120 protein-coding genes, 3 pseudogenes, 1 riboswitch and 1 other annotated feature (2 of these 125 running past the window's edge) are annotated in these 115,343 nt (G+C 46.5%); of the genes and pseudogenes, 109 read left to right on the forward strand and 14 right to left on the reverse strand.

Features of this window, described 5'->3' with window-relative positions; translation table 11 throughout:
- The 19 genes from BN1546_RS22245 to ytfJ form a co-directional block, all read left to right on the forward strand.
- A protein-coding gene (locus tag BN1546_RS22245; protein ID WP_013371735.1) for a D-alanyl-D-alanine carboxypeptidase family protein crosses the window boundary here: on the forward strand, nt 1-922 show its 3' portion. 272 nt of this gene lie to the left of the window's left edge; the window shows 922 of its 1,194 coding nt (coding positions 273-1,194); its start codon lies off the left edge, out of view; its stop codon occupies nt 920-922.
- A 96-nt stretch (nt 923-1,018) separates the two neighbouring features.
- Complete coding sequence (spoIIAA, locus tag BN1546_RS22250; RefSeq protein ID WP_013310782.1) at nt 1,019-1,372, forward strand: anti-sigma F factor antagonist; 354 nt, start codon at nt 1,019-1,021, stop codon at nt 1,370-1,372.
- The gene (spoIIAB, locus tag BN1546_RS22255; RefSeq protein WP_013310781.1) at nt 1,369-1,824 is read left to right on the forward strand and encodes an anti-sigma F factor; all 456 of its coding nucleotides are present in this window, start codon (nt 1,369-1,371) and stop codon (nt 1,822-1,824) included. The genes spoIIAA and spoIIAB overlap by 4 nt, the downstream gene beginning before the upstream one ends.
- A gap of 11 nt (nt 1,825-1,835) precedes the next feature.
- Nucleotides 1,836-2,591 (forward strand): RNA polymerase sporulation sigma factor SigF, encoded by a 756-nt coding sequence (sigF, locus tag BN1546_RS22260; protein ID WP_013371734.1) that lies wholly within the window; start codon nt 1,836-1,838, stop codon nt 2,589-2,591.
- A gap of 174 nt (nt 2,592-2,765) precedes the next feature.
- A complete protein-coding gene (locus BN1546_RS22265) occupies nt 2,766-3,407 on the forward strand; it encodes a stage V sporulation protein AA (RefSeq protein ID WP_025675632.1) in 642 nt (213 codons plus the stop codon).
- Nucleotides 3,404-3,826, forward strand: a complete 423-nt coding sequence (locus tag BN1546_RS22270; protein ID WP_090738848.1) for a stage V sporulation protein AB — start codon at nt 3,404-3,406, stop codon at nt 3,824-3,826. Before BN1546_RS22265 ends, BN1546_RS22270 begins: the two co-directional genes overlap by 4 nt.
- Nucleotides 3,827-3,852: 26 nt before the next feature.
- Nucleotides 3,853-5,547, forward strand: coding sequence for a spore germination protein (locus BN1546_RS22275; RefSeq protein WP_090738849.1), 1,695 nt, complete (start codon nt 3,853-3,855; stop codon nt 5,545-5,547).
- A gap of 110 nt (nt 5,548-5,657) precedes the next feature.
- Nucleotides 5,658-7,025, forward strand: coding sequence for a diaminopimelate decarboxylase (lysA, locus tag BN1546_RS22280; RefSeq protein WP_013371730.1), 1,368 nt, complete (start codon nt 5,658-5,660; stop codon nt 7,023-7,025).
- 163 nt (nt 7,026-7,188) lie between these two features.
- A complete protein-coding gene (locus tag BN1546_RS22285; protein ID WP_013310775.1) occupies nt 7,189-7,623 on the forward strand; it encodes a peptidylprolyl isomerase in 435 nt (144 codons plus the stop codon).
- Nucleotides 7,624-7,878: 255 nt separating this feature from the next.
- Nucleotides 7,879-8,892: a 2-oxoacid:acceptor oxidoreductase family protein gene (locus BN1546_RS22290; protein ID WP_013371729.1), complete on the forward strand. Its 1,014-nt coding sequence runs from the start codon at nt 7,879-7,881 to the stop codon at nt 8,890-8,892.
- Nucleotides 8,892-11,180: a thiamine pyrophosphate-dependent enzyme gene (locus tag BN1546_RS22295; RefSeq protein WP_090738850.1), complete on the forward strand. Its 2,289-nt coding sequence runs from the start codon at nt 8,892-8,894 to the stop codon at nt 11,178-11,180. The genes BN1546_RS22290 and BN1546_RS22295 overlap by 1 nt, the downstream gene beginning before the upstream one ends.
- Before the next feature lie 220 nt (nt 11,181-11,400).
- Complete coding sequence (locus BN1546_RS22300) at nt 11,401-11,868, forward strand: IDEAL domain-containing protein (protein WP_058829742.1); 468 nt, start codon at nt 11,401-11,403, stop codon at nt 11,866-11,868.
- A 68-nt stretch (nt 11,869-11,936) separates the two neighbouring features.
- A riboswitch (FMN riboswitch) is annotated at nt 11,937-12,109 on the forward strand.
- A 329-nt stretch (nt 12,110-12,438) separates the two neighbouring features.
- A complete protein-coding gene (gene ribE, locus BN1546_RS22305) occupies nt 12,439-13,104 on the forward strand; it encodes a riboflavin synthase (protein WP_013371726.1) in 666 nt (221 codons plus the stop codon).
- A gap of 74 nt (nt 13,105-13,178) precedes the next feature.
- Nucleotides 13,179-13,862: a 3,4-dihydroxy-2-butanone-4-phosphate synthase gene (gene ribB, locus BN1546_RS22310; protein ID WP_176702350.1), complete on the forward strand. Its 684-nt coding sequence runs from the start codon at nt 13,179-13,181 to the stop codon at nt 13,860-13,862.
- A 30-nt stretch (nt 13,863-13,892) separates the two neighbouring features.
- On the forward strand, nt 13,893-14,357 hold the full coding sequence (gene ribE / locus BN1546_RS22315) for a 6,7-dimethyl-8-ribityllumazine synthase (RefSeq protein WP_058711110.1): 465 nt from the start codon (nt 13,893-13,895) through the stop codon (nt 14,355-14,357).
- 173 nt (nt 14,358-14,530) lie between these two features.
- Nucleotides 14,531-15,325 carry a segregation and condensation protein A gene (locus BN1546_RS22320; RefSeq protein ID WP_040103467.1) on the forward strand — a complete coding sequence of 265 codons (795 nt, stop codon included), beginning with the start codon at nt 14,531-14,533 and terminating at the stop codon, nt 15,323-15,325.
- The gene (gene scpB / locus BN1546_RS22325; RefSeq protein WP_013371722.1) at nt 15,294-15,902 is read left to right on the forward strand and encodes an SMC-Scp complex subunit ScpB; all 609 of its coding nucleotides are present in this window, start codon (nt 15,294-15,296) and stop codon (nt 15,900-15,902) included. Before BN1546_RS22320 ends, scpB begins: the two co-directional genes overlap by 32 nt.
- A 142-nt stretch (nt 15,903-16,044) precedes the next feature.
- A complete protein-coding gene (locus BN1546_RS22330; protein WP_025675638.1) occupies nt 16,045-16,758 on the forward strand; it encodes a DUF2953 domain-containing protein in 714 nt (237 codons plus the stop codon).
- Nucleotides 16,759-16,857: 99 nt separating this feature from the next.
- On the forward strand, nt 16,858-17,349 hold the full coding sequence (ytfJ, locus tag BN1546_RS22335) for a GerW family sporulation protein (protein WP_013371720.1): 492 nt from the start codon (nt 16,858-16,860) through the stop codon (nt 17,347-17,349).
- Nucleotides 17,350-17,440: 91 nt separating this feature from the next.
- Here the strand turns inward: ytfJ and BN1546_RS22340 are convergent, their stop codons facing one another.
- Nucleotides 17,441-18,163, reverse strand: a complete 723-nt coding sequence (locus BN1546_RS22340; protein WP_040103469.1) for a hypothetical protein — start codon at nt 18,161-18,163, stop codon at nt 17,441-17,443.
- 210 nt (nt 18,164-18,373) lie between these two features.
- On the opposite strand from BN1546_RS22340, the gene BN1546_RS22345 reads away from it, so the two are divergent.
- The 6 genes from BN1546_RS22345 to BN1546_RS22370 all read left to right on the forward strand — a co-directional run bounded on the left by BN1546_RS22345 (nt 18,374) and on the right by BN1546_RS22370 (nt 24,100).
- On the forward strand, nt 18,374-19,636 hold the full coding sequence (locus tag BN1546_RS22345; protein WP_090738851.1) for a D-alanyl-D-alanine carboxypeptidase family protein: 1,263 nt from the start codon (nt 18,374-18,376) through the stop codon (nt 19,634-19,636).
- Between the two features lie 63 nt (nt 19,637-19,699).
- Nucleotides 19,700-20,443, forward strand: a complete 744-nt coding sequence (locus tag BN1546_RS22350) for a nucleoside recognition domain-containing protein (RefSeq protein WP_013371716.1) — start codon at nt 19,700-19,702, stop codon at nt 20,441-20,443.
- A 7-nt stretch (nt 20,444-20,450) separates the two neighbouring features.
- Nucleotides 20,451-20,981: a spore maturation protein gene (locus BN1546_RS22355; RefSeq protein ID WP_014599983.1), complete on the forward strand. Its 531-nt coding sequence runs from the start codon at nt 20,451-20,453 to the stop codon at nt 20,979-20,981.
- Nucleotides 20,982-21,059: 78 nt separating this feature from the next.
- Entirely contained in the window at nt 21,060-21,818 is a 759-nt protein-coding gene (locus BN1546_RS22360; RefSeq protein ID WP_013371714.1) for a pseudouridine synthase, read from the forward strand.
- A gap of 109 nt (nt 21,819-21,927) precedes the next feature.
- Nucleotides 21,928-22,644, forward strand: a complete 717-nt coding sequence (locus BN1546_RS22365) for a response regulator transcription factor (protein ID WP_013371713.1) — start codon at nt 21,928-21,930, stop codon at nt 22,642-22,644.
- Between the two features lies 1 nt (nt 22,645).
- On the forward strand, nt 22,646-24,100 hold the full coding sequence (locus BN1546_RS22370; protein WP_090738852.1) for a sensor histidine kinase: 1,455 nt from the start codon (nt 22,646-22,648) through the stop codon (nt 24,098-24,100).
- Between the two features lie 204 nt (nt 24,101-24,304).
- On the opposite strand, the gene serA is transcribed toward BN1546_RS22370, so the two are convergent.
- Nucleotides 24,305-25,897, reverse strand: coding sequence for a phosphoglycerate dehydrogenase (serA, locus tag BN1546_RS22375; RefSeq protein WP_090738853.1), 1,593 nt, complete (start codon nt 25,895-25,897; stop codon nt 24,305-24,307).
- Nucleotides 25,898-26,158: 261 nt separating this feature from the next.
- Nucleotides 26,159-26,409: a binding site (T-box leader), on the reverse strand.
- A gap of 186 nt (nt 26,410-26,595) precedes the next feature.
- On the opposite strand from serA, the gene BN1546_RS22380 reads away from it, so the two are divergent.
- On the forward strand, nt 26,596-27,183 hold the full coding sequence (locus BN1546_RS22380; RefSeq protein ID WP_058711105.1) for a CPBP family intramembrane glutamic endopeptidase: 588 nt from the start codon (nt 26,596-26,598) through the stop codon (nt 27,181-27,183).
- Nucleotides 27,180-27,521 carry a hypothetical protein gene (locus BN1546_RS22385; protein ID WP_090738854.1) on the forward strand — a complete coding sequence of 114 codons (342 nt, stop codon included), beginning with the start codon at nt 27,180-27,182 and terminating at the stop codon, nt 27,519-27,521. Before BN1546_RS22380 ends, BN1546_RS22385 begins: the two co-directional genes overlap by 4 nt.
- Before the next feature lie 159 nt (nt 27,522-27,680).
- On the opposite strand, the gene BN1546_RS22390 is transcribed toward BN1546_RS22385, so the two are convergent.
- Complete coding sequence (locus BN1546_RS22390) at nt 27,681-28,607, reverse strand: polysaccharide deacetylase family protein (RefSeq protein ID WP_090738855.1); 927 nt, start codon at nt 28,605-28,607, stop codon at nt 27,681-27,683.
- A 93-nt stretch (nt 28,608-28,700) separates the two neighbouring features.
- On the opposite strand from BN1546_RS22390, the gene BN1546_RS22395 reads away from it, so the two are divergent.
- The 19 genes from BN1546_RS22395 (at nt 28,701) to BN1546_RS22485 (ending at nt 47,028) form a co-directional block, all read left to right on the forward strand.
- Nucleotides 28,701-29,078, forward strand: a complete 378-nt coding sequence (locus BN1546_RS22395; protein WP_058711102.1) for a hypothetical protein — start codon at nt 28,701-28,703, stop codon at nt 29,076-29,078.
- 196 nt (nt 29,079-29,274) lie between these two features.
- Entirely contained in the window at nt 29,275-29,889 is a 615-nt protein-coding gene (locus BN1546_RS22400) for a genetic competence negative regulator (RefSeq protein WP_013371706.1), read from the forward strand.
- Between the two features lie 84 nt (nt 29,890-29,973).
- Nucleotides 29,974-30,669, forward strand: coding sequence for a glutamic-type intramembrane protease PrsW (gene prsW / locus BN1546_RS22405; RefSeq protein WP_013371705.1), 696 nt, complete (start codon nt 29,974-29,976; stop codon nt 30,667-30,669).
- Nucleotides 30,670-30,932: 263 nt separating this feature from the next.
- Entirely contained in the window at nt 30,933-32,318 is a 1,386-nt protein-coding gene (gene ypeB / locus BN1546_RS22410) for a germination protein YpeB (protein WP_013371703.1), read from the forward strand.
- Nucleotides 32,319-32,483: 165 nt separating this feature from the next.
- A complete protein-coding gene (locus BN1546_RS22415) occupies nt 32,484-33,143 on the forward strand; it encodes a flagellar brake protein (protein ID WP_090738856.1) in 660 nt (219 codons plus the stop codon).
- 129 nt (nt 33,144-33,272) lie between these two features.
- A complete protein-coding gene (cmk, locus tag BN1546_RS22420) occupies nt 33,273-33,980 on the forward strand; it encodes a (d)CMP kinase (protein ID WP_040103475.1) in 708 nt (235 codons plus the stop codon).
- Nucleotides 33,977-34,570: a lysophospholipid acyltransferase family protein gene (locus BN1546_RS22425; RefSeq protein WP_064962972.1), complete on the forward strand. Its 594-nt coding sequence runs from the start codon at nt 33,977-33,979 to the stop codon at nt 34,568-34,570. Before cmk ends, BN1546_RS22425 begins: the two co-directional genes overlap by 4 nt.
- 119 nt (nt 34,571-34,689) lie before the next feature.
- On the forward strand, nt 34,690-35,916 hold the full coding sequence (rpsA, locus tag BN1546_RS22430; RefSeq protein WP_013371699.1) for a 30S ribosomal protein S1: 1,227 nt from the start codon (nt 34,690-34,692) through the stop codon (nt 35,914-35,916).
- Between the two features lie 147 nt (nt 35,917-36,063).
- The gene (der, locus tag BN1546_RS22435; RefSeq protein ID WP_013371698.1) at nt 36,064-37,386 is read left to right on the forward strand and encodes a ribosome biogenesis GTPase Der; all 1,323 of its coding nucleotides are present in this window, start codon (nt 36,064-36,066) and stop codon (nt 37,384-37,386) included.
- 11 nt (nt 37,387-37,397) lie between these two features.
- The gene (plsY, locus tag BN1546_RS22440) at nt 37,398-38,006 is read left to right on the forward strand and encodes a glycerol-3-phosphate 1-O-acyltransferase PlsY (protein WP_013371697.1); all 609 of its coding nucleotides are present in this window, start codon (nt 37,398-37,400) and stop codon (nt 38,004-38,006) included.
- On the forward strand, nt 37,999-39,039 hold the full coding sequence (locus tag BN1546_RS22445; RefSeq protein ID WP_013371696.1) for an NAD(P)H-dependent glycerol-3-phosphate dehydrogenase: 1,041 nt from the start codon (nt 37,999-38,001) through the stop codon (nt 39,037-39,039). The genes plsY and BN1546_RS22445 overlap by 8 nt, the downstream gene beginning before the upstream one ends.
- Before the next feature lie 166 nt (nt 39,040-39,205).
- Nucleotides 39,206-39,481: a stage VI sporulation protein F gene (locus BN1546_RS22450; RefSeq protein ID WP_013371695.1), complete on the forward strand. Its 276-nt coding sequence runs from the start codon at nt 39,206-39,208 to the stop codon at nt 39,479-39,481.
- 177 nt (nt 39,482-39,658) lie between these two features.
- A complete protein-coding gene (locus BN1546_RS22455; RefSeq protein WP_090739183.1) occupies nt 39,659-40,309 on the forward strand; it encodes a hypothetical protein in 651 nt (216 codons plus the stop codon).
- 42 nt (nt 40,310-40,351) lie between these two features.
- Entirely contained in the window at nt 40,352-40,702 is a 351-nt protein-coding gene (locus BN1546_RS22460) for a 2Fe-2S iron-sulfur cluster-binding protein (RefSeq protein WP_013371691.1), read from the forward strand.
- Nucleotides 40,703-41,125: 423 nt separating this feature from the next.
- Nucleotides 41,126-42,604: a stage IV sporulation protein A gene (gene spoIVA / locus BN1546_RS22465; protein WP_013371689.1), complete on the forward strand. Its 1,479-nt coding sequence runs from the start codon at nt 41,126-41,128 to the stop codon at nt 42,602-42,604.
- Between the two features lie 215 nt (nt 42,605-42,819).
- Entirely contained in the window at nt 42,820-43,935 is a 1,116-nt protein-coding gene (locus BN1546_RS22470; RefSeq protein ID WP_025675650.1) for a sugar ABC transporter substrate-binding protein, read from the forward strand.
- A gap of 71 nt (nt 43,936-44,006) precedes the next feature.
- On the forward strand, nt 44,007-45,524 hold the full coding sequence (locus BN1546_RS22475; RefSeq protein ID WP_090738857.1) for a sugar ABC transporter ATP-binding protein: 1,518 nt from the start codon (nt 44,007-44,009) through the stop codon (nt 45,522-45,524).
- Entirely contained in the window at nt 45,521-46,507 is a 987-nt protein-coding gene (locus tag BN1546_RS22480) for an ABC transporter permease (protein WP_090738858.1), read from the forward strand. Before BN1546_RS22475 ends, BN1546_RS22480 begins: the two co-directional genes overlap by 4 nt.
- A gap of 248 nt (nt 46,508-46,755) precedes the next feature.
- Entirely contained in the window at nt 46,756-47,028 is a 273-nt protein-coding gene (locus tag BN1546_RS22485; protein WP_014599981.1) for an HU family DNA-binding protein, read from the forward strand.
- 71 nt (nt 47,029-47,099) lie between these two features.
- Here the strand turns inward: BN1546_RS22485 and BN1546_RS22490 are convergent, their stop codons facing one another.
- Nucleotides 47,100-47,360, reverse strand: coding sequence for a hypothetical protein (locus BN1546_RS22490; protein WP_049825395.1), 261 nt, complete (start codon nt 47,358-47,360; stop codon nt 47,100-47,102).
- A gap of 69 nt (nt 47,361-47,429) precedes the next feature.
- Here BN1546_RS22490 and mtrB point away from each other — a divergent pair, with 69 nt between their 5' ends.
- From mtrB to BN1546_RS22595, 21 genes are all read left to right on the forward strand, one after another.
- A complete protein-coding gene (gene mtrB, locus BN1546_RS22495) occupies nt 47,430-47,660 on the forward strand; it encodes a trp RNA-binding attenuation protein MtrB (protein ID WP_013371682.1) in 231 nt (76 codons plus the stop codon).
- A 98-nt stretch (nt 47,661-47,758) separates the two neighbouring features.
- Nucleotides 47,759-48,310 carry a hypothetical protein gene (locus tag BN1546_RS22500; RefSeq protein WP_090738859.1) on the forward strand — a complete coding sequence of 184 codons (552 nt, stop codon included), beginning with the start codon at nt 47,759-47,761 and terminating at the stop codon, nt 48,308-48,310.
- A gap of 116 nt (nt 48,311-48,426) precedes the next feature.
- The gene (locus BN1546_RS22505) at nt 48,427-49,296 is read left to right on the forward strand and encodes a heptaprenyl diphosphate synthase component 1 (protein ID WP_013371680.1); all 870 of its coding nucleotides are present in this window, start codon (nt 48,427-48,429) and stop codon (nt 49,294-49,296) included.
- A gap of 9 nt (nt 49,297-49,305) precedes the next feature.
- Nucleotides 49,306-50,034, forward strand: coding sequence for a demethylmenaquinone methyltransferase (locus BN1546_RS22510; protein WP_013371679.1), 729 nt, complete (start codon nt 49,306-49,308; stop codon nt 50,032-50,034).
- Nucleotides 50,027-50,899, forward strand: coding sequence for a UbiA-like polyprenyltransferase (locus BN1546_RS22515; protein WP_090738860.1), 873 nt, complete (start codon nt 50,027-50,029; stop codon nt 50,897-50,899). The genes BN1546_RS22510 and BN1546_RS22515 overlap by 8 nt, the downstream gene beginning before the upstream one ends.
- A complete protein-coding gene (locus BN1546_RS22520; RefSeq protein ID WP_013371677.1) occupies nt 50,899-51,558 on the forward strand; it encodes a UbiX family flavin prenyltransferase in 660 nt (219 codons plus the stop codon). The genes BN1546_RS22515 and BN1546_RS22520 overlap by 1 nt, the downstream gene beginning before the upstream one ends.
- Entirely contained in the window at nt 51,515-52,381 is an 867-nt protein-coding gene (locus BN1546_RS22525) for a menaquinone biosynthetic enzyme MqnA/MqnD family protein (RefSeq protein ID WP_090738861.1), read from the forward strand. Before BN1546_RS22520 ends, BN1546_RS22525 begins: the two co-directional genes overlap by 44 nt.
- Nucleotides 52,378-53,352 carry a polyprenyl synthetase family protein gene (locus BN1546_RS22530; protein ID WP_090738862.1) on the forward strand — a complete coding sequence of 325 codons (975 nt, stop codon included), beginning with the start codon at nt 52,378-52,380 and terminating at the stop codon, nt 53,350-53,352. Before BN1546_RS22525 ends, BN1546_RS22530 begins: the two co-directional genes overlap by 4 nt.
- 110 nt (nt 53,353-53,462) lie before the next feature.
- Complete coding sequence (gene ndk / locus BN1546_RS22535; protein ID WP_025675656.1) at nt 53,463-53,906, forward strand: nucleoside-diphosphate kinase; 444 nt, start codon at nt 53,463-53,465, stop codon at nt 53,904-53,906.
- 30 nt (nt 53,907-53,936) lie between these two features.
- Complete coding sequence (locus BN1546_RS22540) at nt 53,937-54,737, forward strand: CheR family methyltransferase (protein ID WP_013371673.1); 801 nt, start codon at nt 53,937-53,939, stop codon at nt 54,735-54,737.
- 232 nt (nt 54,738-54,969) lie between these two features.
- Entirely contained in the window at nt 54,970-56,139 is a 1,170-nt protein-coding gene (gene aroC, locus BN1546_RS22545) for a chorismate synthase (RefSeq protein ID WP_090738863.1), read from the forward strand.
- 1 nt (nt 56,140) lies between these two features.
- The gene (aroB, locus tag BN1546_RS22550; protein ID WP_090738864.1) at nt 56,141-57,235 is read left to right on the forward strand and encodes a 3-dehydroquinate synthase; all 1,095 of its coding nucleotides are present in this window, start codon (nt 56,141-56,143) and stop codon (nt 57,233-57,235) included.
- 2 nt (nt 57,236-57,237) lie between these two features.
- A complete protein-coding gene (aroH, locus tag BN1546_RS22555; RefSeq protein ID WP_013371670.1) occupies nt 57,238-57,612 on the forward strand; it encodes a chorismate mutase in 375 nt (124 codons plus the stop codon).
- 385 nt (nt 57,613-57,997) lie between these two features.
- Nucleotides 57,998-59,548, forward strand: a complete 1,551-nt coding sequence (gene trpE, locus BN1546_RS22560) for an anthranilate synthase component I (protein ID WP_090738865.1) — start codon at nt 57,998-58,000, stop codon at nt 59,546-59,548.
- 33 nt (nt 59,549-59,581) lie between these two features.
- Nucleotides 59,582-60,628 carry an anthranilate phosphoribosyltransferase gene (gene trpD / locus BN1546_RS22565; RefSeq protein WP_090738866.1) on the forward strand — a complete coding sequence of 349 codons (1,047 nt, stop codon included), beginning with the start codon at nt 59,582-59,584 and terminating at the stop codon, nt 60,626-60,628.
- Nucleotides 60,618-61,412 (forward strand): indole-3-glycerol phosphate synthase TrpC, encoded by a 795-nt coding sequence (gene trpC / locus BN1546_RS22570; protein WP_040103483.1) that lies wholly within the window; start codon nt 60,618-60,620, stop codon nt 61,410-61,412. Before trpD ends, trpC begins: the two co-directional genes overlap by 11 nt.
- Nucleotides 61,409-62,095 carry a phosphoribosylanthranilate isomerase gene (locus tag BN1546_RS22575; protein ID WP_090738867.1) on the forward strand — a complete coding sequence of 229 codons (687 nt, stop codon included), beginning with the start codon at nt 61,409-61,411 and terminating at the stop codon, nt 62,093-62,095. Before trpC ends, BN1546_RS22575 begins: the two co-directional genes overlap by 4 nt.
- Nucleotides 62,092-63,288, forward strand: coding sequence for a tryptophan synthase subunit beta (trpB, locus tag BN1546_RS22580; protein WP_064962985.1), 1,197 nt, complete (start codon nt 62,092-62,094; stop codon nt 63,286-63,288). Before BN1546_RS22575 ends, trpB begins: the two co-directional genes overlap by 4 nt.
- Nucleotides 63,285-64,091, forward strand: a complete 807-nt coding sequence (gene trpA, locus BN1546_RS22585; protein WP_090738868.1) for a tryptophan synthase subunit alpha — start codon at nt 63,285-63,287, stop codon at nt 64,089-64,091. The genes trpB and trpA overlap by 4 nt, the downstream gene beginning before the upstream one ends.
- Nucleotides 64,092-64,147: 56 nt before the next feature.
- Nucleotides 64,148-65,251 (forward strand): histidinol-phosphate transaminase, encoded by a 1,104-nt coding sequence (gene hisC, locus BN1546_RS22590; protein WP_016822198.1) that lies wholly within the window; start codon nt 64,148-64,150, stop codon nt 65,249-65,251.
- Nucleotides 65,252-65,277: 26 nt separating this feature from the next.
- Nucleotides 65,278-66,366 (forward strand): prephenate dehydrogenase, encoded by a 1,089-nt coding sequence (locus BN1546_RS22595; RefSeq protein WP_058711581.1) that lies wholly within the window; start codon nt 65,278-65,280, stop codon nt 66,364-66,366.
- A gap of 283 nt (nt 66,367-66,649) precedes the next feature.
- Here the strand turns inward: BN1546_RS22595 and BN1546_RS22600 are convergent, their stop codons facing one another.
- Complete coding sequence (locus tag BN1546_RS22600) at nt 66,650-67,264, reverse strand: class I SAM-dependent methyltransferase (RefSeq protein ID WP_090738869.1); 615 nt, start codon at nt 67,262-67,264, stop codon at nt 66,650-66,652.
- A 678-nt stretch (nt 67,265-67,942) separates the two neighbouring features.
- Here BN1546_RS22600 and BN1546_RS22605 point away from each other — a divergent pair.
- The 9 genes and pseudogenes from BN1546_RS22605 to BN1546_RS22645 all read left to right on the forward strand — a co-directional run bounded on the left by BN1546_RS22605 (nt 67,943) and on the right by BN1546_RS22645 (nt 74,538).
- Nucleotides 67,943-68,539: an RNA polymerase sigma factor gene (locus BN1546_RS22605; protein WP_013310707.1), complete on the forward strand. Its 597-nt coding sequence runs from the start codon at nt 67,943-67,945 to the stop codon at nt 68,537-68,539.
- Complete coding sequence (locus BN1546_RS22610; RefSeq protein WP_013371659.1) at nt 68,536-69,162, forward strand: hypothetical protein; 627 nt, start codon at nt 68,536-68,538, stop codon at nt 69,160-69,162. The genes BN1546_RS22605 and BN1546_RS22610 overlap by 4 nt, the downstream gene beginning before the upstream one ends.
- Before the next feature lie 68 nt (nt 69,163-69,230).
- Nucleotides 69,231-69,815 (forward strand): histidine phosphatase family protein, encoded by a 585-nt coding sequence (locus BN1546_RS22615; RefSeq protein WP_013371658.1) that lies wholly within the window; start codon nt 69,231-69,233, stop codon nt 69,813-69,815.
- Between the two features lie 183 nt (nt 69,816-69,998).
- A pseudogene (locus BN1546_RS22620) lies at nt 69,999-71,107 on the forward strand (hypothetical protein).
- A gap of 54 nt (nt 71,108-71,161) precedes the next feature.
- Nucleotides 71,162-71,668 carry a gamma carbonic anhydrase family protein gene (locus BN1546_RS22625; RefSeq protein WP_013371656.1) on the forward strand — a complete coding sequence of 169 codons (507 nt, stop codon included), beginning with the start codon at nt 71,162-71,164 and terminating at the stop codon, nt 71,666-71,668.
- A 22-nt stretch (nt 71,669-71,690) separates the two neighbouring features.
- Nucleotides 71,691-71,870: an IDEAL domain-containing protein gene (locus BN1546_RS22630; protein ID WP_013371655.1), complete on the forward strand. Its 180-nt coding sequence runs from the start codon at nt 71,691-71,693 to the stop codon at nt 71,868-71,870.
- Nucleotides 71,871-72,045: 175 nt separating this feature from the next.
- On the forward strand, nt 72,046-72,696 hold the full coding sequence (locus BN1546_RS22635) for a DUF1405 domain-containing protein (RefSeq protein ID WP_013371654.1): 651 nt from the start codon (nt 72,046-72,048) through the stop codon (nt 72,694-72,696).
- 23 nt (nt 72,697-72,719) lie between these two features.
- Entirely contained in the window at nt 72,720-73,556 is an 837-nt protein-coding gene (locus BN1546_RS22640) for a GNAT family N-acetyltransferase (protein ID WP_255305501.1), read from the forward strand.
- Between the two features lie 136 nt (nt 73,557-73,692).
- Nucleotides 73,693-74,538: a sporulation protein YpjB gene (locus BN1546_RS22645; RefSeq protein WP_013371652.1), complete on the forward strand. Its 846-nt coding sequence runs from the start codon at nt 73,693-73,695 to the stop codon at nt 74,536-74,538.
- A gap of 76 nt (nt 74,539-74,614) precedes the next feature.
- Here BN1546_RS22645 and BN1546_RS22650 read toward each other — a convergent pair.
- Nucleotides 74,615-75,483: pseudogene (locus tag BN1546_RS22650) on the reverse strand (YitT family protein).
- Nucleotides 75,484-75,698: 215 nt separating this feature from the next.
- Here BN1546_RS22650 and BN1546_RS22655 point away from each other — a divergent pair.
- The 27 genes from BN1546_RS22655 (at nt 75,699) to BN1546_RS22785 (ending at nt 101,892) form a co-directional block, all read left to right on the forward strand.
- A complete protein-coding gene (locus tag BN1546_RS22655; protein WP_007430805.1) occupies nt 75,699-76,028 on the forward strand; it encodes a nucleotide pyrophosphohydrolase in 330 nt (109 codons plus the stop codon).
- A gap of 50 nt (nt 76,029-76,078) precedes the next feature.
- Nucleotides 76,079-76,597 carry a tetratricopeptide repeat protein gene (locus BN1546_RS22660; protein WP_013371650.1) on the forward strand — a complete coding sequence of 173 codons (519 nt, stop codon included), beginning with the start codon at nt 76,079-76,081 and terminating at the stop codon, nt 76,595-76,597.
- Between the two features lie 31 nt (nt 76,598-76,628).
- On the forward strand, nt 76,629-77,432 hold the full coding sequence (gene dapB, locus BN1546_RS22665; protein WP_090738870.1) for a 4-hydroxy-tetrahydrodipicolinate reductase: 804 nt from the start codon (nt 76,629-76,631) through the stop codon (nt 77,430-77,432).
- A gap of 56 nt (nt 77,433-77,488) precedes the next feature.
- A complete protein-coding gene (mgsA, locus tag BN1546_RS22670) occupies nt 77,489-77,926 on the forward strand; it encodes a methylglyoxal synthase (protein WP_090738871.1) in 438 nt (145 codons plus the stop codon).
- The gene (gene bshB1 / locus BN1546_RS22675; protein WP_090738872.1) at nt 77,923-78,615 is read left to right on the forward strand and encodes a bacillithiol biosynthesis deacetylase BshB1; all 693 of its coding nucleotides are present in this window, start codon (nt 77,923-77,925) and stop codon (nt 78,613-78,615) included. The genes mgsA and bshB1 overlap by 4 nt, the downstream gene beginning before the upstream one ends.
- Before the next feature lie 85 nt (nt 78,616-78,700).
- Nucleotides 78,701-79,864 (forward strand): N-acetyl-alpha-D-glucosaminyl L-malate synthase BshA, encoded by a 1,164-nt coding sequence (gene bshA, locus BN1546_RS22680; RefSeq protein WP_013371646.1) that lies wholly within the window; start codon nt 78,701-78,703, stop codon nt 79,862-79,864.
- A gap of 54 nt (nt 79,865-79,918) precedes the next feature.
- Nucleotides 79,919-81,241: a CCA tRNA nucleotidyltransferase gene (locus tag BN1546_RS22685; RefSeq protein ID WP_090738873.1), complete on the forward strand. Its 1,323-nt coding sequence runs from the start codon at nt 79,919-79,921 to the stop codon at nt 81,239-81,241.
- Nucleotides 81,234-82,208, forward strand: coding sequence for a biotin--[acetyl-CoA-carboxylase] ligase (locus BN1546_RS22690; RefSeq protein WP_058829721.1), 975 nt, complete (start codon nt 81,234-81,236; stop codon nt 82,206-82,208). Before BN1546_RS22685 ends, BN1546_RS22690 begins: the two co-directional genes overlap by 8 nt.
- Before the next feature lie 346 nt (nt 82,209-82,554).
- Nucleotides 82,555-83,463, forward strand: a complete 909-nt coding sequence (panB, locus tag BN1546_RS22695; protein ID WP_090738874.1) for a 3-methyl-2-oxobutanoate hydroxymethyltransferase — start codon at nt 82,555-82,557, stop codon at nt 83,461-83,463.
- A complete protein-coding gene (gene panC, locus BN1546_RS22700; RefSeq protein WP_090738875.1) occupies nt 83,460-84,398 on the forward strand; it encodes a pantoate--beta-alanine ligase in 939 nt (312 codons plus the stop codon). The genes panB and panC overlap by 4 nt, the downstream gene beginning before the upstream one ends.
- Nucleotides 84,391-84,774: an aspartate 1-decarboxylase gene (gene panD / locus BN1546_RS22705; RefSeq protein ID WP_025678543.1), complete on the forward strand. Its 384-nt coding sequence runs from the start codon at nt 84,391-84,393 to the stop codon at nt 84,772-84,774. The genes panC and panD overlap by 8 nt, the downstream gene beginning before the upstream one ends.
- An 82-nt stretch (nt 84,775-84,856) precedes the next feature.
- Nucleotides 84,857-85,489 (forward strand): tetratricopeptide repeat protein, encoded by a 633-nt coding sequence (locus BN1546_RS22710; protein WP_013371640.1) that lies wholly within the window; start codon nt 84,857-84,859, stop codon nt 85,487-85,489.
- 157 nt (nt 85,490-85,646) lie between these two features.
- Nucleotides 85,647-88,529 (forward strand): ATP-dependent DNA helicase DinG, encoded by a 2,883-nt coding sequence (dinG, locus tag BN1546_RS22715; protein WP_090738876.1) that lies wholly within the window; start codon nt 85,647-85,649, stop codon nt 88,527-88,529.
- 27 nt (nt 88,530-88,556) lie between these two features.
- Nucleotides 88,557-89,210 (forward strand): redox-sensing transcriptional repressor Rex, encoded by a 654-nt coding sequence (locus BN1546_RS22720; RefSeq protein WP_013371638.1) that lies wholly within the window; start codon nt 88,557-88,559, stop codon nt 89,208-89,210.
- Nucleotides 89,197-90,498, forward strand: a complete 1,302-nt coding sequence (locus BN1546_RS22725) for an amidohydrolase (protein WP_058829717.1) — start codon at nt 89,197-89,199, stop codon at nt 90,496-90,498. Before BN1546_RS22720 ends, BN1546_RS22725 begins: the two co-directional genes overlap by 14 nt.
- 37 nt (nt 90,499-90,535) lie before the next feature.
- Nucleotides 90,536-91,060: a cell wall elongation regulator TseB-like domain-containing protein gene (locus BN1546_RS22730; protein ID WP_058711568.1), complete on the forward strand. Its 525-nt coding sequence runs from the start codon at nt 90,536-90,538 to the stop codon at nt 91,058-91,060.
- Nucleotides 91,061-91,366: 306 nt separating this feature from the next.
- On the forward strand, nt 91,367-91,900 hold the full coding sequence (locus BN1546_RS22735) for a hypothetical protein (protein ID WP_058711567.1): 534 nt from the start codon (nt 91,367-91,369) through the stop codon (nt 91,898-91,900).
- Nucleotides 91,893-93,395 (forward strand): AAA family ATPase, encoded by a 1,503-nt coding sequence (locus tag BN1546_RS22740; RefSeq protein ID WP_013371632.1) that lies wholly within the window; start codon nt 91,893-91,895, stop codon nt 93,393-93,395. Before BN1546_RS22735 ends, BN1546_RS22740 begins: the two co-directional genes overlap by 8 nt.
- 136 nt (nt 93,396-93,531) lie before the next feature.
- Nucleotides 93,532-94,404 (forward strand): 3-hydroxyacyl-CoA dehydrogenase family protein, encoded by an 873-nt coding sequence (locus BN1546_RS22745; protein ID WP_013371631.1) that lies wholly within the window; start codon nt 93,532-93,534, stop codon nt 94,402-94,404.
- On the forward strand, nt 94,401-95,597 hold the full coding sequence (locus BN1546_RS22750) for an acetate/propionate family kinase (RefSeq protein ID WP_013371630.1): 1,197 nt from the start codon (nt 94,401-94,403) through the stop codon (nt 95,595-95,597). The genes BN1546_RS22745 and BN1546_RS22750 overlap by 4 nt, the downstream gene beginning before the upstream one ends.
- A 132-nt stretch (nt 95,598-95,729) precedes the next feature.
- Nucleotides 95,730-97,025, forward strand: a complete 1,296-nt coding sequence (asnS, locus tag BN1546_RS22755; protein WP_090738877.1) for an asparagine--tRNA ligase — start codon at nt 95,730-95,732, stop codon at nt 97,023-97,025.
- Nucleotides 97,026-97,028: 3 nt separating this feature from the next.
- Nucleotides 97,029-97,757 (forward strand): DnaD domain-containing protein, encoded by a 729-nt coding sequence (locus BN1546_RS22760; protein ID WP_013371628.1) that lies wholly within the window; start codon nt 97,029-97,031, stop codon nt 97,755-97,757.
- Nucleotides 97,758-97,926: 169 nt separating this feature from the next.
- Nucleotides 97,927-98,559: an RNA polymerase sigma factor gene (locus BN1546_RS22765; protein ID WP_090738878.1), complete on the forward strand. Its 633-nt coding sequence runs from the start codon at nt 97,927-97,929 to the stop codon at nt 98,557-98,559.
- A complete protein-coding gene (locus BN1546_RS22770; protein ID WP_090738879.1) occupies nt 98,556-99,026 on the forward strand; it encodes a hypothetical protein in 471 nt (156 codons plus the stop codon). The genes BN1546_RS22765 and BN1546_RS22770 overlap by 4 nt, the downstream gene beginning before the upstream one ends.
- A 90-nt stretch (nt 99,027-99,116) precedes the next feature.
- Nucleotides 99,117-100,382, forward strand: a complete 1,266-nt coding sequence (locus BN1546_RS22775) for a multi-tm2 domain protein (RefSeq protein ID WP_090738880.1) — start codon at nt 99,117-99,119, stop codon at nt 100,380-100,382.
- Nucleotide 100,383: 1 nt separating this feature from the next.
- Complete coding sequence (locus BN1546_RS22780) at nt 100,384-101,166, forward strand: hypothetical protein (protein WP_090738881.1); 783 nt, start codon at nt 100,384-100,386, stop codon at nt 101,164-101,166.
- Between the two features lie 114 nt (nt 101,167-101,280).
- Nucleotides 101,281-101,892: a flavin reductase family protein gene (locus tag BN1546_RS22785; protein ID WP_090738882.1), complete on the forward strand. Its 612-nt coding sequence runs from the start codon at nt 101,281-101,283 to the stop codon at nt 101,890-101,892.
- 511 nt (nt 101,893-102,403) lie between these two features.
- On the opposite strand, the gene BN1546_RS22795 is transcribed toward BN1546_RS22785, so the two are convergent.
- The 7 genes from BN1546_RS22795 to BN1546_RS22825 form a co-directional block, all read right to left on the reverse strand.
- Nucleotides 102,404-103,060, reverse strand: a complete 657-nt coding sequence (locus BN1546_RS22795) for a methylthioribulose 1-phosphate dehydratase (protein WP_090738883.1) — start codon at nt 103,058-103,060, stop codon at nt 102,404-102,406.
- Nucleotides 103,060-103,737, reverse strand: a complete 678-nt coding sequence (locus BN1546_RS22800; RefSeq protein ID WP_090738884.1) for a 2-hydroxy-3-keto-5-methylthiopentenyl-1-phosphate phosphatase — start codon at nt 103,735-103,737, stop codon at nt 103,060-103,062. The genes BN1546_RS22795 and BN1546_RS22800 overlap by 1 nt, the downstream gene beginning before the upstream one ends.
- The gene (locus tag BN1546_RS22805; protein ID WP_090738885.1) at nt 103,734-104,945 is read right to left on the reverse strand and encodes a 2,3-diketo-5-methylthiopentyl-1-phosphate enolase; all 1,212 of its coding nucleotides are present in this window, start codon (nt 104,943-104,945) and stop codon (nt 103,734-103,736) included. The genes BN1546_RS22800 and BN1546_RS22805 overlap by 4 nt, the downstream gene beginning before the upstream one ends.
- Nucleotides 104,942-105,808 carry a pyrroline-5-carboxylate reductase gene (gene proC / locus BN1546_RS22810; RefSeq protein WP_090738886.1) on the reverse strand — a complete coding sequence of 289 codons (867 nt, stop codon included), beginning with the start codon at nt 105,806-105,808 and terminating at the stop codon, nt 104,942-104,944. The genes BN1546_RS22805 and proC overlap by 4 nt, the downstream gene beginning before the upstream one ends.
- 38 nt (nt 105,809-105,846) lie before the next feature.
- Nucleotides 105,847-107,139, reverse strand: a complete 1,293-nt coding sequence (locus BN1546_RS22815; protein WP_058829710.1) for a glutamate-5-semialdehyde dehydrogenase — start codon at nt 107,137-107,139, stop codon at nt 105,847-105,849.
- A gap of 12 nt (nt 107,140-107,151) precedes the next feature.
- Complete coding sequence (gene proB, locus BN1546_RS22820) at nt 107,152-108,357, reverse strand: glutamate 5-kinase (protein WP_014599974.1); 1,206 nt, start codon at nt 108,355-108,357, stop codon at nt 107,152-107,154.
- Nucleotides 108,358-108,598: 241 nt separating this feature from the next.
- Complete coding sequence (locus BN1546_RS22825; protein ID WP_090738887.1) at nt 108,599-109,780, reverse strand: pyridoxal phosphate-dependent aminotransferase; 1,182 nt, start codon at nt 109,778-109,780, stop codon at nt 108,599-108,601.
- A gap of 176 nt (nt 109,781-109,956) precedes the next feature.
- Between BN1546_RS22825 and BN1546_RS22830 the strand changes: the two are divergent.
- From BN1546_RS22830 to BN1546_RS27445, 5 genes and pseudogenes are all read left to right on the forward strand, one after another.
- A pseudogene (locus BN1546_RS22830) lies at nt 109,957-110,774 on the forward strand (carbon-nitrogen family hydrolase).
- Between the two features lie 21 nt (nt 110,775-110,795).
- A complete protein-coding gene (locus BN1546_RS22835; RefSeq protein ID WP_058829707.1) occupies nt 110,796-112,076 on the forward strand; it encodes a helix-turn-helix domain-containing protein in 1,281 nt (426 codons plus the stop codon).
- A gap of 238 nt (nt 112,077-112,314) precedes the next feature.
- Nucleotides 112,315-112,734 carry a hypothetical protein gene (locus BN1546_RS22840; protein WP_090738888.1) on the forward strand — a complete coding sequence of 140 codons (420 nt, stop codon included), beginning with the start codon at nt 112,315-112,317 and terminating at the stop codon, nt 112,732-112,734.
- Nucleotides 112,735-112,805: 71 nt separating this feature from the next.
- A complete protein-coding gene (locus BN1546_RS22845) occupies nt 112,806-113,606 on the forward strand; it encodes a DUF3592 domain-containing protein (RefSeq protein WP_013371612.1) in 801 nt (266 codons plus the stop codon).
- A gap of 77 nt (nt 113,607-113,683) precedes the next feature.
- On the forward strand, nt 113,684-113,824 hold the full coding sequence (locus BN1546_RS27445; RefSeq protein WP_165082404.1) for a hypothetical protein: 141 nt from the start codon (nt 113,684-113,686) through the stop codon (nt 113,822-113,824).
- Between the two features lie 338 nt (nt 113,825-114,162).
- Here the strand turns inward: BN1546_RS27445 and BN1546_RS22850 are convergent, their stop codons facing one another.
- Nucleotides 114,163-115,080, reverse strand: coding sequence for a LysR family transcriptional regulator (locus tag BN1546_RS22850; protein WP_013371611.1), 918 nt, complete (start codon nt 115,078-115,080; stop codon nt 114,163-114,165).
- A gap of 237 nt (nt 115,081-115,317) precedes the next feature.
- Between BN1546_RS22850 and BN1546_RS22855 the strand changes: the two genes are divergently transcribed.
- Nucleotides 115,318-115,343, forward strand: partial view of an alkaline phosphatase gene (locus BN1546_RS22855; RefSeq protein ID WP_090738889.1) — the 5' end (the start) only. Its footprint extends 1,591 nt past the window's final position; 26 of the gene's 1,617 nt are visible here — the first part of the coding sequence; it begins with the start codon at nt 115,318-115,320; the stop codon falls past the right edge of the window.

Raw genomic sequence — 115,343 nt, forward strand, 5'->3', positions numbered from 1 at the left:
GCTTAAGCTGACCGATAAAGTACGGGCCAGTGAGTATGCGTCTTCAATGGGAGGCTCGCAAATTTTCTTGGAGCCGGGAGAAGAAATGACGGTCGATGAGATGCTGAAGGGAATTGCGATGGCTTCGGGCAACGACGCCTCTGTAGCGATGGCGGAGAAAATTGCAGGGTCTGAACAGGCTTTTGTCGAGATGATGAATGCCAAGGTGCAGCAGCTCGGACTCAAAGATACGCATTTTGCCAATTGCAACGGTTTACCCGTAGAAAATCACTATTCCTCTGCGCATGATATTGCGGTTATGAGCCGGGAACTGTTGAAATATCCACAAATTACGAAATATACGGGAGCGTATCAGGACTATTTGCGCAAATCCTCGGTCAAGCCCTTTTGGCTGGTGAATACGAATAAGCTTGTTCGCTTCTATACCGGAGCAGACGGTCTGAAAACGGGCTATACGTCAGAAGCAAAGTTCTGCCTTTCCGCTACGGCGAAGCGTGATGGCTTACGTGTCGTAGCTGTCGTACTCGGTGAGCCGAACACGAAGATACGCAACAATGAGGTTTCTTCCATGTTCGACTACGCATTTTCTCAATATACAATGAAATCCATATATAAACCAGGTGAAAAGCTGGGCAGTGTAAAAGTTGAAAAAGGTGTATTACCAGAGCTGGAAATTCAGGCTGACCGTTCTTACAGTGTGCTGGTGAAAAAAGGCGGCAACAAACAAACACTGCGTCACGAGCTGCAACTGACTCCAAGCCTTAAAGCTCCTGTCCGGGTGGGTGACCCCGTTGGTAAGCTGGTCGTCTATCAGGATGGACAACGTCTTAAGGAGTTTAATATCACTTCGCCTGTGGCGATCGAGAAGGCCGGCTGGTGGAAATTGTTTAAACGTACCATGTCAAACCTATTTTCTTTGTAGATTTTACGGGGTTTTCTTCTAGTTTTGTCGGAGGGCAGGAATCGTCTGCGACTACGTAGAAATCCTTGTCCAAGACCGGGAGGAGAGTGAGCAAGCATGAACCTGCAAATTGAAATGGAGCATCACCGGGGAGTACTTATTGTAAGGCTGTCTGGTGAACTTGATCACCATACGTCGGATATGGTCCGTATGCAAATGGATGAGGCGATTCAACGCCGGCAATGCGAGCATATCGTGCTCAGCCTGAAGAATCTTCAGTTTATGGATAGTTCCGGCCTTGGCGTTATCTTGGGACGATACAAACTGATCAAGCAAAAGGGCGGGAAAATGGCAGTCTGTGATGTCAATCCGCCGGTACATCGACTGCTGGATATGTCAGGCTTATTTAAAATCATGCCCATCTATGACAACGAGGGAAATGCGCTCACGGAATTGGAGGTTGTGTCATGAGAGAAGGCACGGGGAACAATTTCATGAGCTTGCAGTTTGCCGCCAAATCGGAAAATGAAGCATTTGCCCGCGTGGCTGTGGCAGCCTTTATTTCCAGGCTTGATCCCACAATGGATGAGCTTAGCGATTTGAAGACCGTCGTGTCTGAAGCGGTGACAAACAGTATTATTCACGGCTATGACAGCGATCCGTCAGGTGTTGTAACGATTAAAGTTGGGATTGAAGCGGACGTGATTACGTTGGTCGTTGAGGATGCAGGACGGGGAATTGAGGATCTGGAGCTGGCCAAGCAGCCTCTCTATACGTCCAAGCCTGAATTGGAACGCTCTGGCATGGGCTTTACGATTATGGAAAATTTCATGGATGAGTTCGAAGCAGTCAGTGAGCCGGGCGGAGGCACGTCGGTCCGGATGAAGAAAAGGATTGAATCCAAGAAAGCTTTATATAATTAGGAGTTGATCCTATGGAAGCAGGAGGAAAAAAAACTTCGCACAGCTATTTGGAGGATACAGAGGTCAAGCGGCTTATTGCACTGAGCCAATCTGGTGATAATGATGCTCGTGAGACACTGGTCAATAGTAATATCCGGCTCGTCTGGTCTGTCGTGCAGCGCTTTATGAACCGGGGGTATGAACCTGACGATCTTTTTCAAATTGGTTGCATCGGATTGTTAAAATCGGTGGATAAATTCGATCTCAGCTACGAAGTCAAATTTTCAACATATGCGGTACCGATGATTATCGGTGAGATTCAACGGTTCCTTCGAGATGACGGTACACTCAAGGTTAGCCGTTCCTTGAAGGAAACAGCCAATAAGGTCCGTAAAATGAAGGACGAGCTATCCAAACGGCTCAATCGTCTGCCTACAGTCAAGGAGGTTGCTGATGAGCTGGGAGTGACACCGGAGGATGTTGTTTTTGCGCAGGAGGCGAATAAGCCTCCTACCTCGATTCACGAAACGGTGTTTGAAAATGACGGGGACCCGATTACACTTATGGATCAGATTGCCGACGAATCACAGGAAAGATGGTTCGACAAGCTGGCGCTGAATGAGGCCATTGACGGATTATCTGAGCGGGAGCGATTGATTGTGTACCTGCGTTATTATCGGGATCAGACTCAATCAGAGGTTGCAAGTCGTCTTGGTATTTCTCAGGTGCAGGTATCACGATTGGAAAAAAAGATTTTACAACTGATCCGCGATCAGATTGCCCAATAATAAAGGGCAGGATTTTAGTAAAACTTTATGCTTACGCATTTTAAAGGGTATTCCAAAGCCATTTTAATGGCCAGGAGTACTCTTTTTTGCGTGTGACAAAAGACAATATACAGAATAGGTTTGCTTGCTTCGCTCCATACTAATCGGTAATTACGAGGATAAGGAGGGAATCGGATGAATCATAGTCCGGCTCCTATTGTCTACTTGCGGCTCCGCAGCCGTGTGCGTATGATCCAAGGGCAGGATTTACATTTGGGCGATGTAGCCCATCTGCTGACGGAGCCCGAATGGGAAAAGGATCTGCTTGAACTTGTTCTCAAGCGGCCGCAGAAGCAGGACGGTAACCTGATACTGGTGGACATGCTACAGATCATATCAAAAATTAGAGATCATATTCCGGGAGTTGTAATTGAATCTCTCGGGAAACCGCATGTACTTGTGGAACTCGTGGAGAGACCCCGTAAGCCATCCAAAATACTGTTCGTGTTGGTATGGTTGCTTCTGTTTTTTGGCTCTGCGCTGACGATTATGAACTTTCATGCTGACGTTAGCATGATGGAGGTACAGGTTCGGATTGTAGAAATGATTACGGGACAAAAGGATGAGCACCCGTACTTGTTCCAAATTGCTTACTCGATCGGCATCGGCTTTGGTATGATCGTATTTTTTAATCACTTGTTCAAGAAAAAATGGAATGAGGAGCCGACGCCACTGGAGGTGGAAATGTATCTGTATCAGGAAAATGTGGATCAGTATGTTGTGGCAGAGGAGTATGAAAAGATGGCTCGTTTGCAGCCAAAGGATAAGAAACCATGATATTTGTACAGGCTGCACTTCAGATTATTTTGGGTATCGCTGGGGGGCTGGCGGTAGGTAGCGGTGTGATTGCTTTTTTTATTGTGCTGGATATTATGCCGCGATTAGCACAACTCACCCGGACGTATAAAAAATCACGTGCATACGAAAAGGCGATGATTTTAGGTTCAGTGGCGGGAACCGTGGTCGATTTTTGGAACATCTGCTTGCCATTACCGGGCATATTTACATGGATACCTGGTTTGTTTTGCGGAGTGTTTATTGGCTTGCTCGCCGCGGCTCTAACAGAGGTGCTGAATCTCCTGCCGATACTGGCCAAGCGACTCCATATGACTGTATACATGTTCGGTCTGTTAATGGCAATGGTGCTTGGCAAGGTAACGGGTTCCTTATTTGATTGGTTTGTATACAACCGTTAATAGTGAAAGAGAAGGGGGCAAGAAGTATGGATCACAGAACGGATCAGGATCAGCAGGAGCATTATCATGGAGACGGAGCAATTGGAAGGGAAAATCATACTGACGGGGAAAGTTTGGGCTCCTGGAAGCAAAAGCAGGAGCAGGAAGCCGCCCGTCTTAAGCACAAAAAAGAAAGCGAGCGTTCTGATAATGTAGAGGAATCCATTCGTTATTGGCAGATTGAGGATGATATTTCGCCAAAGATGAAGAAAAATCGTGAAACCCTTAAGATGGTATTGGGTTTGGGAGAAACCTTTGATGTTGTATTTAGGGAAATGACAACAGGTGGCCGCCATATCGGGTATTTGTTCTTGAATACCTTTGCCAAGGATCAGATCATGCTTGAGGTGCTAAAGCGGCTCACCTATCTGACGCCGGATGACATGACTTCAGCTGGACTTCAAGCGTATTTCGAAAATTTTATTCCACATATACAGGTGGAGAAGACGGATAAGATGTCCGTTGTCATAAACAAGGTACTGACGGGAATGAGTGCTCTCTTCATGGAAGGCGAGCGTTTTGCTGTTATTCTGGATACTCGTAATTACCCTGTACGGAGCCCAGAAGAACCTTCCTTGGAGAGAGTTGTGCGCGGTGCACGTGATGGTTTTACTGAAACGATGCTTACAAATGTAGGTTTAGTGCGTCGGCGTTTGCGAGACCCCGGACTTAAATTCGAGGCCATGCAGGTCGGACGCCGAACTCGAACAGATGTATGCTTGGGCTACATTGATGATATTGTGGATAAGGTCATGGTGGATACGGTACGAGACAAAATTAAAAATGTTAATCTGGATGGTATTCCACTGGCTGATAAGCAATTAGAGGAGACGATTATCAATAAAGGTTGGAATCCATATCCATTAGTACGATATTCAGAGCGACCAGATGTTGTGGCTTCGCATATTATGGAAGGAAGGCTCGTAATTTTCGTTGATACCTCACCCAGCGTAATGATTTTGCCTACCACTTTTTTTGACCTGTGCCAGCATGCAGAAGAGAATCGGCAAACCGCTTTTATGGGTAGCTATTTACGCTGGGTACGTTTTATAGGCATATTCGCCTCGATGTTTCTGCTTCCGATGTGGCTGCTAATGGTTATCAATCCCGAATTAAAACCGGCGTTTCTCGATTTTATCGGCCCTCAAAAGGAAGCGCATTTTCCGCTGATTGCCCAGTTTATCATTGTGGAACTAGGGGTCGATCTTATGCGAATGGCAGCTGTGCATACTCCGACACCATTGGCTTCCGCCATGGGGTTGATTGCAGCCATTCTGGTTGGTGATATAGCGGTTAAGACGGGACTGTTCGTAAATGAAGTCGTATTGTACATGGCTGTTGCTGCCATAGGAATGTTCGCAACACCAAGCTATGAGCTGGGACTCGCGAATAGACTGATTCGACTATTCCTGCTGATTGCTGTTGCTATTTTTCACGTACCAGGCTTTGTCGTGGGCACGACACTGATCATTTTGATGCTGACGCTGCATCGGTCATATAATTCTTCGTATTTGTGGCCGTTTATTCCTTTTAATGCCAAAGCGTTAGCTTCCATTTTGTTCCGTATGCCTGTACTTGATGCGCCTAACCGCCCGTCATTTAATAAAACGAGGGACAATACGCGTATGCCCCATACGGATGCCAACACCGATTCGAACTCAGGCAATGGACAGGAGCATTAATGTAAATGATCTGCATAAAAATCCATTGTTCTTGATGTTTTTTTTGCTATACTGGTGTAAACATTCGATGGAATATGACTAGCTTGTTCCAGAAAGAGAGGCGCCAGAACATGTATTTGCATGGAAGCAGTAAAATTAACAGCAATGGACATTTGGAGATTGGCGGATGTGATACCACGCTTTTGAAAGAGCGTTTTGGCACGCCGCTATATATTGTAGACGAACAGTTAGTCCGCCGGCGCTGCCGGGAATTTATAGAAGCATTCCGTGAGACCGGTTTAAAGTTTCAAGTGGCTTATGCAAGCAAAGCATTTTGTGTTATGGCAATGTGCGCTTTAGCTGCTGAAGAAGGGATGTCGCTCGACGTTGTTTCCAGCGGAGAGCTGTTCACAGCGCTGCAAGCAGGATTCCCGGCAGAACGAATCCATTTTCATGGCAATAACAAGACGCCGGAAGAAATTGAAATGGCGTTAGAGGCGCAAATTGGCTGCTTTGTCGTTGATAGCAAGATGGAATTGCATTTGTTACAGGCTCTCGCCTCTGAAAAAGGACAACAGGTCAATATTTTACTGCGGGTTACGCCGGGGGTTGAGGCGCATACGCATGAATATATGGCCACAGGTCAAGAAGATTCAAAATTTGGTTTTGACATTGCGAATGGCACAGCCCGTCAAGCGGTGGAACAGGCTATCAAGCTGGATCATCTTAATCTGCTGGGAGTACATTCTCATATCGGCTCGCAAATCTTCGAAGTCAATGGCTTCCAAATGGCTGCCGAGCGGGTCGCAGTTTTTTGCAGGGAGATTAAGGAACAGCTTCAGTATTCCTTCAAGGTGATTAATCTCGGTGGGGGATTTGGTATCCGTTACACAGAGGAGGACACACCGCTGAAACTATCCACCTATGTACAGGCTATCGGCGAAGCGGTGAAAACTCATTTTTCAGGGCTTTACGATGAACTTCCAGAAATTTGGATTGAGCCGGGACGCAGTATTGTAGGTGATTCAGGTACAACCTTGTATACGGTAGGAAGCATCAAGGATATTCCGCAGGTTCGTAAATACGTTTCTGTAGACGGCGGAATGACAGATAATCCACGTCCTGCACTGTATCAGGCTAAGTATGAAGCAATGCTGGCTAATCGAGCGCAAGATGCGAACGAAGAGACAGTGTCCATTGCAGGCAAATGCTGTGAAAGCGGCGATATGCTTATTTGGGATGTAGAACTGCCTCGCCCGAATAGTGGAGACTTGCTCGCTGTTGCCTCAACCGGAGCTTATAATTACTCCATGGCGAGCAATTATAACCGGATACGCCGACCAGCAGTTGTATTTGTCAACAACGGTGAGGCCGAGCTGGTAGTGCGTCGGGAAACCTACGAGGATATCGTTCGCAATGATGTTTTGCCACAGCGCTTGGTTCGTGATCAAGCCAGTTCAGTGGTTCAGCCCAATGCCAAGATTACGGTTTCGTCCTGATTGTGGAATTCTAAAATCAAGCAGGCCATTGCCTCGGTAATAATAGACCGGGGACAATGGCCCCTTTTTTTTGGACAAGGCTTTGCTAAGCGCGCCAATTCATAGTAAACTGGAACTTGATGTTATTTAGTTCTCAAAACAGGTTGAAAAGGAGATACAAACAATGAAAAAAGGTAGAATAGATCTTGAAAACGGCGGTATCGTCGAAATTGACTTTTTCCCAGAAGAAGCTCCAAACACCGTTGCTAACTTTGAAAAGCTGGCAAACAGCGGTTACTACAATGGTTTGAGCTTCCACCGTGTCATCCCGGGCTTTGTTGCTCAAGGGGGTTGTCCGATCGGTAATGGTACTGGCGGTCCTGGCTACACCATTGACTGTGAAACAGCTACGAATACAACAAAGCATGCCAAAGGCGTTCTGTCCATGGCTCATGCAGGTCGCAACACAGGTGGCAGTCAATTCTTTATTTGCTACGCTCCACAGCCGCATTTAGATGGAGTACATACTGTATTTGGTAAAGTAACCAAAGGTATGGAATTCATTGATGCTGTAAAACAAGGCGACAAAATGAAAGAGGTTAAAGTATTTGACGTGTAATTTACCATTACATGCATGATTTGAATTCCTTTAAATAGCGTTGCACCTAAGCCGTTCTGTCTTTGGACAGGGCGGCTTTTGTTGTCTTTTGTTTGACGGTTTGCTGATTTTTACAATCACGTAGGTATTACAGTGCGTAAGATCACATTCGAAAAGTAAGTGTTGTGATAGCCTTTTCATAAGAATGCATTTTCCATTTATTTTATATGAGTATTCAAGCTCAGTAAGAGTTGGAAAAGAAGGGGGCTTATCACATTGTCTATTTTAACGCGCACAAATCGACTCGGATTTTTTGAAATCCGGCTGGAATCCATTGGTGGACTCGGCGCAAATCTGGCTGGTAAAATGTTGGCCGAAACCGGGGTACTTGGTCTGGGACTGAATGCTTCAAATTTCTCATCCTACGGTTCGGAAAAGAAGGGATCTCCAGTTAAAAGCTTTGTTCGCTTCTGTGAGCCGGAGGTGGATATTCGCGATCACAGTCCGATCGAGCAACCGCATGTGGTAGGCATTTTCCATGAAACGTTATACAAAACGGTAAATGTAATCAGCGGCCTGCCAGCAGATGGGATTGTAGTGGTCAATTCCACACGTCCGGCAGAAGAAATACGGGCTGATTTGGGACTGGTATCCGGTACATTAGCAGTGGTGGATGCGATGGGCATCGCACTGGAAGAGCGGACCAAACTAAATACGTCCATGCTAGGTGCCTTGTTCCGTGTCTGTGATTTCCTGGACCCGGAAGCAATGAGATCGGTTATTCGCAGTACTTTTGAAAAGAAAAATCCACAATTAGTGGAACCTAATCTGCGTACGTTTAATCGTGGTTTTGAAGAAATGCAACTACATGTATATCCGGTTACTGCTGACGCGCAGGATCGGGTTTTTGAACGTCCGCAGCCTTTGCTAGGGTACGAAACTCAATTGCTGGGGGGCGTTATTGCAACTCAGGGCAACAGCATGACGAAAGATGTTAGTGGTTCACGTCAGGGTTATGTACCTGAGTATGAAGCTGATAAATGTACTCATTGTGCCAAGTGTGATTCGATTTGCCCGGATTACTGCTTTGTATGGGAAGAGCAAGCAGACAAACGCGGAAGAATGATGCCGTTTTTGCAAGGGATTGATTACCAGTATTGCAAAGGGTGTCTGAAGTGTGTAGATATTTGCCCGTCGGGGGCATTAAGCTCGCGTCGCGAACAATGGGGCTGGGCGGAGCAGAATCGCGTTGCCCACCAATTTCCAGTATATGAAGGAGGGCGTGCGTAATGGCAAAGCTGGAGGAAGAACTCAAACAGACGGGCGCCGCACAAGTGACAACATTCGAATCCGGTAATGAAATGGCAGCTACAGCGGCTGCGCAGATCAATTATCATATGATGGGATATTTCCCGATTACGCCGTCGACTGAGGTAGCACAGTATCTGGATCAAATGAAAACGCGTGGTCAGCATAATATTAAGCTGGTTGCAGCAGATGGAGAACACGGATCGGCAGGGATTTGTTATGGAGCTGCGGCGGCCGGAGCACGGGTTGTCAATGCCACCAGTTCGCAAGGTTTCCTGTACATGCTGGAGCAGTTGCCTGTCCAGTCAGGTACCCGTTTTCCTATGGTTATGAATTTGGTGACACGTGCAGTCAGTGGTCCCCTGGATATTCGGGGGGATCATTCGGACCTGTATTATGGTTTGAATACAGGCTGGGTTATATTGACAGCGAGTACGCCACAGGCTGTGTATGATATGAACATTATGGCCTTGAAAATTGCAGAGCATAGCGATGTACGATTGCCAGTAATGGTCGCGTATGACGGGTTTTATACTTCTCATCAAAAACGTAAAGTGCAATATTTTGCCGATGCAGAGACCGTACGCGATTTTGTAGGCCCCAACCCGAACCTAAATTATCCGAATATTACGGATTTTGATCGTCCTGTCACTGTGGGTGCGCATATGAACGGCGATGACCTGACGAATAATCACGTTCAACTGTCCAAAGCTTTGAAGCTTTCAGAAGGAGTATATGAGCAGGTAGCAGCAGAATATGCCGCTTTATCCGGGCGGGAATATCCGATTTTGGACCTGTATCATATGGAGGATGCTGAGGTTGCGGTCTTCCTGCTGAACTCGGCGGCCGAATCGGCCAAGGATGTGGCAGATCAACTCCGCGCGCGCGGCATTAAAGCGGGTGTGATTCGTCCGAATATCATCCGGCCATTTCCTGCTGCACAATTGCGAGAGGCATTGCGCCATGTCAAGGCGCTGCTGGTGGGTGAACGTGCAGATTCGTACGGATCGGATGGCGGTAATTTGACGCATGAAATCAAGGCGGCGTTGCAGGAGGACCCGCTGAACCAAACCATCGTGTTAAGCCGTATCTTTGGCTTGGGTGGTAAGGATTTTTATGCGGAAGATGCAGAGGCGTTCTTCCAGCTTGCGATTCAGGCGGCAGAGGTTGGACGTGCGGAGCAGCCCTTTGATTATTACGGGATTAATCCGGGTTCACCGGACAAAGTGATGCCGCAAGTCATGCAGCCACCACGTGGCAATGCATACCGTACGGGTCTGATTCAGGTTACGCCGGACGAGGCGACTGGGAAGCTCAAAGTCAAGGTACCACCTCTGCGTTCGTTGACAACCAAACCACGCCGTCTTACACCAGGGCATGGGGCTTGTCCTGGTTGTGGAGCCTTGTCTGCGCTTGAGCTATTTTTTAAAGGAATTGAAGGCGATATTGTCGTACTGTTCCAGACTGGCTGCGTTTATGTGGTGACGACAGGGTATCCATATACATCACACAAGCAACCGATGATCCACAATCTTTTTCAAAACGGGGCCGCTACCCTTTCAGGTGCGCTGGAAGCTTACATGGAGATGAAGCGACGTAATGAAATTGTGATGTCGGATGATCCAACCTTTATCATGATCAGTGGTGACGGCGGGATGGATATCGGTATGGGTTCTGCAATTGGTGCGGCTCTGCGTAACCATAAACTGATTATGCTGGAATATGACAACGAGGGGTACATGAATACAGGTTCGCAGCAATCGTACTCCACTCCAATGGGGCATATGACCAGTACATCGGGTGTAGGGAAAATGCAAAAAGGGAAGCAAGGGCATCATAAGGATACCGTACAAATCATGGCCGCCTGTAACATCCCGTATGCTTTTACCGCAGCCGAAAGCCATCCGCAGGATATGCTGCGCAAAGCGGCCAAGGCTCAATGGTATGCCAACAACGTCGGTACTGCTTATGGTAAAATTCTGTGCGCTTGCCCGCTCAACTGGAAATCCGAAGACAGACTGGGTACTAGCATCGTAGGCGCCGCAGTCGAATCTTGCTTCTTTCCTTTGTACGAAATCGAGCAGGGAAGCACGACGATTACGTACAATCCGGAAGACAAGGGAAAACGGATTCCAGCCGCAGAATGGCTGAAATTAATGGGTAAAACGAAGCATCTTCTCAAAGAGGAAGCAACGATGGCTACCTTTGAGCAGGAGATTGAGCGTCGCTGGACTATCCTGAAAAAGAAACATGAAATTTCGGAGTTATAATTCTGTTTTTTTGCATAATAATCGTGTAACATTGTTAGCCGCTGTTTCGGCACCAGTTCGATTGAGATTCCTTGCGCTTGCTGCGCAAGGAATCTTTTTTTGCGTTTATGGATTGAGGCATAAAAAAACAGGTAATGATTTCCGATATAGGAGTGGAGGCCTATAGAAGGCATGTTATAAAGTTTTCTTCTGAATTTTAAGATGCAATGAGGTGCAGGTAATGATTAAGCTGAATACAGTTGAAATAATTGAAATTATAAAGAAGCAAATCCCCAAGGTTATGAACATCACGCCAGTGGAACTCAAGTTTACGGATGATTTTGGACGGGCATCGCTGGCGGCAACAGAACACAAATTCACGCTGACGAACCAGCATTATTCTGCCAAGGTGATGGATTGTGTGTTAGAAACACAAGTGCGCCCTATTTTAATGTGTGAAATTATTTATTTTCTAAAATGCGAGTTTATTGATGGGCATGTGGATGTGCGACTGGATTATGAAGCATGTTCTGAGGGAGAGCGAGGACCTGTTGCTTCGGCCGTTATTACCTTTGACCATGATACACAGCTTGGAGTCGACGAACTGGCCGATCTGATTGATCTGGCACTTCATATGAATGATAAAACCTGGTTTGAAGAACTCTCCAGCCAATATGTCAAAACCAAAGCAGGAGCTTCTATTAGATAACTTGCTTTTTTTTGAAGTCGGTGCTAATATACGTAACAAGTTTAATGTTAATTCAATTAAATAAGAGCAAGATCCTTCGGGGCGGGGCGAAATTCCCCACCGGCGGTGATGACATGTTTGTGAATCGCTTCTGTGAACACAGCATGGCTTAGTCCGTGACCCGGATGCTGAACAATCAGCAGAAGGTGGACCTGGTGTAATTCCGGGACCGACAGTATAGTCTGGATGGGAGAAGGATACGAAGCGCATGTGCATGACGTGGCATGTGCCAATTTTTAGCATACTTAAAAGTACGTATGGCTTATTTCGTTGTAGGACAGCATCAGACGATAGCTTTTTTTAGCTTTCTTTTTGATAACGTTCTGAGCGTAATTGCTGTATCTTCGATCATGCTTTCTTTTGGCAAACCTATGATTTCATGTCATTTTAAGACATACATGAACTGCGCTTGTATACTACATATGTGACTCTCATCACCCCCATGACGGATTGAATCCTGACTGGGGGTTATTTGCGCTTACAGCAGATGAATTAGGGATAAACTGAAATGTAGTGGAAAGGAGTGAAAGCATGTTTACCGGATTGGTCGAGGAAGTGGGTCGCATTCAAAGTATTTCTAAGAGCGGTGAAGCGATGGTGCTTGGGATTTCGGGTTCTGTGGTATTGGGCGATTTGAAAATAGGCGATAGTGTCTCGGTAAATGGTGTTTGCCTGACGGCAATACAGATTGGTACTAAAGATTTTAAGGTTGATGTGATGCCAGAGACTTTTCGCAGCAGTAATCTAAGGGAACTCAGATCCGGCAGCCGAGTCAACCTAGAGCGAGCGATGGCGGCGAATGGAAGGTTCGGAGGACATATCGTACAGGGACATGTGGACGGGACGGGTACGATTCGCGGAGTAACATCAGACCAGAATGCAGTTGTGTTCGAAGTTGAGCCTTCTGATCAAGCATTATTTAAATATGTTCTCCTCAAAGGGTCAATTACAATTGATGGTATCAGCCTCACAGTCGCGCAGCGGACGAGAGATAGCTTTGCCGTATCTATTATCCCCCATACCTTAGCCGAAACGGCCTTACAAGCCAAACGTGAGGGAGACACTGTGAATATTGAATGCGACATATTGGGCAAATATGTGGAGCAGCTTTTACATTACAGAGGTTCAGTACCGATGGAGAGAGCAGATCAAGCTCCTCTTAGTTTGGACTATTTGGCGAAACACGGCTTTGCTTGATACAGCCTGATACAGAATGATAGAAAATTTGGTTCAGGAGCATTCGTGACATAAGACATAAGGAGGAGAGGGTTATGGATAGAGGCATCCAAACAAGTGCGACGACAAACATCATGGAGCAGGGCGAGTTGCACCATGACGAAGAGATTCGATTGGATTCCATCGAAGAAGCATTGGAGGATTTAAAGAACGGCAAAGTCGTTATTGTAGTGGATGATGAACAGCGGGAAAATGAAGGCGACTTTATCGCTTTGGCTGAGAAAGCATCGCCTGAGGTCATCAACTTCATGATTACAGAAGGTCGCGGGTTGGTCTGCGTGCCGATCACACAGCACAGAGCCGAGGTATTGGAATTGCATCTTATGGTAGAGCAAAACACAGATTTTCACGGTACCGCCTTTACGGTATCGGTAGATCATATGAAGACAACAACGGGGATTTCAGCGGCCGAGCGCTCTTTGACTGTTCGCGCCTTAGCCGACGAAGCAATCACGGGCAGCGATTTCCGCAAACCTGGTCACATGTTCCCGCTAATTGCTCGCGATGGTGGGGTCTTGCAACGCGCCGGTCATACTGAAGCGGCTGTCGACCTGGCCCGACTCAGCGGCTTTAATCCCGCCGGGGTCATTTGCGAAATTATAAAGGAAGATGGCTCAATGGCCCGCTTGCCTGATTTGGCCGTGATCGCCAAGCGACATCAATTGAAGCTGATTAGCATTCAACATTTAATTGAATACCGTCGTCGTTTGTCATTGTAAAAAATTCAAAAAAAAGAGAGGTTGATAAGCATGGCACGTTTTCTGGAAGGTAATCTTGTATCAAGTGGTTTAAAGTATGGTATTGTGGTGGGCAGATTTAATGAGTTTATTACAAGCAAACTGTTAAGTGGTGCGCTTGACGCACTTCAACGACATGGTGCAAAGGAAGATGAAATTGATGTAGCATGGGTGCCGGGTGCATTTGAAATCTCGCTTATTGCACAAAAAATGGCTGCAAGCGGAAAATATGATGCCGTCATTACGCTTGGCACGGTTATCCGTGGCTCTACTTCACACTATGATATCGTCTGCAATGAAGTGGCCAAGGGTGTGGCGGCAAGCAGTCTGAAAACGGGTGTCCCCATTATTTTTGGTGTAGTGACTACGGAAAATATTGAGCAGGCTATTGAACGAGCAGGTACGAAGGCTGGTAATAAAGGTTGGGATTCTGCGCTGGCTGCGATTGAAATGGCCAATCTCGGTAAGCAGTTCTAATGATATAAATGGCTGAAAGAACGGCATAAACTGCAAAGTGGAAAAGGGATTGGATTGTTAAGCAAGGCGATGACGTATATACTACAGAAAGAGGGATTGATAACGTAGAGCATAAGTGCTAATGGGGAAAGGTATTGTTGAATGATGATTGGAGTAAGGCAGGGGGAAGCACATTGACAGTCGTAAATTACAAGCTGGAAACATTCGAGGGTCCGCTGGATCTACTGTTGCATCTGATTGATAAAGCAGAGATCGACATTCAGGATATCCCGATTAGCGATATTACTGATCAATACATGGCTTTTTTGCACAGTATGCAGGAGCTGGAGTTGGACATTACAAGCGAGTTTCTAGTGATGGCGGCGACGCTCTTATCCATTAAGAGTAAATTGTTGCTTCCCAAGCCACCTGTGATGGAATATGACGATTTGGATTATTATGAAGAAGAGGACTATGATCCACGCGAGGAACTGGTTCGCAAGCTAGTGGAGTATCGTAAATACAAAGGGATTGCTCGCCACCTGAGTGAACGGGAGTGGGAACGGAGTCTGATTTATGGCAAGGAGCCGGAAGATTTGAGCGCATTCTTGCCAACCGAACCCGCAAATCCGGTGCATGGGCTGCATGCAAGCGATTTGGTCGCGGCCTTTCAGCGTGCGTTACGCAAAGCTGAACGACGTACGACGGTAACCCGTGTTCATCGGGACGAAATTTCAGTCAAGGACCGTATCCGGCAAGTTATCGGGGCGTTAGAGATGGTGGGGACTGGAGGACGGCTGCTGTTCTCCAAGCTGATGCATGAGGACATGTATCGGCATGAGGTGGTTGTAACCTTTTTGGCTATCCTTGAATTGATGAAAATGAAGCAAATCTTCTGTTATCAGGAGAAGCTTTTCGATGATATTGTAATGGAGTGGAGAGGGGATTTACGGGTTAATGGATTATCTGAAGCTGAAATCAATTATTGAGGGGCTGCTTTTTCTTGCGGGAGAGGAAGGGTTGTCCACCAAGCAGATCGCCGACATTGTAGAGCAGCAGCAAGAGCTGGTTGAAAAGTGTCTGGAGGATATGAAACAGGACATGGAGCAGGGAGGAAGAGGCCTGCAGCTTGTCCGTATTGCTGGCCATTATCAGCTTGCAACCTTATCCGAACATGCACCCTATTTTGAAAAGCTCGCCTACTCTCCGGCACGTGCCTCACTGTCTCAAGCTGCTTTGGAGACACTGGCTATTGTGGCCTATCGCCAGCCCATTACAAGAGTTGAAATCGAAGAAATTCGGGGTGTCAAATCCGAGCGGGCCATACATACACTGGTCAACAAGGAGCTCATTGAAGAGAAAGGTCGAGCTGAGGCCATCGGACGACCAATATTGTATGGAACGACGAAATCATTCTTGGATTATTTCGGTCTAGGCTCTCTCGAAGATCTACCGCAACCGGAGCAGTTCGAGGATTCAGACAATTTGGAAGAAGAGACACAGCTATTGTTCGAGCGTCTGGAGAGCAGCCAGCCTGCGGAGAACGATTCGGATCTGGAATCCTAAGTTCATAAAATTCAAAAGACAGCCAGTCCTTACGATGTTGAGGGCTGGCTGTTTGGCATTTTAAGATGCATGATTTTCCGCTGAAGGGTCATACTATTTTTGCCATGATATTCTATAGCAAAAGGGTAGGGAGGACTCGCCAGTGTGGAAATGGATCAGTATCGCCATCATCATCTTTATATTCATCGTACTGGCTATTCTGCTCTCTCGTATTCGATTGAAGCTGGAAATTGCCAAGCATGACAATGATGATCGGGCGCATCTAGAGATCAGAATTCTATACGGGTTGGTCAAAATGGATTACGATATTCCAGCTATTCTCATAACAGGTTTGAAAAAAGGGCTTCTCTATCGGCTTGACCGCAATAAAAACATACATAAAACGGATGCTTCTGTGGATAGCGGAAATATTGATATCGAAAAAATCAAGCAATTTATACATGATATACGGGTTTTGCTCAAGGGAACACAATCTTTACAGCGATGGCTGCGACATACATTGGCCCATGTAACAGTGTCCAAAATGGAGTGGTCTACCAATATTAGTCTGGCTGACGCAGCTTATACAGCGACCTCAACTGGTATGTTATGGGGGCTAAAAACGACCTTGATCGGTTTTGCTTCCAGCATTGTGCGCATGGACTGTACCCCAAAGGTGTTTGTTGTGCCTTATTGGGTGGACCGACTACGTTTTACTACCATCTTGAACTGTGAAGCAAAAATGTCGCTCGGTTATTTAATCTTTTCCATGCTCAGACTAGCTTTCCGCATATGGCGTGTTCCGGGAGGACCAGAGGCATGGAAGCGGGTTATTTCCAAAAATCCTGAGAATCAACAAGCCAGCAGTGAGGAATAAACAGTGTAGAGGATTGACATACATATTTCCCTGAACCTTTGCGCACAATAGCGAAAGAAAAGCAGTCTACGCTTGAGATAAGCAGAGGAGGAATAAAACATGTCAGATCATCCGATTCAAGGGCTCATGCAAACCGCGATGGAGAACATCAAGGCCATGGTGGACGTGAATACGATTGTGGGAGACGCGGTGGAAACACCCGATGGTTCCGTTATTTTGCCAATCAGTAAGGTAGGATTTGGGTTCGCAGCCGGGGGAAGTGATTTTAACGTAGATGAAGAGGCGCTCCATACTTCCTCAGCATCCGGTAATCATAGTGGGAAGGAAGTACATCCTTTTGGTGGCGGTAGCGGTGGTGGTGTATCTATTCATCCCATTGCCTTTCTAGTTGTCGGCAAACAGGGAGCACAAATCGTTCCGCTGGACAATCAAACGCATCTGTTTGAGAAAATCATCGACTCCACACCATACCTGATCGATAAGGTTCAGTCTATCTTCCAGAATTCAGGCAGCAACATGCAGACTCCACCTCCACAGGTACCTGCAAATGCTAATACTGACCAAAGTCAATCTGGACCGGCTTACTTGTAAAAGTTATTGAAATTAAAAGTGTGCTCTCAAGAAGGTATCCCCAAGCCGAGCGTGGCCTAGGAATACCTTCTTTTTAGTATCAACTCGGCCTCTATTCCTGAATATACTGCCTTCCACCAATGACAGCATGTATACAGTGACTGAATTCTTGGTAATAAAATGTATTCACTGATAGTTCATTTTTTCGGTTTTCTTCGGGTGCGAACTGGGATAGGTAAACGAAGTCAGGGTAGATCACTTCATTCGTCATATAAGCAGATACCGTGGCATCCGGGCGACGATGTCGATTAAGAGAATCAATAATACCTTGAGCCGGCAAGATGCCAATCCCATGGCCATAGAAAGAATCTTCCTTCAGTTTGACGACATTTTCTCCCTTCCATTCCAATGCATCGGACGACACATCTGGATTGTTAAAATACAGAATGTCCCCAGGAACCGCTTTATGGCTGCCTTGCTGTTGTATAAGCCTGAGATCACTGTCATAGTGCCAATCATACAACAGCATATCTGCAAAAATCTGATTAAACTCACTTTCTAGAATGGAATCCAGTACTCCTTTGTACAACACAATAACCATTGCTGTTGCACATTCAAAAGCGTATTGTTGACCGTTTATAAAGATATCTCTGATCCCTTGCGCCGGAGTGACACCTGCTTTGATCCGAAAACCGCCTTTTTCCGTTAACTCCCAAAATTGTGGGTTGCAACGCGCGGTAGCAAAAGTGGCGAAGGATACACCACTTTGATGCAATGCTTGTGCGGACTCTACAATCCGCGATCTTAAAATCATTTCAAACTGTAATCGCTGCATGTTGTAACCCCCCGATTCATATTTAACGTTTAGTAACTAATATTATATGTGTTCAGGAGTGCAAGTTGCTTGGTTAACATAGAAAGAAAGCAAAAGAGGAGCGGCTAATGACTGTCCTGTACAAGGAATTTTCTGTTATAAAGGTGGACATACTTTGAACAGCTTGGACATAGAATGGTACAAGACTTGCTCAAAACCGGAGGAATCCAAATGTTTAAAAAAAAACAACATATCCATGCGGACCACAGCCATTTTAAGAATAAGGCACGCGCATTTGTTTTACCGCTAGCGCTTATCCTTGTTTTGTCATTGCCGCTTACATTGCTGAGTCCACAGCCTGTTCTGGGAGCGGTGACAACAGAAGCAACACCGCCCGCGTTAGGAACTCATGCACAGGCTGCTTCTTTAATTGATGTCACTTCAGGACGGATCATATATTCAGCCGAAGGTGACCGGGAGCTCCGAATAGCTAGCCTAACCAAAATTATGACTGCGATTGTAGCCATTGAACATGGACGCTTGCAGGACCGAGTAAAAGTGAGTTCAACGGCGTATGCCAAAGAAGGCTCCTCGCTTTTTCTGCAAATGGGTGAACAAATGACGCTGGAAAATATGCTATACGGCTTAATGCTCCGTTCGGGTAATGATGCAGCTTCTGCCATTGCCGAGCATGTTGGGGGGACAGAGGAGGGATTTGTCCATTTAATGAATGACAAGGCGGTTCAGCTTGGGCTAAACCATACGCATTTTGCTAATCCTCATGGGCTGGATGCCGATGGACATTATTCCTCAGCCAACGATATGGCCCGGCTCACTGCTTATGCGCTGCATAACCCAACTTTTGCCCGTATCGTAAAAACAGAACTGAAGAAAGCACCGAACCCCAACGATTCCTGGGACTATTCATGGCATAATAAAAACAAAATGCTGCGGCTGTATGAGGGAGCTGACGGTGTAAAAACAGGCTTTACTAAAAAAGCGTTTCGTTGCCTGGTCAGCTCGGCTACGCGTGAGGGGCGCCAGCTCGCTGCTGTTACCTTGAATGACGGGGACGATTGGAATGACCATGCCCGTATGCTTGATTACGGCTTTCGATATTATCCTCTCATTCCGATTACGGACAAGCAGCAGCCTATTGATGGTTACCCCCTCTTGACAGGGGCGAGTTTTTCTTATCCTCTACATGATGGTGAGAAGACTCAATTGCACAAAAGACTGGTGTTGTTTAAAAATTCCGCTTCGGCGGATAGAGCTGACGTGTCTTTTGGTTTACGAGGACGGGTCGAATTTTTACTGGAAGGTAAATTGATCGGTTCTGTTCCTGTATATGAAAAAGGTAGTAAGCTGCCTACTCAAACTATTGTACATCCACAGCAGGAGGCTCCGACTGCACAAGTTCCTGCAAACCATACTCAGCCACGAGGTTGGACGAGCAAATGGAATGAAATTCTTAAAAATCTGTTCAGATCATAAGGCAAGTAGGCTTGATGCTATAAAGCTGCGGTGTCACATCATTGGGAAAAGGGGGAATCAGTCATGATTCATCTCATATGGGTGGCTTTGATTTGTATAGGATTTGTATTTGCAGCCGCACAGGGAAATATAGAGGTGGTGACGAAGGCGGCTTTTGACGGGGCAACTACGGGTGTTACAGTATGCTTTGGACTGATAAGTGTGCTGGTATTCTGGATGGGCATGATGAGGTTGGCTGAAGACGGTGGGCTCTTGCAGAAAATATCTAAGCTGCTTTCTCCTTTGGTCGCCTTTCTCTTTCCTGATGTTCCGCGTAATCATCCCGCTATGGGCTACATTTTGTCCAATATGAGCGCCAATCTGCTCGGATTGGGGAATGCAGCAACGCCCATGGGGATCAAGGCGATGCAAGAGTTACAAACGCTCAATCCTGATAAGCAAACCGCTACACCTGCCATGTGTACGCTACTCGCGCTGAATACAGCCAGCATTACGCTTATTCCTACAACGTTGATCGCCATTCGGCTAAATTTTCATTCCGCCCACCCGGCTGAAATCGTCGGAACGACACTGGTGGCGACCGCAATAGCCACCTTTGCTGCCATTGCGGCGGATCGTTGGTATCGTAGTCGAGAATTGCGTCGCCGTCCTCCAGCGAATCCGCCATCCCAGACCTCCTTGGCGCCACGTACCTCGCAAGCACCAACATCTGTGGCTTCTTCACATGTACCGCCCATATCTTCACCTGCCGTGCCGCGAACGGGAATCACAGCTACCAAGGGCAGGGACACCACTTGGAAAGGATGAGGGAGGCATGCTGAATTTTATTAACCTCGTATCGACTTGGGCCATCCCGGTTATTCTCGCTTTTATTCCTTTATATGCATATGCCAAAAAGGTCCCTGTCTACGATTCTTTTGTAGATGGAGCCAAAGACGGCTTTTCTACCGCCATCAGCATTATTCCTCATCTTGTAGGTATGATGGTGGCGATTAGCATTTTTCGAGCATCCGGCGCTTTGGACTATGTAATATCCTGGGTAACCCCGTGGATTAAAAACTGGGGCGTACCTGGCGAGGTGCTGCCTTTAGGCTTGCTCCGTCCATTGACGGGCACTGGTTCACTTGCGTTCACGACGGATCTAATTCGCACTTATGGTCCCGATTCCATGATCGGTCGGATTGCTTCAACGATTCAGGGCAGCACAGATACGACGCTGTATGTATTAACTGTATATTTTGGTGCGGTAGGTATCCGCAATGGACGATATGCCTTGAAGGTGGGACTATTTTCAGATGTGGTTGGTTTTGTGGCGGCTATTGCCATTTGTTTGCTTGTATTTTGAATTTTGCATCGTTTTTTGAACGGGGGTTGTGATTTTGCTCATGGATGGGTATCATTAGCATGAGGTGAATTAGCGAACATGGAAAGATTGCAGAAAATATTGGCCCAAGCCGGTGTAGCTTCCAGACGTAAATGTGAGGAGCTTATTCAGGCGGGCAGTGTGGAAGTAAACGGGGTTACCGTAACTGAGCTGGGAACGAAAGCAGACCCTGATCAAGATATGATTACAGTAAAGGGACGCCCGATCAAAACTGAGAAAAAAATCTATTTGATGATGAACAAACCCAAAGGGGTCATTACAAGCGCTTCCGATCCGGAAGGTCGCAAAATTGTGTCTGACTATCTAAAAGGCGTCAAGGAACGCGTATATCCGGTCGGACGTCTTGATTACGACACCGAAGGGTTGCTGTTGCTTACCAATGACGGAGAGTTCGCCAATCTGCTCACCCATCCCAAGCATCATGTGCCGAAGACGTATGTGGCTACAGTCAAAGGTGTTCCGCACGGTACTGAGCTGGACAAGCTGAAAAAAGGAATCGTGCTGGAGGATGGCATTACTGCACCGGCCGAGGTAGAATATAAGGATGTAGATCCGGACGGTAAGGAATCTGTGATCCAGATTACCATTTATGAAGGCAGAAATCGCCAGGTAAGACGGATGTTTGAGGCCATTTCGCACCCAGTCATCCGACTCAAGCGGATTGCTTTTGGGGATCTATTGCTGCAAAACTTGAAGCGTGGTCTCACCAGACCCCTAACCAAGGACGAAATCAACCGTCTCATTCAACTTGCCAAATCAGACAACACGAAAAAGAAACGGACAGGACGGGGGTCATAACCCCGGCCTTTTTGGCGTAAAGAGACTATTGGATGAGAGTAAAGTTTGACCAAGCACGGGAAAATAGTAAAATAGAGAGAATGCTTTTTTTAGCGAAGGGGCTGGGAATATGTCAGAACAAAGCAACCGCATATTAATTGTAGATGATGAAGAACGCATTCGCCGCCTTCTGCGGATGTATCTAGAAAAAGAAGGATACGAGATTGAAGAAGCTGAGGATGGCGAGATTGCTCTCCAAAAAGCGACTGCAAGCGATTACAGTATTATTTTGCTCGATGTGATGCTTCCGGGTATGGACGGGATTGAAGTGTGTACACGGCTGCGCCAAACCAAATCTACACCTGTGATTATGCTGACAGCCAAAGGCGAGGAAGTGAACCGCGTGCAAGGCTTCGAAGTCGGAGCTGATGATTACGTGGTCAAGCCCTTCAGCCCGCGAGAGGTCATTTATCGGGTAAAGGCAATTTTACGACGGTCGTCGGAGACTGCTTTTTTAACGAAAGAGGCTGTGCCAAGCAATAGTATTGTTTTTCCAAATCTTATTATTGAGCATGATGCACACCGGGTAACTGCAGGCGGAATTGAAATCAGTCTAACGCCTAAAGAGTACGAGCTGTTGCATTATTTGGCGGTGTCGCCAGATAAAGTCTTCTCACGCGAAGAACTGCTGAAAGATGTTTGGAATTACGAATTTTTTGGTGATCTACGCACCGTGGACACGCATGTGAAACGGCTTCGTGAAAAGCTGAATAAGGTATCGCCAGAGGCAGCGGCTATGATTACGACCGTATGGGGCGTAGGTTATAAGCTGGAGGTTCCAAAATAACGTGAACTTCTGGAGATCGCTGGTAGGCAAGCTGTGGATCACCATCATTTGTCTTGTAGGTTCTGTGCTTATTTTTCTGGGGCTTTTTTTATTGCCGTACATCAACAGAAATTTTGCAGCACATGAATCGACGGAGATCAAGCATTTATTCACCTATACATGTATTGTCGGATTTTTATTGACGACCTTTTTTGCTCTATTTCTTTTTACTAAAATCACACAGCCTATGCAGCTGTTGATTCAGGCGGCGAATGCCATCCGTGAGGGAAGGTATGATACTCGGCTTTCGCTGGTGACCAGCGATGAAATTGGAGAGCTGGCGAAAACTTTTAACCATATGTCTACGGAACTGGAAGCGACGATCCGCAGTCTGAATGAGGAGAAAAACCACTTATCCAGTGTGCTGCGAAGTATGTCTGATGCCGTATTTACCTTCGACAGAAGTGGACAAATCATCTTGACGAATCCGCCTGCACAAAGTTTGCTGGATATTTGGGAAAAGCTGGAGTGGCAGGGGCATGATCTGGAGGAATTCGGAGCTTCTGTGCCTGAGCCTTTGCTGCCTTTGTTCCATACGGTTATGGACAGAGGCGAGGATGTCGGAGACTACATCCATGTCAAGAAAGGCTCGTGGTCAGTGCAAATGGCGCCGTTGTATACAGATAACGCTATTCGTGGTGCAGTAGCTGTACTTAGAGATATTACGGAAGAAGTAAAACTTGAGAAGATGCGTAGCGATTTTGTAGCCAACGTATCCCATGAAATCCGTACACCCTTATCTATGATGCAGGGATACAGTGAGGCTTTGCTGGACGGCATGGCAGGTTCACCGGAAGAGTCTGAGGAGCTAGTACAGGTTATCCATGATGAATCATTGCGTATGGGAAGATTAGTCAAGGATCTGCTGGATCTGGCCCGAATGGAGGCAGGTCATACAGACATGTACCGTCAGGAAGTGGATGTGAATGAACTGATCGAGCGTGTTCACCGGAAATTTACGGTTCGTTCCAAGGAACGGGGACTGACACTCGATTATTATGAGTCAGATCAACACTTGCTGTTGCCTGAGGCAGATGAAGACCGACTGGAGCAGGTGCTGACCAATTTGCTGGATAATGCGTTCAGACATACACCCTCCGGGAAAAAAGTTACCATTGCGGCGGATCAAATTCGGGGAGAACGGAATGAGTTAATCCGCATTCGTATTAAAGATGAAGGTGTGGGCATTGCCAGTGAGGATCTACCTTATATTTTTGACCGCTTCTACAAGGCAGACAAGGCTAGAGTACGTGGTGAGGACAAAGGAACTGGGCTGGGGCTTGCCATTGTTAGAAACATCGTAGAGGCTCACGGAGGCTCTGTCTCAGCTGCTAGCGTACTGGGAGAAGGGACGGAATTTACTATTTTGCTGCCAATCTCCAATAAAACAAGACAGGGCTCTGTAACAAGCTTATAACGACAGCTCATATGTCCCAGTTTGCAGGCATCCTCGGAAGAGGGTGCTTTTTGTTGAAAAATCAACATTTATCTTGTTCAACGTGGAACATTCAGTTTCAAGATGGATGCTTCTATGTTAGATAAGGGTATAAGAAAAGGCGCCTCGGTAGCCGGGCGCCTCTCTTTATAAATAAAACCAAGGAAGTTTTCACACTGACTGGAACTAATCCAGCACTACTTCTTGGGCAGTATTCAGTTCTGGCAAGCCTACGAGTTGAATCAGTACGTCTTTAGGCACAGCTTTGTCAACGGTCAGGATCATGATAGCTTCACCGCCTACAATTTTACGACCTACTTGCATAGAAGCGATGTTGACGCTGTTCTCCCCAAGCAAGGTGCCGACACGGCCGATAATGCCGGGTTTATCATTGTGTGAGATGAGCAGGAAATGAGCCTCCGGTGCCACATCTACCGGGAACTGGTTCAACCGAACAATACGTTCACCATAGCCTGCGAGCAGGGTGCCGGAAACACGTTGTTCTTCGCCGCTTTGCGTTTTGAGTGTAACGGTGATCAGGTTGGTAAAGCCCTTGGTGGCAGGCGCCTGAGAGACGATGAGATGAACGTCACGAGTTTTGGCAAGATGCACAGAGTTTACGATGTTCACATCGCTGCCCAGATGACGGCTAAGTACGCCTTTCAAAATATAACGTGTGAGCGGCTGTGTATCCACAGAAGACAAATCGCCAGCGTAATCCACCTGGATTTCACGTACAGCCTGGTTGGTGATCTGAGCGGCAAAGCTGCCCAGCTTCTCTCCGAGTGAGAAATATGGCTGCAATTGCGTCATGACATTGGATGGTACTGGAGGCATGTTGACCGCATTTTTAAACGGCTCATCCCGTAAAATATGCAGCACCTGCTCAGACACGTCGATCGCCACGTTCTCCTGAGCTTCGACAGTCGATGCACCCAGATGTGGTGTAACGATAATTTTTGGATGGCTCAGGAACGGATGATCCTGTGCTGGTGGTTCCGACTCGAATACGTCAAAGGCTGCACCGGCAACGATACCTTCATCAATGGCTTCAACAAGTGCCATTTCATCGATAACTCCGCCTCGGGCACAGTTGATGATGCGCATTCCTTTTTTCATCACTTCAAACTGCGGACGTGCGATCATATGCTTGGTTTCTGGTGTTAATGGCGTGTGTACGGTCATGAAATCTGCGTTGCGGATAATTTCGTCCACGCTGGCCAGCTTGATGCCCAGCTTCTCAGCGCGTTCTTCAGTCAGAAACGGATCATAACCGAGGATGCTCATGCCAAATGCTTTGGCGCGTTTAGCTACCTCACTGCCGATACGTCCCATGCCGAGGACTCCAAGTGTTTTGTTACGCAGTTCGACACCGAGGAATGTTTTACGATCCCATGTACCACCGATGGTTTTAGCGTAAGCCTGTGGAATATGGCGAGCCAGTGCCATCATCATGGCAAAAGTGTGCTCACATGTCGTAATGGTATTGCCGTCAGGAGCATTAATAACGATAATCCCGCGTTGTGTTGCTGCTTCAAGGTCGATGTTGTCCACTCCGACCCCGGCACGTCCGATAACCTTGAGGTTTTTACCTGCCGCCATGATGCGTTCGGTTACCCGGGTTTGGCTTCGGACGAGTAATGCGTCATAGTCACCAATAATTTGAACCAATTCATCCTCGCTGAGACCTGTGTTCTTGTCCACCGTGACATCGTCTGCATCCATCAGCTGCTGAATGCCCAGGTCACTGATTGGATCGGATACTAACACTTTAAACATTTGGTTTCCTCCTCAAAGTTAACTTCTTTTATGGACAGGATGTACTTCAAACTGAAATACATTCCATAAAGAACATGAAAAAACTTGAAATGCTTCTAAAAAGTACAGGAGAGCGGTCGAAACACTAGTGTGATAACGCATTGACGCAGAAAAGGAATAAAATAGTATTTTGCAACAAACTGACAACCAAAGGCCTTATGCGGAGTCGCTTTATGGTTTTCGGGCATCAAAAAAACTCCCGAATCACATACTATCTCCATAGTAAGGGACGAGAGTTATCGTGGTACCACCCTAATTCGCAGCCATTTCGCAATGGACTGCCTTCAGCGGTCATATAATGACCGAAAGGATAACGGTTTTCTGCCGATTGCATCTAATGTCGGAAAATGATTCCCTAGACCTCGATGCAATAACTCAGGAGTGCTGAAAGTAGTTACTTCGCCACCGGCTTCCACCCAAGCACCGGTTCTCTGAGGACGAAATCAATACCTTTTCTCCATCATTGTTGTTGTCGCTAATAATTTTTTCATAATGTATCATGGCTTACATGGGCATGTCAATAGGACATGCGACATGTGTGGATAGACGACTAGATACATAGCTACAGAATGCGGAAAAATTAAGATTTAAGTCTTCTTGAATCCGCCCGACTTTTTGGCTATGATGCTAAAGAAGACTAAGCAGAGGACTAACTAACTATGAAAAAGCTTAAAGTGAAATGGAAAAGAGCGCAAATTCATCAATTGAATGACCGCTTGCTGCTTTACAATTTGTATCTAACTCAGGGTCTAACCCTGCTGATTGGCGCAATCTGGATTATATTTCAGAAAAGAAATGTGTTTGAACTGTTTGCATTGCCCAACACTGTACACGTCTTATGGTGGGGATTGGGGCTGGCGGCCGCTATGCTATTAGTGGATCTGCTGCTATCTCGGATCATGCCTGAGGATGCCATGGATGACGGTGGTATTAATCAAATGCTGTTTCAAAAGCGACCGGTTTGGCATATTATTTGTATAGCTGCTATCGTTTCCATCTGTGAGGAACTTTTGTTTAGAGGTGCAATTCAATACAGCTTTGGTCCTTATTGGACAAGCATTTTGTTTGCGGTTATTCATATCCGATATTTACGGCATTGGATTCCCACGGGCTGGGTTTTCCTTAGCAGTTATGGATTGGGATATATATATGTGCAGACAGGCAGCCTGTGGGCACCAATCATTTGTCATTTTGTGATTGACCTTATATCTGGCTTAGCGTTACGTTTTCGGAGGTATGAAGAATGAATCAGGAACTTAGCAGAGTGCAGACCTATGGTAGCCGCCGAAATGGTCGCAAAGCCAAGGAGGAGGACAGGTCAAAGCCCAAACCGGTTCGCTCCCGTGCTTCACGGCCCATGCCAGAATTGGCTGACGTTGCCGCTGCACCAGAAGTTGCTGTGACAATGGAGGAAGACATTCCTGCCAGTGAGTACCGAACACGGACAGAAATGTTTCCGTCCCGCCGTATTCGGGTAAGTAAGTGGTTTTTAAATTTTTTGAGCACTCTTTTTGTGCTTATTACAGCAGCGTTACTATGGTGGGGAATTAAGGGTGCACCACCCATTAGTGAAATGCTGTGGTGATATAAAGGCATTGTGACAGCGTGCGTCTAGTACGTGCGTGCAACGTTACGCTAAAAAGGCCTCGATCTCCCACAAGTTATGTGGAGATGGAGGCCTTTTTACATTATTTATTTTTGCATTATCTACATTTGACCATACGAGCATATGCACAAGTGACTATTAACTGGCAGGAATCTCAATGCTTTGTGGATCGACAAATTGATAACCCTTCTGCTCAAGGCGCGTCAATAGACTGTCCAGTGCCTCCGCTGTCCATGGCAGTTCATGCATCAAAATATTGCTGCCTGGATGAAGTTGTTCTGTTACGTTTTTGAGAAGTGTCTCCGTTTTATGAGGTTGATTTTTTTTCATCGTCCAGTCCAGAGAACCAACGGACCATGTCATATACAAGAGCCCATTTTCCTTCGCCACCTTGCGACCTACGTCTCCACCAGCACCATGAGGCGGACGAAAGAATACGGGTGCTTGGCCTGTAGTATCTTTAACGATTTTTTGTACCGTTTCAATCTGTTTTTTGACCTCAGCCTCAGACTTGTTCTTGAGAACGATGTGGTCCCAGCTATGGTTGCCAATGGGCTGTCCACGATCATGGATAAGCTTGAGCAAATCAGGATGTTCTTTTACACGATAACCGTTTACGAAGAAAATTGCCTTTGCCTTGTGCTTATCCAATGTATCTATGATTTTGTTAATCATGACGGCTTCCTTCGGACCATCATCAAAAGTCAGCAACACCACTTTTTTTTCGGCACCTTGTTGGTTAGGAATTACATTATAAGCTTTGTCCAAGTGATACATTTTGTTAGTGGTAACCGCAGTTGTCGAAACTGTAGTTCCGTTGCTCCCAACGGCGGTTTTGTCATTTTGTGTATTTGTTGTACTCACTGATTTTTGCTCATCACTGTCTGCTTGCTTACTGCTTCCTTTTGGGGAAGATATACTGCTCTGATCATTGGCACTGTTACTTGAATCAGAAGTTACTGAATCCTGATGGTTATTGGAATCCGCAGATTCCGGCTTCGTCGCAGTGCAAGCACTAAGCAGCAGACATGCTGTTAGCAAAATGACTGCTGTGTTTGTACCCATTAATTCATCTCACCTTCCTATATTTATACCGTATGAGTTTGTCTCTGCTGACGAACACTATGCTTGATTCTACCACAAAGGGAGGTTCTAATTGTGAAAACATCTTCATTTTTCCTGGGAATCGTCTTGGGGGCTGTCGCAAGCTCTCTGATCTCTCGTAACCGCAATGGTTTGGGCTTATCCATGGACATGGGCGGAAAAAAAGGCGGAAATTTGGTGCAGAAAGCTCGTACAAAAATGATGGACGCCGCTTTTCCAGGCATGGGTGATATTGCGCTGAATACACAAGACACCCACAAGGATCATGATCATCGTTCACAAGCAGATAAAACCGTGCATAACGCCCAAACTGCCAAGAGCAAGGAAGAGAATATGAAGTTGATTAAAGAGTTTATTAGCACAAGTCCCGATGTTAAGCGTGAGGTCGAGCAAATACTGAAAGAAACTCATACAGCCGTACCGGGATTGTAACCCGAAACCTCTATTCCGAATCATTTTGCGGCTTTTTTGTTAAAGCCGTTCAAATGATTCTTTTTTTTATCATTTTTATTCGTGCATTTACGATTATAAAATGATAACATGATTACATAGAACCATTTTCATCACAGGCATCATATTTGAATCATAATCTGCTAATAACACTCGGCTGCCAGGAGGAGGGTCCAGTATGAAAATAGAAAGATTAAGTCAGGACAAGATACGGATTTTCCTTACCTTTGACGATTTGAGCGAACGGGGTATCCAAAAGGATGATATGTGGCAAGAAATTCCAAGGGTTCATGAGCTGTTTACTGAAATGATGGATCAGGCATACAGCGAACTGGGCTTCGATGCCACGGGACCGTTAGCTGTTGAAGTCTTTGCGCTTCCTGCTCAGGGAATGGTTGTTATCGTCACTCGGGGAAAATACGATCACCAGCAGTACGGTTCGGGTCCCGATGAGGAGCTTCCAGAGGAAGTCTACGAAATGGAAGTCACAATGGAGCACAGTGATTCCATCGTTTACGCGTTTAGCGATTTCGAAGTACTCATAGAAGCGGCTCATATGCTCCGCAGCAACACTACGGAAGCAGGTAAGCTGTATCATTATAGAGGAAAATGGATTTTGCATTTGGAGCCAGAAGAAGTAGAAGAGTCCAAGCTTGCAGCCTTAATCGCGATTTTGGCTGAATTTGGAGAAGGTTCATCCGTAACACCAGCTATGCTGGAAGAGTATGGAAAGTTGGTCATTCCTGAACAGGCAGTTGCTGTCATCTGCACCCATTTTGACAGCCGTTCTTGATTTGGTTTAGAAAGTGATAATGAAGTTAATTTGTCGGCTCTGCGCTGAAAGCAGGGCCGACTCATTTTTATGGAGGGATGATCGGTGCTTCTGTTTTCTGTTTTAGCGGCAGCTACAGCGCCGGGTCTCGCCTTATTGATGTACTTTTACTTAAAGGATCGCTATGATTCGGAGCCCCTGCACATGGTTATTAAAGTATTTTTGCTCGGTTTTTTAGTGGTGCTTCCGGTCATGATTTTTCAACGTGGGCTGCTGATTTGGCTAGGAGATGACACTTTAATTCAGGTGTTCGGTATTTCCGCTGGGGTGGAAGAGTTTTTTAAATGGTTCCTGCTGTATCACATCATCTATAACCATACGGAGTTCGACGAGCCTTATGATGGGATATTGTATGCAGCTGCAGTCTCACTCGGGTTTGCCACGGTTGAAAATCTGCTATATGCCTGGGCGGGGCATGCTTCGATCAGCATGATGTTAATGAGATCATTGCTACCGGTATCCGGTCATGCGATGTTTGGCGTTATGATGGGCTACTATATGGGGAAAGCCAAGTTTTCGGTAGACCTGAAGAGTAAATATATGCTGCTTCTGTCATTAGTGCTTCCATGGTTTTGGCACGGAGTATATGATTTAATTTTAACGAAATTTTCACACGACTGGATCTGGTTTATCATTCCACTGATGGCATTTCTATGGTATGGAGGGATGGCAAAAATCAGTCGAGCGAATAATCGTTCTCCTTTTCGAATGTTAAAACGGGAAGAAAAGGTTAATATGTAACGAAATGGGACACACTGATCTGACAAACCTGTTAGAGAAAGAGGTGTCTTTTTTGCGTATAAAAGTAAGAATTCATTGTAAAAGATGCGGAGAACGCTTTGTGCTGAGAGGGCGAATGGAGCAAGGGCAGATTCAGACCGGCTTTAAACGCTGTATTTGCGATAACTGTGAGTTTATTGTTGAAGTCATGGAAAACCATGCATAAGAGAGCTTTCTTCTTGTCACACTATCGGTAGTGTATTTGAAGAAAGGAGACTCCCAATATGTATAAGCGACTTAGTGCCGTATTGTTCCCGGTGGTTACCCTGATTATGATAGGAGCATTTGTGTGGGGTTATCAGCAAAGCCAGATGAGAAGAGAGGTGTCTTCTCAGGCAAATAGAATGTCGATTAAAGCGGAAAATCAATACCAGCGTGCATTTCACGATCTGTCGTTTCATATGGATCAGCTGCATTCCCAACTCGGTAACGCGGTTGCTGTCCATACTACTTCACACGCGATGCACCGCAAATGCTTGATGAACGTGTGGAGAATTGCAAGTGAAGCCCAAAATGAGGTTAATCAGTTGCCTCTCAATGTAATGCCTTTTAATCATGCTAAAGATTTGCTGTCCCATCTATCTGCATTTTCGTATCAGACCGCTGTTCGTGATCTGGATCACGAGCCTTTAAACGAGAAAGAAATTTCGAATCTGAAAACGTTGTATAACAATTCCAAGGAAATTTCGAAAAACATGCATGAGGTGCAGCAAAAGGTCATTAGCAAAAACTTGCGTTGGATGGATGTGGATATGGCGGCAGGTTCTCAAACTGGACCGAAAGACAACACCATTATTGATGGCTTCAAAACCGTGGACAAAAAAGTAGAGAACTACAAAGAACTGGATTGGGGACCGTCTGTTGCGAGCATCTATGATAAGCGCTCAGTGAAAAAGTTGAGTCTCCCGGCGGTGGATGCTGGACAAATTAAGCGGAATGCCGCTGACTTTACAGGAAAACCAGAAAGTCAGATTCGTGTGAACGAAAATGGTAAAGGAACAGAGTGGGCGTCTTTTACGGCTACGTTGCTAAATAAGCAGCAGCCTGTGGCCACAATGGATTTTACGAAAAAGGGTGGCAAGCTCATTTCTTATCATGATATGAGATCAGTAGGTCCTAAAAAAGCAACTCGTAATGAAGCGGTTCGCTATGCAAGTGAGTATCTTGAACAAAAGGGCTACAAAGGAATGAAGCCCGTAGCATATGATGAAAGCGGGAATTTAGCTAACATTACATTTGCGAGCCAACAAGGGGATGTGATTATCTATCCAGAAAAAATCACAGTCAGATCAGGCTTAGATAACGGACAAGTGATTGGTTTTCAATGCAGCGATTATGTATATGAGCACAGTCACCTCCGTCGTATTCCTCAGGCAAAACTGAATTTAAATGAAGCGCGAGCGAAGTTGAATCCTGAGTTTCGCGAAACTTACCACCGCAAAGCACTAATTGAAAATGAACTGTCGAATGAAGTTCTGTGCTATGAATTTGGCGGTAAAATTAACGGTTCCATTTATCGAATTTACATTAACGCGAACACGGGAATGGAAGAAACGATTGAACAAGTAAAAGATTCAGATGAAGCACAAGTTACGGCAAGTAATGCCTAGTTGATTACACTGAAATGAATCTATAGTCACTCTAAGCCTCCTTTATTAAGGAGGTTTTTTGTGCTTTAGTCATAGTTCTAGCAAATATAATGCTTAATATAGGCACAAAGTCGTGGTATTATATACCTTAATTATAGTTTTGAATGGACAAGGATGGTGAATCGTTTGTTTCCAAAAATTAATGATGTGTTATACATACAAGTTGCCGGTACCGATCAGAAGGAGGAATCTTTTGAATATAAATCGCGTATTGCGGAAGAGGACTCACAGAACTTTCTAATTGAAATTCCCATGTCACAAACAAGCGGACACTTGAAAAAGCTGTTTCTTGGGGAAGAACTGTCTATATTTTTTATGAGTGAGGGTGGAATTAAAAACTATTTTAATACCCACGTTACGGGCTTTAAAGATGACGTCCTCCGGATGGTTCGCATTCACAAGCCTGCTCCGGACAGCATCAGCAAAATTCAGCGTCGAAACTTTCTTAGGGTAAAGGCCAACTTGGAAATTGCGGTTAAGCATGGTGCAAACGAATCTAGATTTTTAGCAAAGACGCATGATGTGGGAGGTGGAGGCGTATCTTTTCAGACTCAGGGCTCACATCATCTTGAAGAAGGAGAATCATTGTCTTGCTGGGTTTTGGTTCCATATAAGAACGGCACTCAAGAGCATGTTCCGTTCCAATCTGAAATTGTACGCATTCAGCAGATGGAAAATGGCCGCGAACTCATTATGCTGAAATATGAGAAAATCGCTGATCAGGAGCGCCAAAAACTGATTAAATATTGTTTTGAAAGACAGTTGGAGTTCCGGGGGAAATCGTAATCATGCGAAGCTTTTCTTTTTTAGTAAACCTGTCGCTTATTTTGCATCGCCTATAAATGTGTGGTATAATTTTCACGTCGCAGGCAATGCCTGCTTTTTTCTTGAGGTTAGGTTAGGAGGAATTCCCTGTTGGCAAGGCAACATGCATCTTCAATTAACAAAATAAATGTAGCCATTGATGGACCTGCTGGCGCAGGGAAAAGTACAGTGGCCCGCCTGGTGGCGAAAGCACTTTCCTATGTATATGTAGATACCGGAGCCATGTATCGAGCAGCAACGTGGTACATGATGTGCAAAGAAATTCCTGCAGAAAATGTACAAAAAGTGCTTCAACATGTACCTGAGCTGGTGATTGAATTAGTACCGGACCCTACAGGCCAAAAGGTTTATTGTAACGGGGAAGATGTAACCACTGTGATTCGTTCGATGGAAGTGACTAGCAATGTGTCACAGTATTCAAGTATTGCTGGTTTACGTACACGCTTGACCGAAAACCAGCGTGAAATGGCTGCGCGTAAGGGTGTCGTTATGGACGGACGCGATATTGGAACAACTGTGCTTCCCGATGCGGAAGTTAAAGTGTTCATGACCGCAAGTGTTCAGGAACGTGCCTCACGTCGTTTTAAAGAACTGAGCGAAACTGATGATATCACTCTGGAACAGCTTGAACGTGACATTGCGGCACGTGATAAGTTTGATGAGGAGAGGGAGGTATCCCCGCTTCGTTGCAGTGAGGACGCCATCGTGCTTGATACGACCCATATGGGCATTCAGGATGTCGTTGATACGATCGTATCTTATTGCTTAACGGAGAAGGATGGAGAGATCAGCCAATGATATATACTGTATGCGCCAGTATTTTGCGTCTCATTTACCGCGTTCTGTTTAGGCTTGAGGCGGTAGGCAGGGAAAATGTTCCTGCTGAGGGTGGAGTGCTGTTGTGTTCTAATCATATTAGTAATCTTGACCCTCCTACAGTTGGCATTTTGCTGAAGCGAAAGGTTCACTTTATGGCCAAAGCAGAGCTGTTTAATGTTCCTGTGCTGGGACCACTGATCGACAAACTGGGAGCTTTTCCAGTCAAACGTGGTGGTGTGAGTAAGGAATCCATTAAGCTGGCATTGAACATTTTGCGTGACGGTAAGGTTATGGGGATTTTTCCCGAAGGCTCCAGAGGAGCTGGAGGAATTGGTAAAAAGGGTGCTGCCAGTTTTGCACTGCGTAGTGGAGCGGCTGCCGTTCCGGTCGCCATTATTGGTGATTACAAGCTTTTCCGTAAAACGAAAGTGATATACGGTAAACCTGTTAATTTGGACGCTTACCAAAAGGGTGCCGATGTCGAAGGAGATCCTCTTGAACTGGCAACAGAAGCAATTATGTCACGTATTCGCACAATGAAGGAAACTGGTGAGCCTACGAATGATTAAAAGGCTTGCATGAATTGTGTCTAAGCTTGGAAAACTAGAGCAAAAATGTATTTTGTTTTGAACTCTGCTATGCGCAGGTTTAAATAAATGGTTTTTTTTGAATTGAGGAGGGTATTGACATGTCGGAAGAAATTAAAAATCAAGAAGCTGCTGAAGCGGCAAATCAAGACGAGCTCGATCAAATCGTTTCCCTGAAAAAAGGTGACACCGTTAAGGGTACAATTGTGAAATTGGAAGATAACCAAGCGGTAGTAAGCATTGGATATAAATACGATGGAGTTATTCCAATTCGCGAATTGTCTTCTGGTCTGGATAATGCAGAAGAAGCAGTACAAGTAGGCCAAGAGGTTGAAGCTAGAATTATCAGCATCGACGACGGCAAGGAAAAACTTGTTCTGTCCAAACGTGCAATCGACAGTGAAAATGCTTGGGAAAAGTTGGAGCAACTGTTCGAAAGCAAAGAAGTATTTGAAGTTGTTGTGAATGATGTTGTTAAAGGCGGCATCGTAGTAGACGTGGGTCTGCGCGGATTCATCCCTGCATCCATGGTAGAACGCCATTTTGTTGAAGATTTCAGTGATTACAAAGGCCGCACATTGCGTGTTGTTGTAAAAGAACTGGATCGTGAAAACAACAAAGTGATCCTTTCCCAAAAAGACGTTCTGGAAGCAGAATTCGAAGCTAACAAGCTTAAAGTAATGGCTGAGCTGAAAGAAGGACAAGAAATTGTTGGTACGGTTCAACGTCTTACTCAGTTTGGTGCTTTCGTAGATGTTGGCGGAGTGGACGGTCTGGTTCACGTATCTGAAATTGCTTGGACTCATGTTGATAAGCCTTCTGACGCTGTTTCCGAAGGAGATCAAGTGAAAGTGAAAGTCTTGAAAGTAGATCCTGAAAAAGGAAAAATCAGCCTGAGCATGAAAGCTGCACAGCCTGGTCCTTGGGAATCAGCTGCTGGACAATTCAATAACAATGACATCGTAACTGGTGTTGTTAAACGTTTGGTTAACTTCGGTGCATTCGTTGAGATTGCTCCTGGTGTGGAAGGTTTGGTTCATATTTCTCAAATTTCCCACAAACACATTGGAACTCCACAAGAAGTTCTGGAAGAAGGACAAGAAGTTAAAGTTAAAATTCTTGAAATGAATCCTTCTGAAAAACGTGTTAGCCTGAGCATTAAAGAAACTGAGGAAGCTCCTGAAGCCGCTCCAAAAGCAGAAAGAGCACCACGTGCATCACGCGCGCCTCGTGAGGAACTGAATAATCCTAACGTTTCCCTCAACAATTCCGGACTGAGCATTACGCTTGGCGAGCGTTTTGGCGATAAGCTGAACAAATTTAAATGAGTTTAAATCAATACATTTTATTATAAGCATAACGTACACCATCGGCGGACCCAGAGGGTTCGCCGATTGTTGTTACGTCACTATATCGCCAATAGGTATGTTTTTTGCTATGATGATAGCGGAAGAATTGACAGGAGGAGTGAATTTATGGCAAGACCCGTTGTGGCTATCGTTGGTCGTCCGAATGTGGGTAAGTCCACGATTTTTAATCGGATTATCGGGGATCGTTTGTCCATCGTGGAAGATAAACCGGGAATCACTCGTGACCGTATTTACGGTATATCGGAGTGGAATGGTAAATCCTTCAGTATTATTGACACCGGCGGCATTGAGATTGATGGTGAGGATGTTATCTTGAAGTCCATCCGTATGCAGGCCGAACTTGCAATAGAAGAAGCAGATGTTATTGTGTTCATGAGCGATGCAAAAGCAGGAATAACGCAAGCGGATGAAGAGGTAGCTCAAATGCTGTATCGTTCGGGTAAACCGATCATCGTAGCAGTAAACAAGGTGGACAACCTCAGTCGCGCCGATCTGATCTATGAGTTTTATTCTTATGGATTTGGTGATCCAATTGCTGTTTCTGGTAGTCATGGCACAGGGATCGGTGATTTGTTGGATGCAATTACGTCCAATTTACCTGAGCTAGAAGAAGATCATTATGACGAAGACGTTATACGTGTGGCTTTGATCGGACGTCCGAATGTAGGTAAATCTTCACTCGTTAATGCCATTTTAGGAGAAGAACGGGTTATTGTCAGTGACATTGCAGGTACAACACGTGATGCAATTGACACGCCTTTTGAAAAAGACGGACAAAAGTATGTACTGATTGATACGGCAGGTATGCGCAAACGTGGTAAAGTATACGAAACGACAGAAAAATATAGTGTAATGCGTGCGATGCGTGCCATTGAGCGTGCAGATGTTGTACTGGTCGTTATTAACGGCGAGGAAGGCATCATTGAGCAGGATAAACACATTGCTGGCTATGCTTATGAAGCGGGTAAAGCCTCGTTGTTTGTCGTTAATAAATGGGATGTCGTAGATAAAGACGATAAAACGATGCACCAGTTTGAGACGAAAATCCGTGACCACTTTCTGTTCATGACCTATGCTCCGATTGTGTTCTTATCTGCAAAGACAAAGCAACGTCTGCAAAAGTTGCTTCCAGTTGTGCAGCATGTGGCACAGCAGCATGTCATGCGTATTCAGACACATCTGCTGAATGATGTCATTTCCGACGCGGTTGCCATCAATCCACCACCAACAGATAAGGGCCGTCGTCTGCGTATTAACTATGTGACTCAGGTTGCTGTTAAACCGCCTACGATGGTTGTATTCGTAAATGATCCAGAGATAATGCACTTCTCTTACGAGCGTTATCTGGAGAACAAAATTCGCGCCGCCTTTAATTTTGAAGGAACTCCAATTCGTATATTTACCCGGCGCAAGTCTGACGAAAGTTAGGAGCGAATAGGTTGATTTTACAGATCGTTGCCATCGTACTCAGTTACTTGCTTGGCTCTGTCAGCTTTAGTTTGCTGTATGGAAAATTAAAAGGAATCGACATTCGCCAGCATGGAAGCGGCAATGCCGGTGCGACGAATACGCTGCGCGTGCTTGGAAAAGGCCCAGCTATTCTGGTACTGCTGCTGGACGTACTTAAAGGGGTTATTGCGGTGCTGATAGGGCACTGGTTGGGTGGTGAATCATCCTGGTTACCGGGTTTGTGTGGCATTGCGGCGATTGCGGGCCATAACTGGCCGGTATATTTTCACTTTCGCGGAGGCAAAGGGATTGCGACTGCCATTGGTGTATTGGCATCGCTTGCCTTGCTGCCGGCATTATATGCCGGAATCATTGCGATACTTGCCATCGTAATAACGCGTTATGTATCCCTGGGATCGCTAATTTTTGTTATTTTGACCCCTTGGATATTACTCGTACTTGGTTATGCTTGGCCGTTATTTTGGACAGCTCTAATCATTTGCCTGTTCGCTGTGTGGAGACACCGTACTAATATAGTCAAGTTGGCACGGGGAAATGAGAATAAGCTTGGCTCCAAAGGAGGAGATCGTCTTGTCTGAGAAAATAGCTGTGCTGGTAGCAGGTAGTTGGGGAACAGCCCTAGCTTCCGTACTTGCGACCAATAACAACGATGTCTCTGTCTGGACGAGAAGCGAACAGCAAGCTGCTGAGATCAATGAGAAGCATACGAACGAGCATTATTTACCAGGCTCTATTTTGTCTGATCGCATTTCAGCTACAACGGATATGCAGACTGCGGTATCTGGAGCAAAAGCGGTGATCATCGTATCTCCTTCGTCTGCCGCTCGGCAGGTTGCACGTAGTTTGAAGGCTCATTTCACCAAGGATATGCTGGTAGTACATGCCATTAAGGGCTTTGAAACAGAGACACTCAAGCGTATGTCCACGGTGATCTCGGAAGAGCTGGAAATCGCGGAGGACGATATTGCCGTGCTATCAGGCCCGAGTCATGCGGAGGAAGTGGTGAAGAAATGTCCTACAACGGTTGTTGTAGCTTCTTCCAATGAGAAGGCAGCACAGGCTGCTCAGGGGCTGTTCATGAACTCCTATTTCCGCGTCTATACAAACCGGGATTTGCTCGGTGTCGAACTGTCCGGTGCTTTAAAAAACATTATCGCACTGGGTGCGGGAATGTCGGATGGACTTGGCTTCGGTGATAATGCTAAAGCGGCTTTGTTGACCCGTGGATTGGCTGAGATTACCCGTGCCGGAGTTGAGATGGGGGCTAATCCATTAACCTTTGCCGGACTTGCGGGTATAGGTGATTTAGTTGTGACGGCAACGAGTCGTCACAGCCGCAACTGGCGTGCAGGGTCATTATTGGGACAGGGCCAACAGCTTGATGCCGTACTGGAATCTATGGGTATGGTCGTAGAGGGAATTCGTACGACAAAAGCAGCATACGCTATCTCACAAAAATTAGGCGTTCAAATGCCTATTACAGAAGTGCTGTATGGAGTGTTGTTTGAAGGACGTGACGTTCGCAAAGCTGTTGAGGCATTAATGGGTCGGGATCCGAAAACCGAGATGGAAGTCATGCCGCTTCAAACTTGGGAGCAATGGCATTCATAAGAGTACAGAGGAGCTTCTAAAGTATAAAGGTTGTCTCATGAGTAGATTTTTCTACGATGAGATAGCCTTTTTTAGTTAGGCGTTTGGCATGTCTTTTGTATGCTTAATCACCTTTTGTCTCCGTCACTCATAGACTGAGTTGAGCAATGGCGGAGGAGGGGAGATTGTGAGTAAAAACTTTCCGAAAGATGCATTGAAGGCCATTAACAAAAAAGGCGGCAAAAACATATCCGAAAATGCAGTGAAAAAGCTGGCAGGCACGGTAAAGCCGGACACGCTTCAAAGTGAAACACAGTTGCGTCAGCTTATAAAACAGGTGTCTGCGATGGCTAACATTCCGGTATCGGAAGATACAGTCAGGGATATTGTCGGAGCCGTCAAAAAGAGTGGAATGAATCCTTCCAATATGGAAGCGTTAATGAAAATGATGATGAAAAAATAAAACACTGGCCGCACGATGGTTCGTTTTTTTTACCGTGAACCGGGAAGGTTCGCGGTTTTTTTGTATTTTGAGGCAGGAAAGTGCTATTCCAGTACACAAAATGTCGAACTGCCATGTCGAACATGTTATAATGATGCCCATCAGGAAACGGGAGGAAAGACAGCAAAGGAGGAAACGATTTTGAAGGAGGCAATATCATCAGTGTTAGTGGACAGGCTTCCTCATGATCTGGCAGTTGCGCTGGGTAGCTTGACTGAGAGCTGGTCAGCGGTGTCGGTTCCATGGATGCTGGGGGGGAGCTGTGCACTACTTGTGCAAGAAGTTGAATTGGATCGTCTGCCTCGGGACATTGATATTTATGCGGATATTCATGCAGCAAAGCTGTTACACGCGCACTCGCCGGGTGTGAGTATAGACCAACAGCAGGTTGATCGTAGCGGATCTTACGTTTCGTTGCTAAGCCACTATGAGCTGAAGGGATTTCCAGTCGATTTGGTGGGAGGATTTGAGGTTTTATGTGATGGAGCTTTATACCGCTTAGAGGTCGAGCGCCTACTCTGGTCGGCTGGGATACAGCTTGATCTGGAAAATACCTCATTGCGTTTGATGCCTCTCAGCCACGAGTTGCTATTCAATCTGTTGCGAAATCGCCCCGACCGCTATCAAGCGATTGCAAATGTCATGAAGCGAGACCCGCAACGACACATAGGGATACTAAAACAGCTATTGGTCAGTAACATTTGGAATAAGGAGCAGTTGGGCAAGCTTGGAGAGCTTCTCCCTTGGCCAGAACTTCACTCCTTCATCCGAATGAGTAATGAAATATAAGTTGCGTACGTATTGAGAGGAAAGGTGAATGGAGGACCGTTCATGAATGTGCAGATTACGTTCAAGCCGTCAGGCAGGTGCGTACAGGTTAGTCGGGGTACGTCATTGCTCCAGGCTGCCCGTAAAGCAGGTGTGTATATTCCCACACGTTGTGATGGAAAAGCAGCCTGTCTGATGTGTAAGGTAGAGATAGCACCGGAACGGGCTGAGCTTGCAGGTCGCCCTAATGATGCAGAGCAGCGTAAGCTGGGACCTTTACTGAATGAAGGAATACGTTTATCCTGTCAGGCCCGTGCTCAGGGTGATATGGAGGTAACCATACCGGAGGATAGGCTCAAGGCAGCTATTAGACGGCAACTGGAGCGTCAGGGGCTGGATGACGAACTGTGGTAATATCGATTATATCAGTAGAACAAAAAACAAAGGATATTTCTCGACGGCTAGAAACGGTCAGAGAAATATCCTTTTTTTATTTAAGTCTAGCAACAAAGTCATGGGGAAATCTTGCTGTGCATATATTAAGTGAGTGGACCCAAACGTAAAATATCTTTCTGCATTGATCACTGTAACGTAATCTATTTTTAAAAAAACTAAACATATTTTACGGAGGGGATACATATGATGGTATCAGTCCAAATGCATGTACGAGTTTACGCCGTTTCGCCGATTCCATCAGTCTCCTGAATCTCGGCGGCGGACGACTTCCGGGCATTTTAAAGGCTGTTCTGCCGCATCTGGGATCAAGCAGTTGGTTGAACACGAAGCGGATGCTCTTTAAGCATTTTTCCTTCGGAGACTTTTGAGGAGGGGATTTCATTGGAGAAAGTGGACATTTTTAAAGACATTGCCGAACGCACCGGAGGAGACATCTATCTTGGGGTCGTCGGCGCAGTCCGAACAGGAAAATCAACGTTTATCAAGCGGTTTATGGAAACGATTGTACTGCCCAACATTACGAGTGAGGCGGACCGTGCCCGCGCCGTAGACGAGTTGCCGCAAAGTGCGGCAGGGAAGACGATCATGACGACGGAACCTAAATTTGTACCGAATAATGCCGTCCAGATCAAAGTAACGGAAGGACTGGACGTGAATGTACGTCTGGTTGACTGTGTAGGATACGCAGTAGAAGGTGCAAAAGGCTACGAGGATGAAAATGGTCCAAGAATGATCTCTACACCATGGTTTGAAGAACCCATTCCTTTTCAGGAAGCGGCAGAAATTGGTACACGCAAGGTTATTCAAGAACATTCGACACTCGGTGTGGTCGTCACCACAGACGGCACCATTGCTGAAATCCCGCGTAGCTCTTATGTAGAGTCGGAGGAACGCGTCATTGAAGAGTTGAAGGAAGTTGGCAAGCCATTTGTTCTGGTTATCAACTCCACGCATCCACGCAGTGATGAAACACTTCAACTCCGCAGTGAACTGGCTGCCAAGTACGATATTCCAGTCATGACACTCAGCGCGGCAACCATGACGGAAGATGATGTTACGGGTGTACTTCGTGAAGTATTGTATGAATTCCCGGTGCATGAGGTGAATGTGAACCTGCCGAGCTGGGTTATGGTATTGAACGAAAATCACTGGCTGCGTAGCAACTATGAAAATTCCGTTCGTGATACGGTTAAAGATATTCGGCGCCTGCGTGATGTAGATCGGGTGGTTGGCCAGTTTATGGAGTATGAGTTCATCGACAGGGCCGGATTAAGCGGAATGAATATGGGGCAGGGCGTCGCGGAAATTGATTTGTATGCTCCTGATGAACTGTATGACCAGATTTTGGTTGAAGTCGTCGGGGTAGAGATTCGCGGCAAGGATCATTTGCTGCAGATGATGCAGGATTTTGCCCACGCTAAACGGGAATATGACCGTTTTGCCGAGGCTCTGGAAATGGTCAAGACAACAGGATATGGTATTGCTGCTCCGTCACTGGCTGAGATGGCACTGGACGAACCGCAGTTGATTCGACAGGGTACAAGATTTGGAGTGAGGCTTAAAGCGACAGCCCCTTCCATTCATATGATCCGTGTCGATGTGGAATCGGAATTTGCTCCGATTATCGGAACAGAGAAGCAGAGTGAGGAACTCGTGCGTTACCTGATGCAGGATTTTGAGAATGATCCAATCAAAATTTGGGAATCAGACATTTTCGGACGTTCGCTACATTCCATTGTGCGTGAAGGTATTCAAGGCAAGATTGCCATGATGCCAGACAATGCACGCTATAAGCTGCAGGAAACGCTGGGTCGCATTATCAATGAAGGTTCTGGTGGTCTTATTGCTATAATTCTTTAAGGCTAATCCATAACCAAAAATGTGTAAGTGAAATACCGTAGAGGGCTGCTGACTGCTCTTTGCGGTATTTTTTTATGGGATTTGTAGTTTTTTGCCATGAGAGATCGCGAATTTTTCTATATTTAATAAAACCTATTTACATACTTGGTTTAACGCGATATATTAAGTATCAAATTTGAAACATATTAGTGGATGGAACGAGGGGGAAACAGATCATGTATATCCAAAAAGGGCTCCAAAAAAACAAGAAGCTAGGGCTGGGAGCCATTATGCTACTGGTGCTGATTCTGCTGGTCACAGCATGTGGCGCGCCTAAAACAGAGAGCGGCGCTCAAGGGACAAGCACTGCAGGAACGAATACAGGGGACGGAAAAACAGATAGTTCGAATCTAAAGGGTAAACGGGTTGCTTTGATCATGGAGTTTAACACAGGTACGTTTTCGCAGCAGTATGTTCAAGGTGTGGAAGATGAGGTTAAGAAATTTGGCGGTACGCTGACCAAGTTTGTTGCAAATAACGATAAGGCAAAAATGGCTTCCTTGCTAGATAGTGCGATTAACCAGCAATTTGATGTCATTTTGACTGATCACGGTGACGCATTGCTGGAGCCAGGACTTAAAAAAGCAATTTCCCGCAATATTCCGGTTATCGTGTTCGATGCTGCGGTCAATGTTCCGGGCGCGGTAGTGCTTTCACAGGATGATCAAAGCATGGCGGAACTGACGCTGGAGCAAATGAAAAAGGACATCGGTGGCAAAGGAAATATTGTGAAGGTATGGGTTGCAGGGTTTGCGCCAATGGAGCGCCGTCAGGTTGCTTATGATGCATTTTTGAAATCCAATCCAGATATTAAAGAGATTGCAACTTTTGGTTCGGCTCAGAATCCTGCTTTGGATACGCAAGCCAAAATGGAAGCTGTTCTAAAGCAATATCCTAAGGGCGAAATTACGGCAGTTTGGGCGGCTTGGGATGAATTTGCCAAAGGTGCAGCTCGGGCGATACAACAAGCTGGGCGTACGGAAATTAAAGTTTACGGGATTGATATGAGTGATGAAGATTTGCAAATGATTCAGGACCCGAAAAACCCGTGGGTGGCTTCAGCAGCCGTAGATCCAACAGATATTGGACGTGTACAAGTGCGCTATGCATACCAAAAGTTGCATGGGGATAACCCTGAGGAGAAAGTTGTGCTGAAGGCAGTATATGTGCAGCGCGAAGAGTTGCCAGATAAGCAAATTTCCACATCCGAGTTGTCTCAATATGTGAAAGGATGGGGCAAGAGTGAGCAGGGTTACAAGGATTGGATGAAGGAATATGAAACGTCCAAATAAATTGATTCATAACGCAAATGCAATGGCGCGCTTCGGCGCGCTTTTATCATAAGCGGGAGTGAGGGGGCACCATGAGTTCACCAGTATATACATTGGAGATGAAGAACATCAGCAAGCGGTTTGCTGGTGTAGATGCGCTGCGAGCTGTGGATTTTACGGTTCAGGGTGGCGAAATTCACGCTCTGCTCGGTGCCAACGGGGCAGGGAAAAGCACATTAATGAAAATCTTGTCCGGTGCGTATCGTTACGATCAGGGAGCGATCGTTGTGGATGGCAAGGAACTGATTATTAGTTCACCGTGGGAAGCCAAAAGAGCCGGAATTCACTGTGTGTATCAAGAAGTCGATTCAGCACTTGTGCCTCAGTTAACCGTCGCTGAAAACATTGTAATGGATGATTTGTCTGCACTTGATGGTCGGTGGTGGGTTGCACCAGCGTCCATGCGCAGACGAGCACGTGAGGCATTAGCGCGTCTGGAGGTTGATATAGATGTACGACGATACGTGTCTGAATTGACGCTGGCAGAAAAGCAGCTTGTACTTATCGCACGGATTTTGACACAGCAAGCGAGTACTATCATTTTTGATGAGCCAACGGCACCGCTGAGCGAGGAAGAAACGCGACGTTTGTTCCGCACGATTCATACCCTCAAGGATGAGGGAGTAGCATGTATTCTTATCACCCACCGATTGCCGGAGGTCATCGAGCACAGTGACCGTGTTACGGTAATGCGTGATGGTGAGCGCGTGTTCTCGGGACCTGCTTCTGATTTAAATGTAGGCGACATTGTCACGTATATGCTTGGGAAAACATTTGATGAGGAATTTCCGAAAACAGAGGTGCCTATTGGTGAAACGGTATTGGAAGCAAGAGAGCTCCGAAAGGGATTGCGGGTTCACGGTGTTGATTTGCAGGTCAGACGCGGCGAAATTCTGTCTATTGTGGGTTTGGTCGGTGCGGGCAAGACGGAGCTGTCACGACTTCTTACAGGGGCAGACAAGCCAGATGTGGGAGAACTGACCTTCAAGGGTCGCTGCATTCGTTTGCGTGAGCCAGCGGACGCGGTAGCTCAAGGAATTGTGTCCATACCCGAGGAGCGGCGTAAGCAGGGGGTCTTGATTGAGGAAAGCGTGGAACGAAACCTTAGCCTTCCGCTCTTGGGCAAGCTGAGTGTTCTTGGTTTCATTAGTCGGCATAAAGAACGTAATAACGGTAATGAGGTTGCCGCCTCTCTTGGTATTAAGACGCCTTCACTGCGCCAGCATGTTAAGTATTTGAGCGGTGGGAATCAACAAAAGGTTGCGATAGGAAAATGGCTTCATTCTGGAGCGGATGTCTTTGTTTTTGACGAACCAACCAAGGGTGTAGATATAGGGGCAAAAAGCGATATTTTCCGTATCATTGGAGAATTGGCAGCACAAGGAAAAGCAATCATTTATCTAACCTGTGAATTTGCAGAAGGTATTGGCATTGGTGATCGGATAGCAGTCATGTATGACGGGAAAATAATAAGGGAATTTGCGCGAGGCGAAGTCGAACAGGAACAGCTTCTGTTGTACGCCAGCGGTGGTGAAGAGGTGCATTCATGAAGGAAAAATGGTTAAATGTCTCGTTTCGTTACGGTGCTGTAGTGGTCATTATAGGTGTGTTGGCGTTTTTCTCAGCCACCTTACCTTATTTTTGGACGTATGATAATTTAATGGATATTCTTGGCTCAATTGCGATTGTAACTTTTGTAGCCATTGGTGTGACATTGTCACTTATCGTGGACGGTTTTGACCTGTCGGTTGGTGCAACGGTATCTTTGACGACAGTCGTCTCAGCTTCGTTGATGGTCTGGTATGAACAGCCTGTTGCAGTGGTCATTATTGTGTCTCTGATTGTTGGAGTTTTGGTTGGACTATTAAATTCACTTTTGATTATTAAACTGCGTATCCCCGATTTGCTCGCAACTCTAGCCATTATGTATATTGTAAGCGGGGTTCATCAAACGTACGCGCAGGGCTATACCATCTACAATCATATGCAGTTTCCGGATGGCAGCAAGGCCCCAGGCGAGATATCTCCAGCATTTCTTTTACTAGGTCAAGGTAAATGGTTGGGTATCCCGATTTCGGTTATTTTACTGTTGCTAGCTGTGGCAGCGGTGCATGTTTTCTTGACCTATACGAAGCACGGGCGTCAAATGTATGTAACTGGCGGGAATGAGGAGGCTGCTCGTCTGTCGGGTATACGGGTAAAAAAAGTCCGTACACTGGCCTATATTGCTTCAGGCGTATTTGCAGCAATTGCTGGTATTTTGTATGCTTCGCGTGTAGGCTCGGGTCAAATTGACGCTGGCTCTCCCTTGCTCATGGAGGCGGTAGCTGCAGTATTCGTCGGCTTTTCAGTGTTTGGTGCGGGTAAACCCAATGTTATTGGTACATTTATTGGTGCGGTGTTGATCGGCGTATTGGTTAATGGGCTGACCATGATGAATGTGCAATATTTTGCCCATGACATTGTCAAAGGAGTAGTGCTGGTTCTTGCGCTGGCTGTTACTTTTTACGTGCTGAACCGTCGTCGTACTTGAAATTGTCTGTCGACTGTATTACTATAAACCTTGTTCCACGCAAGAAGGGTGCCATAAAACGCCAGTTTCGGCCTATATGGCGGTGGTTAGGTATATTATATGTATATTTAACGACGAAACGGAAACAGATGATAACATTATGGAAGGCAGTATGCCGCCCGGGTTATTTTATACAGGCGACTTCATTATCGGTGGAGAACACCGATAACCTTAATGCTGGACTACACTTGAATTGGGAGGTGAATATGTTGAATAAAACGGATTTGATCAATCAGGTTTCTGAGAGCACTGAATTGTCCAAAAAGGACGTAACCAAAGCAATCGATGCAGTATTTGAGGCGATCGCTGGTGCACTGCAAAACGGAGACAAGGTACAACTGGTAGGTTTCGGGAACTTTGAGGTTCGTGAACGTTCCGCACGTAAAGGACGTAACCCGCAAACAGGAGAAGAAATCGAAATCCCTGCGAGCAAAATTCCGGCATTCAAACCGGGTAAAGCGCTCAAAGACGGAATTAAATAAGATTTCTTACATATTCCCAATGCGCTGAAAGGACCGTGAATTTGATTCACGGCCCTTTCTTTTTGTCCTATTTACTTTGTGGTAGAGGTGCCATGGACTGAAGAAGAGGAAGTTGTCCTGCCGTTTCGGGAGGCATAAGCGATCAGCACCAGGGGTTCACCTGTCAGCTCGGCAAATTCATGTTCCAGCCGTTGAAGCTGCTCAATCTGAGCAGGACTGAGATTGGCGGGACGATAGTTTTCCATCAGATCCGTTCCTTTCGTTAATAGATGGGACTGCACAGATAGTATGGCACAGGAAGCACTAATTGTTGCAGGCAGCGTGGAAAGCATGTAGTTGACAAAACAATCTTAAATCTCCATCATAAAAATATAGTTTCGGCTCTCAGGGAGGAAAAGAACATGGAAGATAACGTGACGGGCAGCAGTGAGTACGTCGTAATAAAAGCAAAAAGCAACGGATGTCAGGTTTTTGGTCTGACCAGAGGTCAGGATACACGCCTGCATCATTCAGAAAAATTGGACAAGGGTGAGGTAATGATCGTCCAATTTACGGATCATACTTCTGCCATCAAAATCCGCGGCAAGGCCGTTGTGATGACCAAGCACGGGGTTGTAGATACAGAGGAGTAAAATGCAGGCATAGCCTGCTTTTTTTTGTTGTACAATGAGAGTGAGGACCTTTACCGTAGCAAACCCACATTATGGGGTAGGGGTCAGGGGAGGCTCTGATGAAACCTTGGACTGTACTCGGTGGTTCCATTCTCATAACCACCGCAGCAGCAATATTGCTGCCGTCCTTACAGATGCTGGACTCGGGTACCGCAGCAGTTCGTGAAACACAGGCGACAATTTCGCCCCAGCAACGAGTACTGCTGACGGATGACAATCTGGTAGATACACTGAATGAGCTTCCATTAACCACACCGATTGCAAGTGTAAGCTGGGAACATTCAGTCCTGACCCTGGATGTTAAGCTGTCCAAGGAAGAAACTACGCCACTGGAGATTTATCAAAACATGGCGGAGCTTGCCGCCTTTAGCTTCTACGGAACGACGAATGTACGGCAATTGCTGTTGCGGGTGGTGACAGAGGACGAATGGTCAGGAGAACGCCATTTGCTGCTAGCATCCGATATACGCCGGAACGAGTGGACGAACGAGGCACTGGAACAACTTAGAAATCGGGAAGGCGCTGAACTGCCAGAAGATTTGAAATATCGTTTCCGCATTACAGTAACGCCCATGTGGCAAAACAGGTTTAGCGGTGTATATACAAACTAGATGTTTCTACCGCTGGACCTACAGTACTTTAGTCGCGAATCATTTTAAATTGTGATATAATATAAGGCATTGCAATTATTTGAGTATACCAGAAAGTCATGGCTCGGAGGCTTAGGATGAAACCGTATCGCGTACCTCAATTAGCAAGGAAATATGTGGAATACGACATGATTCAACAACATACGGAAATGCCGGCTTTTCCTGACAGCCGTACCCGTTTGCTGTTTGAGTTTTTGAACCGGAATGCGCAAGGGCTGCATGCCAGTGAGGATGAACTGTACGCTTTGGTTACATCACTTGTGCAGATGGGACTGGATACGCATGATATGATTGATACTTTATCCGGTATACGAAGCCCGGAAGAGATGCGTTCCAGACAGCTGAAGGTGTTAGCCGGTGACTACTTCAGCAGCCGTTTTTATCAGCTACTTGCACTGGCAGGCCGAATCGAGGCCATTTCGAAGCTGAGTGATGCTGTATGTGAAGTGAACGCAGGGAAAATGAGCTTGTACTGGGAGATGAAGCATTTTCGTTTGGATGCTGCTCAGTATTTATCTCAGATGGTTTGCTTCAAACAGGAGCTTTTTTTATCATTGACTTCACTTATTGCAGAACAGGATCAGGAAGTCTGGAAGCAGCTTCTTAACGAATTCGCTCTCTGTGATACGCTGGTGGAGGAATGGGAGAAGCGGGCAGAACCAGACAAGTCCCGTTTCGGATATATGTTCTGGCATATTTACGGTAACGGAGACCAGCATGAGCAGGCGCTGCTTTCAGAGGGTGGTACTGAAACAGAAGTTTGGCGTAAGCTTGTGTTGAAATACAAAGCCGAGGATGCGATACTGGACAAGCTTCGCACGGCTGTTACACACATCCGGCAGACCCTGTCAGATGAACAAAACACGGGGATTGAGGAATTTGAATGCATGCTTGAGCCTTTCCTGAAGCTGCTACATAGTTCGCACCCGGTTGTGAGGGAAGGTTAGGTGAACGTCATGGGATCAAGCGACACCAAGCCGAAAGAGCAATTCGTTCATGGCGTGTTTGAAAGTATAGCCGGTAAATACGATTTGATGAACGATATACTGAGCTTTCGCAGACATAAGGCTTGGCGGAAATTTACAATGAAAAAGATGGACATGCATCGCGGCGATACGGCAATCGATCTTTGTTGTGGGACATGTGACTGGACGCTTGCGATGGCGCGTGCAAGTGAAAGTGGTCACATCGTAGGACTGGATTTTAGCCAGAACATGCTAAATGTTGGCGAGCGAAAGATTACATCAGAATCCCGTGAAAAGCAAATCAAGCTTGTTCAGGGCAACGCGATGGATCTACCTTTTGAAGACAATTCATTTGATTATGCGACGATTGGTTTCGGTCTTCGCAACGTGCCTGATCTGCGCCGCGTGTTGCAGGAAATGCAACGAGTCGTCAAGCCTGGTGGGCAGGTCGTATGTCTGGAGTTGTCCAAACCTACTTGGCAGCCGTTCAAGGGAATTTACTACGCATATTTTCAACACATCTTGCCCATGCTCGGCAAATTGTTCGCCAAACGTTATGAGCAGTACAAATGGCTCCCTGATTCGTTGGCGCTTTTTCCAGGAAGGGATGAACTGGCTGACATCTTTCGTGAAGTCGGATTAAAGGATGTTCAGGCTCATTCTCTCACCGGAGGCATTGCGGCATTGCATATTGGAATCAAGGAGAGTCTGCATGTTTAAGAAAATTGCTATTTTTTTGGAAATGATTAAAATTGAACATACCTTATTTGCGCTCCCATTTGCATTTATGGGGGCTGTATTAGGGTCAGTTGTCGTGACGGACAACCTTCCCTCATGGCCGCAGATCGGTTGGATTTTGTTGGCTATGGTTGGCGCTCGTAGTGCAGCCTTCGGCTTCAATCGTATGATTGACCGTGTAATTGACGGGAAAAATCCGCGTACAGCAGGACGCGCCATCCCGGCAGGGCTGCTCAAATCGAGCGAAGTGATAATTTTCATCATCGTTAGCTTGTTGTTGTTATTCTGGGCCTCATTCAAGTTAAGTCCGCTGGCGTTTAAGCTGTTCCCGCTGGCCTTTTTTATGCTTGTTTTTTACTCTTACACCAAGCGTTTTACTTGGCTGTGCCATATTGTACTCGGTTTGACCATTGGTTTGGCACCACTAGGCGCATGGGTTGCAGTAACGGGACAAATGGATTTGACAGCTATCGTACTTTATCTCACGATTGCATTTTGGACCGCTGGATTTGATGTTATTTATGCTTGTCAGGATATTGATTTTGACCAGAGTGAAGGGGTTTATTCTATTCCTGCCCGTTTTGGTGTAGCAGGTGCTCTGAACATCGCCCGGGTGTTCCATGTCATTACGGCGATCGGATTTATTGTGCTGTTCTTTATTGCAGATTTGAGCTGGTGGTATCTGGCGGGCATGATTATTTCATACATTATTTTATTTTATGAGCACTATATCGTTTCTCCAAAAGATTTGAGCCGTTTGCAGACGGCATTCTTTACGATGAACGGTGTACTTAGCATTGTCGTATTTGCTTTTACACTGATTGATTTGGTGGTGCGTCAATACTAATGAATAATCAGGTGAGCAACCATCAAGGCAAACGAATCGTTATTGGCATTACAGGTGCGAGCGGAAGCATTTATGGTGTACGACTGGTAGAGACACTGCTGGACTTGCAGTATACAGTTCACCTGATTGTTTCTAATGCTGGCTGGCGGGTATTGAAAGAGGAGCTGGGCTGGAATGTGACTGACCGGGAAGGAGCTTTGAATGAACAATTCGGAGACCGTCCCGGTTCTCTTGTATACCATCCCTTTACAGATATTGGAGCTTCTATTGCAAGCGGCTCTTATTTGGTCGATGCCATGATTATCATGCCATGCTCGATGGGGACGTTGTCAGCGGTAGCGCACGGTTCGTCTGATAATCTCATGGCACGTGCAGCAGATGTGATGATGAAGGAGGGTCGTCCGCTGATCCTTGTGCCTCGTGAGACACCATTGCATGCTATTCATCTGGAAAATATGCTTAAGCTTGCGAGACTCGGCGTCAAAATGATTCCGGCCATGCCAGCTTTTTATTTTCATCCAAAGACGCTGGATGATATTGTATTGTTCCTCGTAGGCAAAGTATTAGACAGCTTGCGTATAGAACATCAACTGTTTACGAGATGGGGGGATTCCGATGCCGATACCGGACACCAAGACAATCACAATCGGAAAAATTAAATATACAAACGCTTGGCCTATTTTTCATTACTTTAATCCTTCAGAGCTTCTCCATTCGGCGGAGATGGTTTCCAAAGTTCCGGCTGAATTGAATCGAGGCATGCTGAATGGGAGTTTGGATATGAGTGCGATGTCCTCCTTTGCGTATGCATCAGGTGCTGAGGAAATGCTGTTGTTGCCGGATTTATCCGTCAGTGCAGACGGTCCAGTCCAATCCATTTTACTATTTTCACGCAAGCCGCTAAATGAAATCATTAATGGCACCATTGCACTGACGAATACTTCAGCAACATCGGTGAACTTGTTGAAAATTTTGATGCAAAAGGCATGGGAAGGCCAGCCTACTTACTTTGACTGTGAACCAGATCTTGATTTGATGCTGGAACAGGCAGATGCAGGGCTGCTGATTGGAGATCACGCGATCAAGGCGTCCTGGCGAAGTGAAGGCCTGTATGTAACCGACCTTGGGGAAGAGTGGAAACGCTGGACGGGCTACAGCATGACATTTGCTGTATGGGCAGTTCGACGTGCTGTTGCTGCTCAGAATCCCGCTGTGGTGGCTGAAATTGCGAATGCGTTCCGCGTAAGCAAGCAGCGTAGTCTGTCTGATCTGGCACCTGTTATTTCTGAGGCTTGCAAGGAAATTGGAGGTTCGGAAGATTATTGGGAGCGCTACTTTACGAATCTGTGTTATGATTTTGGAGAGAAGCAACAACAAGGTTTAGAGCTTTATTTTCAGTATGCATATGAACTGGGGCTGCTTGACCGACGAGTGAAGCCGCTTCTCTGGAGTGACAATACGCTGACACGGGTGAAAGAATGAAACGATTGGATTTGTTCGGTTTATTAAAAAAGGATATGAACTTCATAGAAGAAGAGCTGTACCGCAGCATTGACAGTAGGGAGCCGTTGATTAATGATACGTCGCTTCATCTGCTTAAAGCAGGGGGCAAGCGATTGCGTCCCGTGTTTGTATTGCTGGGAGGCAAGTTTGGAGAATATGATCTGGACAAGCTCAAGCGCATAGCGGTACCTCTGGAACTGATTCATTCTGCCTCTCTCGTTCACGACGACGTGATTGACGATGCGGAAATGAGACGCGGCCAACCCACCGTGAAGTCCAAATGGGACAATCGGGTGGCTATGTACACCGGAGACTACATATATGCACGCGCACTATCTATTGCTGCTGGACTGCCGAATCCCGATATTCACCGGGTGCTGTCTAAGGCGTTGGTACAGATGTCGATTGGTGAAATGGAACAAATACGTGATTTTTTTAATGTGGATCAGAGTGTGCGCAATTATTTGCTTCGCATACGGCGCAAAACGGCTTTGTTGATTGCGGTCAGTTGCCAGTTGGGAGCTATGGCTGCTGGAGCAGGGGAAAGAGTCAACTCTCTGTTGTACACCTATGGCTATAACGTAGGTATGGCTTTTCAAATTCAGGATGATTTGCTTGATCTGTGTGGAACAGAAAAAAAGATCGGCAAGCCGCCAGGCAGCGATATGAGACAGGGCAATATTACGCTTCCGGTCATTTATGCGCTTGAACAACCCGAACTGCGGGACGATCTGCTGGCTGAAATCCGGCGGATTCAGGATGGGGACGGGCAGGGAGACGCCCGTAAAGCGGTGGATATGATCAAAAAAAGTGAAGGAATCACTAAAGCTGAAATTCTCGCCGACCGATATATTAATAAAGCGCTGAACGCGCTGGACTTACTACCAGATGTCAAAACAAAAAAGACGCTGCGCGATATTGCTCATTTTGTAACACGCCGCTCCTACTAAAGTTGTATTTTAGGTTTGCTGTGACAAAATACTTTAACCGTTTCCAATCTTTCTGTTACAATACAGATTAGTACTGTATAAATACATTAGATAGGATTGGGAGTGAGCCGATGGATCGTACGTTTTTGATGGTTAAACCGGATGGTGTACAACGCGGACTGATGGGACGTATTGTCAGTCGTTTGGAAGACAAGGGCTTCAAAATGGCGGCTGGCAAGCTTGTGCAGGTATCTAGAGAACAAGCAGAACGGCATTATGCGGAGCATGTGGGCAAGCCTTTTTTTGAAGAGCTTGTAGGCTTTATCACATCAGGTCCTGTATTTGCCATGGTTTGGGAAGGGGATAACATTGTTACGCTTTCCCGCTTGCTGATTGGTAAAACACAAGTAACCGAAGCTCTTCCGGGCACCATTCGTGGAGACTTTGCTGCACATACACCGTTTAACCTCATTCATGGTTCAGATTCACCGGAGAGCGCAGAGCGCGAGATTGCAAATTTTTTCACACCGGAAGAATTAGTTCGGTATGAAAAAACGGTAGCGACCTGGGTGTAAGTTTAATTACGTATGAAGAAGGATGGTAGCATGACAGATCTGGAACTGGGTCAGACGGACCCCGATTACACAGCGTTTATCCGCAAAATCAAGGACAGCACAGGTATTGATCTTGCACAATACAAAGAAGCACAGATGAAAAGGCGGTTAACGACGCTTCGCAACAAAAACGGGTTTCCCAGTTTTGTTTCTTTTTATGATGCCATGATGAAGGAAAAACCTCTATTCTATGAATTTCTGGATCGTATGACGATCAATGTTTCCGAGTTTTGGCGAAATCCCAATCGTTGGGAAGTGCTACGGGATATCATTTTGCCACAGTTGCTTGTGGGAAAGCAGAAGCTTAAGCTGTGGAGTGCGGCCTGCTCGACTGGTGAAGAGCCCTATAGCCTAGCAATGGTTCTCGACGGTAAAGGAATTTTGGGGAATTGCTCCATTACAGCTTCCGATATTGATGATGGCGCATTGGCTAAAGCCAAGGAAGGTAAATATTTGGAGCGTTCGCTCAAGGATGTGCCTGAGCAGGTAGCTAGTAAATATTTTAAACCAGATGGTGCCATGTATCGGATTGATGACCGTTTAAAACAGGCTGTGAAATTTCAAAAGCAAAACTTGCTGCTGGATCGATTTGAGGATGGGTATGATCTCATTATCTGTCGAAATGTTATGATTTATTTTACAGAAGAGGCCAAACATGCGTTATATCAAAAGTTTGCTGCCAGCCTTCGTCCCGGCGGTGTTCTATTTGTCGGCAGTACCGAGCAAATCTTTTCTCCTAACCAATACGGGCTGGAATCGACTGAAACCTTTTTTTATCGCAAAAAAGCATAAGCCTGTACATATCATCCATCGTTTCGTAGGAACTTATTTGTATCCTTAAGTAATGGATGGCTGGCTTATCAACAGTGCACGTCCTTTAGCTCTTCTAGCTGAGGGACGTGTTTTTTTGTTTATCTGCCTCACACGTGGCTTTTCTTGTCAAAGAAAGGTGCGTATACTATAATGAAGCACAGTTAAAGATTTTAGCGATGCACAGTTTAACAGTTTAAAGGGGGAACGCGTCATGAGTTTACGTTATTTAACCGCGGGGGAAACGCATGGTCCCCAGCTAACTGCCATTGTAGAGGGTATGCCGAGTAATTTAAAATTGGATTTTGAGGAATTGAATTTTCAGTTGCACCGTCGTCAGAAAGGATATGGACGGGGGCGGCGTATGCAGATTGAAAAAGATACGGCGAAGATTGCCGGTGGCGTACGTCACGGATATACCACAGGTGCACCAATTGCGCTAGTTGTGGAAAATAACGATTGGAAGCACTGGCAGAATATTATGAATATTGAGCCTATTGAAGGTAGTGATGAAGAGAAGCGTCGGGTTCATCGGCCACGTCCGGGCCATGCGGATTTGAATGGCGGAATGAAATACAACCTGAAGGATCTTCGTAACGTGTTGGAACGCTCCAGTGCACGTGAAACAGCAATTCGTGTGGCATGTGGCGGTTTGGCTCGTCAATTGTTGGCTGAGTTCGGAATCAAGGTGGCAGGTCAGGTTATCCGTATTGGTGAAATCGAAGCTCCTTATCGCGATTTGCCGATTGATGAACTGATTACTGTAACAGAAGCTTCTTCGGTGAGAGTAACCGATCCGGAAACGGAGAAGAAAATGGAAGCATATATTGACCTGATCAAGCAAGAAGGTGACTCCGTCGGTGGGGTAGTGGAATGTATCGTGGAAGGTGTTCCGATTGGTCTAGGCAGTCATGTACAGTATGATCGGAAGCTGGATGCGCGTATCGCACAAGGAGTCATGTCGATCAATGCATTTAAAGGTGTGGAAATCGGCATCGGGTTTGAAGCAGGAGAATTACGCGGTTCACAGGTGCATGATGAGATTCTGTATGATGAGGAACGTGGGTATCACCGTCGTACGAATCGTTTGGGTGGTTTTGAGGGTGGCATGACCAACGGAATGCCCGTGGTGGTTCGTGGCGTAATGAAGCCAATCCCTACACTCTATAAGCCGCTGCAAAGCGTCGACATTGATACGAAGGAAGCGTTCACTGCACAGGTTGAGCGTTCGGATGCATGTGCGGTACCAGCGGCAAGCGTAGTCATGGAGCATGTAGTAGCTTGGGAGATAGCCAAAGCTTTACTAGAGAAATTCGGCGGGGATTCAATTGAAGAAATCCGCGCGAATATTGCATCCTATGAACAACAATTGGAGCAGTACTAAGATGAGTACGCTGACGGTACAGCTTGGCGAACGTTCTTATCCTATTCATATCGGACGTGGATTGTTGCATCAGGCCGGAGAGTCGTTGAAGGAACGAGGAATTGCACAAAAAAGCCCATTATTGGTTGTTTCAGACGAAAATGTAGCGGGATTTTACCTGGCAGCATTGGAGAGCAATCTTCAGGAGTCGGGATACAAAACGGTATCATTTGTCGTTAAACCAGGTGAAACATCCAAGTCGCTTGCTGTATTTGAGCAGGTTATAACAGCAGCCATTGAGGGCGGCCTGGATCGGAATTCAGCCGTTATCGCTCTTGGTGGTGGTGTGGTGGGTGATTTGGCTGGATTTGTGGCGGCATCTTTTATGAGAGGCATTAAGTTCGTACAGGTTCCAACTACAATCCTTGCCCATGACAGCAGCGTGGGCGGTAAGGTCGGCATCAATCATCCTTTGGCAAAAAATATGATAGGAGCCTTCCACCAACCGGAACTCGTACTGTATGACGTAGATACGTTGTCAACATTACCTCCTCGCGAGGTATCTGCGGGACTAGCTGAAATGATCAAGCATGGCTTGATCTGGGATGCCGATTTCGCTCAGTGGTGCCGTGAGCAAGCGACGGATTTGCTCGCACTGGATGCGGCGACACTGGAGTATGGACTGGAAAAGGGATGTTCCATTAAAGCCGAAGTCGTGTCGCGCGATGAACGAGAAAACGATTTGCGCGCTATTCTAAACTTAGGTCATACGATTGGTCATGCGATTGAAGCGATTGCGGGATATGGTGAGTTTTTACACGGGGAAGCCATTTCTATTGGTATGGTCGGCTCCGCACTTCTGGGTGTGAAGCTGGGGGCAGATCCTTCTTTGGTAAACGAAACGAAGGAGATGCTGTCTTCGCTGCGCTTACCGACTTCTCTTCCATCACATCTCGATACAGATCGACTGCTTGAAGCGATGATGCATGACAAAAAGTTCAAGGAAGGCAGCATTACTTTCGTTGTCCCACGCAGTATTGGGCGTGTGGAGGTTGTGAAGGATATTTCCGTCTCTTACATCCGGGAAGTCATTGAACAGTTAAAAGAGGAGGCGTAACGATGTACAATCGTGGAATTCGTGGCGCGACGACCGTGGCGAATAATGAAGCAAACGAAATTTTGGAAGCAACAAGCCAACTGCTGGAGGAAATTGTATCCTACAATGAAATTCAGCCAGACGATATTAGTAATGTATGGATAACGGTGACCCATGACTTGGATGCTGCCTTTCCAGCCATGGCCATCCGTCAGCTTGACGGATGGGATATGGTTCCACTCATGTGTGCATTAGAAATTCCTGTGGCTGGTAGCTTGCCCAAGTGCATCCGTTTAATGGTACAGGTGAATACCGATAAATCTCAGCGTGAAATGAAACATGTATATTTGAACGGAGCACAGATGTTAAGACCGGATCTGGCTTCCCAAGGGAAATAATCGCCCGTTTTTGAAGTTGATGGTTGCCAAAGTAACATTCTATGAGATATAGTGTGTGTAGCAGAGTTGAGTAGAGTAGAGTTAGCCAGAGCAGAGTTGAGATGAGAAGAGTGTAGCCTTAGCCAATTCCATATGAGATTACAGAGACCGGCGGTAGCGGGTAAGCTTTTGTCCATGAAGAGACCTTCTTCTAAAGAGAAGCTTATTTGAGGTAACCTGCGTGGTTATGCAAAGGGATGAGTATATGCTTTTGTCTATTTGCTGTAATCATTTTACATATGGAGCATTCTTATAATTTCAATAACTGACAGCCTCTACCTTACGGGTAGAGGCTTTTTTATTCTCTCCATTGGGTTCTGCGCCAATTTGGAAAGGAAGTGATCTCATGTTAACGCCGCATGTGGAGCAAGTGATAGCGATGGCGAATGAATTTAACCTGATTCCTGTGTACAAAAAAGTGCTGGCTGATATGGAGACGCCGATTCGGATATTCCGTCGGTATGCTGAGCGGGACCGTGCCTTTCTGCTGGAGAGTGTAGAGGGAGGCGAGCAGTGGGCGCGACATTCCTTCATCGGAACAGACCCATTTCTAATGGTCTCAGGTAAAAAAGGTCGATTGATTTTGGAACAACACGGTAAACGGCAAATATTAAGCGACAAGCCGATTGAAGCGCTCAAAGCATTGCTTCGTAAATACCGTAGTCCGAAACTGAAAGAAATGCCTCCGTTTACAGGCGGGGCTATCGGATTTTTTGGATATGACCTTCTTCAATATTACGAAAAGCTGCCGGAGCATTCGGTAGATGATTTGAATATGGATGATATTCGTTTTATGTTCTGTGATCAAGTCATTGTCTTTGATCATGTGAAACAGCAAATTTTGCTGGTTGGCAATGTTCATATAGGTGAAGGGTTCCGCGAGGAGGACATACGTGCTGCTTATGCAGATGTGGAACGCAAGTTGGAGAACACGGCGCACTATCTGCGCAAGCAGTCCCCACCGGAGCGATTAGGATCAGCTTCCATTCCTGATGATGTGGAACTGGGTGAGATTCAATCCAATGTGACGAAGGAACAGTTTATATCAAACGTGGAGCAGGCAAAGGAGTATATCCGCTCAGGTGATATTTTTCAGGTTGTACTGTCCCAGCGTTTTCACATTGATACAGAGGCCTCTCCACTACAGGTATACCGCGTGCTGCGCACGATGAACCCGTCGCCATATATGTATTATTTGAAAATGGATGACGAGATCATCGTAGGCACTTCGCCGGAGGCACTCGTCAAGGTGGAAAACGGCCGCGTAGAGACCCGTCCGATTGCAGGAACGAGACCGCGTGGTGTAACGGAAACAGAAGATGCGGCACTTGCTGAAGAATTGTTGAAGGATGAAAAAGAACGTGCAGAGCATCTGATGCTGGTCGATTTGGGAAGAAATGATCTGGGCCGTGTATCCCAGTTTGGCACCGTGAAATGTGATACGTTCATGGAGATTGAACGCTATTCCCACGTGATGCACATTGTATCGAATGTGTCAGGTGAGCTGCGTGAGGACAAAGATTTCTTCGATGCTTTCCTGTCTTGCCTGCCTGCTGGCACCGTATCAGGAGCTCCAAAGCTACGGGCCATGGAGATTATTGCCGAGCTAGAACGGGAAGCACGCGGAACCTATGCAGGAGCAATAGGATATTTGGGCTTCTCAGGCAATATGGATGCTTGCATTACGATTCGCACAATTGTGTTTAAAAAGAACCGGGCCTATGTCCAGGCAGGGGCTGGAATTGTGTGGGACTCGGTACCGGAAAGCGAGTATCAGGAGACGGTGAACAAAGCAAAGGCACTGCTGAAAGCAATCCGCACGGCGGAAGCGATGTTCCCAGCAACGACACAGCCTTACAACAGCGTCATCAACCAAGATTATTTGTACACTCCGTAACACACAAAATCTGATTCTGAGGAGGAGACGACAATGGAACGACATGACATGATGCAAGTAGGGTTAAGCCGGATCATTGAGGGACAGCATCTTTCGCGTACGGAGGCCCGTAGCGTGATGGAACAGATTATGAGTGGGAGTGCTACACAGGCGCAAATCGGCGGGCTCCTGACGGCTCTTCGCCTCAAGGGAGAGACGGTAGATGAAATCACCGGTTTTGCCGAAGCAATGCGCAATTACGCTAGTCCAGTGCAAGCTGGAGAGGGGAACAGTCGTCTACTGGATACATGCGGCACCGGGGGTTCGGGTATTCACAAGTTTAATATTTCCACGATATCTGCTATTATCGCGGCTTCGGTTTCCGTGCGGGTAGCAAAGCATGGCAACCGTTCTGCAAGTGGCCGTGCCGGAAGCGCTGATGTCCTGGAGGCACTCGGAGTCAACATTCATTTGACAAGTGATCAGGCGCGATCGTGTCTGGACCGCATTGGCATTTGCTTTTTATTCGCACAGCTGTATCATCCGTCTATGAAGCATGCCGCAGCGCCGCGCCGCGAGCTAGGTGTGCGGACAGTATTCAATATGCTCGGTCCATTGACGAATCCGGCTGGTGCGGATCGACAGCTGTTGGGCATTTATGATGCCAGCAAAACGGAAGTGATTGCCGAGGTATTGAACCAGCTCGGCTCCAAACGAGCCATGGTTGTCAGCAGTTTGGATGGACTAGATGAAATTAGTATCTCGGCTGCGACGCGAGTATCCGAGCTCAAGGACGGCAAGGTTCACACGTTCGAGCTTCATCCGTCCGATCTGGGCTTGCAGACACATTCTCTAGATCAGGTGTTAGGCGGCGATGCACAGGTTAACGCAGATATCATACGACGAATTTTGAACGGAGAGCATGGAGCCTATCGTGATGTTGTGCTAGCGAACGCAGGAGCATGTATTTATGTCTCAGGCGCAGCAGCTAGCTTGACAGACGGAGTAGCGCGAGCAGCAGAAGCCATTGACTCCGGACTGGCACTTTCCAAGCTGGATCAATTAATACAGGCAACGGGGGAATATCAATATGTATCTTGATAAAATCGTGGTGACGAAGCGACAAGAAGTGGAGCAGCTGAAGCAGCATTTTCAAATTAATAAAGCCGAACGCTTAATTGCGGATTTACCTGTGACGAGAGGATTCGAAAATGCGCTCGCCAGCGGACGCAACCGTCCGCTCGGGCTGATTGCTGAAGTGAAGAAAGCTTCCCCGTCAAAAGGGTTGATTCGACCTGATTTTCATCCGGTGGATATCGCACGTGCATATGAGGGGGCAGGAGCCGATTGCATTTCTGTACTGACAGATGTGACGTATTTTCAGGGAAGTCCTGAATATTTGCAGCAAATTCGCGATCAGGTGAAAATTCCGCTGCTGCGAAAAGATTTTATCATTGATGAACGGCAAATATATGAAGCTCGTCTGTTAGGAGCAGATGCGGTACTGTTGATTGCGGCTATCTTGGAACCCCATGTATTAGGGTCATTCTTACAAATCGCCAAGGATCTTGGGCTGGATGCATTGGTAGAGGTTCATGACAGTGAGGAACTTAAAACAGTGCTGGATCTTGGGACAGCAACCTTAATTGGTGTGAACAATCGTAATCTTCGGACATTTGAGACCCGTCTCCAGACGACAGAGGAGCTGATCTCACTGATCCCTAAAGGGGTTACATTCATCAGCGAAAGCGGCATTGCAGGACCGGAAGATGTGAAGTATCTGCATTCGGTAGGTGCGCACGGCATTCTGGTAGGGGAGCATTTGATGCGTAAGGAAGATGTAGGACAGGCTGTAGCCGAATTGATGGACGGGGTTAAAGCATGAACAAAACGGGCGTAAAAATTTGTGGACTTCAAAGCGTTGAAGTGCTAAAATCTATGGTAAACTTACCGGTCGATTATATAGGTTTTGTGTTTGCTGACAGCAAGCGCCGGATTGACGGCGCACATGCTGGAGAGTTGCTTCGCGTATTGGATGAATGGACTCCAGGCAGCAGACCTCGTAGCGTGGGCGTATTTGTGAACCCTAGTGACGCACTGTTAAACGATGTGATGGAGAAAGCACCATTGGATGTCATCCAGCTGCATGGACAGGAGAGTCCGCAGCGTTGTCGGGAGCTTAAGGAACGTTTTGGCATACAAGTATTCAAGGCCTGGTCTGTGGATAGCCAAGGGCAGACCGTGAAGGGGAAGATCGAATACCGAGCGGACGAATTGGAGGCTTATGTCGGAACGATCGATGCTTTACTGCTGGATACATACGATCCCCTGTATGGTGGCGGTTCTGGAAAAACGTTTGCGTGGGATCGGATTCCTGCCTATCAGGCTTGGACTCATCAACATGGAATTCCTTTGTTTGTAGCCGGGGGGCTGACTGCCGATAACGCAGAAAAGCTGATTAACGAGTATCATCCCGAAGGGCTGGATGTGTCCAGCGGTGTAGAGACGAACGGAGTCAAGGACATTGCAAAAATCACAGCATTCGTAGAAAGGGTGAAGCAGGCATGACACAATTACCTGATAACAACGGACGTTTTGGAACTTTTGGCGGACGTTATGTACCGGAAACGTTGATGAACGCACTGATTGAATTGGAGGAATCCTACCGAAAGTATGCGGATGATCCTGAATTTAAAGCAGAGTTGAACGGACTTCTAAAAGACTATTCGGGTCGGGAAACGCCGCTTTATCATGCGGAGCGACTGAGTCAACATCTGGGCGGGGCTAAAATTTACTTGAAGCGCGAAGATTTAAACCATACTGGCGCCCATAAAATTAATAATGCATTGGCCCAGGGATTGCTGGCGAAGCGTATGGGTAAGCAGAAGGTTATTGCCGAAACAGGTGCTGGACAGCATGGTGTTGCGACGGCTACTGTGGCTGCATTGCTCGGATTGGAATGCAAGGTGTTTATGGGGGAAGAGGATACAGTTCGTCAGCAGTTGAATGTATTTCGGATGCAGCTTTTGGGTGCAGAAGTGATTCCGGTGACATCCGGTACGCGTACATTGAAGGATGCCGGGAATGAAGCTTTGCGTTATTGGGTGAGCCACGTCCATGATACGTTCTATATTTTGGGTTCGGCTGTCGGCCCACATCCGTATCCGATGATGGTGCGGGACTTCCAACGTGTGATAGGCGATGAAACACGCCGTCAGATCTTGGAGAAGGAAGGTAGACTTCCGGATGTAGTCGTGGCAGCGATCGGTGGTGGAAGCAATGCTATCGGCATGTTTTATCCTTTTATAGAGGATCAGGGTGTCGCTTTGATTGGCGTGGAGGCTGCTGGAAAAGGCATCGAGACGGAATTCCATGCAGCTACCATGAGCAAGGGAACACAAGGGGTCTTCCAAGGCTCTATGAGTTATCTGCTTCAGGATGAGTACGGACAAGTGCAGCCTGCGCATTCCATCTCGGCTGGACTGGATTATCCAGGTGTTGGACCGGAGCATTCATACCTAAAAGATATTGAGCGGGCCAAATATGTTCCGATTACCGATCAGGAAGCACTAGATGCACTTCAGCTCCTTTGCCGTACCGAAGGAATACTTCCTGCATTAGAGTCGGCGCATGCCGTTGCACAGGTCGCCAAGCTGGCACCTACATTGACCGCAGATGATATTATCGTTATTTGTTTGTCTGGGCGCGGGGATAAAGATGTGGACTCCATCATCAAGTATTTAGGGGGAAATCCGTCATGAATTTAATTGATCAGGCGTTTGAACGCCTTAAAAATGAAGGCAAAACGGCATTAATTCCTTTTCTGACGGTAGGCGACCCGGACGTAGATACTACGATAGAGATCATTCGGCAGTTAGAGTCGGCCGGAGCCGATATATTGGAACTAGGCGTACCTTATTCGGATCCGTTGGCTGACGGTCCTGTGATTCAGCGTGCGTCTGAACGTGCATTGAAACGGCAAATTTCGATCCGCACCTGTATGGAGACCGCGTCTCTGGCTAGAGCGGCAGGTTCAAACCTGCCTTTTATTCTGTTCACATATTATAATCCTGTATTGCAGATGGGAATGGATGCTTTCTTTGCTGGCTTGCAGGAGCACGGTATCAGTGGTCTTATTATTCCGGATCTTCCACTTGAAGAAGCAGAAGAGTTGGGAGGACGTGCAGCAGAGGTGGGTGTGCATCTGATCCCGCTGGTAGCCCCAACGTCTGAACAGCGTATCGAACGAATTGCCCGTCAGGCCCGTGGATTTGTATACTGTGTATCTTCGCTGGGTGTAACCGGAGAAAGAGCTTCTTTTTTTGAAGGTATAGAGGGCTTTATCGCGCAGGTCAAACGGCATACCAGTGTTCCGGTGGCGATAGGCTTTGGTATTTCAAATCGTGAGCAGGTTGTCCGGTTTTCAGACATTTGCGATGGAGTTGTGGTTGGCAGTGCCATTGTGCGCCAGGTGGAGGAAGCCATTCCATTGCTGGAGGATTCTGCATGCAGAGAAGAAGGGCTTTTGCAAATTCGTGATTTTGTGGCACAATTAAAGCAGTAATAGGGTCAAAATAGAAATTTTAAATATAGTTCTGATTGGATAGAGGAGGTAGGGGCATGCAACCTAAACCGCATATTGTACATTTGCCAGTATATCAGCCCGGTAAACCGATTGAGGATGTGAAACGTGAGCTGGGACTCGATGAAGTAATCAAGCTCGCCTCAAACGAGAATCCGTATGGCAGTTCTCCTAAAGTGTTGCAGGCCATTCAGCAGGAGTTTGCTAACATCAGTGTGTATCCTGACGGAAGTGCAGTTGCTCTGACACAAGCACTAGCTAAACGGACGGGTTTAAAAGAAGAACAGTTTATCTATGGCTGTGGCTCTGACGAAATTATTGCGTTGATTACGCGTGCATTTCTCCTTCCAGGGGAAGAAAGCATCATGGCTGATCAGACATTTTCCGTATATAAAAGTAACGTGGAAATTGAGGGAGCAGTTGCAGTTGAGGTGCCTTTGCGTGACGGTGTACATGATTTGGATGCCATGCTATCTCATATCAATGACCGTACAAAAATTATTTGGATCTGTAATCCAAATAACCCAACAGGAACGATTGTACCCGAAGCCGAGTTGATAGCGTTTCTGAACCAAGTACCCAAGCATATCATGGTGGTGCTGGATGAAGCCTACGCTGAGTTTGTAATAGATCGTTCGTATCCAGACGGCATTCGCTTGTTGTCAGCTTATGAAAATTTGGTTGTACTACGTACCTTCTCCAAAATCTATGGTCTGGCTTCGCTACGTATCGGATATGGTATGGGGGCCGAGTCAACCATTCGCTTGATCAATCAGGTTCGGGAGCCATTTAATACCTCACGGGTAGCGCAGGCTGCGGCCATTGCTGCCTTGGAAGATCAGGAATTTGTTCAGGAATGCCGAGATCGTAATGCAGAGGGTAGAGCTTATTTGCAAAATGAGTTGAAACGTCTGGGGCTGGAGTCTTTCCCGGCACATGGTAATTTTATTATGCTGGATGTACGTCGTCCATCCGGTGAGGTATTTCAGGAGTTGCTTCGTAAAGGTGTGATCATTCGCGCAGGTCATCACAAATATCCGACTTATATTAGGGTGTCGGTTGGATCACAGCCGCAAAATGAGTTGTTTATTCGCGCGCTGGAACAGGTCCTAGGGGCGGAAGCGGCGAAAGTACGCCTATAATTTCCGCAGATGGGATTTGATATTAGATGAAGATTGCTATTTTCGGCGTGGGACTGATTGGCGGGTCCCTCGCACTTTGTTTTAAAGGGAAACCGGATATTACGGTAGTCGGCCACGCTCATCTCCCTGAACTGATGGAACCGATGTTAAGCCGTGGTGTCGTAGACACTGCGACTCTTTCGGTTGAAGAGGCGGCAAAGGATGCCGATTTTATTTTTTTATGTGTCCCGGTTGGTTTACTGGAGCATTATCTCGAGTTGTTAAGTCAGCTACCGCTTAAAGCGGGTTGTATTATTACCGACGTAGGCAGCACGAAATCGGCGATTGCCAAAAAAGCATCAGAAATTTCTTTGCGCAACGCTTATTTTATCGGGGGTCATCCGATGGCCGGATCGGAGCGTTCCGGTGTCAAGGCCGCTTCTGCGTTGTTGTTTGAAAACGCATATTATGTACTTTCCCCTGCAGAGGGTGTGCCTGAGGAAGCATACAGCTCGCTGGAGCATTTGTTGAAATATACAGGTGCTCATGTTGTGCGTGTTCAACCTGATATGCATGATGATATTGTCGGTGCGATTAGTCATCTTCCGCATATTATTGCAGCAGCGCTGGTGAATCAGGTGCGAAAGCACAATGATGAAAATCCGTTGTACCGTACATTGGCTGCTGGTGGATTTCGTGATATTACACGGATAGCCTCTAGTGATCCGGTTGTGTGGCGGGACATTTTGCTGAGTAATCGTGATGTTTTACTGGGTCTGTTGGAAGAGTGGAATGGGCAGATTGAGCGTTTTACTCACTTGCTGAGAACACAAGACGGAGAGGGAATTGCTGACGAATTTTTGACAGCTGGGCATTTCCGTAGTGAACTGCCAGAGCGTCGTAAAGGAGTTATTGTCTCTACGTTTGATCTGTATATTGATGTACCGGATACCCCAGGGATTATCGGAAGAATTGCAATGGAACTGGGAAATCACAGCATTAATCTGAGCAATATGCGAATCATTGAAAGCCGGGAGGATGTTCCTGGCATCATGCGGCTTTCCTTTCGTCAAGAGCAGGATTGGGAACGTGCCAAAAGCTTGCTGGATTCGATGGGCTATAAAGTGGTGGTGTGAAGGGTGAAGTGGAATGAGTATTCGTTAAAGAGATACTCCGCTCCGGGATTCATTTGATCTTACGATCGCTGTTGCCTGCGGATTTTCTGATTATATGTTCAAAGGTGAAAATCCGTAGGCAAAGGCGAACGCTACGCTTCTCCAGATTCAAATGAACCTCTACGCTACAGCCGCCATAAAAGGACCACACTTTCTGGGAGTGAGTAGTAAGAAAAGATCTAAAGCGGGCGAAGTTTCTCTTCGCTCGCTTATTTGTTACTTGAAGAGGTGGTGAAGCTACGCCTTATTTTGTAATTACTATCTTTCTATACATACCGTTGAACATTATAGGTGCATCCTCTTTGATCCGCAGTTTTGTTTTTTGGGTTTCAAAGAGTTCTTCAAAATTCAACCCTATATCGGTTCCTAACACCTTAATAACGGGCCTTATCGTTTTTTTGAATAATGAGGGCTTTTTTCCTTTAGGAGAAAACTTATCGAAAATAATAATTTCCCCGTCTTTTTTCAAAACCCGCACCATCTCATCGAAGCATTTATTTGCGTTAGGTACTACTGAGAGAATTAAACTTCCTACTACTATATCAAATTGCTCATCCATAAAATTCATTTGTTGAGCATCCATTTCTAAGAATTTTATGGAGGTGTTAATAAATTTCTCTTTTGCTTTGTTAAGCATTTCAGATGAATAATCTATGGCAGTAATGTCCAGCCCGTAGTGATTTATTAATTCTAAATCTGCTCCAGTTCCTACACCTACAAAAAGTATTTTTTGCTCGCTATTAAATGACTTTTCTTGAAATATGATCTTCCTAGAATTGAGGAAGCTGCCTGAATTGAAAAACTTATCATAAATTGGAGACCAAATCTTATATACAGCCTTGTTCCACTTATTATTCATTACCTGCCCCCTACCTATTGAAAAAATTTATTATATAATAATGTGTTTCAATAGGATAATCAAATAATTAGTAAATTATTGATGTATTTTATCAACCCACATATGGGTAGGTGAGTAAGGTAAAGAGGAGTATTGGAAAACAAAAAAAGACCACCCGGGTAAAGCCCCGGGTGGTAGCTACTTTCAGTAAAGTAGCTGAGTAGGATAGGAGTGGAGAGAAACCATACTGTACTTTTATTATATGTATACGTTTTCATTTTGTCAATATTTTTTTAAAGCGTTTTCTTTTTTGTGTAATTATCCTTATTGGTGCTTTATATGGAGCACTTTCATTGGGTTTGTCATTTATCTTGAATAAACTTAAAATCCATTGAAAAGCTGTTTAAATGAATTAGCTGCCAGCGTTAGGGAGCCTTTGATGGAAATCGTGGGGATTTTGGACTTTTTTACTGGCGGCCATTTTGTGGTACAATGGGTAAGTCCATTTTGGATATTGAATATTGTTGGGGATAGCACCGTTAATGTTGGCACTACATAGGGTAAGAAAATAACAAATGTTCCATGATGCTGTTTCATCCATTTGCGCAGAGGGCGCAACTTTTTTTGACCTGTTCGGTATATATAGACAGAATCGAACGGGAAAACAGCACATGTATGGGCGAGGAGGGTCTCACTCGGATGATGACAGATTCCCAGATGATTCAGGAAATCAAACAAGGTAATGTCGAGGTTTATTCAGAATTAATGAGGCGACACCAACGTAAAATTTTAGCTTTTGTTTATCATATGCTGAAAAGTTCGAACCTGGAAATGATTGCTGAAGACTTATGCTCGGAGACGTTTTATAAAGCGTATCGGAGCCTGCATTCTTTTCGCGAGGTAGATGCATCGTTCTCCACTTGGCTATATACAATTGCACGCAATACGGTGCTAAGCGAGCTTCGCAAGCACCGTAGTGGTCAGGTTCCATTGGAAGAGAGCGGTTATGTACCGGTAGCTCCATCGGATGTGATTCCGGAGCAGGCTGTTCTTCGCGGTGAGAAGGTAGAGATGGTTCGTGAAGCAATCAACAGATTGCCTGAGAAGCAGCGATCTGCGCTGATTTTGCGTGAATATGAGCAATTAGATTATCAGGAGATTGCGACTATTTTAGGACAGACGGTCAGTGCGGTGAAGTCATTGCTTTTCCGGGCAAGAACCAGTGTGAAGACGCAGTTGGAGCCTTATTTTTTTGAGCCTCTCTATGAGGAAAACGAAGGGATGAGCAGCCAATGAAATCCAGGGACGCTGAGGATTTGTTCGCTACAGGCAAAAATGTATCGAAACAAGACTCGGAGCGCAGACGGGCCAAAAGCTCGTCTGCCGGGTGGGAGCATGGTTCGGAAGAGAATGATTGGAATTTGTCAAAAGAAAGTCGATCAGCTATTCGTGATATTTCCTTTGAAATAACAGATGATAAGCTAGAGGCAATGAATCGTAGAGTCATGGATCGAATTTATGAAGAATCACCGTGGCTTGTTCCGGGCGAGCATCGACGTGCGCGAGTGAACCCAGCAGCCCGTAAGTATATGTCTGTATGGATCGCCGGCTTCTTGGCCGTATTCTTGTGCAGCTTTTTATTTTTGAACTGGAATGGAAGCTCCTCTCAGGAAAATCCCCCCCAAGCGGCTCCTGTCATGGACACGGGTATTTTACCGACAGGCCTGCTGGAAACTACAAGTACATCTCCACAGTATCAATACCACATTAAAGATGTGAACAGTGGCATTATGGATCCGCTGGTTGCAAGCATTGTTCCTACTTACCCGCAATACTGGATGTTGCTGTCTGTATTGGCACTTGCGCTTGCTTTATTTTCTCTGGGCTGGATCCATCGGACGAGAAGAGTTAGAAATTAGTTGGCAGATGGGCTCCATATAAAATTCATTATAATGCCTGAATAACACAACAGCGGGGGACTAACACAATGCTTATTGGCTTGATCAGACATGGATTGACGGATTGGAATGCGGTAGGTAAAATCCAGGGCCACAGTGATATTCCGTTGAATGAGGAAGGGCGTCGGCAGGCACGCTTGCTGGCAGAACGATTGAAGGAAGAGCCTTATCATTGGGACGGGCTTATTACAAGTAGCCTCTCCAGAGCGAAAGAAACGGGGGATATTATTGCCTCTGCTCTGCATTTGCCGTTGCTGGAACCTGATGATCGACTAAGAGAGCGTGCTTATGGTCAGGTCGAGGGGATGACGCAGGCCGAACGCGAAGAAAAGTGGGGAGTTGACTGGCATCTGCTGGATTTGGGGCAGGAGAGCGATGCAGATCTTCAGCTTCGCGCGCTAGCTTTTATGGAGGCTCTTTGGACGGAAAATCGGGACAAGAATCTGCTGGTCGTTTCCCACGGCGGTTTTTTGGCTAATTTGTATAAGGCTCTGTATCAGGAAAAATTCACGGAACGTATTGGCAATTTGTCACTAAGTGTACTCCAGCGTGAGGATGCGGACTGGGAACCGCTTTTGTATAATTGTACAAAGCATTTGCAAGAGAAAAAGTAACTGCAACTTAAATATTTTGTGAAAGACCACGGCTTCTATTCATCATAGAGTCGTGGTCTTTTTGTTTTTTAATTATACCTTTGCCAAAAAAGAGGTTTAGAGTCTGAAGATTCCGTCAAAGCTGTGGGTACAACAGGTAAGAATCATTTCCGGATGACAGTCCAGTGACGAGGCGATGGAACAATGAATCTGGCGGATATGCTGACATTTGCGGATATTGTGCATTTGAACAGAATCGCAGTGTATTACGATTGTGACTGCAAACCTAATTCCAAGCATGAGTTGATCCAAGGGATTTTGACAAAGCTCGGTAGTAGTAGTTTCTTTGAGACGCAGGTCAAGGAGCTGAGGTTGTCAGAGGTAAGGTTTTTGAACGCGCTATTGTTCGATGACCGACCTTATTTCAGTATGGAGGAATTGATTGCGATTGCCAAACAGTCGGTTGAGAATGACGGAGATGCTGGTGAGCGACCACGAGATATTGTGACCCGTCTGCGTTCTAGCGGCTGGTTGTTCAACGGTTCGACGCACAATACGAGGTATTTGTACCAAATTCCGTCGGATATGAAAGAGCGCTTCCGGCGTGTTATGGTATATGACTTTCAAAACGGGATGACTAGGGTAAGCGAACCGTCGTCGTACCGGGATGAAGGTCATCTACTGGCGGAGGATTTACGGCTTTTCCTTCAATATATGAAACAACATGAGGTTCTGCTTAATCCTGAGGGAGCTTGGTACCGTCGCAATCAGCAGCAGCTAATGGAGCATTTGCACATTGCGGAGCCGTTGTTGGGTAAAGGAGGATGGCGTTTTGGCTATGGTTCCTCTTTTAAATTTTATCCGGATCGAATGGCATTACTGTACGATTACGCCCGTCACTCCAAGTATATTGAGGAGAAGGGAGACCGGGTTGAGCTGACCGCAAAAGGGGAGGCACAACAGGAACTTGCAATTGAGGATGAAATGATACAGCTATTCAGGTTTTGGTTAAGATTGTATAAAGGAGCCGTACCCAATCTGATTTCACTAGTCTATTGGATTGGAGAATGTGCCAGGCCATGGACATCCTCGGAGTCGCTTTTTGTGCATATTGGTCCACTGATCCGACCGTTTTACTATGATACCCCCCGTTCGGTCTTTGATCAGAGGATTATACGAATGATGCTTCACTTGGGTATGCTTCGACAAGGTGAGCATTCAACAGGACCTTCTGTACAAATGACGGCCTGGGGCAGAAGTTGGCGGGAGAGTGCCGCCTTGGGCGAAACGACTCGGGTATACGGCTCCATTGACAAGCAGTACACATGTTGATAGAATTTCACCCAAAATATGAGAGGGTGAAGTTGATGCTCATTCGCTACAACGGAAACATGCCACAGCTCCATTCATCTGTCTATGTGGCAGAAGGAGCAAAAGTTGTCGGAAAAGTAACGATCGGCCAAGAGTCCTCCGTATGGTTTAATGCCGTACTGCGCGGGGATATGGCGCCTATCATCATCGGTGAACGCTGCAATATTCAGGACGGCGTCGTGGGACATGTGAACACGGATCAGCCCCTGCTGCTGGCGAATGATGTTTCGGTAGGACATGCTGCCATTATCCACGGTTGTACGATAGGCAAAGGCACTTTAATTGGTATGGGGGCCATTGTACTCAACGGAGCGGAGCTTGGTGAATATGCTTTAATAGGAGCAGGGTCGGTCGTTACGGAAAATACCAAAATACCACCCTATACTCTTTCTATCGGTACACCTGCCAAAGTGGTGCGCGAATTGACAGATGCAGATTTGCAGCGGATGTCACGAACGACACTCAGCTATGTGGCGAAAGGAAAAGAATATAGGATCTCTTAAACTCATGTTGGAGGTGCATCCTATGGATAAAATGAAGGTTACTTATGAGGTAATGTTGGGCCTGTCTGCTGAAATGGTTTTGGACGAGGCATTACGTAAACACCGGAGTGAAAAACTTTACAAGGATATTGATGAGGCGTTAGCCTCCGGAGATGAAGTAGCTTTTCGTCATCTTACGGATGAGCTGAAAGCAATGAGTTAGAACGCTTTTGGTAAGCTTAAGTTGGTCATAAATGGCCAAGCGCCAGTTTGAGATTATATCATCAAACCTGACCCGTAACGGCGGTCAGGTTTTTTTGATACGCTTGGATATGATATAGTCTTTGTAAGATAGTGCCTGTGCAAGGTATCTGTCGTATGAACGGAGGATGAAGGGCGTGTCGTTATCTTATTTGTGGAGCCGGTCGTTCTTGACGAGCCGGCCCTTTTTGTGGCTGCTGTTCTGGTGTAATTTAGTTGGAACGGTGTATGGGTACATATGGTATGGAGGACAGCTGGAATATACACTGAATTATCACCCGATGTGGCAGATTGTATTTGTGCCTGATAGTCCGACAGCCAGCCTATTTTTTACAATTTCCATAGCATTTTTGCTCTATCCTCCGCATCTCAAAAGCTTGAAGGTTATTCGCCAGATTATGGAAGCGTTGGCTGTCGTCACGAGTGTAAAGTACGGCATTTGGGCTTCGGCTATTATTTTGTGGGGAGTTGCGCAGGGGGGAACTATGGTATGGCAGGATTGGATGCTGATAGCATCTCACACGGCAATGGCGGTCGAAGCCTTACTGTTTGTACGTTTTTTTACCTGCAAATGGATTGCTTTATGCTTAGCCGCACTTTGGACCTTGTTAAATGATACGATGGATTATACCTTTGGCATATACCCTTATCTTCCCAGGACGCTAACGGATGATGTAACGCAAGTGCGTACTTTTACCTACATGCTGACCCTTGTTAGTATTGTAGTGGCATGGCTTGCCATGCTGGCGCGTAATCGAAAGGTAGCGTCTCATCGTGATATAGCTTGAGTCTTTTGAATGGAGAAATAGAGATGCATATAGTTATAAATCAAAAGGAATATGCATTCCAAAAGGGCATCCGTGATGATCACAAAATAAAAACAAGTTTTAATGAATTAGCAAAACAGAGTTTTGGCTTTGATTTTGAAGCCTGGTTTCAATTGGGGGATTGGGAGGATAGATATATTCCTTATGTCCTTTTGGATGAGGATTGTGTTGTGGCCAATGTATCTGTAAGTCTAATGGATTTTGATGTATCAGGCGAGAAGAAAAAATATATTCAGATCGGGACTGTAATGACGGTTACAAACTACAGGAATCAAGGTTTGAGTCGGTTTTTAGTAGAGCAAGCGCTGAAAGATTGGCATGGCAATTGCGATGGTATCTATCTGTTTGGAAATGATAGTGTGAGGGATTTTTATCCTAAATTCGGCTTCGCTTCGGCACCCGAGTATCAATATAGCCGGAAGGCACCTAACAGCTTGGACATAAGGATCGAGAAATTGAATACAGAAGAAATGTCGGATTTGCAGTTGTTGAAGATGAAGAGTGCTGACTTCAATCCGTATTCACTTTTTTCTGCGGAAAACAATGAGTGGTTGGTTTTATTTTATAGTACCTTATTTTTTAAAGACAAGTTCTGGCACATACCTCAATACGATACGATTGTTGTTGCAGATTTCGAAGGGGATACGATGAATTGTTACGATATTTTTGGAGCGGGCGACATTTCTTTAGATGAAATTTCTAGGGGCAGTCATGAAAAAAGATACGAAAAAGGTTGTTTTTGGCTTTACACCAAAAGAACAGGACGGCTGCGAAATGTCTGTGCTGAAGCAGGAAGATACTACGCTGTTTTATATGACTAAGCATCCCAACAGATGTAATGAAAATCCACTTGTGTTTCCTATTTTGTTCAGAGCATAGCCGGTTTCTAACGTTTCACCTAAAGCCAGTTCTAGTCCCGTTAACCTTGCCATACAGTAAGGTGAGGAGGGATGTCCCATGATTAGGGGTCGGGGGGTTCGTATTACGTTACGTGTGGTTTTGAGTATTGTGTTATCCATGGTCCTGCTGCTGTCCGTCTACGTCCCTCCAGGTATGGCAGAAGCGCGCGATCAGTCAAAACCCGAAGGTAATACCAAGGAAATTGAAGAACTGGATCATGCAGCTGCGACACTGTACCGTGACGTAATGGACGGAAATATTGAAAAAGCACGCGCGGATGTAGCCGAGGTGAGCAGATGGTTCAGCACTGGACAGGTGCAGGCAGCGCTATCTGTAGAGGCCATTCATGCTCTATCCGGCAGCATTCTGGAGGTGCAGCAAGCTACACAGTCGGTTCAAGCATCACCGGATGAATGGGTGAAGGCAGCTGCGAATTTACGGCTTGCGACAGATGCGCTTGCGCACCCGCGCCAGCCCTTATGGCAGCAGTATTATAAGATTTTAAGAGAAGATGTTAGCGGCTTGAATAACCAGTTTGCTAAAGGGAACATGAAGGGATTCAAAGCTGGTACCGAAGTGCTGGAAGACCACTATGAAACGATTCGTACAGCAGCATTGATCCATGGCAGAACAACCGAGGTCGTGCGGACTGATTCCTGGATTTCCTACGTCAAAGGATTGGGAGATCAGCAAAATGCAGATGCATCAGCGATTAGAGGAGCATTGGACCAAGGCAACCCGACGTTTAATGCCTTGTTTGGACGTGAGAAAGACGCTACCGCACTAGCGCCATTTATCCCGCGTGAAAGTGAGCGCCGGGCTGAATGGGCCATCGGCATGATTGTTCTGCTGGCGCTGGCTTACGCAGGTTATCGTAAATATCGGGCTGGTTTCATTGGGTAACGATGAAAGTTTGAACATTCGCATCGTTGGCTGTGGATCCATCCATATATGTCAGCCCATTGCCCGGATTACCGGGCTATTCCTCTTTGAACCCTTCGCCATGCACATCATGCACATCCTGAATGATAATAAACGCCCGTGGATCAACTGATTTAACAATTTGATGCAGTCGCCGTATTTCCTGACGGGACACGACACAATAGGCAACATGCTTGGCCTGTTTGGAAAATGCACCTACAGCCGGAATAATCGTAACTCCGCGATCCATGTCCCTGGTAATAATATCTGCAATGTCCATCGTGTGGTCGCTGATAATCATAAAAGCTCTGGCGGAATAAGCCCCCTCTTGTATAAAATCAATAATCTTGGACGCAATGAACACAGCGACTAATGTATATAGAATTTTTTCTTTGGGTATGTAAAGTAGTGAAGCGCCGATAATGACAATGTCAATGACCAGCATAATCCTTCCCATACTCCAGCCAAACTTCCTGTTTAAAATACGAGCGATAATATCCGAGCCGCCAGTAGTGCCGCCAAAGCGGAACACAATACCTAACCCGGCCCCCAGCGTAACCCCCGCATATAATGAAGAAAGTATAAAATCGTGTTCAGTCTGAAACGTCCCCATCCATCCGAAATGAATCATTTTTTCAAACAACCACAGAAAGAATGTGAGCGACCCAATACCGACCCCCGTATATATAATCTGCTTGCCCCAAGCATTTTCCATCCAATTAAAAATAATGGAATGTTCAGAAACAAAGTGGAGAGAGAAGGTGAAATCGAAAAAGCATAATTTAACAGCAGGGTGATCCCTGTAATACCGCCTTCCATCAGTTTACTGGGTATAATAAAATAAAGCAGACCGAATGCATAGATGGCGGTGCCGAATACGATGGGTAAAATCAATTTAAGCTGTTCCATGGACTTGGATATTTTCATAAGATCCCTCACAGTAGCAGTTTAAGGATGAGCGACTGAATGCAAATTTTTGCTAAATCGCAGGCCCTTATGTTTAGTATACCTTTTTGCGGCAGCTTTAAAAGACAGATGACTGTAAGTTGGCATCGTAAGTTCACAATTAAAAAAAATTTGTTTTAAAATGTGCTTTACGATAACATATGAATAAACCTGCACATGGGGGGATTGCGTGTTTCATGGAAAAATCGTTAGATGAAATTCAACGTGAGGTAGACCAGTATATCTCTCAATTTAAAGAAGGGTATTTCAGCCCTCTGGCCATGTTGGCCCGGATGTCCGAGGAAGTCGGTGAACTGGCAAGGGAGGTCAATCACTCCTTTGGTGAGAAGCCGAAAAAAACGGATGAGGCGGACAATTCCATTGAGCTGGAGCTGGGGGACATCTTGTTCATCACAGTTTGCTTTGCGAACTCATTAGGTATCAATTTGACCGAGGCACATGATAAGGTTATGCATAAATTTAACACGCGTGATGCGAATCGCTGGACCAAAAAGGACACCGATTAGGCATTTTGTACATATGCTGTACCAAACCGGTTACCCGGAGGTGCAGTGTCATGAAGGCGGAGGAATACGTTCAGAAAGCTTATCAGTGCATTTTGCAGAACGATTTTGAGCAGGCGGTGGAGTGGTTTGAAAAAGCGATTTCAGCCCAGCCTGATCATGCGGAGCATTATTTCCGTTGCTCGGTTACCTACGCTCGCAGTGGACGCTTGGAGCAGGCCCTTGCATATGCAGAGCATGCGGTTCGTCTCGCGCCACATCAGGATGAATATGTTCTCCATCTGCATGCGCAGGAAGCCAGGCAGTATACAGAAAAGGCCAGAAAAATGCTGGAGGTCGACAGAGCTACGCCACAGATGCACCAGGATGCGATTTTGCTGCTCGAACGGGCAATTTCTCTTGATCCGCTATGTGGTGACGCATTTTTGCTACTCGCATTGATTTATGACGAATTGAATGAATATAAGCTGGCTGTGCAGGCTGCTCGTGAGGCGGCAGCGCTGTTTCCTCACAATGTGCAGCTTGCCAACCTCATGAAGAAATTATGCCAGCAGATGAATGAACAAATCTAGCACAAATGGATGCATAAGGAGTTGTAGGGATATGTCAGAACCAATAAAAGTGGCTGTCGTTGGAGCAGCAGGGCGTATGGGCCGTGAGGTGGTCAAATTGGTTCTTCAGGATGAGGAACTACAGCTTGTAGCCGCAGTGAACAGAACACACGCCGGCAGTGATGCCGGCCTTCTCGTCGGACTACCGGAAGCTGGTATCGCTATTGTGGAGGATGTAGAGCAGGCTTTACTGGAGAGCCGAGCAGATGTCATGGTCGACTTTACGGGGCCGCGCTTCGCGTACGCACATACAGCGCTTGCTATTAAGCATGGAGTTCGTCCGGTTATCGGTACGACAGGGTTTACTCCTGAACAAATTGATGAACTGGACAAGCAGTGTCGTGAGCAACAAATTGGGGGTCTGATTGCGCCCAACTTTTCGATCGGAGTCATTTTGATGATGCGGTTTGCGGCTCAGGCAGCGAAATATTTCCCGCATCTAGAAATCATCGAATATCATGGTGACCAAAAATTGGACGCGCCATCAGGCACAGCCATTAAGACTGCAGAACTGATCGCTGAGCAGCGTGAGGAGCTACGACAAGGCAACCCGGAAGAGGAAGAAACGCTAGAAGGATCGCGTGGCGGTTACTATCAAGGCTTCCGCATTCACAGTGTTCGTCTTCCCGGTGTGTTCGCACAGCAAGAAGTCGTATTTGGAGGATTTGGACAATCTCTGAAAATTCGTCAGGACTCCTATGAACGAGCTGGTTATATGCCTGGTGTTAAAATCGGTATCCAGAAGGTAATGGAGCACCCGGGGCTTGTATATGGTTTTGAGCATTACATCGATTAAGAATATACGAATGAATTGATGAATGGAATTATAGAATGAGGCAGGAGGAGTTTGGAATGTTAAAGATTGCATTTATAGCGCATGATCGCAAAAAGGATGAAATGGTTAATTTTATAACGGCATATGAGCATGTTTTTACAGATCACCAATTATATTCAACAGGTACAACAGGTCAGCGCATTATGGAGCAAACCAAGCTTCAAATTCACCGCTTCATGTCTGGGCCGCTTGGTGGAGATCAGCAAATCGGGGCTATGGTTGCGCAAAATGATATGGACTTGATTATATTTTTGCGTGATCCACTCATGGCACAGCCGCATGAGCCGGACATTAGCGCATTATTACGTCTGTGTGATGTACAGGGGATTCCTTTGGCAACCAACGTTGCAACTGCTGAAATACTGGTTAAAGCGCTGGATCGTGGCGATTTTGCATGGCGTGAGCTGGTACAAAAATATAAACCGGGCATTGACCAGCAGGGTGATGTAAAATGACGCTGGACATCCTGATTTTCGGAGCCCATGCCGACGATGCAGAAATAGGAATGGGAGGCACGATTGCCAAGCATACTGCCGCTGGGTTTAAGGTGGGGGTGTGCGATTTGACACGGGCTGAAATGTCATCTAATGGTGATGTAGATACTCGCATGGCAGAAGCTGAACACGCCTCGAAAGTGCTTGGGCTTGCTGTGCGGACGAATTTGGGTCTGCCTGATCGTGGGTTATATGTAACTCCTGAACATGTAGCTGCAGTTACAGCAGAAATCAGGCGCCATGCACCAAAAGTTGTATTTGCTCCTTATTGGGAGGATCGGCATCCCGATCATGTCATGTGCAGCAAGTTAGTAGAGGAAGCTGTGTTTAACGCCAAGTTGAGACGTTTTATGCCAGAAAGTCCTGCGGTACAGGTAAAGCAATTATATTTTTATTTTATTAATGACATCGGCAGAACGGACTTGATCGTGGACATTACCGAGCATTATGAAGCCAAGGAGCAGTCGTTGTTGAGTTATGCTTCGCAATTTCAGGCAGCGCCTGGGAAGGATACGGTATCCACACCACTGAATCAGGGGTACGTGGAACGTGTAAAAGCTCGGGACTCGTTGTTGGGTCAACGTAAGCTGATTTCATATGCAGAAGGATTTGCGTCCAAAACGCCATATCTGGTTAAGCTATTCACATAAGGATTTTATACTTACGCATGTTGTAGAATGCTGAAATACATGGGCATACGAGTGATTACGGATGGACGGAAGGAGGCAGCTTAGCTTGAATGACAAACTGAAAATTGGGATTACCTGTTATCCGTCGCTGGGTGGCTCCGGCGTTGTGGCTACTGAGCTGGGTAAGTTGCTGGCAGAAAAAGGGCATGAGGTCCATTTTATTGCCAATAGCATTCCGTTCAGATTAGGCGGGGCGTTCCAGAAGAATATTTTTTATCATGAAGTTGAGGTTAACGATTATTATGTGTTTAGATATCCGCCATATGATTTGTCGCTAGCGACAAAAATGGCCCAGGTGGCACAAATGAAGAATTTGGATGTACTCCATGTCCATTATGCTGTCCCGCATGCAGTATGCGCTTATTTGGCGAAGGAAATGGTGGGCGATCATTTGAAAGTGGTGACCACCCTGCACGGTACAGACATTACAGTGTTGGCACAGGATGAATCATTAAAGGATCTGATTCGACTGGCTATTAACAAAAGTGACGCTGTGACAGCGGTCTCCAAGGATTTGATTCGTGAGACGATTGATGCGTTGGAAATCACACGACCTATTGATTTGACCTACAACTTTGTAGATAAACGAGTATATTATCCACGAGATGCTGCTGCGCTTAGGAGAGATTTTGCCCAACCGCACGAAAAAATTATGATGCATATTTCCAATTTCCGTCCTGTCAAAAGGGTGGGGGATGTGCTGGATATATTCGACAGAGTGCAACAAAAGATACCTGCGAAGCTGCTTTTGGTGGGAGAAGGACCGGATCTTCCAAAAATTCGTTGTAAAATCGAAAGTTTAGGCTTGCAGGACAAAGTCTTCTTCTTGGGTAAGCAGGATCAAATCGCAGAAGTGATTTCCATGGCGGATGTGCTGCTGCTTCCCTCGGAGAAAGAAAGTTTTGGTCTAGTTGCACTGGAAGCAATGGCCTGTGGAGTACCAACAATTGGTTCCCAGGCAGGAGGAGTACCTGAACTTGTCGTGCATGGAAGTACGGGGTATCTTGCTGAAATCGGGAATACCGAGGCGATGGCGGATTATGCAGTAGAACTGCTGTCCGATGAAGCGATGGCGGAACGTTTCCGTGAAGCGTGCCTGACACGCGCACGTACCGTATTCTGCGATGAGCTGATTACCCGTCAATATGAAGAAATCTATTACCGTGTGTTGGGACGCGAGGTGCCGGATCTTAAACCGATCAGCGTTTAAGGAGGCGGACTCGCGTCCGTTTTTTTATTGAATACTTGCAAAGGGGGAAACCCTGTGAATACAAATACTTGGCAACATGCTGATCCAGAAATGGCTCTTCGCGGTAGAGAGGTCATACATACACTAACCACAGCTGGCCACGAAGCTTATTGGGTTGGTGGCTGTGTGCGGGATGAGCTATTAGGACGAGCTATTCATGATATGGATCTGACCACTTCGGCTGAGCCTGAAGAGGTCTTAGCGCTGTTCCCTCATGTGATTCCGACAGGAATCCAGCATGGGACGGTAACGGTCATGCAGGATGGTCATGCATTCGAGGTGACCACTTTTCGTACGGAAAGCGGTTATACCGATCACCGCCGTCCAACGGAAGTATCCTTTGTGAAGGACATCCGTGAGGATCTGATGCGGCGGGACTTCACGATGAACGCGATAGCGATGGCTGAACATGGGGAGCGAGTGGACCCGTTTGGTGGGGAAGCTGATTTGCGAGCCGCTCTCGTTCGTTGTGTGGGACGAGCCGAGGAACGCTTTGAGGAGGACGGGCTACGAATGCTGCGTTGCATCCGTTTTGCCTCTGTATTCCGGTTCCGAGTGGCTTATAATACCTGGAAAGGTATGATTCGTCGCAGAGAGGGACTTCGATACATAGCCATGGAACGGGTACGAGTCGAGTTAGAAAAGATGCTAGCGGGACCTGACCCGTTACGTGGGTTAGAGATGCTGGGTCGTAGCGGATTGCTCGGCTGTACAAAAGTTCCGGTTCCCTGGGAACAATGTGACGCACAGGCGCTCAAGGAGATCGTGCAGCTGCCAGCAGAGCTGCGGTGGGGTTTGCTCCTTATATCTTGTAGACTTAGCTCCGAGGCAGCGGACGAGCTTTTAAGAGCTTGGACCTTCTCCAACGCTGTACGTTTGCGTTTGGTTCATCTATTGGAATGGGAGACCGAACTCATCAGCCATGCTGTTGCCATAGCTGACAACTCTATTTCGAGAGATTCTGACCCTATCAACGACGAGGTGCTGCGTCGTAACTGGATTCGCTTGTTAATTAAGCTGGGAAAGAATACAGCTTCAGACTGGCTGGAGCTTCACAAGACACTGCCTTCTTCGTTCCGTGGATTACCGCCATGGGTAGAAAAACATGTAAAGAAAATTGCCGAACTGGCTAACTCGTGGACACAGCAGGCTGTCGTCGTTCGTATCAAAGATTTAAATATTACTGGAAATGAACTGGTTCAGGCAATGAATCGACCAGGTGGACCTTGGCTGGGCCAGATGATGGAACGGCTTTTACAAGCGGTTGCTTGCGGAGATATCCCGAATGAAACAGAAACATTGCTTCAGGAAGTGAAACGGGTGATGAGTAGTGAATAATCATGAAAGATTGTTAGGCATACTGGAGGAAGGTTCATCCGATTACGTATCTGGGGAGGAAATTAGCCGACGACTGTCGGTTAGTCGTACAGCGGTATGGAAGCAGATCAACAAACTGCGTGAACTGGGTTATAATATCGATGCCTCCTCACGTCGGGGGTATCGGCTGATTTCTCAGCCAGATCGGCTGGAAGCCTCCAAACTGGCAGATATGTTGAATACTCAATCGTTTGGCCAGCGTATCGTCGTTCTGGATTCAACGGTATCTACCCAGCAGGACGCTATGCGTTTGGCAGAAGAGGGTGCGCCGGAGGGAACGTTAGTGCTTGCGGAGGAACAAACGGCAGGTCGGGGACGTCTGGGGCGGAAATGGTATTCCCCTCGCGGCAAAGGTATCTGGATGAGCATTATATTGCGCCCAGCCCAGCCCTTGGCCTTTACCCCCCAGCTAACGCTGCTTACAGGTGTTGCGGTGTGTAGGGCTATTCGCCGACTGACGGGTGTGGAGGCAGGCATTAAATGGCCCAACGATCTGCTGATTCATGGTCGCAAAGTATCCGGTATTCTGTTGGAATCTGCAACAGAGGATCAACGGGTTCGCTATTGCATTGCAGGCATTGGCATCGACGTTAATTTGAATGTAGAAGATTATCCGGAAGAGTTATCCCATGTAGGGACATCTTTGAAAATAGAGGCAGGGCTTGAAGTTGACCGTACTGCGCTGATTGCTGCTGTTTTGGAAGAAATGGAGCTGCTAAGCAAGCTATATGCCGAGCAGGGGTTCCAGCCAATAGCCATGCTGTGGGAGGCATTATCTGTGACGATGAACCGCAGCGTACGGGCACATACAGGACAAGGGATAGCGGTAGAAGGTACAGCGGTTGGCTTGGACCCTTCAGGAGCGCTCGTAATAGAAACGAACCAGGGTGAGCGGATTCAGGTTATTTCAGGGGATATACAATTGTAGAAGCGACCCTAGCTGAGTATACGACCACAATCTTTCTGTTTCCTGTGTAAAACTTCACGTGAAAAAGCTGGTGTTTTTTGTTATACTGTGCAGGAGGCGGCATCGGACGGTCCGAGCTGCACTCCAAGGGCACATTGCTCTACTTTAGCAAGTTTGTAAGACCATCATAACTTCATTTGAAGGTTACGTTGGATTCTGCTCTGAGCCGAACAGGACCGAGACAGAAGGGACGATCTCAAAATGAGTGTCTTTTTTGGCTGTTCGGACCTTTTGATGACGCAGATGTACAGGCGTTCATAAAAGGTTATTTTTTGTGCCAAAAAAAGATGGAAGGGAGCCATTCACAATGGCAGGAAAACAAGCACTGAATATTGTAAAAATGAAAAAAATGAAGCAAGAGGGCATTCTGCTCAGTATGCTGACCGCCTATGATTATCCATCGGCTAAAATAGCCGAGGAGGCGGGAATTGATATCATTCTCGTGGGTGACTCGCTGGGTAACGTAGTTCTTGGTTACGATTCAACCATCCCTGTGACCTTGGATGATATGGTGTACCATTCCCGGACAGTCGCAAGAGGCGCTGAGCATACATTTATCGTAGCGGACATGCCTTTTATGACATATCACAGCAGCATATCCGAAAGTCTTCAAGGCATCCGCCGTCTGATGCAGGAAGGACATGCGCATGCTGTTAAATTGGAGGGCGGAGCTGAGATTGCCGATGTCGTAAAAGCGACTGTTCAGGCAGGTGTGCCTGTACTGGGCCATATCGGGCTTACTCCACAATCGGTTAATCAAATTGGCGGCTATCGCATTCAAGGTAAGGACGAAGCAGACGCACGCCGGTTGATGGCAGATGCCAAGGCATTAGAGCAGGCGGGTGCCTTTGGTATTGTCTTGGAATTGGTGACTGAGGAAGTGGCAACGGCGATCTCTAAAGAACTTTCTATTCCAACCATTGGAATCGGTGCAGGACGTGGCTGTGACGGTCAAGTACTCGTTTACCACGATCTGATTCAATATGCATCGCCATATTTCAGTAAACGATTTGTAAAAACTTATGCAGATGTAGGCGGCATGATCCGCAGCAGCATTGAGCAGTATGTGAGCGATGTAAAAGGGCGGGCATTCCCGGCCGCAGAGCATGTGTTCAGCGCGGATGACCGTGTTGTGGAGTCCCTGGAGTCCTTGTACGGACAGGCAAAAGGACAAGCGCAGGAACAAGCTAAGGAAAAGGTGGAATCTCAGTCATGATCATCGTAAGAGAAGTGGCTCAACTACGCAAGGTTATTGCCGAACGTCGCCAACTTGGAGCCAATGGAGCAAAAACTTTACACGATTCTGCCTCTTTACTGCAACATAAAGTCGGCTTTGTACCAACCATGGGATACCTGCACGAAGGGCACGCAAGCTTGATGCAAAAGGCGCGTGATATGGCAGATACGGTGGTGCTTAGCATTTTCGTAAATCCGATTCAATTTGGACCTACCGAAGATCTAGACAGCTATCCTCGCGATGAAGCTCGTGATCTGGAAGTAGCGCGACGTGAAGGCGTGGATATTGTATTTATGCCGACTGTAGCAGAAATGTATCCGCAGCCAACTCAAACTAAAATTCACGTATCCGCTCTGACAGACCGCTTGTGCGGCGCTTCCCGTCCTGGCCATTTTGATGGTGTAACTACAGTGGTAGCTAAGCTGTTTAACATGGTAGGTCCTGATTTGGCTTTCTTTGGAATGAAGGATGCGCAGCAGGTTGCTGTGCTTCAACAAATGGTGGCCGATCTCAATATGAATGTGACCCTCATACCTTGTCCTATCGTCAGAGAGGCCGATGGTTTGGCTCTTAGCTCCCGCAATGTATATTTAAGTGCGGAACAGCGTGAGCAGGCGTTGGTGCTGTCCCAGTCACTGCGCAAGGTGCAAGAAGTGAGCGAAGATATTGTACAGAACACCATTACGATTGAGCAGTTACATCAAATGGTGGAGTCGACCATCGCCTCATCCCCTTTGGCAGATATTGACTACATTGAAATATTAACATTTCCTGGCCTGGAGCCTCTTCGCCCTGAGCAGCGCCTATGTGATGTGCAAGAAGATGTCATTGTTGCGCTAGCCGTAAAATTTGGGAATACCCGACTGATTGATAATATAAGAATACAGAAAGTGGAGGTACTTTCCCATGTTTAGAACCATGATGAAATCTAAAATTCACCGCGCGACGGTTACTGAAGCCAACCTGAACTATGTGGGCAGTATTACCATAGATGAAGATTTAATGGAGACATCAGATCTGCTGGAGAATGAAAAGGTTCAAATTGTAAACAATAACAATGGAGCTCGACTGGAAACCTATGTGATCCCCGGACCGCGTGGGAGCGGCGTGATTTGTCTCAACGGTGCGGCAGCCCGTCTGGTCCAGCCCGGTGATACAGTCATTATTATTTCCTATGCTTCCATGTCAAATGAAGAGGCCAAAACATACAAACCAACTGTGGTATTTGTGGATGAACATAATAAACCAGCCCAAACGATGAGCAAGGAAGTACACGCAACGATCATGTAATGAATGGGAATGCGGATGAAACCCGTCTTTTAAGCGAAAAATGTGAGTGTATTAATCCATCTTTCGTAAGGGCGGGATGCACATGTTCCAGCATGTATTCGCAGAAATGAACAGCATGTTAGATGATATCGTGAAGCATTACCCATCAGCCCAGGGCCCCCGCAGACAGGAGCTGCTACAGCACTGGAGTCTGCTGCGGAGAATGAGTGACGGAATTATGGATGAGTGGTTGGCCTTTGAGGAAAAAATGGTTTGCCTGCGTGCAGCCGGCTTTTCCGCAGAGGCCGACATGTCTGACGCTGAGCTGCCTGAAAAGGAGCTACCGGCATTTAACCGGGGACAGGGGTATTATCGATTACTTATGTACCCGGAGGCAATCCAGCAATTTGAGCAGGTGCTGGAGCATTTTCCGGACAGCTGGCAGAGTCGCATCTATATGGGAATGGCGCATTTTCAACTGGATGATCCAGCAGAGGCTATAAGCCAGTTTCAAAAGGTGCTACACCTGACTGAACAGTCAGGGCTAAAAGCGGTCATCTATAATGCGCTAGGCTGTTTGATGGCAAAGCAGGCAGACGTAAAAGAGGCGCAAAAATATTTTGCTCTCGCGCATCAGTTCGATCCAACGCTGCCCGAGCCACTGCACAATATGCAAGCCTGTTTGTCCGGTGCCGAAAAGCTTCGATACGACAGTTCCTTGTTGACTTGGATGTAGTTATCAGACACCGAGTAAGACGATGCATGCTCACCTCCTTAGGCGGTGTGTGCATCGTCTTTTTTGGCTGTCTTAATTTCCAAACAGACAATCTTCTGCTATGCTATTATACAGAGTTATTATTTTTGTATGTGTCATAAGAAAGGATTAAGCTCGAATGAAATTTGCGGTATTGGATTTTGAAACGACAGGCACCCAGTCCGCGGATGACATCATTCAAGTCGGACTTGCAATTATAGATCATGATAACAGCATTTCCCGTGTTTACGGCTCTTATGTAAACCCTGGCAGATCTATTCCACCTTTTATCACCGGATTGACCGGAATTACAGATGATGACGTCAAGGATGCACCTGCACTCGAAGAAATGATGATGGAGCTCGTGCCTATGCTGGACGATGTCGTGCTGGTCGGTCATAACGTGGCGTTTGATTTCAATTTTTTACAAAGCGCTTTGGACCGGTGTGGATACTTACCCTTTAGCGGTAGAATTTTGGATACGATGGATTTTCTGAAAATTATGTTTCCATCGTTATCTTCTTATCAGTTGGGTTTTGTTTCCTCAGAGTTTGGGCTGGCGCATGACCGCCCTCATCAAGCAGACAGCGACGCGTTGGCTACGGCTGAGGTGTTTTTAAAGTGTCTGGGTGAGCTTCAGGCATTACCTCTGATAACGATACAGCGGCTCAGCGATTTGTTCGCAGAGGAAGACAGTGACCTGGGTTGGTTTCTTGACGGCATACGAGAAGAGAAAGAGCTAGACCCTATTCAGGATTTGGAGAAACATCAGTTTTTTCGTCAGCTTGCGCTTAAAGTTGAAGATTGGACCGAACTGGCTACTCCACGTAGAGAAGATGATCCGAATCCACTCTCAGGCGTTTCCTTTGAGGAGTATATGGATGATGTGCGGGACAATTTGCGTTCATCCTTGAGCCAATATGAGGAGCGCGAGGCGCAAACACAAATGATTGAGGGTGTAAATCAAGCCCTGAGTCAAGATAAGCATTTGTTGATCGAGGCGGGTACAGGAACAGGGAAGTCCCTAGGCTATTTGCTTCCGTCACTGTATCACAGTGTAAAATATGGGCAGAGGGTCACAGTAAGCACGCATACCATTAATCTGCAGGAGCAATTGCGAGAGCGTGATATTCCGATGCTGACAAAAGTGATTCCGTTCCCGTTCCGGGCTGCCATTTTTAAGGGTCGGGGGCATTATTTGTGTCTGCGTAAGTTTGAACATAAAATAAACAGAAGAGACTTCGCGACACCAAAGGAAGACTTGATTACAGCGGCTCAAATGATTGTCTGGCTGACTCTGACAGAAACCGGTGATGATGAGGAACTGAACCTGAGCAACCGTGGAGGGGATTTTTGGGAAACAGTAGCTAGTGATTCCGAGTCCTGTCTCGGCCGTTCTTGCCCATGGTTCCGCAAGTGCTACTATCATCGTGCACGTCATGAAGCAGGAACAGCGGATGTGGTTATAACGAATCACTCCAAGCTGTTCACCGACGTCAAAGCAAGTCACCAGCTATTGCCCAGCTATGAACATCTGGTCATTGATGAAGCACATCATCTAGAGGAAGTAGCCGGTAAGCACCTGGGCATGCATATGAAATATTTCACACTCGTGCATACGCTGACTCGATTGTTCAAGGACAGTAAGAACGGACAATTGCCTTCATTACGTCAGCAGTTGGCAAAGTCGGGGCATGAGAAGTCGACGGAATGGGCCTCGATCATTGATCAGCTGTACCCACTCGTGTTAGAGGTTAAGGAAACTTGGGACCTGCTAAGCGATAAGTTGTTTGGTATGTTGCCAGAACGAACTGATGCCACACCGGGTGAAACGGGGCAATTTTCTTCGCGTCTCAAACCGTCGGCCAAGCCTGCAAAGTGGGATCAAGCGGCGGCGTTGGAAAATCAGCTTTATGTAACGTTGAGTGAAATTTTGCGCAAGGGCGACAAGCTGATGCTGGATGTCAAGGAAGAACACGACGATTATGCGGCGGATAGTCTCATTACAGATATCACGGGTCTGCTTAAGGATTTGGCGGGGATTAGGGAAAATTTGCGCTTCTTTATACGACTCGATGATGAAACAACCGTATATTGGCTCGAAGCGAGTGGGCAATTCCGTAGTAAATCATTGCAATTTTATGCAGTGCCCGTCGATGTGAGCCGCCAGTTGAAAGAAATGTTTTTTGACAAAAAAAGAAGTATTATTCTGACATCTGCTACTTTATCGGTAGATAAGTCGTTTCAGTACATGACCGATCAACTCGGCTTGCAGGAGGCCGCGGATCAAGGACGATTAATGACGTCACAGCTCCCATCACCTTTTAATTACAGGGATCAGGTGTTGCTGGTCATTCCGCGAGACTTTCCGAGTGTGAAGGGCAGTGTAGGGGATGCACATTTTGTAGAGATGCTCGTTAGCTCTCTAGGAGCGACTGCCCAGGCGACGCGGGGGAGAATGCTTGTTCTGTTTACTTCCTATCGGATGCTCCGGCAAGTGTATGAGCCACTTAAAGAGGCGTTAGCATCCAGCGATATTACCGTGTTAGGACAAGGTGTAGACAGTGGGAGTCGGAGCAAGCTAACCCGTCGTTTTCAGGAAGCCAAGGCTTCTGTATTGCTGGGAACCAGCAGCTTCTGGGAAGGCGTCGATATTCCAGGGAAGGCTTTGACTTGTCTGGCCATCGTTCGCTTGCCGTTTCAACCGCCCAATCACCCGTTACTGGAGGCAAAAAGCGAGCTGCTCCAGCAGCAGAAGAAGAATCCATTTATGAAGCTGTCTGTACCACAAGCAGTTATTCGCTTCAAACAGGGATTTGGGCGATTGGTACGTACAGCGAGCGACCACGGAGTCGTTATCGTTTACGATACGCGTGTGATCGAATCCTATTATGGAAAGCACTTTTTGTACTCGTTACCGGGACCAAAAATGGAGCATATGCCATCGGAGCAAATGGTGCCCCGCATCGCCGAATGGCTCCAATCCGCCCCGGAGACAGAGGCACAACGGACGGACACCTAAAGTCCGTTACAATTAGGGGGAGCAAGTATGAAATCAGATAAAATTTCAGAGGCTGTCGTACGGAGATTACCCGTATATTTACGTTATCTGAATGCACTGCACAAACGGGAGGTGGCTACGGTCTCTTCTCAAGAGCTGGGACAGAGGTTAGATTTGAATCCGGCCCAAATTCGTAAAGATCTTGCCTATTTTGGCGATTTTGGTCGGAAGGGTATCGGTTACGATGTTTCTTATCTAATTGAGAAAATACGCCATATCCTGAAAATCGACCAGCAAATTAATGTAGTATTGGTCGGAGCGGGTAATCTGGGTCAAGCCCTATCAAACTATAACGCTTATTTAAAAGACAATATGAAGATTGTGGCGGTATTTGATGCGTTCCCGGATAAGGTTGGGACCAGAATCAATACCTTAGTCGTTCAGCCGATGGATGAATTGGAAACGACTGTAAAAGAAAAAAATATTCGAATCGGGATTATTACTGTACCTGATTTTGAGGCACAACACGTAGCTGATAGGCTCATTGAGAGTGGAATTGGAGCGATTTTAAACTTTGCACCTATCATTCTCAAGGCACCGGCTAACATTCGGATACATGCCACAGACTTTACAACTGACTTGCTTAGCCTCGCTTATTATCTGGAGGACGGAAAGGAAGAAGCACAATATGACAGTGAATAAATGGATGATTAAAAACGGTTCTTTTGCCGTGAATGGAACTGAAGCTGGGGTAATCCATGGTTTTATGATTGTGGAGGATAGCCGTATTACTTACATTGGCGAGACTCTGCCTGCGGGTGAGGAAGAGACAGAAGCAATCGACGGTAACGGGTTATTGTTTTTGCCTGGTCTGATTAATACTCATGGTCATGCGGCGATGTCTCTGCTGCGAGGGTATGGAGATGACTTGGCACTTCAAGTGTGGCTTCAGGAAAAAATGTGGCCTATGGAAGCCAAGTTTACATCTACGGATGTGTATTGGGGAACATCCTTGTCAGTGCTGGAAATGCTGAAAGGTGGAACCACAACTTTCCTGGATATGTACGATCATATGGATGAGGTGGCACGTGTAGCTGAAGAGTCGGGCATCCGTGCAAGTTTGATGCGTGGAGCCATTGGACTCTGTTCAGAAGAAGAACAGCGGATCAAGCTGGCTGAGGCCGTGACTTTTGCGCGTAACTGGCATGGAAAAGCAGATGGACGTATCACAACGATGATGTCTCCGCATGCCCCATACACATGCCCGCCAGCGTTTATTGAGAAATTTGTTCAAGCAGCACATGATCTCGATTTACCATTGCATACGCACATGTCCGAGACGATCGCCGAAGTTGAGCAAAACGTACGCGACTACGGTTTGCGTCCAGTTGCACACTTAGATAAGCTTGGCTTTTTCTCCCGCCCTTCACTTGTTGCCCACGGCGTACACTTGAACGACGAAGAGATAGCTTTATTAGCGGAACGAGGTGTGGCGGTTTCACATAATCCAGGCAGCAACTTGAAGCTGGCAAGTGGTGTAGCTAGAGTGCCTGAATTGTTGCGTGCAGGAGTTACTGTTTCTCTTGGAACAGACGGTCCTGCTAGCAATAATAACCTGGATATGTTCGAGGAAATGCGTCTGGCGGCACTCATTCACAAGGGAGTATCTGGCGACCCAACAGCAGTTCCTGCAAATGAAGCACTGCGTCTGGCAACAGAGTATGGTGCAAAGTCGATTGGTTTAAAAGAAGTAGGAGCGCTGGCAGCAGGCAACAAGGCTGACTTTATCGCGCTAGATCTGAATCAGGCCCATTTCTTGCCGCGTACAGATCTTATTTCCCATGCCGTATACTCTGCAAGTGCCAAAGACGTGGCTCATGTGTGGGTAGACGGTCGTCAGGTTGTGAAAAACGGCGAATGCCTGACGATGGACGAGGAACGTATCAAACATGAGGCACAAGCCGCCTTTGAAGGGCTGCTGTCGCGCTAATTCAGGTGTCACATCCCCTTAGAGAGGAAGCACAGGTTTGAAAAATAAGAAGAAATGGATAGCGGTCGCCATTTTGGCCGTAATACTGATCCTGGTCAGCATTTTCTGGTATTATTCCTACGTTACTCAAGACCAGGTGGCTGAGAAAAATGCCGCTATCATTAAGGCCAAGCAATCAGGTGGTCTGGTTAGCACGACTCAGACTTGGAAGTCTGTGTGGGATCAGATTTATTGGGTGGTTCAAGGGAAAAACGCACAGAATGAAAATATAATGGTGTGGGTTCCTTTTCAAAAAATGGAAGGACAACCTAACGTACCTGTCGCAGATCCAAGCGGTGTTCATACCGAGCTGATGAAAAACGGAGTCGACGAGCAAAAAATGACAGCGATAATTCAGCAGCAACTTCCAAATGCAAAAATTGTAAGGCTCCAACCGAGTGTGTTCAATGGCGAATATGTATGGCAACTGTTTTACGATGATGAAAGCCATCACAACTATACCTTTTACCGTTTCTCAGATGGAGCATCGACGGGGATAAAGTATACTTTGCCTAATTACTAGCGTGTTATGGGAGTAGTGATGATGGTGAAAGCAATGTATTGTTAAAAGAATAACTGATTGAAGTTGAAAAGACGTAAATGCGATTTAAATCGTATTTACGTCTTTTTTTGCTACTACGAAAATCACAACTCCTCCACACATTGCCTTCGATATTAGATTCACGTTATGATATACTATATTTTATAAGTGATAGACAAAAATGATAGAAAAATGAGTTGCTGATCTTTATAAGATCATGCAATTTGGTTGTTTGTTGACATTCGTCCCGTTTCTTCTGGGTTTTACATTTTGAGAGGAGGATGTTGTTTGAAATTGCGTGCAGTTCCTATTGTTGTGGCGGCCGTTGTGGCAGCCTTGTTGATGTTTGGGGGATGGTTCATTTACCGTCAGGTTACAATGCAAAGTCCTCTGGAAAAACTGGTATCTCAATATCCAGGCGTGACAAGCGCTCAAATAGATATTAAACAGGATCAGGTCGTATTGAAACTAGATCTCAAACCGCAGGCGGATGTGGCCGGATTGGTTGATGTGGTTAAGCAAAAAGGGCAATCCATCATTGGCAGCCGTACCATTAAGCTGGATATCGCAGATCGTTCCAATTCAGCACTGAATCAATGGTGGTCTGAGGCTATGTTTCCTGTAGCCGAAGCGATGGAAAATAAAAAGTATACTCAAATTTCATCTACAGTTGAGCAGATGAAAAAGAAAAAAGCAGGTATCAAGGCTGATACCGATATGGATTCAAACAATGTCTATATCCGACTCAGCGAAGGCAATGCGACTAAGTTTATCGTTTTGCCACGTCAATCTCAGCAAATGGGGGTATGGCCTAATGCCTAGATGGATCAAGGAAATATTAATCGGTATTGTGCCGGTGACTATTATATTTCTCGTTTTTATTGGGGTGAATATTATCCCTCTTTTGGTTGCGGGCGTGATGCTCAGCGGCTTGTTAATGCTCATGCATGCTCGTGGCGGCTTGGCCGTAGGTGCCGGGCAAGAGCGCAAACGTAAAAAAAATGGTCCGGACAAGCTGACTTTTGAGGAAATTGGTGGACAAGAAAGCGCTAAACAGGAATTGCGTGAAGCCTTGGATTTTTTGAATCGGCATGATGAAATTTCCAAATTTGGTATTCGTCCATTGAAAGGCGTTTTGCTTACAGGCCCTCCGGGAACAGGAAAAACGCTGATGGCGAAAGCAGCTGCACACTACACCAATTCTGTGTTTGTTGCAGCTTCAGGCAGTGAATTTGTTGAAATGTACGTGGGTGTCGGTGCAGGTCGTGTCCGTGAGTTGTTTCGGGAGGCTCGCACTCGTGCAGCCAAGGAAAAGAAAGAAAATGCAATTATTTTTATTGACGAGATTGATGTTATTGGTGGTAAGCGTGAGGGTGGACAGCAACGAGAATATGATCAGACTTTGAATCAGTTGCTGACAGAAATGGATGGCATTTATTCGGCAGATACACCGCGGATATTACTTATTGCGGCAACAAACCGTAAAGAAATGCTGGACAGCGCCTTAACGCGTCCAGGACGCTTTGACCGCCATATTCAAGTAGACTTGCCTGATAAGAAGGGCCGTCTTCATATCCTTAAAATTCATGCCAAAAACAAACCGATTCAGGAAGATGCTAATTTGGACAAAATCGCTGAGGAGTCTTACGGTTTTTCCGGTGCACAGTTGGAGAGCGTCATGAATGAAGCGGCCATCTATGCAATGAGACAGGATCGTCAAATGATTGCGCAGAGTCATCTATCCATGGCGATTGACAAGGTGATGATGGGTGAAAAAACAGACCGAGAATCAACATTGGAAGAGAAAAAACGTGTAGCGATTCACGAGCTGGGACATGCTATTATGGCTGAAATCGTCCGTCCCGGTAGCGTAAGTCAAGTAGCGCTCAGCCCGCGTGGGAAAGCGCTCGGTTACGTGCGTCACAATCCACAGCAAGAACATTATTTATATACCAAGCAGTACCTGGAGGAGCAGATTATGATCTCGCTCGCAGGGGCTACTGCGGAAGAAATGTACTATGGCGGTCGAAGTACGGGCTCAAGTAATGATTTTGAGCAGGCGCTGAACATTGTTCATACGATGATGACTTCAGGTTTGACTTCTCTTGGGATTATTAACATGGAAATGGTTACAAAAGAGGAACTTATGCGGGAAAATGGCGAAATTATGAATGACCTGCATAATCGGACTTTGGAGTTGCTGGAAAAGCATCGTCCTGTGTTCGACAATTCTCTTGACATTCTAATGAAGGAAGAAACTCTGTCCGGGGATCAATTTAGATGTCAATTTAGTGAAAATGCTTTATTACCAGCATAATTTTTTATGCTGGTTATTTTTTTTTACTTTTAGTCCGTGCTAAGATATTATTATCTATTGGGACATAAACATGTATTTTTCGACAAAGAAGGATACAATATATGAGAGTGACCAGGAAAGGGTGGAGTTAAGAACCATGCAATTTAAAAAAATCGGCGTCATTGGCGGCGGCACCATGGGACAAGGTATTTCTGAAATGCTCGCGTCCAAAGGAATCGATGTGCTGCTAGTAGAGCAGACACCAGAGAAACTAGACTACGCTTATAATATGATTGAAACAAGTCTAGACAAGCAACTGGAAAAGTGGGCAATCACCCAAGCAGAGAAAAAACTGATTTTATCTCGCATTGAAAAAGTATCCCATTTGGCGGAGCTCGCTAGCTGTGATATGGTCATTGAAACCATTACAGAGAATCTGGACGAGAAGAAAGTTGTTTTCCAAGAGCTGGATCATGTGTGTCCAAGCAACATTATTCTTGCAAGTAATACATCCACGCTGAGCCTGACCGAGCTTGCCAGCTCGACCAAGTATCCAGAGCGTGTTATTGGTATGCACTTTATTTATCCAGTATCCCGTATTGATCTGGTAGAAATTATTCGTGGTTTGAAAACTTCAGACGATACCTTTGAAAACACGAAAATGTTCGTAGAAGAAATCGTGGAGAAAAAAGGAGTCATGATCTATGAATCTCCTGGCTTTGTAACTAGCCGGATTATCTGTCTGCTAATTAACGAAGCAGCTCATGTACTTCAAGAGGGCGTAGCTTCTGCGGAAGATATTGACGATGCTATGCGCATCGGCTACAACTTCCAAAACGGTCCTTTGGAAATGGCTGACCGCTTTGGTCTGGATTCCGTTTTGGCTGCTTTGGAGCGGATGTTCCGTGAATTTGGCGAACTGAAATACCGTCCGTCCATCGTCCTGAAGAAAATGGTGCGTGCAGGTAATCTGGGCGTAAAATCGGGCGAAGGCTTCTTTAAGTATGACAAGGATGGTGACCGGATATGAAAATTCTCGTAATCAACGCAGGGAGTTCTTCCCTGAAATACCAATTGTATGATATGACGGACGAGTCCGTTTTGGCAAAAGGATTGGTAGAGCGTATCGGTATGGACTCTTCAATTCTGACGCATAAACCAACCAATAAGGAAGAATACACTGAAGTTAGCGAAATTTTGGAGCATACTACTGCCATCCGTAAAGTGCTGAATGCACTCACAGATGCAGAGCATGGTGTTATCTCCAGCATTAGCGAAATTCAGGCTGTGGGCCATCGTGTGGTTCATGGAGGCGAAATCTTCAAACAGTCAGCGCTCGTAACTCCTGAAGCGAAGAGTGAAATCCGTCGCTTGTTCGACCTGGCTCCACTGCATAACCCAGCATCCATGATGGGGATTAAAGCGGCTGAATTGAATATGCCAGAAGTCCCACAAGTTGTGGTATTTGATACTTCGTTCCATCAAACCATGCCAGAAAAAGCTTATATGTACGCCATACCGAGAGTGTTGTACAATAAGTACAAGGTACGTCGTTACGGTGCACACGGCACTTCCCATGACTTTGTAAGTAAGGAAGCTGCCAAATTTGTCGGCCGTCCTTTGGAAGACCTGAAGATTATCACTTGCCATATCGGTAATGGTGGTAGTGTAACAGCAGTTCAAGGCGGTTTGTCTGTAGATACTTCCATGGGTATGACTCCACTGGAAGGACTGATGATGGGTACTCGTAGTGGTGATTTGGATCCAGCAATCGTACCTTATGTCATGAACAAAGAAGAATTGACTGTCAATGAGGTCAATTCGATGCTGAACAAGCATAGTGGACTTCTAGCTATTTCTGGTATCAGCAGTGATATGCGTGAAATCACTGAAGGTATGGAAAAAGGCGAAGCTAATTCTACATTGGCATTTGAAATGTATGAATACCGTCTGCGCAAGTATATTGGTTCGTATGCTGCCGCAATGAACGGGGTAGACGTAATTGTATTTACGGCAGGCGTAGGCGAGAACTCCATCGTTCTGCGTAAGAGAGTGTTGGAACAACTGACATTCCTCGGTATCGAGCTGGATGAATCATTGAATGCTATTCGTTCTGGCGAGATTCGCCGGATTACAACTGCAAATTCAAAGGTAGAAGTACTGATCATTCCAACAAACGAAGAACTGGTAATTGCCCGTGACACGTTCCGTCTGGTTCAGTAGTTCGGTCCCTAAGTGTAAACTTTATACATGTGGAACTATGGTTTAAGTACCACATGCACCAAACAGCGAGAGCAAACAGCCTGACCCAAGGGGAAGGGCTGTTTGATTTTCGGTTTAAGGAGAGAGACGGTCATGACAAATAAAAGTACGATTGCCCAAGTGGGCCGCCATGTAGGGGAAACGGTTACAATCGGCGCTTGGGTAAACAATAAGCGGTCTAGCGGTAAAATTCAGTTCCTGCAGCTACGTGATGGTAGCGGTTATATTCAAGGGGTTATCGTAAAAAGCGAAGTGTCTGAGGATATTTGGAATGATGCCAAATCCTTGACTCAAGAAAGCTCCCTATATGTAACTGGAGTCGTGCGAGAGGAGCCGCGCAGTCAATCGGGCTATGAATTAACGGTTACAGGTATTGAAATCATTCATTTGACCGAAAACTACCCGATTACCCCTAAAGAGCACGGTGTAGATTTCCTGATGGATCATCGCCATTTGTGGTTGCGTTCCGCCAAGCAACGTGCAGTTCTGATCATACGGGCGGAAATTATCCGTGCTGTACAGGAATTTTTCAACGGCAACGGTTTTACGAAGGTAGACCCGCCTATTTTGACTCCTTCTTCTGCAGAAGGCACAACAGAGTTGTTCCATATCAAATATTTTGACGAAGATGCCTATTTGACACAAAGCGGGCAGTTGTACATGGAAGCTGCGGCAATGGCGCTGGGTAAAGTATATTCCTTTGGTCCAACCTTCCGTGCGGAAAAGTCCAAAACACGTCGTCACCTGATTGAGTTCTGGATGATCGAGCCTGAGATGGCTTTTGTGGATCATGAAGAATCCTTGCGCGTTCAGGAGCAGTTTGTAAGCCATATCGTGCAGTCTGTTCTGAAAAATTGTGCGAAGGAGCTTGAAGCCATCGGACGCGATGTTTCGAAGCTGGAGCAAATTCAAGGCGAGTTCCCACGGATTACGTACGATGAGGCGATTGCCTTCCTTCAAGGTGAAGGATTCGATATCCCGTGGGGGGAAGACTTTGGTGCTCCTCATGAAACAGCTATTGCCGAAAGATATAACAAGCCTGTGTTCATTACGCATTGGCCGACTCACATTAAAGCATTCTATATGAAACCTGACCCATCCCGCCCAGAGGTTGTTCTGTGTGCTGATATGATCGCTCCTGAAGGTTATGGCGAAATTATCGGGGGTTCCCAACGGATTGATGATCCAGCATTGATGGAAGAGCGTTTTAACGAGCATAACCTGGCACGTGAAGCCTATCAATGGTATATGGATCTTCGCACATATGGTTCCGTTCCGCATTCTGGCTTTGGATTGGGACTGGAGCGTACAGTAGCATGGATTTGTGGACTCGATCATGTACGTGAAACGATTCCGTTCCCACGCATGCTGTATCGTTTGTATCCATAATCAATGACAGGATCATTCGACAAGACATCAGCGGCAGAATGGGCGGAGGGAGTAGCCTATGCTATGGAAACCGGAATGGTTCAAATTCCCTACGCTCTGCTCAAGCATTATCGGACGCTTCGGCTGACGGATGGTGAAATGCTGCTACTGATGCAGTTACTTGCATTTAAACAAGCGGAACGTAATGAATTTCCGACATGGGAGCAATTGCAGGCTCGTATCGGATGCACTGCAAACGAAATCGCGCTTTATTTCAGTAAGCTCATGAAAGAAGGGTTTTTGCGAATAGATTCCGTGGAAGACCGCAGCTCATCCGTCCAATTTGAACGTTATAACTTGGCGGGTCTGTATCGCAAGCTGGCTGAATGTATGATCGCCGAGCGTTCGGAGCAGCGCGATGAAGATGACATTTTGTTTGCCGGGAAGCCCGATTTACTGAATGGATTATCAGAATCCCCAATTACAGAAGAACGAAATTTATTTACGATTTTTGAGAAAGAATTCGGACGACCCTTATCACCGATGGAATACGAGACGATCAGCAGTTGGGTGGATCAGGATCGGTATCCGGAGGAACTGATTTTACTGGCTTTGAAGGAAGCGGTGTTTGCTGGGAAGGTACACTTCCGGTATATAGATCGTATTTTGCTAGAATGGAGCCGAAACCGGGTCCGTAATGCACAGGATGCGAAAGAATATGCCCAGCGATTCCGTGGTGGCGGTCGCAATTAAAGTAGCAGACTGAGCCTTTTAGGTAGTAAATTGATGCACTATGGCTTTCACATTGAAAGGGCGATACATGGACAACCGGGGAGTTTCGCCTGTGCAGATGAAGGGCAGAAAATTAAAGTGATTAAGTAGACTTTAATGATAGAGGACACACCTTTCCGATTTGGAGGGTGTGTCCTTTTTAAATTTTTTTTTCGAAATATGCAGGGGGAGAAAAATTCCTGGCGTCTATAGTATTGGGAAGGGGGAGAGCGTCATTGATATAGAGAGAATCATTGAACGAATCCGGTCTGGTGATCGGCAGGCGTTCCGTGAGATCGTAGAGCTGTACAGCAAGCATGTATTTCATGTGGCCTATTCGGTACTGCATGACAGCAAGGAAGCGGAGGATGCCGCGCAGGAGGCGTTCGTTCAGGTGTACAAGTCTCTCCCCCAGTACCGGAACGAAGGGTTTAAAACGTGGCTGAGCCGAATTGCGCTTCATAAAGCGTTGGATATCAAACGTAAACAAGACAGGCGGCCCGCAGAGCTTATAGACGTGGCGCAATCCCTTGTGCAGCTCCCTTCCCCGGATGAGGATGTACTGGCCCGTCTCATTCGTGAAGAGCAAACGGTAGAACTATTACAAAAAATCGCCCAGTTACCCCAGCAGCATCGGGATATTATTCAAGCTTACTATATGCAGGGTAAAACCTACGACCAAATTGCAGAAGAGACGCAGGTAGCTTTAAAAACGGTAGAGTCGAGACTCTATCGGGCACGAATATGGATTCGAAATCACTGGAAGGAGGAGGAATGGCAATGACTGACCAACAGGATAGACCGTGGATAGAAGGGCAAACGAATGACTGGCATGCATACATTACAGGAGCTTGTTCGATAGAGGAATCTACCCGACTGGAAAGGCTCTTATTGGAAGATGAACAGGCGCTTATGCTATATCTTGTCGCACTGGAGCAATTAGAGCCAACCTTGAAAGATTACTCTGCCTGGATGGACACGGAGCGCTTCACAGATCAGGTAATGGCTGTTCTTCCCGAGATAGAAATGGAACCAAATCAAGTTTTGTTCAAAAAACGCCGCTGGTTTGAAAAACCTGTGTTTCACTATGTTGTTGCCGCAAGTCTGACGTTGATCTTGCTGTCCAGTGGAGCCTTTGACAAAATGATGCCGCAAACAGGCGATAAGCCGATTCCTCCAAAAGAACGCGTCTCTTACAGTGAAGAAGTCATGCAAGCTACGACAACCTGGCTCGATAAATTAAAGCCCTAAATTAAGTTAAGGGTAAGATGAACAAGTTTAAAGTCAACCATCTGTTGGGAATTTGTATCAAGATCCCGTAAATAGAAAGGAAGTGTAGCAATGCCTTATACGGAACGAAGCAAGCTCTTGGCATTTCTATTGAACATTATTCCGGGTGTAGGACACTATTACTGGACCAGAAAAGCCAATGCGTTTGTATATACCATTTTGTTTTTCGGATGTCTGGCAGGGGGAATATTTTTTTCAGTGGTAGCAAGTGACGGAACGCCTTTTTTGGTGAGTATTTTTATTGCTGCTCTTTTATGGGGACTCAGCATGCTGCATATCGTGATTAGCTTATTACGTTACGATCCTCGCGCAGTCGCTGCTCCTTATCCCCCTCATGCAGGACCCAATCCATATGGCTTTTACTCGCAAAGTGGACCTTATGGACAGGCTGATTTAACAGGAGAGGTACCAGAGGGGGCAACAGACACAGGCACGAATGCCCCGGGGGCAGGTATGGGATATGCGCCGGGGTATAACCATTATCAACAAGGACATTATGGTATGGCAGGATCACCTGCTTTTCAAAAAGGATCGGACAATGAACGATTTTTTACGATTTTGCTGTCATTCATTCCTGGATTGGGGCACCTTCATTTGGGGCTGATGCAGCGTGGCTTGTCTTTTCTGCTATCCTTCTTTGGCTTTGGCGCGATCCTTATCTTTATTACGAGCATAACGAACGAATCCGGATTTTTGGCGTTTGCGGGCGTGTTGCCGATTATTTGGTTGTATTGTATGTTTGATGCGGTGCAGCATGTACATCGTAAACAAGCCGGAGACATTCTTCAGGACCGGACTTTGTTTGAGGAACTGGAGTATGGAAGAGTTGAGGGACGTCGTAGTAAAATGTTGGCTACCATTTTATCGGTATTTCCCGGTGCTGGGCATATGTATATTGGTTTGCAAAAACGTGGACTCCAGCTCATGCTACTGTTTTTAGGATTTATCTATATACTGGATGTGCTGCATCTTTCACTCTTTTTGTTCCTAATCCCGGTGGTGTGGTTTTACAGCTTTTTTGATGCATTGCAGCAGGTAAGCCGTTATGGACAGGAGCAGCTGATCGACAAGCCTGTGATCGGTATGTTTGCTCAATATCACCGTTGGGTAGGCTTGGGACTGCTTCTGCTAGGTGCATACTACATCCTGATTAACGTACTTGTTCCCACACTGGACCGTCTGTTCCCGGATGGACAAATTTACAATATAGTTGACATGTATTTACGAACCATTATTGTCTCCTTCCTATTAATTGGCGGCGGTGTTTGGATGATGATCGGTAATTCCAAATCTAAGCGAGCAAAGGAGAAACGATAAAATGGATACTGAATTTTCAAAGAGTGAGGCTTCCTTCAAGGGAGCCCATCACTCTCAGAACGATGTGAATGGGGCGATAGGCTTATTGGGCACTTCATCCCATAAGAATGGTCCCTCTAAGAACTCCAACGCGCCAACAGGGGTGTGGAAAGTCGGAAGGCTATCCATGGGGCTGTTCTTGGTGCTGCTGGGCGGTGTAACGTTTGCTTCCAAGTTTTGGGGAGCAGGCATACTGGATCAGGCGCTAACCTGGTGGCCTGTCGTATTTGTTTTGCTGGGATTGGAAATTTTAATGTATACTGCTTGGAAAGGGACACGTGAGCGCATTCGCTATGACCTGTTCAGTATGTTTATTACGGCGGTATTGGTTTTTTGTTGTATCGGATTTGCATTGGTCAGTTCCCTGGGGATCACTCCGCAAGTTAGAGAAATAATGAGTTCGGTTCAGGAAACAAGGATTCTTCCAGACTGGCATGAAAAACTGCCTGCCGGAGTAACTAAGGTGATTGTGCAGGGTGAAGATCCTTATGCGGTCAAAATTGACGCAACCACCTCACCGGAGGTGCATGTGTTCGGGAGTTATGTATATACAGGCAATGAGAATGATTTCAAAGGAACCGAGCTGTATCAGACCAAGCATATTGGAGATACACTATATGTACTTCTCAGCCAGGTTCCCACACGTTTTATGCAAACACATCATCAGCTGGACGTTACCATTGCGGTACCTGAGGGAATAGCGGTTACTGTGCGTGACAGTCAGGGAAATGTGATTGAAAAATAGAGAGTGTTTCCAGCTTCAGCTTTACATTTTGTATTATACGCGCGATACTTGTAAGGGAGCGTAACTTGATGATATGCATTCGAAGAGCGAATGTAACCGGAAAAGAGGGAAAAAATGATTTCATTGAATCCTGACACACTTACAGAGCGTGAAAATTATAAGCTGTTGACCGGAAGTATTATCCCAAGGCCGGTAGCGTTTGTAACGACTTTGAGCAGCGAAGGCGTGCTGAATGGTGCTCCGTTCAGTTATTTTTCCATCGTTGCCGCCGAGCCGCCGCTGCTGTCTGTATCCGTACAGCGTGTCGATGGAGTTTCCAAAGATACAGCACGTAATGCGATGGAGCATAATGCTTTTGTCGTACATATTACAGACGAAGACAATGTGGGGGCGGTGAATGTGACGGCTTCCCGTCTGGCGCCGGAGGAGAGTGAGGTTGCACTGGCAGGTCTTACCCCGATTAAGAGTACAAAAATCGCCGTTCCTGGTGTGACTGAAGCGAAAATACGGTTGGAATGTATTTTGGAGAAAGTGATACCGCTGGGAGGCAAGGAGGACACACCTGCCTGTGATCTATTAATTGGGCGTGTAGTGCAGTATCATTTGTCGAAGGAAGCGTACCAAAATACATATGTGATTGCCAAGGAGTTGCGTCCGGTGAGTCGGTTGGCTGGAAACAACTATGCGAAGCTAGGAGAGCAATTCACGCTGGAACGTCCCCAATAGGGGACGTTTTTTTACAACATCAAGTAAAAGGAATTTGCCAGGCAATGAAAATATTCAAAGATGTTTGTAGGATTTAGGAGATCGAGGGTTTAGAATGGGCTCCTACTGGGTTGGGGTTCCCTGATGAAAAATCATTTGCCATTGCCCTTCATTTAATTTCCAAATGGAACTTCTTAATGACTTATTTCCGGTATCAATCGACTCAGTACAGTATGTTGCATGTACAAAATCTGAAGATAACACCTTTATGTTAAAGTCAGTAATCACAAATGGTATCCTCTAATTCTCAACTCACCTTATCACCCCAGTTGCCTTTCAATTTTCAGTGATATCTTCATCGGATTTAAAAGCTCAATTTGAGAAAAAAAGATTAGATTTTATGTCGCCAGTAGGACAGGTTGCTTTTTTAATAAAAAAAAGAACGTTCCGTGCTTTCGCTAGGTTCCGTTCTCGATATTCAATGACCACTTTTACAATTCAATGATATGCATCTTTAATATTTATGATTTATTCATTTCGAAGTTTTCAGTAGTAGGGAGCGATAGGTCGTTTCAAACAGAAATTCAAACGCCTCTAGATGCTTTTTAGCTTCAAACACATCACGACCCCATGCATAAATGCCATGATTACGCAATAAAATTCCTGGAACCTGATCATTCAGCACTCCTGGTACCAGCTGGGCAATCGAGGCGATATCAGCATAATTTGGCAGCACGGGAATCTGGATGGCGGCATTTTCCTCCCAAATGTTAAAAGCCTTAATGAGCTCGATGCCTTGCACAGGTACAAAGCCCTGCTCGCCATAGTATTCAGAAATCAGGTTGTTAAACACGGTATGCACATGAAAAACTGCTCCACAGCCTGTCAGGCGGTAAATTTCGCAATGGATGAGCGTCTCTGCACTTGGTTTGAGGTTTGTGGCTTCTGCTGCTTTTCCGTATTGGTCTACGAACAGAAAATCCTCAGGAGTGCGTTTGGTCTTATCCTTGCCGCTAGCGGTGACTGCAAAATAAAATTGTTCAGGATGAAAATCACCGATTCGGATCGACAGATTGCCGCTTGTACCTGGGAACCAGTTACGAGAGGCGAATAGCTCCTTGACATCAGCGAGTTCTTCCAACGAACGGCGTTTTTCCTCGAATGAAATGTCTGCCAAGTTAAAACTCATTACAGTACCCCCTGCTCCTGTTTTTGCTTTAAATCCTCGATAATATCATCAAATGTCTCAAAGGGTACATGCGGTACGCCAAGCTCTTGACACTTTAATGTTAGATGCGAGCGGGAGTACACAAGATCGGCAATTTTGGCACCTTCAAAATCGGTCAGACTGTCGCCAATCAAAATCCGTTCGTATTGCTCGGGAGGGTATTGACGAATGACGGTCGTTTTGCACATGCCGCAGTCATTCTTACACGGCTCCTCACATCGATGCGGCCACGTGATCTGGATGTGAGTCCCGGAAAAATCTGCTCCGTTGCAAAAGATGTGATCCTGCGGGATGTCGAACGGTTCTAGCAATGGATCAATAAAAAAATCAATGCCCCCGCTAGTAACAAAAAATTCAATCTGCTGCTCTCGTACAAAGTCCAAAAAGCGTGCAAAGCCCTCACGTATACCCGCTTGTCCAAGTACATATGTGATGATGTCTTCCTTAAGTTCTGAAGGCATCAGGGCGAACATCGCATCTACGCCTTCACGAATGGACATATGTCCGCTCACGATTTGATGCATGATGGGCTCATAGCCCGCAGGCTTATAATGCTTCATAATAGCGACAATATTATCGCTGTTTGTAATGGTCCCGTCAAAATCGCAAAAAATGACGGGCTTCTTGGCAGTGCTCATCGTTCGCCTCCCCACGTGTCGAGCGCAGATTGCAGCTCGGGATGAGTGCGGGCGTATGGTGCCAGCGGGACATTTTGCTGGACCGCTTCAATCGCTTGCACAAAGGCGCGTCCGCCAGCTTCCGTACCCAGCGGATGTCCGTGAATACCTCCTCCAGCGTTAACCACCACATCGGTACCAAAATCGCGGACAATGAGCGGCACTAGGCCGGGGTGTATCCCTGCGGAAGGGACAGGCATGCAGGCCTTCAGCGGTGAATCACGGGTGATCAGCTCATCGCGGATCGCCATGTTTTCCTCACGTGGCATCGTCACTGAACCGTAAGGAGAAGGGAAGAGGACGAGATCAGCGCCAGCCAGCCGCATAAGCTGACCAAGCAGGACGGACGCCGAAATACCATAATGAGGCGAGGGGTAAGCAGCACCTGCTAATGAAGGATGGGCTGCAATCGGTACTGAAACGGCGGGATCGCTGCTAAGTTCATGCAGCACATCATAACCGTAGGCCAGTACGTTAAACAGTAACGCGTTCGCGCCTGCGTCGATAGCTTTGAGGGCTTGCGCCCTGAGCTGCGAGGTTGGACCGGTTAAATTAGCGGCATACAGCAGCTTTTTACCAGTTTCACGCTCAGCCGCTTCGGCAGCTCGGATACAAGCTTCGACACGTTTTTCAATCGGCGTCAGCGCATTTTCAAATAAGATCTCGTCGTCCTTGATCAGATCGACGCCGCCGAGAGCCTGACGGGTAAACTGTTCACGCAGTTCGTCCAAATTGAGCCCGATCACGGATTTAAAAATGCTCATGAGCAGAGGCCGGTCATACACGCCAAGCTGCTCGCGCAAGCCGCTGATACCGAATTTCGGTCCTGAAAAAGCAGAGAGGAATGCTTCCGAGAACCCCAGCTTCATCAGCTTAATTCGGCCGTCCATCGAAATTTTGCCGAAGACTGTAACTAGCAATGCGGGAATGTCTCGGCTGAAATTGACATCCGGGTAAGCAATCGTCAAGTCGGCGTATCGCTCACCGGGGCCTCCATCGTGAATATCTACAGATTGAACAGAGCCGAGATGTTTTTGCATCGCATCCCGCTTGGCCTGCGGGAGCTCAGTCCAGCTGCCCACCGTCATACCGATGGCAATAGATTGGGCCTTTTGGTTAAAATCAGCTTTGTCATCGTATATTCGGTAGGTCGCCAGGCAATAGCTCACTCAATTCCCTCCTTAAGTACAGCTCCCATCTCGCGGGATCGTTCAGCGCAGCGCTGCACCGCCGCAATCACTGTTTCGTAGAAGTCACCTTTGTCCAGTGTCTCCAATGCAGCTACCGTGGAGCCATTAGGAGACATGATTTTGTGACGAAGGGCAGAAGGCTCCTCTCCGGTTTGCTGCACCATGCGTGCTGCACCAAGCGCAGTTTGCACTGTTAGTTCGTGCGCTTGTTCAGGAGTCAAGCCACCGCGGATTCCCCCAGCAATCATGGCTTCCATTAAGTAGTAGACATAGGCTGGGCCGCTTCCGGAAATGCCGGTCAATACATCCATTTTCTCTTCTTCTATAACCGTGACTGTACCTACAGATTCGAACATTGTAAGCACGTTTTTACGTTGACTTTCGCTGATCTCCTTAGAAAAGCTGATGCCTGTGGCTCCCAGTCCAATCGAGCTGGATGTATTGGGCATCGTCCGCGCGATTGGCTGCTTACGACCAAGCAACGTTTGCATGGTACGAATAGACAATCCGGCGATGACCGAAATGATCAGCTGTTCATCTGACAGGAGGGGACCAAGCTGTCCAAGTGCCCCGGCAGCATCTTTAGGCTTCATGGCAAGCACGATCACTGGAGAATGACGCAGCAGTTCTGTTTTGGCGGCATCTTCAGTTTGGAACAATACTCCGTATTGCTGTTGAAGTTCTTCAAGACGAGCCTGATTACTGCGGTTGATAACGGTAATACCGCCACGTTTGACGACAGAACGATTCGTCATCCCACGAATAATAGCCTCAGCCATTGAACCTGCCCCGAAAAACGTAATTTGCTCGTTAATTAACACTTTTGTTTGTGATTCACACATGGATTCATACCTCCAAAGATACGGATTGATTTATGATATTATTCCCTGATTTGTCCAGTACCGTACACGCGGTATTTGGTTGAAGTCAAGGCAGGCAATCCCATGGGGCCGCGGGCATGTAATTTTTGTGTGCTGATTCCGATCTCGGCCCCAAATCCAAACTCGAAGCCATCCGTGAAGCGGGTGGATGCATTGTGGTACACGGCTGCCGCGTCCACTTCTTGCAGAAAACGATCGGCATGAGCTTTATTCTCAGTGACAATACACTCTGAATGCATCGTACCATAACGGGCAATATGCTCCAGTACTTCGTCCAAATTGTGTACGACTTTAACGTTTAAGATGTAATCATTGTACTCGGTACCATAATCCTCTTCCGTGGCAGGAACAGCCCAAGGAGCCAGTTCTCGTGTCCGTGCACAGCCGCGCAGCTCAACCCCGACATCACGAAAACGTTCAGCCAATCCTGTTAAATGTGTTTGTGCATAATCCGAGTGTACGAGCAGTGTTTCCATCGAGTTACACACGGACGGTCTTTGTACCTTCGCATTGAGTGTAATCGCTTCGGCCATTTCTGTATTTGCTGTAGCGTCCAAGAATGTATGGCATACGCCAGCCCCGGTTTCGATGACAGGCACGGTAGCATTCTGAACAACATTTTGAATGAGTGAACGCCCGCCGCGTGGAATAATCACATCCAGCAAGCCGTTCAAGGTGAGCATTTCATTGACGGAGGCACGATCTGAATCTTCAATGAGTTGAAGCGCCTCGCGTGGCACGGCTGTTGCGTCTAGCGCCTGCTGAAGCACTTCAATGATCTTGCGGTTGGAGGAGAGAGCAGCCGAACCACCGCGCAGTACAACCGGATTGCCTGTTTTCAAGCACAGGCCCGCTGCATCCACGGTTACATTTGGACGCGCTTCATATATGATACCGATGACACCCAGCGGTACACGTATTTTTTCAATTCGTAGACCATTGGGACGTTCAATTTGCTCAAGCGTGTCGCCGACTGGATCAGGTAGCGCCGCAATCTGGCGTAATCCTTCGGCAATAGCCCCGATTCGCTCCTCGGTCAGCTTGAGGCGGTCGAGCAGTGATTCGGATGTTCCCAGTTCCCGTCCACGTTTCAGGTCATTATGGTTTGCTGCAATCAGCTCTTCTGTATGGTTCACTAGAGCTTCTGCCATAGCAAGCAATGCTTCGTTTTTTTGTGCTGTAGTCAGTCGGTTCATAACCCCGGCACTTTTTTTCGCAAGACTTGCTTTGGTGCGTACTTCGCTGAATTGGTTATCCGCTGTTATCGCTGTGTTTGTCGTTAAATCACTCATATTATGGCCTCCCTACATACATAATGTAATCCATTCATCCCTGTGGATCACCTCAAGCCGATGGATGGGACCAATTTTGCCCACAACCTCGCCGCTAGGTAAACCTTGTACCATTCTAAGCTGTTCATCATCATAATTGACAATGCCTCGTCCTAACACCTTATTTTCCGGTCCCAGTACCTCAACGACATCTCCGGCATGAAAGCTGCCCTCGACACGCCGTACGCCAACCGGAAGCAGACTATGTCCTCCGTGTACCAACGCTTCTTCGGCCCCTTGGTCTACATGCACCGAGCCCAGAGGGGTGGACATAAATCCAAGCCATTGTTTTTTCATCGGCAGTGAAGAGAGGTGGGTATCAAAATAAGTGCCCGGTCCGTGTCCTTCGACAGCTGCGTTCAGATCGCCATTTGCGCTTACTCGGCCGACATATACAGGCACACCGCCGCGTGTAGCAACTTTGGCAGCCTCGATTTTGGAGCGCATGCCGCCAGTCCCTACTGCTGATCCAGAACCTCCGGCTAATGCATAAATCTCTTCAGTAATTTCCTCGATACGTTCAAAACGTACGGCGTTTGGATGCTTGCGCGGGTCAGCCGTATATACGCCATCGGTATCCGTGATGATAATCAAATGCTGAGCTTTAACCAGATTGGCAACTAGTGCAGACAGCATATCGTTATCGCCGAATTTCAATTCGTCAATCGATACGGTGTCATTTTCGTTAAAAATCGGGATAACCTGCTGGCGCAGCAATTCTTCTACAGTCATTCCGGCGTTGTTCATCCGTTTGCGGCTCAAAAAGTCACTACGGGTGAGCAGAACCTGTGCGATCACGAGGTCAAAATTTTTAAAAGCCTGCTCATAGGCTTGCATGAGAAGAGCTTGGCCGACGGCAGCTGCCGCTTGCTTCTCATGCAGCAGTTTGGGCCGAAAGGGATACCCAATCTCCCGGAATCCGGCGGCTACAGCGCCTGATGTAACCAGCAGCACTTCATGGCCTTTTGCACGAAGCAAGCTGATTTCCCTAGCAAAATAAGCGATGGCTTCCCGATTCAGGCCACCTTCCACTCCAGTCAGTGAGCTGCTACCGATTTTAATGACGATACGTGTTGACAAGACGTCCACTTCCTTAATTTTACTCTTTTTAATGCAAAAAAACTTCCATCCTTTGTATGCAAAGGACGAAAGTTTGTGCTTCCGCGGTACCACCTTCATTGATGATTCATGATCATCCCACTTAAAACCTGTTAACGGCAGGGACCGCCTGATTGCGCAGGGCGCTCGGGGATAGGAGTTGGGAGAGAGTCCAGGTAAATTCTTGCAGCCTATCGGAATTTACTCTCTGAACAGGACCGGGTCTCTCTTAATAGTCCCTTCAACGCGCTAAATGATATTGGATACAGAATACCACGAAAAGACCAGGTTTGGCAAAGAAGTTGTAGCTGGAAAATACGGCTTAACCAAACAGGTTTAGCTTGCCAATTCGATCAGCTGCCTCGGTCAGTCGGGTTTCTGAGCTTAGAAGCCCTGCCCGCACATACCCTTCGCCGCCGCTACCAAAGCCGATCCCTGGAGCGACAGCCACCTTGGCTTCACGCAGTAGCAGATCGGCAAAAGAAGCCGAGCTATAGCCCTGCGGCACAGGTAACCAACTGAAGAAGGAGCCGCTTGGGCGTGGCGCCTTCCAACCTATATGCCCAAGTGCATCATAAAAAGCGTTACGGCGTGATTCATAGCGGGCCACCAGCTGGCCTACGCACTCTTGCGAAGACGTCAGAGCTGTCGCCGCTGCTGCCTGAATGCCGCCAAACAGGCTTACATAAATATGGTCCTGCAGCAGATTAATCAGTGAAATAATTTTGGCATTACCGAGCGCGAAACCAACACGCCAGCCGGCCATGTTGTATGTTTTGGACAAGGTATAAAACTCAATTCCCACGTCCTTAGCCCCCTCAGCCTGAAGGAAGCTCACTGGCCGTTCGCCATCGAATCCAATAGCGCCATAGGCAAAATCACTGGCAACCACAATATTGTTACGTAGCGCAAATTCAACCGTATCCTCGTAGAAGGAGAGTGGGGCAGTTGCCGCAGTGGGATTATTCGGATAATTAAGAAACATTAATTTGGCGCGGCGGCGATCTTCTTCGGCAATGGCCTCATAATCGGGCAGAAAACGGTTCCCTTCCTTTAAGGGGAGAAATGACATTTCCGCTTTAGCCAAGGCTACGCCCGACCAGTAATCCGGGTAGCCGGGATCAGGGACGAGACACACATCGCCCGGATTGAGTAAGACTTGCGGTAGCTGAACCAAGCCTGTTTTCCCGCCAAACAGGATGGCGACCTCGCTTTCCGGGTCAAGCGTTACACCGTAATCCTCCTGATAGCGCTGGACAACGGCTTCTTTGAGAAAGCTGTAGCCGCGAAAAGGTGAATATTTATGGTACAGCGGGTTATCTGCTGATTCCTGTAAAGCTTTTACAATATGGGGTGGAGTAGGAGTGTCCGGGTTTCCCTGTCCGAGATTAATGACATCATGCCCTGCTGCAATTTCACGATTTACATTTTGTACAAGTGTGGCAAAAAATTGAGTGGGTAACTGTTTCATGACGTCAGCTGAGGGAATAGAAAAATGAGTCATCAATGTACACGACCTTTTGGAATAGTTTAAGAAACAATCTATCACGATTTTACCGAGTTGTATAGGAGGAATTGAGCTTTCATGGTTGCGTAATCCAGATTAATCGGTCTATGATGGGAGAAAATACCGGACGATAGGACACGGGAAGTTCCGGCTCACAGAGAGGATGAAGGACTTTGACGTATCAGGAAGCTCAGCCATTCGGTGTGGCACTTATACAAGCTCATATAGAGATAGGAAATCCCCCGAAAACCACAGTCATATCCGATCTTTAATGGAACAAGCGGTGAAGGCCGAACAAAAGCCAGATCTGATTGTTCTACCGGAAATGTGGAATACGGGTTATGCCTTGGATCGCATTCATGAGCTGGCAGACGAAGAAGGGACGGAGACTCGGGCATGGATAGCAGCATTTGCCGCCACCCATCAAGTGAATGTAGTAGCAGGGTCAATCGCAGAGAAAAAAAGCGACGGTCATGTGTATAATACGATGCTCGTTTTTGACCGTACAGGCAAAGAGATAGCTTCGTACTCCAAAATTCATCTGTTCCGACTTATGGATGAAGAGAAATATTTACAGCCTGGCGAGGAAAAGGTTGTATTCGCACTGGATGGCGGGATTCAGGCTGGGGCGTCAATCTGCTACGATATCCGTTTTCCTGAACTGGCCCGCAGTCTGGCTCTGTCCGGCGCAAATTTGCTAATCGTACCCGCAGAATGGCCTCATCCCCGGCTTCATCACTGGCGTACCCTGCTGACCGCACGGGCTATTGAAAATCAGATGTATGTCATCGCTTGTAACCGAGTAGGTCGTAGCGGAGATACCGATTTCTTCGGGCATTCGCTCATCATTGATCCATGGGGAGAAATGATTGCCGAGGGCGGAGAACAGGAGGAAATTCTCACAGGATCAATTGAATCAGCCTTGGTTCAGGACGTGCGCGGGCGTATTCCGGTGTTTGAAGATCGGCGTCCCCTGCTGTATGACCGATAGTTAGTGTAGAAAGGATAATCCATGCTTAAGGAACGCATTGAATTTTTGTGTAAAAAGAAAAACCTATCCCGTAAAGAACTGGTAGACGGATTGGTTACACCTGCACATTTTGCGAATATACTGGCTGATCGTTACCCGCTGGCTGAGGATCTGGCTGAGCAAATTGCTGAGCGCCTAGGTGTACAACCTTCTTACCTATTGCGTGCATCGGCAGAAGATGAGGAGACGCTGGCTACAGCGGATAAGATTTTCACAGAGCTGTCCAAGCTGGCTAATCCCGCTACGGAAAGCTATGTGGATCAGTTGGAGGATCGCAACGATTCGCTCGTGGTGGAAATGACGACTTATTTAATGAAGGCTGTTTATTTTCAACAGTTAAATGACCCAACGGCCTATGATTATTTGCATCAAACCTATTTGAATTTTTACTTGGAGAAGTTTGGTCGCTCGGATGAGGTGGAGCTGCCTGTACCGCTAAAAAAAGCAATTTTATTTTATAAAATTCAGTATTTCCGCTCTAAAAATCATTATTATGATGTACTAAATAATGTTACGCAGCTAATCCGCCTGGTGGAAGAAGGGACGGAAAACTGGCTCAATGCGCAAAACATTATGATGGAGGCCTGCATTCAGGTCAAGCAATTTGATCAGGCAAAGCAGGTATTTGAGCAGACGATGCGCAGAGTATATGATGATCGGCTTTTTCACCGTTTGACGGGTCTGTATGTGGCTTACAGCGGATATTGTTTTGCTATGGGTTCTGTACAGGAAGCACTGTTAACGTTGTCTATGGCGGAGGCCAATTTGGTCTATTTGGAAAATGCAGCAGATATGCTCACGACGATCCTGAACAATCGGATTATTATGCTGACGTCGATTGGCGAGCTGGATAAGGCCTTGGAGGAAGTGGTGCGTTTTGAAGCACTGGTGAGTCGGGAGCGAGAGGAAATGCAACAAATGATGCTGCCCGTTACGCTGATATATCGCTGCGAGATTGCGTTTGCCCGGAAAAACTGGGGGCTGCTCTCACAGCATCTGGATCAGCTGCGTAAAACTAATCTGACAACGGATCAGCAAATGGGGCTTGATTTTTATGAAAGCCAGCTTGCGCTTGCCCAGGGAAAACAGGATGCTTTTTGGAAGCATGCTCAGCAATGCTTGCCTTATTTTGAAGCCCTCCAGCATCCTGCGCGGCTTGAGCAACTATATGAAACGCTGGCTGTAGTGTCCGAGGACAGTCGTCGTTATAAAGAATCATCAGCGTATTATCGTAAACTGGTCTATCTTTTGCGTAAAAAATAGTCTGAATGCATTCGTTTTTCACAAAACGATCAGATGATCGTGTAAAAGAATGCTCCGAAGTGCGCAAAATTTTGTGCAAACCGCCCCAAAGTTCAAAACTAAACCGACAAAATACAGTTTAAAGCTGCTGTTTTTTCGGTTTTTTTGTATGTGCCAAAACATATTGTGATGCCGGATACCGTCTTCTATACTGAATTCATAAGGCACAACAACAATACAAAATATGAGGTGCAGCCACATGATGAACTTTTTCGGCAAGAAGAAAAAACAGCAGGATGCGATAGAACATGCTGATCAACTGATGAATAAGGGCTTATCCGGATTATTTATGAAAGGTCTGGTCCCCAAAGAGCATCGGGAACAGATCAACCAGAGCTTAAACTCGGCAAGACAAGCTCAAGCAGCGGCTAACGGTGGATTAGCGATGGCAGCGACTGCGGTTGTCATTTCGGTAACAGATACCGGGAAGCTCGTAAATTTTGATCCGATTGTGGTGCTTGTACTAGATGTGACGGAAGTTAACGGCAATCGATACCAAAAAACACTGGAAACACTCGTTTCCAAGCTGCAAATTCCGCGGCCCGGAGATACAGTGGGGCTGGGTAGCAATCCGGTAAATCCATCAGAGCTGATTTATATGGGGCTGGTGACAGCATAAATGATTGGAGCGTTTCACCATTCTTGCGGGCATATTTTTAAAATAGATGATTGAAAAAGGGGTTTTGGAGGATGAAAGGATTTTTGAGTCTGATTGGGGTACTTCTGGTGTTTGGCGTAGGGTTTTCGCCTTTTCTGGCTGAATATTTATGGGATGATCCATTTTTGATTATGGATGCTCCGTGGTATCGGCCGTTAATTTATACAGGATTTGCGCTTATATTTCTACCGGGTATTTTAGGTCTATTTTTTGGAGGCGGTAAAGTCAAGAAGGGTGTTCCTGGAGTGGGAATCATTACAAGTGTTCAACAAACAGGGACTTATGTAAATAATCAGCCGCAGGTAAAGCTCGGGTTGACCGTAACCAAACAGGGAGAAGACAAATATGATACTGCTTTGACGACAATTATTCCTTTGACCTCCATGGCTCAATTTCAGCCGGGCTCGATCGTTCCGTTGATCGTATCTGAGAAAGACAAAATGAAGGTAGGTCTTGACCTGAAAGGTCAGGTGTCGCAAATGGATTTGCAAGCGTTAATGAATGAGCAGATGGTCAAGCAGGGCGTATCGCCTGAGCTGATGGAAATTGCCAAAACCGGTGAGCAAGCCTATGCGAAGATACTGGATGTCACACCTATGGGGGAAGCGGGGCCCAATAAAATCAAGCTTCAATTTACGCTGACGGTGACGAAAAGCAGTGGCGAAACATTTAATGTAACCACGCAAAAGGATGTTTTCTCTTCCCAACTATCCAAACTGCAGCAGGGAAGTATTATAGAGGTTATATATTCGCCTCAAGATCCTTCGAAACTGGTTATTAAGACACAAGTGAGTGAAGCTGACGTGCAGCAAGCATTTGGTTCTTCCCGATAAAAAAATTGTTCCGCCTGTTTCAGATACAGCCTATAGGTGTATTATAATAGTATCCCGACACCAGGAGGTTGATAACGATGGATAACCAAAGTAGATCCGAACTGGCGAATAGGGATGGCCTGTCACGGCCGAGAGGCTTAAATAGACAGGTTGTCGGAAACAACTATGAAATGGGCTATGATCAGGACAAAAGTCCACCACATCTAGGGAGACCCTGATCACAACAAGGCGAGGACAGACACTTTGGGATCACACAGCACATTGGAACTGAGGTAGGACATTCTTGGATACCAAGACTAGAGACCTTAAGGAAAGAAGTGATGCGGGATGGATAAAGTGGAGTTTCCGAGCAAGCGTAGAGTAATCAGGCGAGGCTGACATGAATTTCAAATGAACATGAAATGTGGTTCGTTGAAGACAGAATGAAGCAACATCGCAACAGTGTAATCGAACCCGTGATCTAATTGCAGTATTGAAAGTATAGGGGCGAAGCCCCAGGACCGTCTTCCTCTCTGGCTTGGGCTGGGGAGGAAGACGGTCCTTTTCACGTTCGAGGCTACTTTTGAGAAAGTTGCTTGACCGTTTCTCGGAAGGTATCAATAAAAGCTTCGGCAGCTTTAGACAAATAACGTCCGTTCCGGTAAGCAATCGCTAGGGTGCGGCTGGGGGTAGGTTCGGCTAGTGGCAGCAATGCTGGAACAAACTCGCTACTGGCGGCCCGTGCGATGAAACGGGGGACGAGTGTCACGCCCATACCTGTCGCGACGAGCGATTGGAGTGTCTCCATATTAGTGCTTTCAAACACCACATTGGGTTCAAAGCCTGCTTGATGACACAGATCCATCGTCAGCTTGCGAAAGCCCTGCCCTTTTTTCAGGACGACAAAAGGCTCGTCTTTAAGTTCTTCCATATGCACGGGCTGCGGCTGGTCACCGATTTTACGCACGGCTAGGGGATGACCCGGAGGAACGGCGAGATCAATCCATTCTTCACCGATGGGCACATAAGAAAGTGTAGGTTCTACTAAGGGAAGAGAGAGCAGGCTGAGATCTGTATCGCCACTTGCCGTTTTTTTCTCCAGATTCATGGAGGAATCTTCGACTAACACGATTTCAATGTCTGGATGAGCCCTCTTGAATACAGGCAGCACATGCGGCAGCAAATGGGAGCCCGTGATAGGCATGCTGCCAACGACGACCTTCCCTTTTCTCAGTTGAGAGATATCGTCCATTTCCTGTCGGAGTTGCTCCACCGCGTCGACTATTTTTTTTGCCTTTTCCACAAAGCTTGCTCCGGCATGTGTTAATTCCACCGTGCTGGTGTTGCGTTGAAACAACAGCACCCCAAGCTCTTTTTCCAGTTTGGACAATTGCTGGCTCAAAGAAGGCTGGGCAATATGCAGTTTTTCTGCGGCACGTGAGAAGTTTTTTTCCGCTGCAATTTGCAGGGTGTACTGAAGCTGTCTGAACTCCATCGAATTTCATGCTCCTATCTTATAAGCTTTTCCTATTACATTATAGACTGATTATACAATAATAAAATTAAATGCCCAATCCTAACGAATCTCATGTGTCACAAGTTTTATATAGATGAAGTGTTTTTTCACAAATAGCGCCTTTTAATACAGATAATGAATTCCCTTAACATTCTCCTGATAAAACCTAATTAATCTTAGTTCTGGTTGTACAAAAAAGGTCTGGGAGGAAAATGAATGCTAAAATGTTGGGGGATACATAC

The sequence above is a fragment of the Paenibacillus sp. Mc5Re-14 genome, assembly GCF_001049835.1.
Lineage (GTDB): Bacteria > Bacillota > Bacilli > Paenibacillales > Paenibacillaceae > Paenibacillus > Paenibacillus polymyxa_C.

Excerpts from the sequence above, each read along its gene's own strand:
- spoIIAA (WP_013310782.1), top strand. The coding sequence starts at position 1,019 with ATGAACCTGCAAATTGAAATGGAGCATCACCGGGGAGTACTTATTGTA.
- spoIIAB (WP_013310781.1), top strand. The coding sequence starts at position 1,369 with ATGAGAGAAGGCACGGGGAACAATTTCATGAGCTTGCAGTTTGCCGCC.
- sigF (WP_013371734.1), top strand. The coding sequence starts at position 1,836 with ATGGAAGCAGGAGGAAAAAAAACTTCGCACAGCTATTTGGAGGATACA.
- BN1546_RS22265 (WP_025675632.1), top strand. The coding sequence starts at position 2,766 with ATGAATCATAGTCCGGCTCCTATTGTCTACTTGCGGCTCCGCAGCCGT.
- BN1546_RS22270 (WP_090738848.1), top strand. The coding sequence starts at position 3,404 with ATGATATTTGTACAGGCTGCACTTCAGATTATTTTGGGTATCGCTGGG.
- BN1546_RS22275 (WP_090738849.1), top strand. The coding sequence starts at position 3,853 with ATGGATCACAGAACGGATCAGGATCAGCAGGAGCATTATCATGGAGAC.
- lysA (WP_013371730.1), top strand. The coding sequence starts at position 5,658 with ATGTATTTGCATGGAAGCAGTAAAATTAACAGCAATGGACATTTGGAG.
- BN1546_RS22285 (WP_013310775.1), top strand. The coding sequence starts at position 7,189 with ATGAAAAAAGGTAGAATAGATCTTGAAAACGGCGGTATCGTCGAAATT.
- BN1546_RS22295 (WP_090738850.1), top strand. The coding sequence starts at position 8,892 with ATGGCAAAGCTGGAGGAAGAACTCAAACAGACGGGCGCCGCACAAGTG.
- BN1546_RS22300 (WP_058829742.1), top strand. The coding sequence starts at position 11,401 with ATGATTAAGCTGAATACAGTTGAAATAATTGAAATTATAAAGAAGCAA.
- ribE (WP_013371726.1), top strand. The coding sequence starts at position 12,439 with ATGTTTACCGGATTGGTCGAGGAAGTGGGTCGCATTCAAAGTATTTCT.
- ribB (WP_176702350.1), top strand. The coding sequence starts at position 13,179 with ATGGATAGAGGCATCCAAACAAGTGCGACGACAAACATCATGGAGCAG.
- ribE (WP_058711110.1), top strand. The coding sequence starts at position 13,893 with ATGGCACGTTTTCTGGAAGGTAATCTTGTATCAAGTGGTTTAAAGTAT.
- scpB (WP_013371722.1), top strand. The coding sequence starts at position 15,294 with ATGGATTATCTGAAGCTGAAATCAATTATTGAGGGGCTGCTTTTTCTT.
- ytfJ (WP_013371720.1), top strand. The coding sequence starts at position 16,858 with ATGTCAGATCATCCGATTCAAGGGCTCATGCAAACCGCGATGGAGAAC.
- BN1546_RS22340 (WP_040103469.1), bottom strand. The coding sequence starts at position 18,163 with ATGCAGCGATTACAGTTTGAAATGATTTTAAGATCGCGGATTGTAGAG.
- BN1546_RS22345 (WP_090738851.1), top strand. The coding sequence starts at position 18,374 with ATGTTTAAAAAAAAACAACATATCCATGCGGACCACAGCCATTTTAAG.
- BN1546_RS22350 (WP_013371716.1), top strand. The coding sequence starts at position 19,700 with ATGATTCATCTCATATGGGTGGCTTTGATTTGTATAGGATTTGTATTT.
- BN1546_RS22355 (WP_014599983.1), top strand. The coding sequence starts at position 20,451 with ATGCTGAATTTTATTAACCTCGTATCGACTTGGGCCATCCCGGTTATT.
- BN1546_RS22360 (WP_013371714.1), top strand. The coding sequence starts at position 21,060 with ATGGAAAGATTGCAGAAAATATTGGCCCAAGCCGGTGTAGCTTCCAGA.
- BN1546_RS22365 (WP_013371713.1), top strand. The coding sequence starts at position 21,928 with ATGTCAGAACAAAGCAACCGCATATTAATTGTAGATGATGAAGAACGC.
- serA (WP_090738853.1), bottom strand. The coding sequence starts at position 25,897 with ATGTTTAAAGTGTTAGTATCCGATCCAATCAGTGACCTGGGCATTCAG.
- BN1546_RS22380 (WP_058711105.1), top strand. The coding sequence starts at position 26,596 with ATGAAAAAGCTTAAAGTGAAATGGAAAAGAGCGCAAATTCATCAATTG.
- BN1546_RS22385 (WP_090738854.1), top strand. The coding sequence starts at position 27,180 with ATGAATCAGGAACTTAGCAGAGTGCAGACCTATGGTAGCCGCCGAAAT.
- BN1546_RS22390 (WP_090738855.1), bottom strand. The coding sequence starts at position 28,607 with ATGGGTACAAACACAGCAGTCATTTTGCTAACAGCATGTCTGCTGCTT.
- BN1546_RS22400 (WP_013371706.1), top strand. The coding sequence starts at position 29,275 with ATGAAAATAGAAAGATTAAGTCAGGACAAGATACGGATTTTCCTTACC.
- ypeB (WP_013371703.1), top strand. The coding sequence starts at position 30,933 with ATGTATAAGCGACTTAGTGCCGTATTGTTCCCGGTGGTTACCCTGATT.
- BN1546_RS22425 (WP_064962972.1), top strand. The coding sequence starts at position 33,977 with ATGATATATACTGTATGCGCCAGTATTTTGCGTCTCATTTACCGCGTT.
- rpsA (WP_013371699.1), top strand. The coding sequence starts at position 34,690 with ATGTCGGAAGAAATTAAAAATCAAGAAGCTGCTGAAGCGGCAAATCAA.
- der (WP_013371698.1), top strand. The coding sequence starts at position 36,064 with ATGGCAAGACCCGTTGTGGCTATCGTTGGTCGTCCGAATGTGGGTAAG.
- BN1546_RS22460 (WP_013371691.1), top strand. The coding sequence starts at position 40,352 with ATGAATGTGCAGATTACGTTCAAGCCGTCAGGCAGGTGCGTACAGGTT.
- BN1546_RS22470 (WP_025675650.1), top strand. The coding sequence starts at position 42,820 with ATGTATATCCAAAAAGGGCTCCAAAAAAACAAGAAGCTAGGGCTGGGA.
- BN1546_RS22475 (WP_090738857.1), top strand. The coding sequence starts at position 44,007 with ATGAGTTCACCAGTATATACATTGGAGATGAAGAACATCAGCAAGCGG.
- BN1546_RS22480 (WP_090738858.1), top strand. The coding sequence starts at position 45,521 with ATGAAGGAAAAATGGTTAAATGTCTCGTTTCGTTACGGTGCTGTAGTG.
- BN1546_RS22490 (WP_049825395.1), bottom strand. The coding sequence starts at position 47,360 with ATGCTTTCCACGCTGCCTGCAACAATTAGTGCTTCCTGTGCCATACTA.
- mtrB (WP_013371682.1), top strand. The coding sequence starts at position 47,430 with ATGGAAGATAACGTGACGGGCAGCAGTGAGTACGTCGTAATAAAAGCA.
- BN1546_RS22500 (WP_090738859.1), top strand. The coding sequence starts at position 47,759 with ATGAAACCTTGGACTGTACTCGGTGGTTCCATTCTCATAACCACCGCA.
- BN1546_RS22505 (WP_013371680.1), top strand. The coding sequence starts at position 48,427 with ATGAAACCGTATCGCGTACCTCAATTAGCAAGGAAATATGTGGAATAC.
- BN1546_RS22510 (WP_013371679.1), top strand. The coding sequence starts at position 49,306 with ATGGGATCAAGCGACACCAAGCCGAAAGAGCAATTCGTTCATGGCGTG.
- BN1546_RS22515 (WP_090738860.1), top strand. The coding sequence starts at position 50,027 with ATGTTTAAGAAAATTGCTATTTTTTTGGAAATGATTAAAATTGAACAT.
- BN1546_RS22520 (WP_013371677.1), top strand. The coding sequence starts at position 50,899 with ATGAATAATCAGGTGAGCAACCATCAAGGCAAACGAATCGTTATTGGC.
- BN1546_RS22525 (WP_090738861.1), top strand. The coding sequence starts at position 51,515 with ATGCCGATACCGGACACCAAGACAATCACAATCGGAAAAATTAAATAT.
- BN1546_RS22530 (WP_090738862.1), top strand. The coding sequence starts at position 52,378 with ATGAAACGATTGGATTTGTTCGGTTTATTAAAAAAGGATATGAACTTC.
- ndk (WP_025675656.1), top strand. The coding sequence starts at position 53,463 with ATGGATCGTACGTTTTTGATGGTTAAACCGGATGGTGTACAACGCGGA.
- BN1546_RS22540 (WP_013371673.1), top strand. The coding sequence starts at position 53,937 with ATGACAGATCTGGAACTGGGTCAGACGGACCCCGATTACACAGCGTTT.
- aroC (WP_090738863.1), top strand. The coding sequence starts at position 54,970 with ATGAGTTTACGTTATTTAACCGCGGGGGAAACGCATGGTCCCCAGCTA.
- aroB (WP_090738864.1), top strand. The coding sequence starts at position 56,141 with ATGAGTACGCTGACGGTACAGCTTGGCGAACGTTCTTATCCTATTCAT.
- aroH (WP_013371670.1), top strand. The coding sequence starts at position 57,238 with ATGTACAATCGTGGAATTCGTGGCGCGACGACCGTGGCGAATAATGAA.
- trpE (WP_090738865.1), top strand. The coding sequence starts at position 57,998 with ATGTTAACGCCGCATGTGGAGCAAGTGATAGCGATGGCGAATGAATTT.
- trpD (WP_090738866.1), top strand. The coding sequence starts at position 59,582 with ATGGAACGACATGACATGATGCAAGTAGGGTTAAGCCGGATCATTGAG.
- trpC (WP_040103483.1), top strand. The coding sequence starts at position 60,618 with ATGTATCTTGATAAAATCGTGGTGACGAAGCGACAAGAAGTGGAGCAG.
- BN1546_RS22575 (WP_090738867.1), top strand. The coding sequence starts at position 61,409 with ATGAACAAAACGGGCGTAAAAATTTGTGGACTTCAAAGCGTTGAAGTG.
- trpB (WP_064962985.1), top strand. The coding sequence starts at position 62,092 with ATGACACAATTACCTGATAACAACGGACGTTTTGGAACTTTTGGCGGA.
- trpA (WP_090738868.1), top strand. The coding sequence starts at position 63,285 with ATGAATTTAATTGATCAGGCGTTTGAACGCCTTAAAAATGAAGGCAAA.
- hisC (WP_016822198.1), top strand. The coding sequence starts at position 64,148 with ATGCAACCTAAACCGCATATTGTACATTTGCCAGTATATCAGCCCGGT.
- BN1546_RS22595 (WP_058711581.1), top strand. The coding sequence starts at position 65,278 with ATGAAGATTGCTATTTTCGGCGTGGGACTGATTGGCGGGTCCCTCGCA.
- BN1546_RS22600 (WP_090738869.1), bottom strand. The coding sequence starts at position 67,264 with ATGAATAATAAGTGGAACAAGGCTGTATATAAGATTTGGTCTCCAATT.
- BN1546_RS22605 (WP_013310707.1), top strand. The coding sequence starts at position 67,943 with ATGATGACAGATTCCCAGATGATTCAGGAAATCAAACAAGGTAATGTC.
- BN1546_RS22610 (WP_013371659.1), top strand. The coding sequence starts at position 68,536 with ATGAAATCCAGGGACGCTGAGGATTTGTTCGCTACAGGCAAAAATGTA.
- BN1546_RS22615 (WP_013371658.1), top strand. The coding sequence starts at position 69,231 with ATGCTTATTGGCTTGATCAGACATGGATTGACGGATTGGAATGCGGTA.
- BN1546_RS22625 (WP_013371656.1), top strand. The coding sequence starts at position 71,162 with ATGCTCATTCGCTACAACGGAAACATGCCACAGCTCCATTCATCTGTC.
- BN1546_RS22630 (WP_013371655.1), top strand. The coding sequence starts at position 71,691 with ATGGATAAAATGAAGGTTACTTATGAGGTAATGTTGGGCCTGTCTGCT.
- BN1546_RS22640 (WP_255305501.1), top strand. The coding sequence starts at position 72,720 with ATGCATATAGTTATAAATCAAAAGGAATATGCATTCCAAAAGGGCATC.
- BN1546_RS22645 (WP_013371652.1), top strand. The coding sequence starts at position 73,693 with ATGATTAGGGGTCGGGGGGTTCGTATTACGTTACGTGTGGTTTTGAGT.
- BN1546_RS22655 (WP_007430805.1), top strand. The coding sequence starts at position 75,699 with ATGGAAAAATCGTTAGATGAAATTCAACGTGAGGTAGACCAGTATATC.
- BN1546_RS22660 (WP_013371650.1), top strand. The coding sequence starts at position 76,079 with ATGAAGGCGGAGGAATACGTTCAGAAAGCTTATCAGTGCATTTTGCAG.
- dapB (WP_090738870.1), top strand. The coding sequence starts at position 76,629 with ATGTCAGAACCAATAAAAGTGGCTGTCGTTGGAGCAGCAGGGCGTATG.
- mgsA (WP_090738871.1), top strand. The coding sequence starts at position 77,489 with ATGTTAAAGATTGCATTTATAGCGCATGATCGCAAAAAGGATGAAATG.
- bshB1 (WP_090738872.1), top strand. The coding sequence starts at position 77,923 with ATGACGCTGGACATCCTGATTTTCGGAGCCCATGCCGACGATGCAGAA.
- panB (WP_090738874.1), top strand. The coding sequence starts at position 82,555 with ATGGCAGGAAAACAAGCACTGAATATTGTAAAAATGAAAAAAATGAAG.
- panC (WP_090738875.1), top strand. The coding sequence starts at position 83,460 with ATGATCATCGTAAGAGAAGTGGCTCAACTACGCAAGGTTATTGCCGAA.
- panD (WP_025678543.1), top strand. The coding sequence starts at position 84,391 with ATGTTTAGAACCATGATGAAATCTAAAATTCACCGCGCGACGGTTACT.
- BN1546_RS22710 (WP_013371640.1), top strand. The coding sequence starts at position 84,857 with ATGTTCCAGCATGTATTCGCAGAAATGAACAGCATGTTAGATGATATC.
- dinG (WP_090738876.1), top strand. The coding sequence starts at position 85,647 with ATGAAATTTGCGGTATTGGATTTTGAAACGACAGGCACCCAGTCCGCG.
- BN1546_RS22720 (WP_013371638.1), top strand. The coding sequence starts at position 88,557 with ATGAAATCAGATAAAATTTCAGAGGCTGTCGTACGGAGATTACCCGTA.
- BN1546_RS22725 (WP_058829717.1), top strand. The coding sequence starts at position 89,197 with ATGACAGTGAATAAATGGATGATTAAAAACGGTTCTTTTGCCGTGAAT.
- BN1546_RS22740 (WP_013371632.1), top strand. The coding sequence starts at position 91,893 with ATGCCTAGATGGATCAAGGAAATATTAATCGGTATTGTGCCGGTGACT.
- BN1546_RS22745 (WP_013371631.1), top strand. The coding sequence starts at position 93,532 with ATGCAATTTAAAAAAATCGGCGTCATTGGCGGCGGCACCATGGGACAA.
- BN1546_RS22750 (WP_013371630.1), top strand. The coding sequence starts at position 94,401 with ATGAAAATTCTCGTAATCAACGCAGGGAGTTCTTCCCTGAAATACCAA.
- asnS (WP_090738877.1), top strand. The coding sequence starts at position 95,730 with ATGACAAATAAAAGTACGATTGCCCAAGTGGGCCGCCATGTAGGGGAA.
- BN1546_RS22760 (WP_013371628.1), top strand. The coding sequence starts at position 97,029 with ATGACAGGATCATTCGACAAGACATCAGCGGCAGAATGGGCGGAGGGA.
- BN1546_RS22770 (WP_090738879.1), top strand. The coding sequence starts at position 98,556 with ATGACTGACCAACAGGATAGACCGTGGATAGAAGGGCAAACGAATGAC.
- BN1546_RS22775 (WP_090738880.1), top strand. The coding sequence starts at position 99,117 with ATGCCTTATACGGAACGAAGCAAGCTCTTGGCATTTCTATTGAACATT.
- BN1546_RS22780 (WP_090738881.1), top strand. The coding sequence starts at position 100,384 with ATGGATACTGAATTTTCAAAGAGTGAGGCTTCCTTCAAGGGAGCCCAT.
- BN1546_RS22785 (WP_090738882.1), top strand. The coding sequence starts at position 101,281 with ATGATTTCATTGAATCCTGACACACTTACAGAGCGTGAAAATTATAAG.
- BN1546_RS22795 (WP_090738883.1), bottom strand. The coding sequence starts at position 103,060 with ATGAGTTTTAACTTGGCAGACATTTCATTCGAGGAAAAACGCCGTTCG.
- BN1546_RS22800 (WP_090738884.1), bottom strand. The coding sequence starts at position 103,737 with ATGAGCACTGCCAAGAAGCCCGTCATTTTTTGCGATTTTGACGGGACC.
- proC (WP_090738886.1), bottom strand. The coding sequence starts at position 105,808 with ATGTGTGAATCACAAACAAAAGTGTTAATTAACGAGCAAATTACGTTT.
- BN1546_RS22815 (WP_058829710.1), bottom strand. The coding sequence starts at position 107,139 with ATGAGTGATTTAACGACAAACACAGCGATAACAGCGGATAACCAATTC.
- proB (WP_014599974.1), bottom strand. The coding sequence starts at position 108,357 with ATGAAGGTGGTACCGCGGAAGCACAAACTTTCGTCCTTTGCATACAAA.
- BN1546_RS22825 (WP_090738887.1), bottom strand. The coding sequence starts at position 109,780 with ATGACTCATTTTTCTATTCCCTCAGCTGACGTCATGAAACAGTTACCC.
- BN1546_RS22835 (WP_058829707.1), top strand. The coding sequence starts at position 110,796 with ATGCTTAAGGAACGCATTGAATTTTTGTGTAAAAAGAAAAACCTATCC.
- BN1546_RS22840 (WP_090738888.1), top strand. The coding sequence starts at position 112,315 with ATGATGAACTTTTTCGGCAAGAAGAAAAAACAGCAGGATGCGATAGAA.
- BN1546_RS22845 (WP_013371612.1), top strand. The coding sequence starts at position 112,806 with ATGAAAGGATTTTTGAGTCTGATTGGGGTACTTCTGGTGTTTGGCGTA.
- BN1546_RS27445 (WP_165082404.1), top strand. The coding sequence starts at position 113,684 with ATGGATAACCAAAGTAGATCCGAACTGGCGAATAGGGATGGCCTGTCA.
- BN1546_RS22850 (WP_013371611.1), bottom strand. The coding sequence starts at position 115,080 with ATGGAGTTCAGACAGCTTCAGTACACCCTGCAAATTGCAGCGGAAAAA.